The sequence below is a fragment of the Nonomuraea harbinensis genome (genome assembly GCF_019396385.1).
In the GTDB taxonomy this organism is placed as follows: domain Bacteria; phylum Actinomycetota; class Actinomycetes; order Streptosporangiales; family Streptosporangiaceae; genus Nonomuraea; species Nonomuraea ferruginea.
The window spans coordinates 1-111226 of sequence record NZ_JAHKRN010000011.1 but is presented as its reverse complement, the minus strand read 5'-3'; the positions used below and the strand labels follow the sequence as shown (position 1 = coordinate 111226).

Below are 111226 nucleotides of genomic sequence, written 5' to 3'. Positions count from 1 at the left end.
ATGATCTGCACCGCGGCCAGGAACGGCGCTTCCTGCACCGCGTACAGGACCGCCAGGCAGAGCATCACGGTGCCGAGCATCAGCGCCGAGTAGACGGCCTTCCGGTTGAAGACCACGCCGAGAGCCGCGCCGACGGACACGACGGCGAGCACCCAGAAAGTGATGGTCTCACCCATTGGTCCGTCCCAGCCGGTAGTAGTCCTCTTCCGTCTCGCCCAGGCGCATCGGGTGCGGCGGCTGCTCCATGCCCTGCGTGAGCGGGGCCAGGAGCATCTCCTTGGTGAAGATCAGCGCCTCACGGCTGCCGTCGGCGAGCTCGTACTCGTTCGTCATCGTGAGCGCCCGGGTCGGGCACGCCTCGATGCACAGCCCGCAGAGGATGCACCGCAGGTAGTTGATCTGGTACGTGCGCCCGTAACGCTCGCCCGGAGAGTAGCGCTCGTCCTCGGTGTTGTCCGCGCCTTCGACGTAGATCGCGTCGGCCGGACACGCCCAGGCGCACAGCTCGCACCCCACGCACTTCTCCAGGCCGTCGGGCCAGCGGTTGAGCTGGTGGCGACCGTGGAAGCGAGGAGCCGTCGGCTTCTTGACCTCCGGGTAGTTGGTCGTGACGGGCTTCTTGAACATCGTGTGGAAGGTGACCCCGAAGCCCTTGACGGGGTTCAGCCAATCAGTTAGTCCCACTGGGAATCTCCTTGTGCTGCGCCCCGTGGTAGTGCGGCAGATCAAGCGGCGGCACAGGGAAGCCACCGGCTGCCGGCTCCTTGGACAGTTCCTCGAACTCGGCCTCGACCTCCGCCTTCTTGGCTTCCTTGCGCCGTTGGTTGACGGTGTCGAACCGCATCCAGATCGCCAGCGCGCCGATCACGATGATCACGCCCATCCCCGCGGAGAGGTAGATGTCGCCGTCGAAGGTGCCGTTGCGGACGAAGATCACGTTGCGCACGGCCGCGACGAGCAGGATCCACGCCAGGTTGACCGGGATCAGCACCTTCCAGCCGAGCGACATCAGCTGGTCGTAGCGGATGCGCGGCAGCGAGGCCCGCACCCACACGATGAAGCAGAACACCAGGATGAACTTGATGATGAACCACAGCACCGGCAACCAGCCGACGTTGGCGCCCTCCCACAGCGAGATGGGGAACGGCGCCCGCCAGCCGCCGAGGAACAGCGTCACGGCGATGCCGGAGGCGGTGAAGGTGTGGACGTACTCGCCCATCATGATCAGCGCGAACTTCAGCGACGAGGAGTACTCCGTCTGGAAGCCGCCGACCAGCTCACCCTCACTCTCGGGCAGGTCGAACGGGATGCGGGCCGCCTCGCCGAACATGGTGACCACGTAGATCAGGAACGACGGGATGAGCAGCACCGCGAACCAGGTCTGCTGCTGCGCCGCGACGATCTCCGAGGTGGACAGCGTGCCGGCGAACAGGAAGATGGCCACGAACGACAGGCCCATCGCGATCTCGTACGAGACCACCTGGGCCGCCGAGCGCAGGCCGCCGAGCAGCGCGTACGGCGAGCGCGAGGACCATCCGGCGAGCACCACGCCGTAGACCGACACGGCGCCCATGGCGAGCACGAACAGCACCGCCACCGGCAGGTCGAGCAGCTGCAGCGGCGTCTGCACGCCGAACAGGTTGACCATCGGCCCGAACGGCATGACGGAGAAGGCCAGGAAGGCCGGCACCACCATGATGATCGGGGCCATCAGGTAGAGCGCCTTGTCCACCGTCCGCGGGGTCAGGTCCTCCTTGAGCCCCATCTTCAGGCCGTCGGCGACGGACTGCAGGATGCCGAACTTGCCCGCGCGGTTCGGGCCGTAGCGGTGCTGCATCCTGGAGATCAGCTTCCGCTCGAACCAGACGCCGAGCAGGATGCCGACCATGATGAAGGCGAAGAGCATCACGGCCTTGATGATGGTGATCCAGAGCGGGTCCTTGCCGAAGTCGGCAAGGGTCGGATCGGCCGCGAGAACGTAGGTCATGAGGCGCTCCCGATCGTGACGATGTCGCCGGCCACCGCGCCCAGATCGCGGGTGACCGAGCAGCCGCCCGAGTTCGACGGCACCCAGACCACGCGGTCCGGCAGGTCGGCGATGCGGACGGGCAGCGTGACGGCGGTGGGGCCGGCCCCGCCGACGACGACCTTGTCACCGTCGGCGACGCCGATCTCCGCCGCCGTGCTCGCCGAGACCAGCGCCTCGGCCGCGCGGGCGGTGCCCGCGAGGTACGGCTCGCCGTCCTGCAGACGGCCGTCGTCGAGCAGCAGGTGCCAGGTCGCCAGCAGGGCCTGGCCCGCGGCGGGCGCGGGCAGGGCGCGGGTGGCGACGGACGGGGCGGCGACGCGGTCGCCGCGCCAGGCGCCGATCGACGTCAGCTCGCGGCGGGCGGCCTGCGCGTCGGGCAGCCCCAGGTGGACGTCCATCCGGTCGGCGAGGTTGCCGATCACGGCCAGGTCGCTCTGCATGCCGGGCACCTTGATCGGCGCCTCGAACGAGCGGCCCCTGCCTTCCCAGTTGACGAACGTGCCGGCCTTCTCCTGGACGGCGGCGACGGGCAGCACCACGTCGGCCCGGTCGGTGACCGCGCTCGCGCGGATCTCCAGGCTGACGATGAACGGCATCCGCTCCAGCGCCTCCAGCGCCAGCGCCGGGTCCGGCAGGTCGTACGGGTCGACCCCGGCCACGACCAGGGCGTCGAGCTCGCCGTCACGGGCGGCGGCGAGGATGCCCGAGGTGTCGAGGCCCGGCGTCTCCGGCAGCGAGGCGACGCCCCACGCCCTGGCGACCTCGGCCCTGGCGGTGGCGTTCTCGACCGGCCGGCCGATCGGCAGCAGGTTGGGCAGCGCGCCCGCCTCGACGGCGCCGCGCTCACCGGCCCGGCGCGGGATCCAGGCGACCCTGGCCCCCGAGGCGGCCAGCCGCACCAGGGCGGACAGCGCGCCGGGGACCGTGGCCAGCCGCTCGCCGGCCAGCACGATCGTGCCCTCGGCCAGCGTGCCGGCGAGCTCGCCGAGCGCGTCGGCCTCGCCGCCGGGAGCGGTGCGGACGAGCGTGCCGCCCATCTTGGCCAGGCTCTTGGTGGCGAACGGGGCGATCGAGGTGACCGGGAGCCCCCGCTTGCGCCACGCCTTGCGCAGCCGCAGGAAGACGCTCGGCGACTCCTCCTCGGGCTCGAACCCGGCGAGCACCACGGCGGGCGCGTTCTCCAGGTCGGTGAAGGAGATCTCGATACCGGTGCCGGCGACCGCGTGCGCGAGGAAGCGGGCCTCCTCGGCGGAGTGCGGCCGGGCACGGAAGTCGATGTCGTTACTGCCGAGCGCGATGCGGGCGAACTTGGCGTAGGCGTAGGCGTCCTCGACCGTGAGCCGGCCGCCGAGCAGCACGCCCGCCTTACCGCGGGCGGCGGCCAGGCCCTGCGCGGCCACGCTCAGCGCCTCCGGCCACGAGGTGGGCACGAGCACGCCCTCCTCGTCGCGGACCAGCGGCGTCCTGAGCCGGTCGGGCTGGGTGGCGTAGGTGAACGCCCAGCGGCCCTTGTCGCAGTTCCACTCCTCGTTGACCTGCGGGTCGTTGCCCGCCAGGCGGCGGGTGACCTTGCCGCGCCGGTGGTCGGTGCGCTGCGCGCAGCCGGAGGCGCAGTGTTCGCACGCGCTCGGCGTGGACACCAGGTCGAACGGGCGGGCCCGGAACCGGTAGGCGGCGCCGGTCAGCGCGCCCACCGGGCAGATCTGCACCGTGTTGCCGGAGAAGTAGGACTGGAACGGCTCGCCGTCGGCCACGCCGACCTGCTCCTTGGCGCCCCGCTCGAAGAAGTCGATGAACGGGTCGCCGGCGATCTGGTCGGAGAACCGGATGCAGCGCGCGCACTGGATGCAGCGCTCGCGGTCGAGCAGCACCTGCGTCGAGAGCGGCAGCGGCTTGGCGAAGGTCCGCTTCTTCTCCTGGAAGCGGGACTCGCCCTGGCCGTTGGACATGGCCTGGTTCTGCAGCGGGCACTCGCCGCCCTTGTCGCACATCGGGCAGTCGAGCGGGTGGTTGATGAGCAGGAACTCCATCGCCCCGCGCTGCGCCTTCTCGGCGACGGGCGAGGTGAGCTGGGTCTGCACCACCATGCCCTGGGCGACCTCGATCGCGCAGGACGGCTGCGGCTTCGGGAAGCCGCGGCCGTTGCCGGCGTCGGGGATGTCGACCAGGCATTGACGGCAGTTGGCCGCCGGGTCGAGCAGCGGGTGGTCGCAGAACCTGGGGATCTGGATGCCCAGCAGCTCGGCCGCCCGGATGATCAGCGTGCCCTTGGGGACGCTGATCTGGAACCCGTCGATCGTGCAGGTCACCAGGTTGGTCTCTACAGCGGTCGTGGTCACCGGTCACCCCACAGAGTGGACTTCTTCGGGTCGAACGGGCAGCCGCCGACCTCGAAGTGCTTGAGGTACTCCTCGCGGAAGTACTTCACAGACGAGTGGATCGGGCTGGTCGCGCCGTCGCCGAGCGCGCAGAACGAGCGGCCGAGGATGTTGTCCGCGATGTCGGTGATCGTGGACAGGTCCTCCTCGGTGCCCTGGCCGGCCTCCAGGCGCTTGAGCACCTGCTTGAGCCAGTAGGTGCCCTCGCGGCACGGCGTGCACTTGCCGCACGACTCGTGGGCGTAGAACTCCGTCCAGCGCAGCACGGTGCGGACCACGCAGGTGGTCTCGTCGAAGATCTGCAGCGCGCGGGTGCCGAGCATGGAGCCCTTCGCGCCGACGGCCTCGAAGTCCAGCGGGACGTCGAGGTGCTCGTCGGTGAAGATCGGCGTGGACGAGCCGCCGGGGGTCCAGAACTTGATCCGGTGTCCCTCGCGGATGCCGCCCGCCATGTCGAGCAGTTCGGCCAGCGTGATGCCGAGCGGCGCCTCGTACTGGCCGGGCCGCGTGACGTGGCCGCTCAGCGAGAAGATGCCGAAGCCCTTGGACTTCTCGGTGCCCATGGAGGCGAACCAGTCGGCGCCGTTGGCGATGATGCTGGGAACACTCGCCACAGACTCCACGTTGTTCACAACAGTCGGCGAGGCGTACAGCCCCGCCACCGCCGGGAACGGAGGCTTGAGACGCGGTTGACCCCTGAAGCCCTCCAGCGAGTCGAGCAGCGCGGTCTCCTCGCCGCAGATGTAGGCGCCCGCGCCGCTGTGCACGACGAGCTCCAGGTCGTAGCCGGAGCCGAAGACGTCGGTGCCGAGATAACCCTTCTCGTACGCCTCGCGCACGGCCGCGTGCAGCCGCCTGATCACGTGCAGCACCTCGCCCCGCACGTAGATGAAGGCGTGGTTGGCCCGGATCGCGTACGAGGTGATGATGACGCCCTCGATCAGCGAGTGCGGGTTGGCCATCATCAGCGGGATGTCCTTGCAGGTGCCCGGCTCCGACTCGTCGGCGTTGACGACGAGATAGTGGGGCTTGCCGTCGCCCTGCGGGATGAAGCCCCACTTCATGCCGGTGGGGAAGCCCGCGCCGCCGCGGCCGCGCAGACCCGAGTCCTTGACGGCCTGGATGACGGCGTCGGGGTCCATGCCCAGCGCCTTCTTGGCGGCCTCGTACGGGCCGTAGCCGTCGATGGTGAAGGAGTCGGGCCTGTCCCAGCTCGCGGTCAGGACCGGAGTAAGGGTAGTACTCATGCCTCTGGGGCCTTCCATCCGTTGGCCTTGGCGACCTTCAGGCCTTCCAGCGAGGCGCCGGCGGCCGAGGGGCCTTCGCCCGCCTGGTCGTCGGGCAGCCCGGCCAGCACGCGCGAGGCCTCCTTGAACGAGCACAGCCGCTTCGGCCCGCGGGTCGGGCGGATGTCCTTGCCGTCGCGCAGGTCGTCGACGAGCTGCTTGGCCGACTCGGGGGTCTGGTTGTCGAAGAACTCCCAGTTGACCATCATGACCGGGGCGAAGTCGCAGGCCGCGTTGCACTCCAGGCGCTCCAGCGAGACCTTGCCGTCAGGGGTGGTCTCGTCGTGGCCGATGCCGGTGTGCTCGGTCAGCTGCTCCCAGATCTCGTCGCCGCCCATGACCGCGCAGAGCGCGTTGATGCACACGCCGACGTGGTAGTCGCCGGCCGGCTTGCGCTTGTACATCGTGTAGAACGTCGACACGCCGACGACCTCGGCCTTGCTGACGCCGAGGATCTCCGCGCAGAACTCGTGGCCGTCGTCGGAGACGTAGCCGTCTTCCGACTGCACGAGGTGGAGCAGCGGCAGCAGCGCCGAACGAGCCTTCGGGTAGCGGCCGATGATCTCCTTGGCGTCCTTCTCCAGACGCTCCCGGACTTCCGGTGCGTAGCTCACCGGTCCACACCTCCCATGACGGGGTCGATTGATGCCACCGCGGCGATCACGTCTGCGACCTGCCCGCCCTCCGACATGGCGGGGATGGCCTGCAGGTTGTTGAAGGACGGCTCGCGGAAGTGGACGCGGTAGGGGCGGGTGCCGCCGTCGCTGACGACGAGCGCGCCGAGCTCGCCCTTGGGCGACTCGATCGGCGCGTACGCCTGCCCGGCGGGCACCCGGAAGCCCTCGGTCACCAGCTTGAAGTGGTGGATGAGGGCCTCCATCGAGCTGCCCATGATGTGCGCGATGTGGTCGGGCGAGTTGCCGAGCCCGTCGGGGCCGAGCGCGAGCTGCGCCGGCCAGCCGATCTTCTTGTCCTCGATCATCACCGGGTCGCCCTTGAGCGGACCGGCGATGCGGTCCAGGGCCTGCTCGATGATCTTGAGGGACTCTTCCATCTCCTGCATGCGGACGAGGTAGCGGGAGTACACGTCGCAGCCCTTCTGGACCGCGACGTCGAACTCGTAGTTCTCGTAGCCGCAGTAGGGCTGCGTCTTACGCAGGTCCCACGGCAGGCCCGAGGCCCGCAGGATCGGCCCGGTGATGCCGAGCGCCATGCAGCCGGTCAGGTCGAGGTAGGCCACGTCCTGGGTGCGGCGCAGGTAGACGGGGTTCTCGTCGAGGAGCTTGCGGATGTCCTTGATCCGTTTGGGCATCTCCTTGAGGAGCTCGCCGACCTTGTCGACCGCGCCCGCGGGCAGGTCGACGCTCACGCCGCCGGGCCGCACGTAGGCGTGGTTCATGCGCAGACCGGTGATGTACTCGAACAGGTCCATGACCATCTCGCGGTCACGGTAGCCGAACAGGAACGGCGTGGTGGCGCCCAGCTCCATGCCGAACGTGCCCATCGCGACCAGGTGAGAGGAGATGCGGTTGAGCTCCATCATCATCACGCGGATCGCCTGGGCCCGGTCGGGCACCCGGTCCTCGATGCCCAGCAGCTTCTCGACGCTCAGGCAGTAGGCCGTCTCGTTGAAGATCGGCGACAGGTAGTCCATGCGAGTGACGAACGTGGTCCCCTGGGTCCACGTGCGGTACTCCATGTTCTTCTCGATGCCGGTGTGGAGGTAGCCGATGACGCTGCGCGCCTCGGTGACCGTCTCGCCGTCGAGGGTGAGGACCAGCCGGAGCACGCCGTGGGTCGACGGGTGCTGCGGGCCCATGTTGACGACCAGGCGCTCGTCGTCGCCCTCGCGGACGCCGGTGACGACGTCGTCCCAGTCGCCCCCGGTGACCGAGTAGACCTTGCCTTCTGTCGCCTCGTCGTAGGCGGTGCTCATGAGTATGACCTCCTGTGATCCGGCGAGGGGATCGTGGCGCCGCGGTACTCGACCGGGATGCCGCCCAGCGGGTAGTCCTTGCGCTGCGGGTGGCCGTCCCAGTCGTCGGGCATCATGATCCGGGTCAGCGCGGGGTGACCGTCGTAGACGATCCCGAAGAAGTCGTACGCCTCGCGCTCGTGCCAGTCGTGGGTCGGATAGACGCCGACGGTCGACGGGATGTGCGGGTCGGCGTCGGGGCAGCTCGTCTCGACGCGCACCCGGCGGTTGTGGGTCATCGAGCACAGGTGGATGAGGGAGTGCAGCTCCTCGCCCTCGAGGTGCGGGTAGTGCACCCCGGAGACGCCGAGCGACAGCTCGAAGCGGAGCTCCGGGTCGTCGCGGAGCTTCTGGCACACCTCGACCAGCCGCTCCCGCTTGACGTGCAGGGTCAGCTCGCCGCGGTCGACGACCACGCGCTCGATGGCGTCGTCCATGCCGAGGGCGTCGACGATCTCGTCGAAGTAGCCCCCGTACGGGCGCGGGGTGGACAGCCGCGGCTGGCGGCGGACGACCAGCCCGCCGAAGCCGGAGGTGTCGCCGGAGTCGTGGACGCCGAACATGCCGCGCCGGACGACGGGCGCCTCGACCGGCTCCGGCGCCTGTGCCTCGTCGGGCACCTTCGCGTCGGGGACCTCGGGGAGGTTGTCGGGCGAAGTCACTTGGTCGCCCCCTGGTCGATCAGCGGCAGCGTACGGAGCGCCCGCAGTTCGAGGTCCTCGATCTGCTGGGCGCGGTGCGCGCCGAACTTCATGTTCTGGATCTTGTCGTGCAGCTTGACGATCGCGTCGATGAGCATCTCCGGCCGCGGCGGGCAGCCCGGCAGGTAGATGTCGACGGGCACGACGTGGTCGACGCCCTGGACGATCGCGTAGTTGTTGAACATGCCGCCGCTGGAGGCGCACACGCCCATCGCGATGACCCACTTGGGCTCGGCCATCTGGTCGTAGATCTGCCGCAGCACCGGCGCCATCTTCTGCGACACCCGGCCGGCGACGATCATCAGGTCGGCCTGCCGCGGAGTCGCCGAAGCGCGCTCCATGCCGAAGCGCGCGAGGTCGTAGTGGGAGGCGCCGGTGGCCATCAGCTCGATGGCGCAGCAGGCGAGGCCGAACGTGGCCGGCCACACCGAGTTCTTGCGTGCCCAGCCGGCGGCCTGCTCGACCGTGCTGAGGATGAACCCGCTGGGGAGTTTCTCTTCGAGTCCCATGTCAGTCCCACTCCAGACCCTTACGGCGCCATACGTACGCGTAGGCGACCAGGACGGTGACGATGAACAGCAGCATCTCCACGAGCGCGAACACGCCCAGACCCGAGGCGATCACCTGGTTGGCGTCGTTCCGGAGCGGCGCGAACGTGACCGCCCACGGGTAGAGGAAGATGATCTCGATGTCGAAGACGATGAAGAGCATCGCCGTGACCATGTATTTCAGCGGGAACCGTCCGCCACCGACTGGCTGGGGCGTCGGCTCGATACCGCATTCGTACGCGTCGAGCTTGGCGCGGTTCCAGCGCTTGGGACCGGTGAAGGGAGCGATGGCGACCGAGAAGATCGCGAAGCCCCCCGCGAGAACGGCGAGCACCAGGATGGGCACGTAAAGGTCCATCGCTACGCCTCCTCTTGCGCCGCCACGCGCAGGGGCGCGCGGCGAGATCTATGGGTTTGCCGGGTGATTGTGGGAATCATGCTCGTGGCGCGACCTTCGAGAGTGCGTTGATGATCTTGTCTGACGCATCGCCCCGCCGGTCGGTGAGATTACCAAGGAGTTTGAGCGCGAAGCGCATCAGCCTGGGGTGGGGCAGTCCGTGCCTGGTGCCGAAGCTCATCACGCCCGGCCTGCCGATCGCCTCGACGAAGACCCGGCCGAGGGTGAAGTAGCCGCCGTAGGCGTCCTTCAGCACGCGTGGATATTCGCGCAGCAGCCGCTCGCGCTGCGCGGGGGTGGTGCGGGGGGCGAGCGCGCGGGCGATGACCTCGGCGGCGATCTCGCCGGTCTCCATCGCGTAGGCGATGCCCTCGCCGTTGAACGGGTTGATCGACCCGCCGGAGTCGCCGACCAGGACGAGACCGCGGGTGTAGTGGGGCTGCCGGTTGAAGGCCATCGGGAGGGCGGCGCCGCGGATCGGGGCCGTCATGTTCTCCTCGGTGAAGCCCCACTCGGCGGGCATGGCCTTGCACCACCGCTTGAGCAGGTCGCGGTAGTCGATGTTGCCGAAGTGGGAGCTGGTGTTGAGCAGCCCGAGCCCCACGTTGGCGGTGCCGTCGCCGACGCCGAACACCCAGCCGTAGCCGGGCAGCAGCGTCTCCTCGTCCCACAGCTCCAGCCAGGTCTCGAGGTAGTCGTCGTCGTGGCGGGGACTCGTGAAGTAGGTGCGCACCGCCACGCCCATCGGGCGGTCCTCGCGCTTGTGCAGGCCCATGCCGAGGGCCAGGCGGGTGCTGTTGCCGTCGGCGGCCACCACCACGCGGGCGCGGTAGGTCGCGCCGTCCTTGGTGGTCACGCCGGTGACGTGGCCGCTGCGGTCGTCGAGCACCGGGCCGGTGACGGTGACGCCCTGCATCAGGCGCGCGCCGGCCGCCTCCGCGTGGGCGGCGAGTATCTGGTCGAAGTCCTGGCGGGTGCGGACGAGGCCGAAGTCGGGGAAGCGCTCCAGCTGGGGCCAGTCGAGCTCGAACCGCAGGCCGCCACCGACCACGCGCAGGCCCTTGTTCCTGACCCAGCCGGGGCCGTCGACGTCGACGCCCATGTTGAGCAGCTGCTTGACGGCGCGCGGGGTCAGGCCGTCGCCGCAGACCTTCTCCCTGGGGAACCGGGTCTTCTCCAGCACGAGCACGTCGAGGCCGGCCCGCGCGAGGTAGAAGGCGGTCGCGGAACCGGCGGGACCGGCGCCGACGACGATGACGTCGGCGTCAGCCTTGCGGGCTGCTGGCACGGTCACGGGCCTGGTCCTGTTCCTACAACGGGGTGTTATCCGGGCGTGGTCCTTTGTGAACCTCTTCACAAACTTTCCGGCCCGTCAGTCTAACCCTTTTCCAGGACAAAGTGGCAGCCGGGGGGCCTTCATGACCCAGTAGATCATGTCCGTCGTCACGCTTCCGGGACGGACGGCTTGAAGCCCCGGTGAATGGCCACGATGCCGCAGGTCAGGTTGCGCCAGGCGACGCGCCCCCAGCCGGCTTCCTGAATCGTACGCGCCAGCCTCCGCTGGTCGGGCCAGTCCCTGATCGACTCCGCAAGATACTCGTAGGAGTCGTCGTTGGAGCCGAACACCTGGGCCACCTTGGGCAGCATCCTCATCAGATACTCGCGGTAGACCAGGTCCAACACCGGCACGGTGACGTGGGAGAACTCCATGACCACCAGCCGCCCGCCCGGCCTGGTCACCCTGAGCATCTCGCGCAGCGCCTGGCCGGTGTCGTGCACGTTGCGCAGCGCGACCGAGATCGTCACCGCGTCGAACGAGTCGTCGGCGAACGGCAGCCGCATCGCGTCGCCGGCGACGAACGGGATCCCCTCGCCGGTCAGCGCGTTGCCGCCGCGGCGCCGTACGCCCACCCGGAGCATGCCGAGCGAGAAGTCGGAGGCGATCGCCCGCGCGCCCAGCCCGGTGAAGGACTCGGTGGACATGCCCGTGCCGGCTCCGAGGTCGAGCACGACCTCGCCGGGACCGGCGTCGACGGCCTGGGCCACCGCCTTGCGCCACAGCCTGACCTGCCCGAGGGAGATCACGTCGTTGACCAGGTCGTAGCGCCGGGCGGTGCGGTCGAACATCGCCGCGACCTCCCCCGGCTTCTTGTCCAGTTGAGCGCGCGTCATGGAGTCAAGCCTATGGCCAACCCGACAATTGACGGAAAGTAGCCACGAGATTACTTACCGTCTGCTAAGAATTGCTGAATGCTTGCCCGAGTCGCCCTGGCGGCGATCATCGCAGCGGCCCCCACCGCGCATTCCGGCGTGGTCTCGGCCGACCCTGTCGACAGCACCCCTCACGTGCTCGACGGCATCGTCCACTCCATCACCGTCGTCGGCGGCGCCGTCGTCGTCGGCGGCTCCTTCAGCGAGGTGGCCGACGCGTCCAGGACCGTGAGGTACGCACGCGACAACCTGTTCGCCTACGACCTGCGGACCGGCCGCGTGCTGACCGGCTTCTCCCCCGACGTGGGAGGAACGGTCCACAGCCTGGCTCCCGGCCCCGACGGCACGGTCTACGTGGGCGGCGACTTCTCGGTCGTCGGCGCCACCCCGGCCCGCGCCCTGGCCCGGCTCGACCTGGCCACCGGCCGGCCGGTGAAGTCCTTCAAGCCGCGCGTTTCCGGCGGCGCCGTCACCACGCTCGCGCTGCGCGGCTCCCACCTCTACGCGGGCGGCGACTTCACCCGCCCGCGTGCCGCCCTGGCCCGGCTGGACGCCGCCACCGGCGCGGTCGACGCGGACTTCGGCGTCGTCCCCGGCGAGCCGCTCACCAGGAAGGTCAGGGTGCACGCCCTGGCTCTGACCAAGGACCGGTTGGTGGTCGACGGCAACTTCACCACCCTCGACGGGCACTCGCGCCCGCAGCTCGGCGTCGTGGACGTGAGCCGCCCCGTGGCCAGGGTCGCCCCGTGGCGCACCGGCGTCTACGCCGGCAAGTGCATGGAGGCGTTCCCCTGGTACGTGCGCGGCCTGGACGTCTCACCGGACGGCCGCTACTTCGTGGTCGTGACCACCGGCGGCCCGCGCCGCGGCATGTGCGACACCGCCGCCCGGTTCGAGACGTACGCGAGCAGCAAGGACCTCGAACCCACCTGGACCAACAGCACCGGCGGCGACTCGCTCTACTCGGTGTCGGTCACCGGCGCGGCCGTGTACGTGGGCGGCCACCAGCGCTGGCTGAACAATCCGCAGGGCCGCGACTCCGCAGGTCCGGGGGCGGTGCCGCGCGAGGGCATCGGGGCCATTCATCCGCGCACCGGAAAGGCGCTGAGTTGGAATCCGGGCCGGGAGCGCGGGATCGGCGTGAAGGCGTTTTACGCGCATCCCACAGGACTACTTGTCGGTAGCGACACGACGAGACTCGGTGGGGAGTACCATGCCCGGATTGGCATGTTCCCTCTGCCCTAGTCGTCCTGCGGCTTGGGGCGGTCCAGCTTGTTGCTGAGGCGGGCGCTCACCGCGTCACGCTGCTTGGACAGCAGGACGAAGCTGGCGAATCCGCTGACCAGGAACGCGCCCCCGATCAGGAGCAGGGGGTGCTGCAGCCCAGTCAGCCACAACACGCCGAAGGCAATGACGAACAGGCCGATCCGCGAGGCGGTGTAAACGAGAACGGGATGCACGGTGTCGAGATTACTCGGCCCCTCGCACCGCTCGCTCTTCGCATCGGGCGCGAGCGCTGCTACTGTTCCCAGTTAGGGTGTTTCGTAAAGAAACACCCACGAGAGCCCCAAAGAGGCTCTATCATATAACAATCGGGCAGTCAGCTGATAACAACCCGTGATCTTTGTAGAAAACCACGGATAAATCAGGCTTCGCTCGACACACTAGTTACCTGTCCGCCCGCTGGCAGGAAGCGGGATGCGAGGGGGAGAGATTGGTGGAGAGTAGCAGCGAGCGTCTGCTGACCCCTGGAGAGGTTGCCGCCCTCTTCCGGGTAGACCCAAAGACGGTTACGCGCTGGGCTGCGGCAGGCCGCATCAGCAGTATCCGCACCCCCGGAGGGCACCGGCGTTTCCGCGAGTCGGAAGTGCACGCCCTTCTCCGAGGCGAGGACGTTCTTACGGCCGACAGGCCGGCAGGTGAGTCCCCGCGCGTCTGACGTGCCGTCTGGTCGGTGATCCTGCGAGCCAGGATCACCGAGACGGGACCTCGGTCCGCGTGCTCACTGGTCCAACCCGCGGCGAGCACGGTGAAAGGCGCCAACCGCCGATCGTGGCTGGCGCCTGCCAGGCCGCCGAGCCGCCCCCGCCCCGGCGAGACTTCCTGCCCACTCTCCCCACTCCGGCGGACTCAGGTCTCGTCCTGGTCCGCCTTGAACGCCAGGAACTCCCGCTCCAGCGCGTCGTTCTCCTCCACCCAGCGACGCCGGCGCTCGGCGGCCTCCTCCTCGGTCACCGACTCGGGCAGCCATTGGCCGTAGTCGGGGTCGTCCGGCCCGATCTCCACGAAGCCGTTGCCGATCAGACGCCCGTCCTCGCTGGCCAGGCTCCGCGGCACCCTCAGGGTGCCGTCAGCGAGCCGGATGACGTACATGGCCTACCACCTAGATTCCGTAACGCCTGTTGAAGAACAGCATGACGTCGAGCGCCAGCCGCGTGTTGCCGCCGAGCATGTCCACCAGGGCCGGACGCTGGCGCGCGGCGATCGCGGCGAAGGCGTCGGCGAAGAACTCCTTGCGGCCCAGCCCGCCGCCCTGACGGTGGAACGCGGACACCAGCAGCGGCTCCACCCGCTCGAACAGCGCCGCGAAGTCCGGCGAGTCGGAGACCCACTCGCCGAACGCCGAGTCGATGTCGTCGATGGCGTGCCCCACCTCGTGCATCATCACGTCGGGCGTCGGCGACGGCCGGTCACCCACCACGATCTTGCGCTCGCCGTACGCGCCCGCGCAGATGTCCCAGGTGGCGCGGCCCGACGGCAGCGGCGCGCCGCGCAGGTAGCCCATGTCGTCCAGGTCGGGAACGCCGCCGGGGCCGACGTAGATGCCTTCGAGGCCGGCGGCCAGCTTCTCCTTGAGCCGGTCGGGCAGCCTCGCCAGACTCTCCACGGCCCGGACCACCTCGGGGGGCGGCGGGCCCAGCCTGGCGTCCCACTGGCGGTGCAGGATCCGCTCCAGCTTGCCGCAGTGGCGCAGCCCGTCGCCCATCGGCGGCGCGTCGGGGCGGTTGGGCTGCGCCCGGGGTAAGGCGTCCAGGAGCTCGAAGTCGTGCCAGGTGTAGCGCGGCTCCTCGACGACCGCGGCGGACAGCCGCTCGCGTCCCTCCCAACGGCGCGGCCGGTCCTTGTCACGGTCCTTCTCCGGACGGCGCGAGCGCTCGGGACGCTGGTCCTTCCCCGCGTGCCGGGACCGTTCCGGCTCCGCGGTGTCGCCCATGCCCGGCGGCCTGGCGTCGACCTCACGGGTACGGTTGCCGCGGCGGGCGGACCAGAACGAGCGCTCCGCCTCGGGTGGCGCCTCGGTGCGCCGGGAGAAGAGGTAGGACCCGCGCCGCCACCATCGGCCCCGCCGATGGCGTCCCTTGTCACTGGAAATGGCCATCGCACCTCTCGCCAGCCCGGGGGAACCGGGTTCCACGGTACGACGCAGATCTTCCTTAGTCATCCTGAATGGGACATCAGGTGGCACGATCGGTCTCAAGATGGCTTACAGTTCGGGCATGGCAGGTGTTCTAATCGGCCTGGCTCTTCTGGCCTTCTGGCTGTTCTCGTTGTTCGATGTCATCACGACCCCCGAGGAAGAGGTCCAGCAGTCCCCCAAAGCCGTGTGGTTGATCATCGTCGCCGCGGTCCCCATAGTCGGCGGCGTTTTCTGGATGATGCGCGGCCGTCCCAAGGCCGTCGTCGCGGCACGTCCGGTCGCCGGTGAGGCCGGGGTCATGCCCAAGGGCCCCGACGACGACCCCGACTTCCTGAAGGAGCTCGAGCGCCGCCTCCGCGGCGAGTCCGAGGCCTGACGGGCTCCCCCACACCCCCCGCCGACCCCCTCCGACCACAGAAGTGACACCCGGCGCCGCCACCGGGTGTCTTTCCGCTGCCCGCGGTACGCGTCAGCCGACGTCGGCGTAGCTGTGGAGCCCGGAGATGAAGATGTTCACGCCGAACAGGTTGAACAGCAGGCAGGCGAAGGCGACGAGCTGGACGATGGTCGCCTTGTTCCCGCGCCAGCCCGCCGTGACGCGGGCGTGGAGGTAGGCCGCGTAGCCGATCCAGGTGATGAACGACCAGACCTCCTTGGGGTCCCAGCCCCAGTAGCGGCCCCACGCCTTGTCAGCCCAGAGCGCGCCCGCGATGACGGCGAACGTCCACAGCGGGAACGCCACCACGATGGCCTTGTGCGCGACCTTCTCCAGGTCGTCCTTGGACGGCAGCCGCGACAGCCCGTCACCGCGGATCAGGTAGAGGACGCCCGACGCCCCGGCCAGCACGAACATGCCGCTGGCGAGGATCGCGGCCGAGACGTGGATGGCGATCCAGTAGGAGTTGAGCGCCGGCACCACCGGCCCCGCCACCGTGTAGAACTTGAGCACGGCCAGCCCGAGCCCGAGCGCGGCCGAGACCATGACGAAGGCGCCGAGGAAGCGGATGTTCTGCCGCAGGTGGGCGACCAGGAACGCGGTCACGGCGGCGAAGCAGATGGCCACCACGAACTCGTACATGTTGCCCCACGGCCACCGGTCGACGGCCAGGCCGCGCGTGGCGATGGCGGTCAGGTTGGCGGCCCAGCCGAGCCAGGCGATCACCAGCGCGACCGTGCCGGCCTTGCGCGCCCAGGCCGGCGGCTCGGGCCCCTCGGCCACGGCTCCGCCTGACGCCTCCGCGACCTCTCCCGGGTGCGGCGTGTCGCCCTCGGCGCCCACGCCCACCGGAACGCGGGCGCCGCCCCGTACCTGACGGGTCTCGGCGCGCGCCCGGCCGAACGCGAGCTCGACGGCGAACCCGATCATGGCTGCCAGGTAGAGCAGGACGGCGGCGACCACGAACAGGTCGCTCAGCTCTGCCAGTGTCTCAGCGGACATCCTTGTCTCCTGCTAGTTCCTTGACGATCTCGTCGAACTCCTCGGCGAACCCCGCCGCGGAGCCCTCGGTGCGGGTGAGCCCACCCACGTCGGCCCTGCCGTCCTTGACCCGCACCCACACCCGGCGGCGGCGGATCACGAGCGAGAACACGATGGCGATGGTGGCCGTGCCGGCCGCCAGCAGGGCCGGGAGCCGGCCGGGGTCGTAGGCGATCTGGAGCGTGATCCACTCCTTGACGCCGGTGAACTCCAGCTTGCCCGCCCCGCCGGGCAGCTCCAGCGACTTGCCCACGGCCAGCGGGTCGCCCGCCGCCTCGCCCATCACCAGCGGGTTGAGCTTCTTCATGATCTCGGGCGGGGCGAGCTCGTACACGGACTGCGGCACACCCGAGCGCAGCCCCAGGTCGCCGCTGAACGCGCCGAGAACCTGCACCTCCGGGACGACCGCGCCGGGGAAGGACGAGGCGTGACCGCCGTCCGTGAGCGGCGTGCTGGTCGGCAGGAAGCGCAGCAGGAACCCGAGCTGCGACGGCTGGGCGTCGGGCACCTTGACCACGCATCCGGAGGTGAGCGTCGGCTTGTCCTCGATGAGGCACGGCACCGGCCCCTCGAAGGCGACCTGCCCCTCGCCGTCGGTGACCCGGAACTCGGGGGCGTAGCCGTGGCCGATGAGGTAGGTCTGGGTGCCGTTGACGTCGAGCGGCTCGTTGACCTTCAGCTCGTAGTCGCGGGCGGGCGCGCCCGGCGAGTCGTTGACCTTGAGATGGGCGGAGTAGTCGAGCTCCTGGCCCGAGTTGTCGCCGCCCACCTGGTAGGTCGCCTGGAAGTCGCTCAGCTCGAACGCGAACGGCTCCAGCGACTCGGCGTTGACCCGCGGCCCCGGCATGTAGCGGTCGTAGGCGGCGACGGTGTTGGCGAACCCGTCGCCCTCGACCACGAGCACGTTGCCGCGGTAGCCGAACACGGAGCCGATGCCGACGGCCGCCAGCAGGCCGAGCAGCGCGACGTGGAAGAGCAGGTTGCCGGTCTCGCGCAGGTAGCCCTTCTCGGCGGCCACCCAGCCGTCTCCGGTGACCACCCGGAAGCGCAGTTTGCGCAGCCGCCGGGCGGCCTCCTCGACGGTCAGGTCGCTCTCGAAGGCGGCGTGGTGGGGCAGCCTGGACAGGTTGCGCGGCGCGGCGGGCGGCTTGCGGCGCAGCTCGCGCAGGTAGGTGCCGGTGCGCGGGACGATGCAGCCGATCAGCGAGGTGAACAGCAGCAGGTAGATGGCGGCGAACCAGACGGAGCTGAAGACGTCGAAGAGCTGGAACCGGTCGTACCAGACGGCCAGGTCCGGGCTCTCCTCGTAGAGGCGCGCCACCTGGTCGGGCTCGACGCCGCGCTGCGGGATCAGCGAGCCGGGGATGCTGGCCAGCGCGAACAGGAACAGCAGGAGCAGCGCCGTCTTCATCGAGGTGAGCGTGCGCCAGGACCAGCGGAGCCAGCCCGCCGGGCCGAGCCCCGCCCGCTTCGGCTCCTGCTTCCGCTCCAGGTCGGAGACAGTCATCAGATCACCGGCCTGAATCCGCCGATGAGCCCTTGCATGGTCGCGATCATCTCTCCCCACAGGCCGGTGACCAGGGCCACCCCGACGGCCACCATCATGCCGCCGCCGATCCTGGTGATCAGCCGGGAGTGGCGGCGGATGGCGCGGAAGGTGCGCAGCGCCTTGCTGTAGGCCAGGGCGGCGACGACGAACGGCAGCCCGAGCCCCAGCGCGTAGGCGACGGCCAGCAGCGCGCCGCGCGAGGCGCTGCCCTCGTTCAGCCCGAGCGTGAGCACCACGGCCAGAGTGGGCCCGATGCACGGCGTCCAGCCGAGCCCGAACACCACGCCGAGCAGCGGCGCCCCGGCGAGCCCGGCGGCGGGCAGCCGGTGGATGCGCACGTCGCGCATCAACTGCGGGAAGACGCCCATGAAGGCCAGCCCGAGCAGGATCGTCAGCACACCGAGCACCCGCGTGATCAGGTCGGCGTTGACCAGCATGGCCTGGCCGAGCTGCCCGAACAGGGCGCCGCTGAGCACGAACACGGCCCCGAACCCGGCCACGAACAGCGTGGTGCCGAGCACCAGCCGCCCCCGCTTGGGATCGTCGCTCATGCCCGTCACGTACGAGAGATAGCCCGGGACCAGCGGCAGCACGCACGGCGACAGGAACGACACCAGCCCCGCCAGCAACGCGATCGGCACGGCCAGCAGCAGGGAGCCGGACGCGACGACATCACTCATCGCGCACCTTGAGCACCGCGTTCTTCAGGTCGGTGTAGCGGACCGCGCCGAGCGCCCTGGCCGCGATCCGGCCCTGCTTGTCGATGATGAGCGTGGACGGGATGGCGGCGGGCGGCACCGTGCCCTGGAAGGCCAGGGCGACCTTGCCCGGCTGGTCGTAGATGCTCGGGTAACCCGTGCCCTCGGTGCGTTCGAAGGCCAGCGCGTCGGCCTTGCGGTCCTTGAAGTCGACGCCGATGAACTCCACGCCGCCGGCCTTGGTCTCGGCCGCGACCTCCTTGAGCACCGGGGCCTCGGCCCGGCAGGGCGCGCACCAGGACGCCCAGAAGTTGATCACGACGACCTTGCCCTTGTGCGCGGCCAGCGAGGCCGTGCCGCCGTCGAGGGTCGGGCCCTCGACCGCCGGCGCGGGCTTGCGGTCGGCGGCCTCGAACACCTGCATCTTCCCGTCGCCCGCGACGAACCGCGTGTCGCCCGCCTGCGGTTGCCCGCTCTGACTGCCGGCGCATCCCGTCACCAGAACGGCAAGGAGGACCAGGGAGATTGACTTGGCGCGCACGGGAGGAAGATCTCCTTGTACTACAAGCGGTAGAGCTTGCAACTCTACCGGCGCGGTCAGGCGCCCGGCACGCTGGGGCCCCTGTCGATCGACCCGGCAGGCTCGCTGTAGCCGACGCTGACGAGCCGGTCGCCCTCGAACGTGAACGAGGTCAGGCTGGCCAGGGCGCACTGCCTGCGTCTCGGGTCGTGCCAGAGCCTGCGCCGGCCCTCCGCCGCCATCCGGACGGCCCAGATGGGCAGCTGGTGGCTGACCATGACGACCTCGTGGCCGCGCCCCGCCTCCCTGGCGTCGTCGATGGCCGTGCGCATGCGCGCGACGATCACCGGATAGGGCTCGCCCCAGGAAGGACGCATCGGGTTCCAGAAGTAGCGGTAGTTGCGCGGGCTGCGCAGGATCTGCAGCCCTTGCCCGACGGCCCGGCCTTCGAGCAGGTTGCCGGCCTCCAGCAGCCGCTCCTCGATGATCACCTCAAGCCCGTGGGCGGCCGCGACGGGGGCCGCGGTCTCGCGGGCGCGCTCCAGCGGCGAGCTGTAGACGGCCACGATGTCGCGCCCGGACACCGCCTTGGCGACGGTCTTGGCCATCAGCTCGCCCGTCTCGGACAGGTGGTAGCCCGGCAGCCTGCCGTAGAGAATGCCGCCGGGATTGTGCACCTCACCGTGGCGCAGCAGGTGGACGACGGTGGTTTCAGCCATGGTGGCCTCAGCTTATCCGCTCGGCGGTCCCTGATCGCCAGGGCTGATCGCCGCCGGAGTAAAGTCGGGGCCTCCCGGAAGGAGCCGCCGATTGGATCCTCTGGCTCTGGTTCTCGTCCTGGTCGCGGCCGTCGCGCACGCGTCGTGGAACCTCCTGAGCAAGAAGGCCGCGCACGTCGACGGCCTGGTGTTCGTCTGGCTCGTGGCGGCGGCGGGCGCGGTGGTGTGGAGCCCGCTGTTCGCCGGGTTCCTGCTGGTGGCGCGACCCCGGGTGGGGTGGGCGGACCTGGCGGTGATCGGGGTCAGCACCGCGATCCACATGACGTACTTCCTGCTGCTGCAGCGGGGGTACGGCAGCGGCGACCTGTCGATCGTCTACCCGGTGGCGCGCGGCACGGGGCCGATGCTGGCGAGCCTGGTGGCGGTGCTGTTCCTGGGCGAGCGGCCGACGCCGGTGGGGATCGCCGGGATCCTCCTGGTGGGCGCCGGGGTGTTCCTGATGAGCGGGCGCGCCGGCGGGGCGGACCTGAAAGGGCTGGCGTTCGGGCTGGCCACCGGGGTGTTCATCGCCGCCTACACGGTGTGGGACTCGCGGGTGGTGAGCACCTTCGCGGTGGCCCCGATCCTGCTCAACTACCTGGGCGAGGTGGGGCGCATGATCGTGCTGGCCCCGTTCGTGCTGCGCGGGCGGCGGCGGGCGCTGATGGCGGCGGCCTGGCGGGCGCACCGGGGCACGATCGTGACGGCGGCGGTGCTCATCTTCGTGTCCTACCTGCTGGTGCTGGTGGCGTTCACCAGGGCGCCGGTGAGCCTGGTCGCGCCGGCGCGCGAGATCAGCGTGCTGATCGCGGTCGTGCTGGGCGGGCGGCTGCTCGCCGAGGACGGGCTGCGCCACCGCCTGCTGGCCGCGGGCGTGATCGTCGGCGGCGTGGTGGCCATCGCGCTCAGCTGATCCAGCCGTCCTGCGCGGTTTCGCCCGCCCGTACGAGAGCGTCGACCGTCGCCCTGATGGCGGGGCGGCGGGCGGCGTCGCTGCGCCAGAGCGCGTAGATCCGGCGGGTCTGGCGCGGCAGCAGGGGGACCAGCCGGACGCCCGCCGGCACCGGGTCGCGGCCCAGGCGCGGCACGATCGCGCAGCCGAGCCCGGCCGCGACCAGCGCGAGCTGGGTGGGGTACTCGTCGGCCATGGAGGCGATCTCCGGCTCCAGCTCGGCGCTGCGCAGCGTGAACACCAGCCAGTCGTGGCAGATGGTGCCGGGCGAGGAGCTGATCCACCGCTCGCCGCAGAGCGCGGACAGCTGGATCTCCCGTTCGCCGGCCAGCGGGTGGTTCGCGGGGAGCGCCACGTCGGCGATGTCCTCGAGCAGCGTCTTCCTGGAAAGACCGTCGGGGATGGGCATCGGCCGGTTGAGCCAGTCCTGCACGACCACCAGGTCGAGCTCTCCCCTGGCGACCTCGCGGACCACCCGTTCAGGCTCGCGCTCGTACAGCTGCACCGACAGGTCGGGGTGGCGCTGCCGGAGCTCGGCGAGGGTGAGCGGCATCAGGCCGCGGGCGGCGGTCGGGAACGCGCCCACGTTGAGCCGGCCGACGACCTGGCCGCGCAGCGCCTCGAAGTCGGCTTCGGCGGTCTCGACCAGGGCGAGGATGCGCTCGGCGTGCTCGGCGAGCAGCCCGGCGGCGTCCGTCAGCCGCACCCCGCGCCCGTTGCGCTCGACCAGCCGCGCGCCGGTCTCCCGCTCCAGCTTGGCTATCTGCTGCGACACGGCCGAGGGGGTGACCATCAGCGCGTCGGCGGCGGCTCCGACGGAGCCGTAGACGTGCACGGCGTGGAGGGCCTTGAGCCGGTTGAGGTCCAACATGTAAGCGAGTCTAAAGCGTTAAGCGTAGAAAGTCTCGCTTGTCCTTCACTCTGTAGCGTTGGAAAATAGTTGCATGCGAATCCTTAAGCCGAAGCAGAAGTCGTTCCAGTCCACCTCGTACCTGAAGACCCTCGCCGAGCAGGCCCGCGAGCAGCGCGCGGCCCGGGTCCGCAAGGCCGCCTAGATCGCCGCATGAACCCCGGGGCCGAGCCGCGATCCACAGGATCGCCGTGAACACGCTGAGACCCCCTCATCTGGCGCTCGCCATCGGGCTGGCCGCCGTCTGGGGGGTCAACTTCGTCGTCATGCAGGTGGGGCTGGAGCACTTCCCGCCCCTGCTGTACGCGGGCCTGCGGTTCGCGATGGCGGCCTTCCCCGCCCTGCTCCTGGTCGGCCGCCCGGCCGTGCCCTGGCGCTGGATCGCCGCGGTCGCCGCCACGACCGGCGCCGGCCAGTTCGCCCTGCTGCTCGTGGGCATGCGGGCCGGCATGCCGGCCGGGCTGACCTCGCTGGTCCTGCAGATGCAGGTGCTGTTCACGATCCTGTTCGCGGTGACGCTCCTCGGCGAGCGTCTCACCGCGCGCCGGGTGACGGGCCTGGCCGTCGCGTTCGGCGGCCTGGCCCTGGTGGCGCTCGACTTCGGCGCCTCCGGCCCGATCGGCGCCTTCGCCCTGTGCGTCGCCGCCGCCGCGGCCTGGGGCCTCGGCAACATCGCCCAGCGCAAGGCCGCCCCGCCCGACTCGCTGCGCTTCATGGTCTGGGTCAGCGCCCTGTCGTCGCCGCCGCTCCTGCTCCTGTCACTCTGGCTGGAGGGCGTCCCCACCCTGACGGCCCCGCTGGAGGGCTGGCTGTCCCTCCTGTACGTGGCCTTCGTCTCGACACTCGTCGGCTTCGGCGTCTGGGGCTTCCTCCTGCGCCGCTACGACGCCTCCACCGTCGCCCCCTACACGCTCCTCGTGCCGGTCTTCGGCATGACCTCGGCCGCCCTCTTCACCGGCGAGCCCCTCACCTGGCTCCGCGTCGCCGCCGCCGCCCTGATCGTCACCGGCGTCCTGTACGCGGGCACCCGCCGGCGAACCCCCGCGCCGTCCTCCCGCGAACCGGGGAAAACCGCGCTCGCGAAATAGCGACTCACCGCACGGCAGATCAGGGAAAACTTGCCCCGCGAATCAGGGGTTGAGTCTCCGGCAGATCTGGGAGACTGTGGTTCGCGGATCGCGAATGCGCACGTGGGAGGTCAGATGGATCTCGTGCCCCGGCTCGCCGCGAGCCGACTCAGGGAGCTGCTCAGCGAGCTGCGGATCGTCGTGGTCAACGGCCCCCGCCAGTGCGGCAAGACGACCCTCCTGCAATCGTGCAGGCGCTTCGGCGACGCCACCTTCGCCGCACTCGACGACCCGTCACAGCTCGCGATCGCCCGCGACGATCCGCGGACCTTCGCCCGTCAGCAGCCGCAGCCCGTCATCATCGACGAGATCCAGCGAGCCGGCGACGCCTTGGTCCTGGCCATCAAGCAGGTCGTGGACGAGGACTGGCGCCCCGGCCAGTTCGTCCTCTCCGGGTCCACGCGATTCCTCAGCGTGCCGACCCTGTCGGAGTCTCTCGCGGGACGGGTGGCCTTCGTCGACCTGTGGCCCTTCGCCGTGGCCGAACGCACCGGCGGCACAGGCGGCTTCTGCGACCAGGTGTTCGCCGATCCAGCGTCGGTGACCGAGCCGCGGTCAGCCTGGACGCGGGAGGACTACCTCCGGCTGATCTGCCAGGGCAGCTATCCCGAGGTCCTTCGCCTCAGTTCCCCTCTCGCCCTGCGCACCTGGTTCCGCGGCTACCTCGACACCGTGATCTCCCACGACATCCGCGAGTTCGCGCACGTCACCAAGGCGAGCTCGATCCCCGACCTGATCGCTCTCGTAGCCGCCCGCGCGAGCGGGCAGCTCGTCCTGGCCCAGCTCGCCAACAGCCTCGGGCTCGACGCGGCGACCGTCCGCTCCTATCTCGCCTACCTGGAGACGGTCTTTCTCGTGGCCTCCGCGCCCGCCTGGTCGAACAACTTCTCCTCCCGGGTGACGCACGCGCCGAAGACCTACGTCACCGACAGCGGCCTGGCCGCCTACCTGCTCGACGTGGACGCCGAAGCCCTGCGCGCACCCGGCCACCCGGCTCTCGGCGGGCTGCTCGAGACCTTCGTCTTCGCCGAACTGCTCAAGCTGACGACGTTCACCCAGCGGCACGTCACCCTGCGCCACTACCGAGACCGGGACAAACGCGAGGTCGATTTCATTCTGGAACGCCGGGACGGCACCGTCATCGGCATCGAGGTCAAGGCCTCGGCCACGCCCAAGCCGGACGACGCCCGGCACCTGCGCTGGCTGAGGGACAACCTGGGCGACCGCTTCCGCGCCGGGTACGTGCTCCACCTCGGCGACACGAACCTGCCGTCGGGCGACCGGATCTTCTTCACCCCGCTGTCGGCCCTCTGGGACCACGCCGCCCCGGCCGGTCTCACCCCACGTCTACCTGACTAGACCGCCTCACACCCGAGGGGCCGGGCTCCGGCGCGGCGCCCGTCAGAGGACCGCGGCGGCGGCCTTGGCGGCGGCGGGAAGGGCGTCGGCGACCCGGGCCAGCGCGTCGTCGCCGTGGGAGGCCGACAGGAACCACGCCTCGTACGCCGACGGCGGCAGATAGACCCCCTGGTCGAGCATGCTGTGGAAGAACGCCCGGTAGGCAGCCGTGTTCTGCGTCTGGGCGTCGGCGAAGTCCGTGACCTGCCGGTCGGTGAAGAAGATGGAGAACAGGTTGCCCGCCGTCTGCAGCCGGTGCGGCACGCCGGCGGCCGTCAGCGCCGAGGTGGCGGCCTCGGCGACGGCGCGGGCGGCGGCGCCGACCTCGGCGTAGGCGGCGTCGTCGAGCGCGCGCAGTGTGGCCAGCCCGGCGGCGCAGGCCAGCGGGTTGCCCGACAGGGTGCCCGCCTGGTAGACGGGACCCTCGGGAGCCAGATGCGCCGTGACGTCGGCGCGCCCGCCGAACGCCGCCGCCGGGAGCCCTCCGCCCATGACCTTGCCGAACGTCATCAGGTCGGCCTCGACCGGGTCCAGCCCGTACCATCCGGAGCGCGAGACGCGGAAGCCCGTCAGGACCTCGTCCACGATGAGCAGCGCCCCGTGGCGGGTGCACAGCTCGCGCAGGCGGCTGTTGAAGCCGTCGAGCGGCGGCACGATGCCCATGTTGGCCGGGCACGCCTCGGTGATGACGCAGGCGATCTCCGCCGCCTCGAAGGCCTGCTCGACCAGGTCGATCGCGTTGTAGGGCAGCACGATCGTGTCGGCCGCCGAGGCGCCGGTCACGCCAGGCGTGTCGGGCAGCCCGAACGTGGCCACCCCCGACCCGGCCGACGCCAGCAGCGCGTCGACGTGACCGTGGTAGCAGCCGGCGAACTTGACGACCTTGGACCGGCCGGTGAACCCGCGGGCCAGCCGCACCGCGCTCATCGTCGCCTCGGTGCCGGAGCTGACCAGCCGCACCTTCTCCACGGGCGCCACCCGGGCCACGATCTCCTCGGCCAGCTCGACCTCTCCCGGGGTCGCGGTCCCGTACGAGAAGCCGCGCGAGGCCGCCTCGGCCACCGCCTCCACGACCGCGGGGTGCCGGTGACCCAGGATCATCGGACCCCACGAGCACACCAGGTCGACGTAGCGGTTGCCGTCGGCGTCGGTGATGTAGGGCCCCTGGCCGGAGACCATGAAGCGCGGCGTGCCGCCGACCGCGCCGAACGCGCGGACCGGAGAGTTCACCCCGCCCGGCACGACGGCGCTGGCGCGGGCGAACAGATCGTCGGAGTTCTTTGTACGGCTCACGCGAAACAGGTTAGTCGGCGAGCCACTCCAGCACGCGGAGCGGGTCGGGGAGCGGGCGGCCGTCGGGGGTGCGCAGCCAGGAGACGGGCTGTCCGGTGGTGAGGGTGGACGGCGGGGCGAGGACGTAGCTGTCGCGGCAGTGCCAGCGCAGGCCAGGCGTGTCCTCGATGGTGGCCGGGTCACAGTCGAGCTGACAGGACCACCACTCGTCCTCGTCGTCGGGGTTGCCGCGGGTGGCCACATAGAACAGGACCCGGTCGCCGTTGGCGGCGACCGGGCCTGAGGGAGCTCCGGCGGCGTCGATCCTGGCGAGGGCCGACAGGCCGGTGGAGAGCGGCACGTCGAACACGTCGAACACGCGTCCGGTGGGCAGGATGACGTTGGCCTCGGGGTCGTTGCGCCACCAGCGGGTGAGCTGCGCCGTGTCGGTCGTGGCCTGCATGTTCCAGGCGGGCGACAGCGGGTGGGCGCCCGGGTCGGGACAGCCGACGCGGTCACACGAGCAGGCGCGGGGGCCGTTGCGCAGCGGATGAGCGCCCGGCACGGCCGGCCATCCCAGAGCGGCGTAGCCGAGGACGGCGTCGAGCCGCGAATGCCGCGGTTTCCTTCTGGTACGGCGAGCCAGAGGTACCCCCACCATGGTGTCTCCCGTCGAAGTCACCGTGCCTGAGGCAGTCCCGTCTCCTGGCCTGGCGCACACGCGGGACACACCAGCACGTCTTATGGCACTCTAACGCACACGTCTCAGGACATGACCCGAACCCCATGGTTAGAGGCGGCGTGCCACCTCGGTCGCCCAGTAAGTGAGGATCAGGTCGGCCCCGGCGCGCTTGATCGACACCAGCGACTCCATGATCATGCGGTCGCGGTCGACCCAGCCGTTGGCGGCGGCGGCCTCGATCATCGCGTACTCGCCGCTCACCTGGTAGGCGGCGACGGGCACGTCCACCTCGTCACGGAAGCGGCGGATGACGTCGAGGTAGGCGAGCGCGGGCTTGACCATGACGGCGTCGGCCCCTTCGGCCAGGTCGAGCCTGGCCTCGCGGAGCGCCTCCTCCAGCGGGCCCGCCGGGTCCTGCTGGTGACTGGCCCGGTCGCCGAACTGGGGCGCGCACTCGGCGGCGTCCCTGAACGGCCCGTAGAAGGCCGAGGCGTACTTGGCCGTGTAGGCGAGGATCGGGACGCCGGTGAACCCGTCGGCGTCGAGCGCCGCCCTGATGGCCCCGACCTGGCCGTCCATCATGCCGCTCGGCGCCACCATCTGGGAGCCGGCCCTGACCTGCGCGACCGCGATGGACGCGTAGCGCTCCAGGGTGGCGTCGTTGTCGACCTCGCCGCTCTCGGTGAGGATGCCGCAGTGGCCGTTGTCGGTGAACTCGTCGAGGCAGGTGTCGGCCATCACCACGATGGCGTCGCCGACCTCGGCGCTCACGTCGCGCAGCGCCACCTGAAGGATGCCGCCGGGGTCGTCGGCGGCCGAGCCGCGGGCGTCCTTGACGGCGGGCACGCCGAACAGGATCAGCCCGCCGACGCCGGCCTCGGCCGCGTCGAGCGCGGCCTTCCGCAGCGAGTCGCGGCTGTGCTGGTAGACGCCGGGCATGGAGCCGACCGGGTGGGGCTCCGCGATGCCCTCCTTGACGAACAGGGGCAGGATCAGGTCGGCGGGGTGCAGGCGGGTGCCGGCCACCATCCTGCGCAGCGCCGGGGTGCGGCGCAGCCTGCGCGGGCGGGCGACGGGGAACTCGGCGCTCACTTGGCCCTCCTTCTGGCGCCCCTGCGGTTCTGGGACGGCTTGCGCGGGGTGTCGCCGGCGGAGAGCGCCGCCGACCGCTGCTTGGCGCCGAACTCCGCCAGCGCTGTCGCCAGGGCCGAGGCGGAGGGCTTGCTCGCCATGACGTCCACGCGCAGCCCGAACTCCTCGGCCGTCTTGGCCGTCTGCGGCCCGATCACGGCGATGATCGTGACGTTGTGCGGCTTGCCGGCGATGCCGACGAGGTTGCGTACGGTCGAGGACGAGGTGAACAGCACGGCGTCGAAGCCGCCGCCCTTGATCGCCTCGCGGATCGGGGCGGGCGGCGGCGCGGCCCGCACGGTGCGGTAGGCGGTGACGTCGTCACACTCCCAGCCGAGCTCGGTGAGCCCGGCGACGAGCGTGTCGGTCGAGATGTCGGCCCTGGGCAGCAGCACCCGGTTGATCGGGTCGAGCATCGAGTCGTACGGCGGCCACTCGTCCACGAGCCCTTCCGACGACTGCTCGCCGGAGGGCAGCAGGTCGGGCCGGACGCCGAACTCGATCAGCGCCCGCGCGGTGGCGTCGCCGACCGCGGCGACCTTGAGCCCGGCGAAGGCACGCGCGTCGAGCCCGTACTCCTCGAACTTCTCCCGCACCGCCTTGACGGCGTTGGCGCTGGTGAAGACCACCCACTCGTAGCGGCCGGTGACCAGGCCCTTGATGGCGCGGTCCATCTGCTGCGGGGTGCGCGGCGGCTCGACCGAGATGGTCGGCACCTCCTCCGGCACCGCGCCGTACGAGACGAGCTGCTCGGACAGGGCCTGGGACTGCTCCCTCGTGCGCGGGACCAGCACCCGCCAGCCGAACAGCGGCTTGGTCTCGAACCACGACAGCGTGTTGCGCATGCGGACGGCCTCGCCCACCGTGATCAGGGCGGGCTCGGCCAGCGCGGCGTGCTTGAGGTCGGCCTGCAGCCTGCCGAGGGTGGACACCACGGTGTGCTGCTCGGTGGTGGTGCCTGAAGCGGTGACGGCCACCGGAGTGGTGTCGGGCTTGCCCCCGCCGATCAGCGCCTTGCCGATGGCCACGGCCTCGGGCAGGCCGTTGTAGATGACGAGCGTGCCGGGGCAGGCGGCGTGGGAGGCCCAGTCCTGCTCCCGGGCGGCGTCGACGACGCGGAACTCCGGCGTCGACATCGCGGAGGGGATGCCCGCGTAGGCGAGCACGGCGGTCGCGGACGGCACGCCGGGCACGATCTCGAAGTCCACCTCAGCCGCGGCGCAGGCCGCGACCTCCTCGGAGACCGAGGAGAACAGCATCGGGTCGCCCTCGCACAGGCGCACGACGAGCCGGCCGGCGGCGGCGTGGCCGAGGTAGTCGCCCTCGGTCACCTCCACCTCGGGCCGGCTGTGACGGAGCAGGGACCGGTGGGCCTCCACACCCGGAACGACGACGTCTGCCTTGCCGAGCAGCTCGGCGCCACGCAGCGTGAGGAGGTTGGGATCACCGGGCCCGGCGCCAACGAACGCGACGAAACCGGAGGTAGGACTATCGGAGCTCAATGGGAATGCTCCCCCATCAATCTGTCGGCCCCTTCGCGAAGCATCTCGGCCGCGAGCCGGCGACCCAGATCTTCCGCCTCCGAAGGAGAGCCGGCGGTGGACTTGCGCACCGCCTGACGGCCGTCGACAGCGACGACCGCGGCGGTCAGGTTGAGAGTCTGCCCGTCATCGAGCCCGAAAGCACCCACAGGGGCAGAGCAGCCCGCTTCGAGCGCGGCCAGGATGGCCCGCTCGGCGGCCACCGCGGAGCGGGTCCGCGGGTCGTCGAGCTGACCGAGGAACTCGACCATGTCGGCCCGGTCGGCGAGGCACTCCACGGCCAGCGAGCCCTGGCCCGGGGCGGGCAGCACCCGGTCGACCTCGAAGATCTCGGCGATCTCGGCGGTCCGCCCGATCCTGGTGAGGCCGGCCGAGGCGAGCACGACCGCGTCCAGCTCGCCGGCGGCGATCTTGCCGATGCGGGTCTCGGCGTTGCCGCGGATCGGCACGTACTCCAGGTCGGGACGGAGCGCGCGGAGCATGGCGACGCGGCGCGGCGAGCCCGTGCCGACGCGGGCGCCCGGCGGCAGGTCGGCGAACTTGGCCGGGCCGACGAGCGCGTCGCGGTGGTCGTGGCGGGTGGGGAGCGCGGCCAGCTCGATACGCGGGTCGGGCTTGGTCGGCAGGTCCTTCAGGGAGTGGACGGCGAAGTCGATCTCGCCTTCGAGCAGCTTGTCGCGCAGCGCGCTGACGAACACGCCGGTGCCGCCGAGCTGGGCCAGGTGGGCCTTGCTCACGTCGCCGAACGTCGTGACGCCGACGAGCTCGATGGCGCGTCCGGTGTGTTCTGTGTAGGCGTCGGCGACCATCCGCGACTGCGTCGTGGCCATCAGGCTGCGACGGGTGCCCAGCTTCAAGGGCTGCGGGGTCACAGCTCTACCTCCCTTACGGCTTCGGGCATCTTCGGATCCAGGTCGAACAGCTCGCGCAGCGCTTCCGCATAATGATCGCCTCCAGGAGAGGTGGCGAGCCGCTTGACACGCACAGTGGGCTCGTGCAGGAGCTTGTCGACGACCCTCTGCACGGTCAGGGTCACCTCGTCCCTGGTCTTCTCGTCCAGGCCGGGCACCCTCATCATCAGCCTGCCCAGCTCGGACTCGACCACCCCCGCGGCCTTGCTGCGCAGCGCCACCACCGTCGGGGTGACGCGGGAGGCACGGGCGGCGTCGAGGTAGGCGGTCAGCTCCTCGGCGAGGAGCCAGCGCGCGGAACGCACCGCGTCGCCCTCACGGTAGCCGATGCCGGACTCGTGGATGGTCTCCAGGTCGACCAGGGTGACGCCGGGGACGGCGCGCACGGCCGGGTCGATGTCGTGGGGCAGCGCCAGGTCGAGCAGGAACGCGCCGCGCGTCACCATGTCGGCGGTGATCACGTGGCGGCCGGCGCCGGTGCAGGTGATGACGAGGTCGGCGTCGGCCAGCTCGCGGCCGACCGCGCCGAACTCCACCGCCCGGCCGCCGACGGACGCGGCCAGCCGGGCGCCGCGCTCGTACGTACGGTTGGCGATGACGATGTCGGTCACCCCTGCGCGCGCGAGCGTCACGGCGGCCAGGGAGCTCATCGAGCCCGCGCCGACCACCAGCGCGCGCCGTCCGGCCAGCTCGCCGGCCAGCGCCAGGCCGGCGCTCACCAGGGAGGCGCCGGCCTTGTCGATGCCGGTTTCGGTCTGGGCCCGCTTGCCGACCCGCAGCGCGTGCTGGGCCAGTTCGTTCAGGGTGGCGCCGACGGTGCCGTGCTTCTGGGCGAGCTTGAGCGCCTGGCGTACCTGGCCGAGGATCTGGCCCTCGCCGACCACCATCGAGTCGAGGCCGCACACGACGGAGAACAGGTGCTCGACGGCCTGCTCCTCGTAGTGCACGTAAAGGTGCGGGGTCAGCTCGTCGACGGGCACGCCGGAGTGGCGGCTGAGCAGCCCGGTGACGGCGGAGACGGCCGCGTGGAAGCGGTCGACGGCGGTGTAGACCTCGACCCTGTTGCAGGTCGAGACCACGAAGGTCTCCGCCACGCACAGGTCTTCCTGCACGTCGTGCAGCAGCTTGGTCAGCGCGTCGCCGGTCACGGACACGCGTTCCAGCATGGCCACCGGGGCGGTCCGGTGGCTCAGGCCGATCGCCAGAACGCTCATTGCGTGTCCACTGCCATGAGTGGCCCCCCAGCCTTGCGTTGCTCGTGGAACGCCAGAATCTGCAGCTCGATGGAAAGGTCGACCTTCCGGACGTCGACGGTGTCCGGGACGGTGAGGACCACCGGAGCGAAGTTGAGGATGCTGGTGACGCCAGCCGCAACCACACGATCGCACACTTCCTGTGCCGCCGCCGCCGGTGTAGCCAGAACCACGATCGAGACTCCACGCCGCTTGATCGCGGCTTCTAGCGCATCAATATGTTCAACATTCAACCCCGCAATGGTGTCGCCCACGACTTCGGGGTCGGCGTCGAACATCGCGGCGACGCGGAAACCCCTGGAGACGAAGCCGCCGTAGTTGGCCAGCGCGCGGCCGAGGTTGCCGATGCCGACGATGGCGACGGCCCAGTCTTGCGTCAGGCCCAGCTCACGGGAGATCTGGTAGACGAGGTACTCCACGTCGTAGCCGACGCCGCGGGTGCCGTAGGAGCCCAGGTGCGACAGGTCCTTGCGGAGCTTGGCCGAGTTGACCCCGGCCGCGGAGGCGAGGTCCTCCGAGCTGACCGTCGCGATCCCCCGCTCCGCCATCAAGTGCAGCGCCCGCAGGTACAACGGCAGCCTGGCGACCGTAGCCTCGGGGATGCCGCGATCGCGGGGGTGGGACGGACTCTTCACCTGCGGGAGCTCCAGGGGAACGGGCGGCGGTGAGCCGCGTGGCGGGATGGAACCGTCTTTCAGGTTAATCCCTTTGTGAACCGATGCACAAAGTCAGCGCTCCGGCAAGGGGCGCTACGGTGGGTGACATGCATCGCATCACCCTCATCGGCAAGCCTGGCTGTCACCTGTGCGAGGACGCCCGGGAGATCATCGCCCGGGTCGCCGGCGAGCTGGGCGTACCGTGGTCCGAGGTGAACATCGAGACCTCCGACGAGCTGCGCGAGCGCTACGGGGAGATGATCCCGGTGACCCTGGTCGACGGTGTCCAGCACGACTTCTGGCGTGTCTCCGAAGACCGGCTGCGCGCGGCGCTGGCCGACTAGAACATCACTGTCTAGAACATCACTGTCTAGAACATCACTGTCTAGAACATCACTGTCTAGAACATCACTGTCTAGAACATCACTGTCTAGAACATCACTGTCTAGAACATCACTGTCGGCAGCGGCACGACCTTGGCCGCGCTGATGTCCAGCTCGATGACGTTGGTGGCGAGCACCATCGCCTGACGCTCGCTGACGAACCGCTCGACGTGCGGCTGGCGCTGGTGGTCGCGGTAGGCCACCTCGTCGCGGTAGATCTCGTAGACGATGCGCTGCAGGGGCGCCGACTTGACCGCGTGACAGGCGTACACCAGCGTGTCGGGCTCGCCCCTGCGCACCGCCTCGACGGTCTGCTCGGCCAGCCGGTCGAACGCGGCGCCGGCGCCGTCCATGAGCGTGAAGACGGTGAGGATGCCGTAGATGTTCGGCGACAGCCTCCCGGAGGAGCCCTGCCCGGCCGGCTGGGCAGCGGGCTGAGCGGGGGGCTGGGCGGAGGGCTGGAGGGTGGGCTGCGGGCCGGTCACCGGCACGCGCGGCGCGAACACGTCGGCCCCCGGGTAGAAGGCGCCGGTGGCAGGCCCGTCGGCGGCCATCGGCGAGGACTGGGGCGGCCTCGCGTGGTCCGTGCGGCCGTTCATCACGTATCCGGTCGAGGGGCCCGCGTCAGCCGGCGGCATGCGGGCCGCGTAGCCGGTCTCGGGCGGGCCCATGCGCCCGGTCTCCCCCGTGGACGGGCCGCGGTCGCCCGGCGTCATCCGGGCCGCGTAGTCGGTCTCCCCCGTCGCTCGGTACTCGGCCACCAGGTCGCCCAGCCCGGACCGGCGCGGCCGCGGCGGGACCTGGGCGTGCCCCTGCGGGCTCGCGACGGGCTCGGGCTCCGTCCGCCGCCCCACCGGCCGCCGTTCCTCCAGCGGCTCGTCGTCGAAGTCGTCGTCGTCCTCGTACGGGGCCAGCGGGCGCAGCACCGTGTACCAGATCGCGGCGGCGGCGACGATCAGCAGCACGGTCGTGAACACGCCGGGCACCGAGAACCGCATCGCGCCCACCAGGGCCAGCCCGGACGGCACGACGACCAGCGATGCGTGCAGGTTGTCGGTGTCGTACTCGTCGCCGTCGCGCCACCGCAGCGCGGCGATCACCACGCCGGCCGCCATGATCAGGGCGGTCAGCACGTGCGCGCCGATCAGCAGGTAGTGGGGGAATATCGCCCAGTGGTCGCCCCCCGTCGGGAGGGTCTTGCCCATCTCGTCGGAGATGAGCGGGTCGACCATGAGGATCACCGAGGCCGTGACCGTGTAGGCGATGCCGAACAGCCACGCCACGAACCTCGGCGGCGTCTTCTCCGACAGGAGCTGAACCAGCCCGACCGCCATCCAGAGCGGCGCCACCAGCGACCCGGTCAGCTGATAGATCCTGAACGTGGCGGCCCCGAACCCGACCAGATGTCCGATCCCGATCACGCCGAGTGACAGGCACAGCGCCGCGGCCGCGACGGTCCAGGCGATCAACCAGCCCTCTGGCTCCTCACGCAGCCGCCTGACCAGGGCGCCGGTGGCGATGGCGGCCAAGAGCGAACCTGCGAAAGCGATGACGGCGACGAGGATCTCCATGGTGTCTCCCATGCTGCCGGACAAAGCCTCCGAGCCGGTAGCCGAAGAGGGAACGGGTTGGACCACACCGTATCTGCCGCTTACTGGAAGTCATGCCATGGGCAAGTGGATTGTGCAATTTCCGGTTGATTTCTAGAGTGTTCGAGCACGCCGCACCCTTACCCGTAGGGATTCCGGATGCCTGACTCATGGCCGTTCTCCGGGTTGCTCGCGCCGGCCGTCGCCGCGCCCGCCCGGACGACCGAGCCTGACGTGCGCGAAAACCGTGACACGACCGCCGCCGACGACGACCTGCGCACCCTGGTGCTGCATGCCAAGACCGGAGATTCGGACGCCTTTGGCACGCTCTACGACCGATATGTGGACCTCGTCTACCGCTACATCTATTTCCGGGTCGGCTCCCACCCGCTCGCCGAGGACCTGACCAGCGAGACCTTCCTGCGCGCGCTCCGCCGGATCACCGACTTCACCTGGCAGGGCCGCGACTTCGGCGCCTGGCTCGTGACGATCGCCAGGAACCTGGTGACCGACCATTACAAATCCGGCCGCTACCGGCTGGAGATCTCCACCGGCGAGGTGCTCGACGTCCCGCTCGACGGGGCCCACATCCCGGAGAACGCGGTGGTGAACGCCATCATCAACGACCGGGTGCTGCGCGCGGTCCGCGATCTCAATCCGGAACAGCAGGAGTGCGTGGTGCTGCGTTTCCTGCACGGCCTGTCCCTCGCGGAGACCGCGCTGATCATGGGGAAGAAGAGTGGAGCGATCAAAGCGCTGCAGTTCCGGGCCGTGCGCGCGCTGGCCAGAGCGCTCAAGCACGACCTTGCGTAACCCGCTGCCACGCACCGTCGTTAGGCAGGTGTCACGGCAACGCCGCCAGGCGTCGAGGGAGCGGTCATGAACAGGGCGCGCAGATCGCGCGAACGGGTGCTCGGCCATCTCACCGAGCTGAGCGGGCTCCCGCTCGGCGGTGGTCCCGACCCGGCCTTCCGCGAGCGCCTGCGCGCCGATCTCGCCTCCGCCGACCGTGCCTCCTCCCGTGCCTCCTCCCGCGCCGCCTCCCGTGCGGTCTTGCGTGCCGCCACGCCCGCCTCCGGCCCGCCGCCGCGGCGCGGCAGGCACGCGCACCGGCGGCCCCGGCGCAGGCGCCCCTGGCTCGGGCAGCTCGCCTCCGCCGGGGTGGCCGTCACCATGATGGTGTCGATGATCTCCACCTACCGGGCGGTGCCCGGCGACACGCTCTACCCGCTCAAGCGCGCCGCCGAGAGCACGCTCGTCCGTCTCAGCACCGACGACGTGGTACGGGCCGAGCGCGAACTGGTGTCGGCCAACACCCGCGCCAGGGAGGTCGCCCAGCTGCTCGGCGAGGCCGGCGAGGGCCCGCTGGTGGGCCGGACGCTCAAGGAGATGGAGCAGTCGACCCGCGCGGGCGTCACCCGGCTGGAACGGGCCGAACCCCGCTCCCCCAAGATCAGCGAGTTCGCCGAAGAGCAGAAGAACATGGTCGAGCCGATGATCGAGCAACTCGACGGTGACGAGCACGACCAGGCCGTCGGGTACCTCGACTACATCGAAGGTCTCGTGCCCCCATCTGGGTAAGCTGAAGCGCATGTGGCGGGTAATACGACGACGGCACGGTGCCCAGGCCGAGATCGCCGGCGAGGCCGCGGCGGCGGCAGCGGTCGTCGTGCCGCCGGCCGAGCCCGATCTGGAGGCGGCGGCCTTCTTCGACGTCGACAACACCATGATGCGCGGCGCCTCCATCTACCACTTCGCCAGGGGCCTGGCCACCCGCGGCATGTTCGACACCGGCGACCTGTTCAAGTTCGCGATCGGCCAGGCGGCGTTCCGGCTGCGCGGCAGCGAGAACCCCGAGCACATCGCGGTCGCCCGCGAGACCGCGCTGGCGTTCGTCGCGGGCGCGAAGGTCGACGACGTGGTGCGGCTCGGCGAGGAGATCTACGACGAGGTCATGGCCGACCGCATCTGGGCCGGCACCCGCTCGCTCGCGCAGAGCCACCTCGACCGCGGCCAGCGCGTGTGGCTGGTGACCGCCACCCCCGTCGAGCTGGCCCGCGTGATCGCCCAGCGGCTGGGCCTGACCGGCGCGCTCGGCACCGTCGCCGAGACCAGCGAGGGCGTCTACACCGGCCGGCTGGTCGGCGACCTGCTCCACGGCCCGGCCAAGGCCGAGGCGGTGCGCGCGCTGGCCCGCCGCGAGGGCCTCGACCTGACGCGCTGCACCGCCTACAGCGACTCCTCCAACGACCTGCCGATGCTGTCGCTGGTCGGCAACCCGGTGGCCATCAACCCCGACAGCGAGCTGCGCGAGCACGCCAAGAAGCACGACTGGCCGATCAAGGACTTCCGCACCGGCCGGAAGGCGACGCTGACCGCGCTGCCCATCGCGGCCGGGCTGGGCGCGGTGGCCGGCGGGGTCGCCGCCGGCATCGCGCTGCGCAGGCTCTACCGCGACCGCTAACGCAACGAGGCGAACAACTTCTCCGCCTCGGGCTGCTTCCAGGCGATCCTGTTCCGGTCCTCCGGGTGGGGGATCCACGGCACCGTGACCAGCTTGACGGTGCTGTCGTGCAGGCTCATGGCGATCCCGATCATCCGTTCGACGTCGAGCTCGGTGTCGGTCGTGACCGAGTCGGCCACCACGGACGCCAGCGTCTTGAGCTTCGCGGGCTCGTCCAGGACCTGCCCGGCCTTCTTCGCCATGGCCCGGATGACGGTCTGCTGGCGCTTGATCCGGGCGATGTCGGAGCCGTCGCCGACGGAGCGCAGCCGCATGTAGCCGACGGCCCGCTCACCGTCCAGCAGGCTCTTGCCCGCCGGGAGCGTCAGCTTGGCCTTCGGATCGTCGACGGCCCGCTTCAGCGTCACCTCGATACCGCCGAGCGCGTCGACGAGCCGCCCGAACCCGGCGAAGTCCACCTCCGCCATGTGGTCGATCCGCACGTCCGTCAGGCTCTCCACGGCCTTCACGGTGCAGGTCAGCCCTCCTCTGTTGTACGCGGAGTTGATCAGGTCGGTGCGGGCGGGCGCCGATCCGCAGGCGGGGAGCTGGACGAGCGAGTCGCGCGGGATGCTGACCGCCGTGGTCCGCTTCCTGTCGGCGGGCAGGTGCAGCAGGATGATCGAGTCGGTACGCCCCTTGTCGTCGGCCATGCGCGGGGCCGACCCCTTGTCGGTGCCCACCAGCAGCACGTTCAGCGCCTCCGTCACCTTGGCGGGTCGCGCTCCCACCGGATGCTGCGCCGTCCGCCGCAAGTCCCCGAGCAGCAGCGCCGGCACCGCCACGGCCGCGACCGTGGCCACGGTGGCGACGGCGACCAGCCCGGCGGCCATCCAGCCGAACCACCGGCGGCGCGGCCGCCCCTCCACCGCGCCCAGCAGTCGCTCCCGCTGGCGCACCAGCGTCGCCGGGGGTTCGTGCTCCAGCCGCCTGCCGAAGTCCCTGAGCAGCTTGAGGTCGTCCATCGTCACTCCTCTCCCAGCATCGGGTTGGTGTCGCCGAGCGCCGCGCGGACCTTCCGCCTGCCCCTGTTGAGGCGGGAGCGCACGGTGCCGATCGGGACGCCGAGCGCCCGCGCGGCCTCCTCGTACGTGAGATCGCCCCAGGCGATGAGCAGCAGCACGTCGCGGTCCTTGGCGGGCAGCGCGGCCAGCGCGCTGGCGAGCCCGGGACCGGCGGCCTGCGCGGTCACCCCGGCGGCCACCCGGTCGGCCGGCGACTCCACGTCCGGTTCGACGGGGGCGCGCCGCAGGGCCCGGTAGCGGGCGGCCTCGGTGCGGTGGTGCCGGGAGACGAGCTTGGTGAGGATGCCGAACAGCCACGGTCTGGCGTCCGCGTGGGCGAGGTCGTAGCTGCCTCGGCGGGAGAAGGCCACCAGGAACGTCTCGCCGACGAGGTCCTCGGCGGGACCGCCGGGGCCCAGGCGGCGTGAGACGTACCTGTAGAGCATGCCGGAGTAGCGGTCGAACAGCTCGGCGAAGGCCTCGGGTTCGGTCAGCGAGGCGCTGATGAGCTCGGCGTCCGCATCCCGGGTGGCGGGTTGAGTGATCATCTCCGCCCTTCTGTGGGGGATCGGTCGGAGATGTCTTGCCACAACCCGCCGTCCGGGTTCACGCCGGGCGGCCGTCGCTAGAGGAAGGGCGGGAAGGCGTGGCCGCGGCGCAGCCTGAGCTGGTCGAGCATCTGCTGGATGACCTCGCGGACGCGGTCGGTGAGGTTGAACACCAGCATCGGGTCGTCGGCCGCGCCGGGGTCGTACTCGTCCGTACGGATCGGCTCGCCGAACTCGATCAGCCACTTCGACGGCAGCGGCACCAGCCCGAGCGGGCCCAGCAGCGGGAAGAACGGAGTGATCGGCACGTAGGGCAGCCCGAGCAGCCGCGACAGGAACGGCACCTCGCCGATCTTCGGGTAGATCTCCTCCGAGCCCACGATCGCCGTCGGCACGATCGGCACCCCGGCCCTGATGGCGGAGGCGACGAAGCCGCCGCGGCCGAACCGCTGCAGCTTGTAGCGCTCGGAGAACGGCTTGCCGACGCCCTTGAAGCCCTCGGGGAACACCCCGACCAGCTCGCCCTTGCGCAGCAGCCGGTCGGCGTCCTCGCGGCAGGCGAGCGTGTGGCCGGTCTTGCGCGACAGGTGGCTGAGCAGCGGCAGCTGGTAGACCAGGTCGGCGCCGAGCAGCCGCAGCGCCCTGCCCGCCTCGTCGTGCAGGGCGACCTGCATCATCAGCGCGTCGACCGGGAGGGTGCCGGCGTGGTTGGCCACGACCAGCGCGCCGCCCTCCACGGGGACGTTCGCCACCTCCAGCGCCTCGACCCTGAACCAGTGGTGGTAGATCGGCCGCAGCAGCTCCAGCAGCACCTTGTCGGTCAGCTCGGCGTCGTAGCCGAACTCGTCCACCTCGTAGTCGCCGGTCAGCCGCCGCCGCAGGAACTCCAGCAGCCCGGCGAGCGGGCCGTCGTCGCCGGGGTCGCGGGGATAGGACGGGGCGGCGCTGATCGGGACGACCGTGGCGTCCTCCGCCTCGTGGGGGACGCTCACCAGCGGGCACCTCCGACGGTTTGCAGCCCTCGCGAGCTCAGGAAGTCGTGGAACGCCGCCGCGGTGGTGAACTTGGGCCGCCAGCCCAGCTCCGACTCCAGCGCGCCGGTGTCGACCGCGCGGCCGTGGCGCATCAGGCGGAGCTGCTCGGGCGAGTACTCGACCAGCCCGGCGCCGCGCGCGACGTTGCCCAGCAGCTGGAACGCGGGCGACGGCATCGCCAGGGCCGGCCGCCCGGCCCGGCGCACGCACTGCGACAGCAGCAGCACGCCGGCCCCGGCCACGTTGAACGTGCCGGGGTGGTCTTCGGTCGCCGTCCGGCGCAGCACCTCGACCGCGTCATCCTCGTGGACGAACTGCAGCCGCGGGTCGAAGCCGAGCACCGTCGGCAGCACCGGCTGGGTGAAATATCGGGTCAGCGGCGAGTCGACGCCCGGCCCCATGAAGTTGACGAAACGCAGCAGCGAAACGCTGACGTCGGGACGCCGGCGCGCGAAACCCCGCACGTAGCCCTCGACCTCCACGGCGTCCTTGGCGTAGCCGTGGCTCGGGCTGTCGGGCGGCTCCAGGTCCTCGGTGAACACCGCGGGGTCACGGGGCGAGGAGCCGTAGACGGCCGTGGTGGAGCGGACCACCACGCGCCGCACGGTCGCCGACCGCTGGCAGGCGCCGAGCAGCTGCATGGTGCCGATGACGTTGTGCTCTTTCATGGCTGCCCGGCCGGTGCTCCTGGACGGAGCGCTCACCAGGCTCATGTGCACGACGGTGTCGACGTCGGCGGCCGCGAACACCCCGGCGATGTCGGGGCTGCGCAGATCAACCCGGACGAACTCGGTCCGGCCGAGGGGGATGCCGCCGTCTCGGGTGAGCGAGGGGGGCGGCACGGTGTCCACTCCGATGACACGGCTGATGTCAGGATCGGCGGCCAGAACGCTCGCCACCCGGGCGCCGATGTGGCGCGAGACCCCGGTGACGAGCACGGTGTGGGTCATCTGCGCCTCGCAGCTGCGTCGTCTACTTCTTGTTACGCCGCTGGATGCGCGTCTTCTTGAGCAGCTTGCGGTGCTTCTTCTTGGCCATCCGCTTGCGGCGCTTCTTGATCACAGAGCCCACGGGACCCCCAGGTCTTGGTAGCACGTCGAAAACAGCGTGCGAGCGCACGCAGGCTCACAGACTACCGGCGATCCATGGTAGATCGCCCCTCGGGGGTGAAAGCCCGGCCGCGCGCCGCGGCCGGGTCTCTCCCGCGACTGCATTCACGGCGTGCCGCGGCACACCGCTACTCGTGACTCATCCGGCCTCGATGTAGGCCTCGCGAAGATAGTCGTGCACCGCCTGCTCCGGCACCCGGAACGAGCGGCCGACACGGATGGCCGGCAACTCTCCCGAGTGCACCAGTCGGTAGACAGTCATCTTCGACACTCGCATGACTGTGGCCACTTCAGCCACGGTCAGGAACTTCACCTCACTGAGAGGTCTTTCGCCTGCACCCATCGGACGCCTCTTCCGCACGTGTTTCCGGGTTATCCCCACTGGTGCCATTGCTCACGCACGTGTACTGCTGTCAGCGTAAGTCGGGACTCCGAGTGCGCAAACCCCCTAGTTTCTCAGCCGATGGATCCGCCTGTCAGGCGAATCCGCGAAAATGCTGGCCAGCCGCCCTCTTCAGCCGCCCGCACACCCGTTGGACCTGTCCAAACGGTCACCTATAAGAGTCGCCCACGCCTCATCAAAAGTTGGCAAAGTGACAGTGAGTCCCTGGGAATGCAGGGGCGAAACGACGGTATGAGGATGACCGATTTCAACTCATAGGGCAGCTGTGACTCGTGTGACGAGGCGCTCCGTGAGCGGTGCGTAGTAGCGGGGTAGCACGTTGTCGTCCAAAGGCACCACCACCTCGATCTTGCCCTCGGCCTCTCCCACGAAGAGGCCGGGGTCGTTGCTGTCGGCGAATGCCACAGTGGGCACTCCCGCCTCTCCCGCTGCCCCTGCCCACCCGTGGTCGGCGATAACCAGATCGGGCCGCTCGTCTCCCAGCTCGGCCAGCATGTGCTCCATCGGGGCCGCGTCGTGCGTGTGCACGAACGCGCCCTTGTCGTCGAGCATGGCGACGTCGCCGAGATAGCGGAGCCGGCGCGGGCGGCCGAACCCGGACCCCGCGTACGTCCAGCCCTCGGCCGGGCACAGCAGCGTCGCCCCGCGCTCCAGCGCCAGCCGCGCCAGCGGCAGGTGGATGGCCAGCAGCCCGGTGGGATGGCCGGTGGCGAACAGCAGCCGCGGGCCGGGCCGCGACAGCGCGGCGGCGATCCGGTCGGCCATGGCGTCGAGCGCGTCGACGGTGAGGTCGGGGTCGATCGTGTCCTGGCCCCAGCGGTGGCCCGGGTCGGCGACCACGCCCGCGGCCTTGGCCATGAGCGCGAGCACGTCGCGGAAGCGCCACGGCTGCTCGAACGTCAGCCCCAGCATGTAGTAGGGGTCGCGGTTGGCGAGCGAGCTGTAGTGGTCCAGGTTGTTCTCGCGGGAGGTCGCGACCTCCCCGGCGATGCGGGTCTGGACGAGATGCTCGCGGAGTCGATCGCGGCTCAGCACTGGTCTTCCTTAGGGCATCGGATCGAGGCCGTGCAGCGGGAACACCGCGTTTCTGGTCGCCATGATCGCACGGTCGATGGGGTCCGCTGGATCATAACCACCGGAGAGATCCTGGAATTCCGGGGTCCGTCCGTCGGTCATGGTCAGCGGCGGCAGCTCGCCCGTGCGCTCGCGTACGAGACGCCGCCAGGCCTCGCTGGTCGGCGTGGCGGGGTCGATCGGGTGGCCGGCGACCTCGGCGATCAGATGGGTCCACACCCGGGGCACCACCTGCACCAGCTCGTAACCCCCGCCGCCGGTCGCGATCCAGCGGCCGCCCGCCGTCTCGTGGGCCAGCCGGTGGAGGTAGGCGTAGGCGGTGCGCTGGCCGTCGACGCTCAGCATCAGATGGGCGAGCGGGTCGAGCGCGTGGCTGTCGCAGCCGTGCTGGGTGACCAGGACGTCAGGCCGGAACTCGCGCAGCAGCGGCGGCACCACCGAGTCGAAGGCGCGCAGCCAGCCGGTGTCGCCGCAGCCCGCCGGGAGCGCCACGTTGACGGCGGTGCCGTCGGCGCCGGTCTCGCCGGGGAACCCGGTGCCGGGGAAGAGCGTGCGCGGGCTCTCGTGCAGGCTGATCGTCAGCACCCGCGGGTCGTCGTAGAACAGCGCCTGCACGCCGTCGCCGTGGTGGACGTCGACGTCCACGTAGGCGACGCGGCCCGCGCCCTGCCGCAGCAGCCAGGCGATGGCCAGGGCGGGGTCGTTGTAGACGCAGAACCCGCTGGCCGTGGCGGCCATCGCGTGGTGCAGCCCGCCTGCCACGTTGACCGCGTGCCCGGCCGTACCCTCCCAGACCGCGCGGGCGGCGGCGAGCGAGGCGCCGGCGATCAGCGCGGACGCCTCGTGGACGCCCGCGAAGGCGGGGTTGTCGGACGTGCCGAGCCCCGCCGACAGGTCGGGCCGGCCGGTGGCCGAGACGCGCTTGACGGCCTCGATGTAGCCGGGGTCGTGCACCATCGCCAGCTCGTCGTCGGTGGCGGGCGCGCACGGCGCGACCTCGACCTTGTCGAGCACGCCGAGCTCCCTGGCCAGCGCCATCGTCAGCTCGACCCGGACGGGCGCCAGCGGATGGTCGGGGCCGAAGTCGTAGGAGATGAGGGCGTCGTCCCAGATGACCCGCGCCGGCTGGCTCATGCATGCTCCCGTTTCCCTCGCCTTGAGGTGACGTTACCGCAGCGTCAACGGCAGGCGTCCAGACACCTCCCCCGGCAATGGCGGAGAAAATTCCGTAACATCGGATCATGGGCGTTCGGCAGCGGGCCCGGGACGCGTGGTTGTTCTTACGACGCCCACGGGTCTTCGACGTCACGCTCGTGGTCGTGCTCGCCGCGCCGGGGGTCGTCGCCGCCCTCGCCATCTGGCTGACCCGGGGCGAGGGCCTGATCTTCGCCACGCTCTACCTGATCACCGTCCCGGTCCTGCTGATGCGGCGCGAGCGGCCGGTCCTGACCGCCGCCCTGCTGCTCGGGCTGGACATCACCGCCACCTTCCTCGGGGTCGCCTCCGGCAGCCCGATCCTGCTGATCGGCCTCTACAGCCTGGGCCGTTACCTGGACGGGCGCAGGGCCGCGATCGCCGGCGGCACCGGCGCCCTCCTGTACGCGGCCGCGCTGATCCTCGTGGCCAGGCCGTCCCCGGCGGGCGACCCTCTGGGGATCCTGCTGGCGGGCCTGTTCACTGTCGGGATTCCGGTAGGGCTGGGCCAGTTCGTCCGGATCCGCGCGGAGCTGCGCGAGCGGGCGCAGCGGGAGGCGGCCGACGCGGCGGTGCGGGCCGAGCGGCGGCGCATCGCCCGTGAGCTGCACGACGTGGTGGCCCACCACCTGAGCGTGATCAACGCGCTGGTGGGCGGCGCCAGGGCCACGCTCCCGCCGGAGCAGGAGGTCGCCCGTGACGCCCTCCAGGGCGCCGAGCAGACGGCCCGGCAGGCGCTGGCCGAGATGCGCCAGCTCCTCGACGTGCTGCGGGCCGACGGCGGCGGCGGCGCCGACGCGGCGACCGGGGTGGGCACCGACCGGCTGCCCGCGCTGGTCGAGGAGGCGGGCACCGCGGGGCTGCCCGCCCGCCTGACCGTGCGGGGCGAGCCGGTGGCGCTGCCCACCGCGGTCGACCACGCGGTCTACCGGATCGTGCAGGAGGCGCTCACCAACACGCGCAAGCACTCGGTGGGCGCCCGCGCGACCGTGCGCCTGTCGTACGAGAGCGCGGCGATCGAGGTCGAGGTGCTCGACGACGGCGCGTCCAAGCAGCCGGCCGCCCCGGCCGGGTTCGGGCTCGGCGGCATGGCCGAGCGCGTGGCGCTGTGCGGCGGGCGGTTGTCGACCGGCCCCCGTGAGGAAGGCGGTTTCCGCGTGCACGCGCGCATCCCCCTGGAGAAGACGTGATCTCTGTGTTGCTGGTGGACGACCACGCGCTGGTCCGCAAGGGCTTCCGGCTGATGCTGGACGCGCAGCCGGACCTGACCGTGGTGGGCGAGGCGGGCGACGGCGCGGAGGCCGTGCGGCTCAGCGCTGAGCTGCAACCCGACGTGGTGGTGATGGACCTGCACATGCCCGGCCTGGACGGGGTGCGCGCCACGGAGCTGATCATCGGCGGGCAGCCGGGCGTGCGGGTGCTCGCGCTGAGCACCTTCGACCTGGACGAGAACGTGGTCGCGGCGCTGCGCGCGGGCGCCTGCGGATTCCTGCCCAAGGACGTCTCGCCGGAGGAGCTGGTCGAGGGCGTGCGGGTGGTGCACAGCGGGGAGGCGGCGCTCGCGCCCCGGCTGCTCACCCGGCTGATCGGCACGTTCGTGCGGGCCCCCGAGCCCCGGCGCTCCGCGTCGCGCGGGGCCGGCAGGCTGGACGCGCTCACCGACCGCGAGCGGGAGATCCTGACGCTGATCGCGCGTGGCCTGTCCAACGCGGAGATCGCCGCCGGGCTGGGCGTCTCCCCGTCCACGATCAAGAACCACGTGACGAGCCTGTTCGCCAAGATCGAGGTGCGCGACCGCGCCCAGGCGGTGATCGTGGCGTACGAGGCCGCGCTCGTCAGCCCGGGAGAGTAGGACCACGGTCCTATGGGGCCGGGCCGGAACCGTACCCCGGGCCGACGATAACGATCTTCAGGGCGATCATGCTGGGTCCATGACCGCGATTCGGGCAACCAACCTGAGCAAGCGCTACGGCAAGACCATGGCGGTGACCGACCTGTCGTTCGACGTGGATCCCGGCCGGGTGACCGGGTTCCTGGGGCCCAACGGCGCGGGCAAGTCGACGACGATGCGCATGGTCCTCGGCCTCGACCACCCGTCGGGCGGGTCCGTGCTGGTCGACGGCAAGCCCTACCAGGAGCTGCGCCACCCGCTGCGCAAGGTGGGCGCGCTGCTCGACGCCAAGGCCGTCCACGGCGGGCGCAGCGCCCGCAACCACCTGCTGGCCATCGCGCAGAGCAACGGCATCCCGGCCGCCCGGGTCGAGGAGGTGCTGGAGCTCGTCGGGCTGGGCAACGTCGCCGGACGCCGCGTCGGCGGCTTCTCGCTGGGCATGTCGCAGCGTCTCGGCATCGCCGCGGCCCTGCTGGGCGACCCGGAGATCCTGCTCTTCGACGAGCCGGTCAACGGGCTCGACCCCGACGGCATCCTGTGGATCCGCACGTTGATGCGCGGGCTCGCCGCCGAGGGCCGCACGGTCTTCGTCTCCAGCCATCTGATGAGCGAGATGTCGCAGACCGCCGACCACCTGATCGTCATCGGCAAGGGCCGGCTGATCGCCGACACGAGCGTGCCGGAGTTCATCGGGCGCAGCTCGCAGGGCTACGTGCTGGTGCGCTCGCCCCGGCTGGCCGAGGTGGCCGAGCTGGTCAAGGTGGGCGAGCTCCACACCGACCACCTGCGGGTGACCGGGGTGTCGCCGCTGGAGATCGGCACGATGACCGCCAGGGCGGGGCTGCCGCTGGAGGAGCTGACGTTCGTCAAGCCCTCGCTCGAAGCCGCCTACATGGAGCTCACCAAAGACAGCTTGGAGTACACGTCATGACCGATGTCCTCCGGTCCGAGTGGACCAAGATCCGATCGGTGCGGTCCACGCTGTGGACCCTCGCCACCACCGTCGTGCTGATGCTGGGCGTCTCCGCCCTTCTCAGCGCCTCGGTCAGGAGCACGGCCGACGGGCCGGTCCCGGGCGAGCAGGCGGTGATCGTCAGTTTGCAGGGGGCGTCGCTCGCCGCGCTGGCCATGGCCGCCCTGGGTGTGCTGGTGATCTCCAGCGAATACCGCACCGGGGCCATCCGCACCTCGCTGATGGCCGTGCCCCGGCGGATGAGCCTGCTGACCGGCAAGATCGTGGTGTTCACGGCGGTCTCGCTGGTCGTCTGCCTGCTCGCGTCGGCCGGCGCGATCGGCGTCGGCTTGGCGATCTTCCAGCCGGCCTCCGTCGAAGCGGGCGAGGTGGTGCGGTCGGCGCTCGGGTCCTCCCTCTACCTGACCGCGTGCGGGCTGTTCGGGCTGGGGCTGGGCACGCTGATCCGGCACACGCCGGGCGCGATCGTGTCGGCCATCGCGCTGATACTGGTGCTGCCCCCGCTGACCACCCAGCTCCCCGGCGAGTGGGGCAGGACCGTGTCCGAACACTTCACCACGAACGCCGGCGCGCTGATCGTGTCCGGCCAGAGCACCGGCTCCCTGGGCCCGTGGAGCGGGTTCGCGGTCTACCTCGTCTGGGTCGCCGCGGCCATGCTGGCGGGCGCCGTGCTGATGCGGCGGCGCGACGCCTGACCTCGGGTCAGCCCGACGCGAGCTCGCGGCCCCGGTCGCGGGCCGCTTCGATGGCCGCCAGGAAGGCCGCGCGCACGCTGTGGCGCTCCAGCTCGGCGATGGCCGCGATCGTGGTGCCGCCCGGGGAGGTGACCGCCTCGCGCAGGATCACCGGGTGCTCGCCCGAGTCGCGGAGCATGACGGCCGCGCCCACGATCGACTGGGTGACCATGTCGAGCGCCGCCGCCCGGGGCATGCCCAGCAGGATCCCGGCGTCGACCATGGCCTCCACCAGGTAGAAGAAGTAGGCCGGCCCGCTGCCCGACAGCGCCGTGGCGGCGTCCTGCTGCGACTCGGGGATGCGCAGCACCTTGCCGACCGGCCGCAGCAGGTCTTCGGTGCGCCGCAGGTGGTCCTCCCCCGCGTACGCGCCCGCGGAGATCACGCTCATCGCCTCGTCGAACTTGATGGGCGTGTTGGACATGACCCTGACCACCGGCGTCTCGTGCCCCAGCCGCTGCTCCACGAAGGCCGTGGTGATGCCGGCCGCGGCGCTGATCACCAGGCGGTCGGCGGGCAGGTGGGGGGCGATCTCGTCGAGCAGCGAGCCCATGTCCTGCGGCTTGACCGCCAGGATGAGCGTGCCGGCCGATTTGGCGGCCTCGGCGTTGGAGACGGCGCGCACCCCGTAGGTCTCGGCCAGCGCCCGCGCCCGCTCCGGCCGGCGCACCGTGGCCAGCACGTCGCCCGGCTTGAACCCGGCCCGCAGCATCCCGGACAGCAGGGCCTCGCCCATCTTGCCGGTGCCGAGAATCGCGATCATCAGATGCCCCTCACGCATTAGACGCCGGTCGCAGCCTACCGGCGTCTCCGGTCAGCCCCGCGACAGCAGCGACCGGGCGAAGAACGCCAGGTTGGCGGGGCGTTCGGCGAGCCTGCGCATGAGGTAGGCATACCAGTCGGCGCCGTACGGAACGTAGACCCGCATCCGGGCGCCCTGCGCGGCCAGCCTCTCCTGCTCGTCCGGGCGCACCCCGTACAGCATCTGGTATTCGAACCCGTGGTGGTCGCGCCCCTCCAGCACGGCCAGGGTGGCGGCGATGCCGATCAGCCGCGGATCGTGGGTGGCGACCATCGGATAGCCGGTGCCGCCCATCAGCACCCTGAGGCAGCGCGCGTACGAGCGGTCGATGTCGGCCGCCGAGGTGTAGGCGCCCGGCGCGGTGTAGGCCCCCTTGCACAGCCGCACCCTGGCCCCGTCCAGCTTGACGCAGCGCTCGGCCGAGTCGCGCAGGTAGGCCTGCACCACCACGCCCACGCCGGGGTGCTCCTTGCGCAGGGTGGTGTGGATGGAGTGGAGGCCGGGGATGGTGTCGTGCTCCTCGGCGTCGAGGGTCAGCGTGATGCCCCGCAGCGCGGCGGACTCGCAGATGGTGGCGGCGTTGTCGAGTGCGAGCTGCTCCGATAGCCGCAGCCCGAGCGCGGTGAGCTTGACCGACACGTCGGCGCCTTCGGGCAGCACCCGCAGCAGCTCCAGATAGGCCCGGACGGCGCCCTCCGCCTGCGCCCTGTCGTGGACGTCCTCGCCCAGGTGGTCGACGGTGACGAGCAGGCCCCTGCGGGTCAGCTCGGCGACCGTGCGGGCGATGTCGTCGGCGACGTAGCGCCTGACCACGTCGCGGGTCAGCGGCGAGGTGGAGATGACGCGCTCGGCGCGCGCGCTCCGGGAGACGGCGAGTAGAGCCTGACGCAGCACGGCTCAACACTACTCACCGCGCCTGCGCGTGCCGCCCACTCCGGTGTCGCCGTACGGCCTGATTTCCCAAGGGACCTTCACAACGGGGTCAACCGGCTGAACCGGAGGCCTGTCACATCCGTCGTAGGGGTTATGCGCACAGCGACAGCGACTCTCATCGCCGGATGTCTGGTCCTCGCCGCCGGGTGCGGCGCCGAGCGGCCCGCCGAGCAGGCCGCGTCCCCCGGGCCTGACACGCCGGTGTCCAGCACACCCGTGGCCGACGTGGTCACGACCACCCCGCCGGCCACGCCCAAGCCGGTCAAGCCGACGGGCGACGCGCTCAACCCGCGCAAGGTGCGCTTCACCGAGGCGACGCCGGTGTCGAAGGGGCGCCAGGTGCGGCTCACGTGGTGGTCCGGGGTGGAGCCGTGCACGGTGCTCCACCGGGTGAAGGTCAAGGAGACGAAGAAGCGGGTGACGGTCACCCTGTACGAGGGCACGTCGCCGAAGGCGAAGAACGTCTCCTGCATCATGATCGCCATCGAGAAGAGCACGACCGTCAAGCTCAAGTCCCCGCTGGGCAAGCGGAAGATCGTGAGCGGCGTATGACGGGGTAAGCGGGAACCCCTAGGGGAGATCTCAGGGGAACAGAACGCCCTTGTCAGGGGTTGAGTCGAGTACGCTCAAGGCGTTTGACAAAGCACGCCTCCATTCGTAGGTTGAGCGTAACCGACTCAACTTTGACTACAAGGACGTACTCATGGCACGTGCGGTAGGTATCGACCTGGGGACGACCAACTCCGTCGTCTCGATTCTCGAGGGCGGTGAGCCCACCGTCATCGCCAACGCGCAGGGCTCGCGGACCACGCCGTCCGTGGTCGCGTTCGCGAAGAACGGCGAGGTCCTGGTCGGCGAGGTCGCCAAGCGACAGGCCGTCACCAACGTGGACCGGACGATCCGGTCCGTCAAGCGGGAGATGGGCACCAACTGGTCCCAGGAGATCGACGGCAAGAAGTTCTCCCCGCAGCAGATCAGCGCCTTCGTCCTGCAGAAGCTCAAGCAGGACGCCGAGGCCTACCTGGGCGAGAAGATCACCGACGCGGTGGTCACCGTCCCGGCCTACTTCAACGACGCCCAGCGCCAGGCCACGAAGGAGGCCGGCACGGTCGCGGGCCTCAACGTGCTGCGCATCATCAACGAGCCGACCGCGGCCGCGCTCGCGTACGGCCTCGACAAGGAGGAAGACCAGACGATCCTGGTCTTCGACCTGGGCGGCGGCACCTTCGACGTGTCCCTGCTCGACGTCGGCCAGGAAGACGGCCACGGGTTCGTCGAGGTCAAGGCCACCAGCGGCGACAACCACCTCGGTGGTGACGACTGGGACCAGCGCGTCGTCGACGAGCTCGTCAAGCGCTTCCAGAACGCTCACGGCGTCGACCTGTCCAAGGACAAGATGGCCCTCCAGCGCCTGCGCGAGGCCGCGGAGAAGGCCAAGATCGAGCTGTCGGCCCAGTCCGAGACCTCGATCAACCTGCCCTACATCACCGCCTCCTCCGAGGGCCCGCTGCACCTCGACGAGAAGCTGACCCGCGCCGAGTTCCAGCGGCTCACCGCCGACCTGCTCGAGCGCTGCAAGGGCCCGTTCCACCAGGTCATCAAGGACGCCGGCATCAAGGTCTCCGACATCGCCCACGTGGTGCTGGTCGGCGGCTCGACCCGGATGCCCGCCGTCACCGACCTGGTCAAGGAGCTGACCGGCGGCAAGGAGCCCAACAAGGGCGTCAACCCGGACGAGGTCGTCGCCATCGGCGCCGCCCTGCAGGCCGGTGTGCTCAAGGGCGAGGTCAAGGACGTCCTGCTGCTCGACGTGACCCCGCTGTCGCTGGGCATCGAGACCAAGGGCGGCATCTTCACCAAGATCATCGAGCGCAACACGACGATCCCGACCAAGCGCTCCGAGGTCTTCACCACGGCCGAGGACAACCAGCCGTCGGTGCAGATCCAGGTGTTCCAGGGCGAGCGCGAGATCGCGGCCTACAACAAGAAGCTGGCCACGTTCGAGCTCACCGGCATCGCGCCGGCGCCCCGCGGCATCCCGCAGATCGAGGTCACCTTCGACATCGACGCCAACGGCATCGTCAACGTCTCCGCCAAGGACCTGGGCACGGGCAAGGAGCAGACGATGACGATCACCGGCGGCTCCGCGCTGCCGAAGGACGACATCGACCGCATGATGCGCGAGGCCGAGTCGTACGCGGAGGAGGACCGCAAGCGCCGCGAGGAGGCCGAGGTCCGCAACAACGCCGACGGGCTCGCCTACCAGACCGAGAAGTTCCTGCGCGAGAACGACGACAAGGTCCCCGGCGACATCAAGACCGAGGTCAACGACGCGCTCGCCGAGCTGAAGAAGGCTCTGGAGGGCACCGACACCGACACGATCCGCAACTCGGCGGAGAAGCTCGCCACGGTCAGCCAGAAGATGGGTTCGGCGATCTACGCGCAGAGCCAGGGCCAGACCGCGGGCGGCCCCGAGGGCGCTCCCCAGGACGCGTCCGCCACCCAGGAGCAGAAGGCCGACGACGACGTCGTCGAGGCCGAGATCGTGGATGACGAGCCGAAGAAGGACAAGTGAGGCCGTTGCGTGAGAACGGGCACGAAGAGCCGGTGATCCGCGACAACCGCAAGATCGACCCGGAGACGGGGGAGGTAAGGGTGCGAGCCGAGAACGATTCGGCCAAGCAGGACCAGCAGCAGGCGCCGGCGGAGTCCGCTCCGGCCGACGCCGAGCTCCAGGCCCAGCTGGACGAGCGGACGGCCGACCTGCAACGTGTTCAGGCCGAGTACCAGAACTACCGCCGTCGCGTGGAGCGCGACCGGGTGGCCGTGCGAGAGCAGGCCACCGCCAACGTCCTCTCGGAGCTGCTGCCCGTGCTCGACGACATCGGCAGGGCCCGCGACCACGGTGAGCTCACCGGCGGCTTCGCGGCGGTGGCCGAGTCGCTGGAGGCGGTGCTCACCAAGCTGGGGCTCAGCCCGTTCGGTCAGAAGGGCGACCCGTTCGACCCGGTGATCCACGAGGCGCTGATGCACAGCTACTCGCCCGAGGTGACCGAGCCGACCGCGGTCGAGGTGCTGCAGCTCGGCTACCAGATGGGCGACCGGGTGCTGCGCCCGGCGCGCGTGGCCGTGGCCGAGCCGGGCGACTCACCCGCGTCCGATGACGACGACAACTGACGAGGACGAAGGGCCGTAGATGAGCACCAAGGACTACCTGGAGAAGGACTACTACGCCGTCCTTGGTGTGCCCAAGTCAGCCACCGCCGACGAGATCAAGAAGGCGTACCGGAAGCTGGCCAGGCAGTACCACCCCGACACCAACCAGGGCGACACGGCCAAGGAGAAGAAGTTCAAGGAAGTCTCCGAGGCCTACGACGTCCTGTCCGACAGCAAGCGCCGCAAGGAGTACGACGAGGCGCGCACGCTGTTCGGCTCCGGGGTGGGCGGCCAGCGTCCGGGTGGTGGCGGCGGCGGTTTCCCGTTCGACTTCGGCGACCTGTTCGGCGGCACCGGTCAGCAGACCTCCGGCCAGGGGGCGGGCGACCGCTTCAGCGACCTGTTCGGCGGGCTGTTCAACCGGGGCGGCACGACCCGCCCCGGCACCGCCACCAGGCCGCGCCGCGGGCAGGACATCGAGTCGGAGGTGACGCTGTCGTTCACGGAGGCCGCCGAGGGCACCACGGTGTCGCTCAGGCTGACCAGCTCGGCGGCCTGCACCGCGTGCAGCGGGACGGGCGCCAAGGCCGGCACCACCCCGCGGGTCTGCCCGACCTGCGAGGGCACCGGCGCGGCCAGCCGCAACCTGGGCAACTTCGCCTTCTCCGAGCCGTGCCGCGACTGCAAGGGCCGCGGGCTGCTCGTGGACGACCCCTGCCCCGTCTGCGAGGGCAACGGCCGGGCCAAGAGCACCCGCACGATCCAGGCGCGCATCCCCGCGGGGGTGGCCGACGGGCAGCGGGTCAGGCTCAAGGCCAAGGGCGCACCGGGCGAGAACGGCGGCCCGTCCGGCGATCTCTACATCGTGACGCACGTCAAGCCGCACACCGTCTTCGGCAGGTCGGGTGACAACCTGACCGTCACGGTCCCCGTGACGTTCTCGGAGGCGGCGCTAGGCGCCGAGATCAAGGTGCCGACGCTCAAGGGACTGCCGGTGACACTGCGCATCCCCTCGGGCACGCCGAACGGGCGCACGTTCCGCATCCGCGGCCGGGGTGTCACGCGCAAGGACGGCACCAAGGGCGACCTGCTCGCCAGCGTCGAGGTCATGGTGCCGAAGACGCTCGACGACAAGTCTCGTGAGCTGCTCACGGAGTTCAACACCGCCACAGCGGCCGAGGACCCGCGGGCCGATCTCATCTTGAGAGCCAGAAGCGAGTGAGCCCATGGACGCCAACTACTTCGACCTGTCGGACGACACTCCTGTTTACGTGATCTCGGTGGCCGCGCAGCTGTCGGGTCTGCATCCGCAGACCCTTCGGCAGTACGACCGGCTCGGTCTGGTCTGTCCGGGCCGTACGGCGGGGCGCGGCCGCCTCTACTCCACAAGAGACATCATCCAGCTGCGCGAGGTCCAGCGCCTCTCCCAGGAGGAGGGCATCAACCTCGCCGGCATCAAGCGGATCCTGGAGCTGGAGAACGAGTCGTTGCGGCTGCGTGAGGAGGTTCACCGCCTCCGCGCCGAGCTACAGATGATCAAGGCGCTGATCCGTTACGAGCTGCCACCGGGGGCGTAGATGGAATACAAGCTCACTCAGAAGAGTCAGGAGGCGATCTCGGGCGCCATGCGGCGGGCCGCCGCCGAGGGCAACCCCGAGATCTCTCCGCTTCACCTGCTGACCACGCTGCTCTCGCAGACGGGCGGCACCGCCGTCCCGCTGCTGGAGGCGGTCAGCGCCGACTGGCGGACGCTGCGGGCCAAGGCCGAGGAGCAGCTCGCGGCGCTGCCCAAGGCTCAGGGCGCGACCGTGGGGGCGCCGACGAGCTCCCGCCACCTGCTCACGGTGATGAACACCGCCGCCCAGCACGCCAAGCGGCTGGAAGACCAGTACGTGTCGACCGAGCACCTGCTGGTGGGCCTCGCCGCCGACGGCGGCCAGGCCGCCGACCTGCTGAAGTCCGCGGGCGCCACCCCGCAGGCGCTGCTCGACGCGTTCGAGAAGGTACGCGGCCACGCCCGGGTCACCAGTGAGACGCCCGAGGACACCTACCAGGCGCTCGAGAAGTACGGCATCGACCTGACCGGGCAGGCCCGCTCGGGCAAGCTCGACCCGGTCATCGGCCGCGACTCGGAGATCCGCCGGGTGGTGCAGGTGCTCAGCCGGCGCACCAAGAACAACCCGGTGCTGATCGGCGAGCCCGGCGTCGGCAAGACGGCCGTGGTCGAGGGCCTGGCCCAGCGGATCGTGGCCGGCGACGTGCCGGAGTCGCTGCGCAACAAGCGGCTGATCGGGCTCGACCTGGGCGCGATGGTGGCGGGCGCGAAGTACCGCGGCGAGTTCGAGGAGCGGCTCAAGGCCGTGCTCGCCGAGATCAAGGAGAGCGACGGCCAGGTCGTCACGTTCATCGACGAGCTCCACACCGTCGTCGGCGCGGGAGCCGCCGAGGGCGCGATGGACGCGGGCAACATGCTCAAGCCGATGCTGGCCCGCGGCGAGCTGCGGATGATCGGCGCGACCACGCTCGACGAGTACCGCGAGCGCATCGAGAAGGACCCTGCGCTGGAGCGCCGCTTCCAGCAGGTGTACGTGGGCGAGCCGACGGTCGAGGACACCATCGCGATCCTGCGCGGGCTGAAGGGCCGCTACGAGGCCCATCACCAGGTGCAGATCGCCGACAGCGCGCTCGTCGCCGCCGCCGCGCTCTCCGACCGCTACATCACCAGCCGCTTCCTGCCCGACAAGGCCATCGACCTGGTCGACGAGGCCGCCTCCCGGCTGCGCATGGAGATCGACTCCCGTCCGGTGGAGATCGACCAGCTCCAGCGGACCGTCGACCGGATGAAGATGGAGGAGCTGGCGCTCTCCAAGGAGACCGACGAGGCGTCCGTACAACGCCTGGAGCGGCTCCACCAGGAGCTGGCCGACCGCCAGGAGGAGCTGAACGCCCTGGTCGGCCGGTGGGAGCACGAGAAGGCGGGCCTCAACAAGGTCGGCGAGCTGAAGAAGCAGCTCGACGAGGCGCGCGGCACCGCCGAGCGGGCGCAACGCGACGGCGACTTCGAGACCGCGTCCCGGGTCATGTACGCCGACGTGCCACGCCTGGAGCAGGCGCTGAAGGCCGCCTCGGAGGCCGCCCCCGACGAGAACGCCATGGTCAAGGAGGAGGTCGGCCCCGACGACATCGCCGAGGTGATCTCGTCCTGGACCGGCATCCCGGCGGGCCGCCTGCTGGAGGCCGAGACGGCCAAGCTGCTGCGCATGGAGGAGGAGCTGGGCAAGCGGCTCATCGGCCAGCACGAGGCCGTGCGCGCGGCGTCCGACGCGGTGCGGCGCAGCCGGGCCGGCATCGCCGACCCCGACAGGCCGACGGGCTCGTTCCTGTTCCTCGGCCCGACCGGTGTCGGCAAGACCGAGCTGGCCAAGGCGCTGGCGGAGTTCCTGTTCGACGACGAGCGGGCGATGACCCGCATCGACATGAGCGAATACTCCGAGAAGCACAGCGTCGCCCGGCTCGTCGGCGCGCCTCCCGGCTACGTCGGCTACGAGGAGGGCGGCCAGCTGACAGAGGCCGTCCGGCGCCGCCCGTACACCGTGGTGCTGCTGGACGAGGTGGAGAAGGCCCATCCGGAGGTCTTCGACATCCTGCTCCAGGTGCTCGACGACGGGCGGCTGACCGACGGTCAGGGCCGCACGGTCGACTTCCGCAACACGATCCTGATCCTGACGTCCAACCTCGGCTCCCACTTCCTCGTCGACCCGACGATGGAGAACGGCGCGAAGCGCGAGGCCGTGATGGGCGCGGTGCGCAGCGCGTTCAAGCCGGAGTTCCTCAACCGGCTGGACGACGTGATCCTGTTCGACGCGCTCGGCTCCGAGGAGCTGACGCGGATCGTCGACCTGCAGGTCGACCGGCTGGCCCAGCGGCTGGCCGACCGCAGGCTGACCCTGGAGGTCACGCCGGCGGCCCGCGAGTGGCTGGCCCTGACGGGCTACGACCCGATGTACGGGGCGCGCCCGCTGCGCCGCCTGGTCCAGTCGGCGATCGGCGACAAGCTGGCCAAGGCGGTGCTGTCCGGCGAGATCGTCGACGGCGACAAGGTCCTGGTCGACCTCGGCGACGACGAGCTGTCCGTCCAGCGGGCCTGACACACCCGCGCGAACGCCCGGAGGCCATCCTCCGGGCGTTCGACGTTCCCGCCCGGGTCATCCGCGCGCCCGGTTCGTAAGGTTCGGTCCAGCCTTCCGGCAAGCCGCCTCCAGTCCCTCGCGCGTCTGGCTAGCTTCGCGTTCGTCGGATCACCGAGAACGATCAGGGGGACGGGACGTGCCGACTCGAAGCATCCGGGGAATTCTTGCCATCGCCACTCTGACCGCGGGGGTCACCTGGCTGGGGGCGAGCTCCGCGGCCGCCGACGACTGCCGGGAAACCCGGACCAGCATGGGCTCGCCCGCCGCGGCGCTCTGCGACGAGCTCACCAAGGTGCGGCTGAGCGACAGCACCGGCCCGCTGCTCGGGTCGGAGAGCACCCACCTGGCCCTGGGCGCCGTCAGGCTGGCCGAGCACCTGGGCCTGACCGGGTTGGCCACCTCGCATTCGGCGATCGGGCTGTCGGACCTGGGCGGCGTCATGGCCACCTCGGCCATGCCGTCGGTGCTGCCCGCCGCGCCGACGGTGGCGGGCGTGACGAGCCAGGCCAAGCTACCCGCGCTGCCCGCGCTGCCGGTGAACACCAGGACCGGACGCTACCCCTCGAAGACGGCGCCGCGCTCGTCGCCGGGCGTCCCGCTCGACCTGACGCGCCCGGTCGGCAAGACCAAGGACCGGCTCGTGCGCCGCACGCTGCCTCAGGGGCCGGGGCCGCTGAACGAGACCAAGCTCCCGGCCGACTCCCTCGACGGCGTGACGGGCCTGCTGCGGAGCCTCGACCTGCGCTGAGGGATCAGGAGACGAGGGCGTCGATCTCGTCCTCGGGCAGGCCCAGGTCGAGTCGGATGCGGTAGCGGGTGCGCAGCATCGACACCCGCTCCGGATCGTCGGAGTCGCAGGTCAGCAGGGCCTGGGTGACCCATTCGTGGCCCGCCTCCAGGTCACCGTAGGCGACCAGCGTCTCGACGATGCTGTGGGCGGTCGCCGCCGAGACACCGCCCTCGGCGCGGATCGCCTCGATGACCTCCCTCGCCTCGTCGTGCCGGTCGAGCTCGAAGAGGGTGTCGGCGATGCCTGCGCGCGGGTCGATGCCCGTCTCGCCGCCGTCTTCCAGCGCGCGCTGGAAACACTCCAGCGCGCGAGCGGGCTGGCCTGCCGCGCGCCACTCCTCCGCCGCCTGGACCAGGATGGACGCCCTGGACACGTCGCCGCTGGAGTAGTCGAGCGCTACGTCGTACAGCCGGCTGGCCAGGGAGCCGTGGTCGTCGGCCAGCAGCGCCTGCTCAAGCAGGCGATCAAGGTGCTCACGGGTCACATGCGCCACAACGCGAGACTACCGACCGCGGTGCGGTTTCGCCCGCTCAATACGCATCGCCGATGCCCCGATGAGACCACCACGAAACGTCATCGAGTCCTTACGCCATGCATATATGCGCAGCTCGTTGGGCATATACCGGTCACTTCGCGCCCGCGAGCGGAAGGGGCTGGGATGGGCAGGTCCAAGCAGATGACGTTCGCGCTGGCGCTCGCCGTGGTGTTGTCGGCGGTGGGGCCCGGGGTCGCGGGCTACCTTTCGGCCCGGCTCGAAGGGGTCGAGGCGGCCGAGCGGAGACTGCGGGTCCTGGAGGCCCAGCTGGAGGCGAGCCGGCAACGGTTGGTCCGGCCGATGTCGCATTCCGAGGCGTGCGCGCGGCCCGGCGAGCCCCACTGGCTGCCGGAGCTCCTGGAGGCCGGGGGCTGACGCGCTAGTCGGGCTGCGGCGTGTACGACCTGAGCTGGCGGGACAGGAAGCCCCGCACGAGTTGCCTGGCCGCGTCGATGATCTCCTCCGAGCCGTTCTGGTCGTAGCGGAAGGCCAGCTTGAGCACCGCGTCGCAGGCTTCGACGGCCACCAGCGCGGCGATGTCGAGCTCGTGACTGTCGGCCAGGCCGAACTCGTTGAGCAGCAGCCCGCGCAGCCGGCCCGCGATCACGGTGTTGTTGTCGGAGTCGGAGTCGAGCAGGTTGAGGTCGACCACGTCACCGAACTGGAGACTCTTGAACCCGGGCACCGAGCGATGCATGTCGACGTACTCGTCGATGATCGCGTCGATGGCCTCCCACCAGCCGCGGTAGTCCTCCTCCATGAAGCGCCGCCCGACCCGGGTGACGAACAGCTCCACGTTGCGCCGGGTCAGCTCCTGCGTGATGGCGCGCTTGTCGGGAAAGAACTGGTAGACCGAACCGATCGCGACCCCCGCCCGGTCGGCGATGCGGGTCGTGGAGAGCGATTCGTAGCCGATCTCGTCGAGGAGCTCGGCGCAGGCGTCGAGCATCCGCTCGACCCGTCGGGCGCTGCGGCGCTGCGTGGGCTGTCGCCGGAGAGGCTTCGGCGACGCACAGTCATCTTCCAGTCGCGGCATGGACACGACCTCATCTTCCCCCTCCAGGCCCGATCGTTACCCGCGATTGACCGGATTTCCTGGGAATCCGCTGAGCCCGGCCGCCCGGATGTGGAGATCCCGGACATCTTCCACGCCGTCAGGGCCGGGCGTCCAGCTCGGTGCAGGAACGCAGCGCCTTCCAGTCGGCCACGGCCTGCTTCCTCGCGGCGCCGGTCATCGGGACCGGCACGCCGTTCTGGATGGTGGCGGGGGTCCACTGGTCCTTGAGGATCTTGCGGCCGTTGATGGTGAGGGTCAGCACGCCGGTGCGGCCCGTGGTGGCCGGGTTGGAGTTGTAGAAGACGAAGTTGCCGAGGCCGTAGCTGACGTACGCCTTGCCGAGGTACCCGGCCCCCAGCAGGATGTGCGCGTGCCCGCCGACCACCACGTCGGCGCCGGCCTTGACGAGCTTGGGGGCCAGGGAGAGCTGCGCCGGGTTCGGGCACTTCTGCATCTCGGTGCCCCAGTGCAGGTGGACGATGACGGTGTCGGAGTTCTTGCGCGCCTGCCGTACCGCCTTGATCAGGCGCGGCTCGTCCTTGGCCGACGCCAGCCCGCCCTTGCCGGGGGCCGCGGTCCAGGCGTTGATGAACTCGGAGTCCAGCACCTGGGTCGCGCCGATGATCGCCACCCGGTTGCCGTTCACCGTCTTCCTGAACGGCTTGAACGCCTGGTCGTCGTCCTTGCCGATGCCCACGATCGGGAACCTGGACTTCTTGATCGCGGCGAGCGAGTCGGCCAGGCCGGTCTCCATGTAGTCCATGCCGTGGTTGTTGGCCATGGATGCCACGTCCACGCCGGCGGCCTTGAGCGCGGTCAACGCGCTGGCCGGGGCCCGGAACGTGTACTGCTTGCCGGGCGCCGGGGTGCCGCCCGTGGTGATCGCGGTCTCCAGGTTGATCATGGCGAGGTCGGCCTTGCGCAGCACCGAGGAGATGGGGCCGAGCGCGGTGCGCGGGTTGTCCAGCCGGGACCGCAGGAAGCCCTCGAAGTGCACGTCCCCGCCGAAGGCGATGGTGTACGGCTCGCGCTCCGGGGTGGCGGGGGCCGTCGGCTCGGCCGAGGAGGTGGCCGCGGCCTGCCGCTGCCGCTCGGGCGCCTCCGGTCCGGCGGCCGTGCAGGCGGCGAGTGAGGCCATGACGGCCAGCACCGAGAGTGCGCGGGGGAAGTTCATCGGGGGCGCCATCCAGCTCAATCGGGACATCTGGGATTGAGCATGCCATGTGCTGCCGATTGCCGCGTAGTGCCCCCACCTTGACCTACGGGCAGTTATGGAGTTGTCGAGTCAAGTCATCGGGGCAGCCGAGCGCTGCCGGAGAAGTCCTGTGGTGCCCACCTCGCGGGCGAGATCATCGGCCCTTGCTCCAGGCCGGAGGTCACGGGTGAAAGACACCGTGAAAGACACAAGGGCCTCGGCCCGCCTGCGCCAACGTGGCGCGTCCCTCAACGGGGCGCGCCACGCCTGCTCTCCGGCGACCCGGCCCGGGGAGAGTGGGCGATCGCCACGGCGAGTTGATCAACGAGACCGCTGTGGGTCATGATGTGCGGGAATCTTGCGCTCGCCTGGCGAGCGGAGAACGAGGAGGCCGTCGGCCGGCTCCTCACCGAACGGCCCTGTCCGGTTGTGCCATCAACCTGCCAGGGCCGTTTTTCACGCGCTGGCCTGCAGAGCCTCCAGGTCGAACTCTCCATCCCTGACCCCGGCCGTGAAGGCGGCCCACTCGGACGGGGTGAAGACCAGGACGGGTCCGTCCTGAACCTTGCTGTCCCTCAGCGCGACATTCCCGTCGGCGAGGGGGGCGACCTCAACGCAGCTGCTAGCGCCGTTGCAGAAAGTGCTCTTCTGCCATGCCGCCGTCTTGTGATGGATAGACATTTTCTCCCCAAATGGGCAAAGGGGCACCATTGCCCCTTTTGTTCTGATCGATCGCTGACCTCAGCCTCGCCACATCATCGCCTTGCGCTGGATGAGCACGCGTGTGTCGTCCTCGTCCAGTGCCTGTGACCTGATGTTTTCGAAGGCTGCCTCGTAGCCCGCTACCCGCTCGAGGTCGTCGACGAAGTCAGCAGTATAAAGCTGCTCCAGATACACCACATCGTCGAATTCCGCGAACTTGAGGTGGATGAACGCACCCGTGCTTACGGGGTGCAACGCGTCCATGGGCAATACCTGAACGCTGACGTGGGACAGAAGAGACAACTCCAGGAGATGCTCCATCTGTGCCCGCATCACCGAGGGCTCGCCGAAGCGGCGCATCAAGGCGGGCTCGTCCAGCACGAAGCGCATCTCACATGGATCGGGGCGGTGCAGCACGCGCTGCTGCCTGTCGAGGCGGGCCTCGACCCTGCTCCTGACTCCGCTGTGGGTGATGCGCGAGATGCCACGGACGGCCAGGACGACCTCTCTGGCGTAATCCTCGGTTTGGAAGAGGCCGGGCACAATCTGGGGTTCCCAGTTGCGCTGGATGATGGCCTCCGCCTCCAGCCCGAGGAATCTTGTGTACTCCTCAGGCAGGGCGTCTTCGTAATCTTCCCACCAGCCCCGCTGATCCGCATCCCGCAACAGGCCGAAGAGTTCGTCAAGTTTGGCTTCGTCGAGACGGTAGAGCTTCCCCATCGCCTTGACGTCGTCTGCGCTGGGCATGGTCTTGGCGGCCTCGATCCGCGAGACCTTGCTGGGGGACCAGCCGAGCTCCTTGGCGGCCCTGGCGCCGGTGAGCTTGCGTCGCTCGCGGAGAAGCCTGAGCTCCTGGCCGAGCCTGAGCTTGCGGACAGTCGGACTGCCCTGCGTCGGTGGCACCGTCGACTCTCCTTGCCGGGATGAAGGTGTAGCCGGAGTGAACCGTTTCGAGCCCGCAGTCTTGGGCCGTTCCGCCAATCTTACACTGCAACTTGCACGAGTACTCCCATTTGCTCTTGCCAAGAGCCTTCCACGGAGAGACGGTGTCAAGCAAGCAGAGCTTCTGCCCGGGGGAAAACGGGGAAGGGGGCAAGGTGACGACCTCTTGTGCTGGCCCGACTACGTTCAAGGCCACTCTGTGCAAGTTGCACAGCAACAAGATGGCACCTTGCGGAAGAAACGGGAATATTTCTTGCGGGAGGCCTTGCAGCAAGGCAATCTCCGGGAGACGATCGAGACACGAGGGATCTCTCCAGAGGTGAGGAGGCCGGCATGACCGCACGGCCCCGCCCGCAGAGGATCCCCACCACGACTTACGCGCGGCTGGTCAGGCCGCAAAACCGGCAACGGCGCCGTCCCGGAAATGGACACCATCACAGGGAGGCCGTCAGCCGGAAGGATCCCGCACTGAGTTAAAGAGTCATCGCCGCGATTGTCGCTCGCTTCAGAGCACACGAAGCAGGAACAACAAAGCCGGACCGAGGCCGCGCACTCATCCGCCGCAAATGGGCTGCCACCCAGCGGCGCGACGGTCGTCGGCCTGCAGTCCGGCGTAAGAAGCCACCTCTGTGATGCCGCGAAAGGGGTCTTCTCATGTACTCACAAGGTACCAAGGGACTCAGCCGACGCAAGTCCCGGGTGCTCACCCGCCTCCAGGAACTGCTCGCCTGGGCGGACCGCGAAATCTGCATGGAACCCGACGAGTTCGCCTACCGCCGGGGCTGGACGGTCACCAGGACCGGCTTCGGCTCCCGGCGCTACCGCGACCCACGCTTCGACCTGCTCAAGATCCCACCACGGGTCCCGGAGGAGGTGTCCTGACATGGCGAGGAACCCGCGCAACCAGATCTACCCGGGCTACGAGGACCTGCCCGCCCCGCGCGGCTCGGGACCCCTCACCAGGCTCTGGCGGTTCCGTACCGAATTACTGCTCCTCGCCGGGCTCGCGCTGCTCGTGCCGGCCGTCCTGGGCGCCACCCAGGAGGGCAGATGGCTCCCGTTCGTCCTGCTGAGCAGCGCCGTCTCGGTGCCGGCCGCGACGCGGTTCGGCCGCAACTGGGCCGTCGCGCACTTCTGGTGCGTGGTGTCCCGCCACCGGCTGCAGCGGGTCTGCCTGGAGACCACCCTGCACACCCGCGCCGGCCGCATCCCGCTGGTGCTGTGGATCACCCCCACGGCCACGGGCGAGAAGGCCCTGATCCTGACCAGGGCCGGCATCAGCGCCGAGGAGTTCGAGGCCTACGCCGAGGAGATCGCGGCGGCCTGCTGGGCCAGGACCGCCGCGGTCTACAAGCACCGCACCCGCGCGAACCTGGTGATCGTCGAGGTCGTCAGGCGGGACGTGCTCCCCGGGGCCGTCTCCCCCGGTCTCGACCGGCTCTACGGCCGGCGGACCTGGATCCCGCTCCGGCCCGACCTCGACGAGCCGCCTGATCTGCACCGGCCGCTGGTTCTGCAGCGGGCGGGCTGAAGACCTAGGGACCCGCGCCTCCCTAGGAAAAGCCCCGGAGACCGCGGGGGCTCCGGGGCTTCCCCATGTCCCGCGTACGAGTCAAGATGAGTTCAGCTTACGAACTCAGGAGTCGTGATGACGTCGACCGTCCACCGGACCTGTCCCTTGTGCGAAGCCGTCTGCGGCCTGACGCTGACCCTCGACGACGGCGGCCACGTGACCAGCGTGCGCGGTGACAAGGCGGACCCGTTCAGCAAGGGCTTCATCTGCCCGAAGGGCGCCAGCCTCGGCAGGCTGGACGAGGACCCCGACCGGCTGCGCGCGCCGCTGATCCGGGAGGGCGACCGGTGGCGCGAGGTGAGCTGGGACGAGGCGTTCGCGGCCGTCGAGCGGGGGCTCGCCGAGGTGACCGCCGCGCACGGCCGCCAGTCGGCCGCCGTCTACCTGGGCAACCCGAGCGCGCACACGATGGCCGGCGCGCTCTACGGCGCCCCGCTGATCAAGTCGCTCGGCACCCGCAACGTCTTCTCCGCCAGCACCGCCGACCAGATGCCCAAGCACGTGGCCAGCGGGCTGATGTTCGGCCATCCGCTCGCCATCCCGGTGCCCGATCTGGACCGCACCGGCTACCTGCTGATGCTGGGCGCCAACCCGCTGGAGTCCAACGGCTCGCTGTGCACGGCTCCCGACTTCCCCGGCAGGCTCAAGGCGCTGCGCCGGCGCGGCGGGCGGCTCGTCGTGGTCGACCCACGCCGCACCCGGACGGCCGCGTCCGCCGACGAGCACGTGTTCGTGCGCCCGGGCACCGACGCCTACCTGCTGTTCGGGATCGTCCACACGCTGCTCGCGGAGGACCTCGTCACGCTCACCCACCGGGTCAACGGGCTCGACGAGGTGCGCGAGGCGGCCAAGCACTTCCCGCCCGACCTGGTGGCCCGCCGCACCGGCGTGCCGGCCGAGGTGATCGTACGGCTCGCGCGGGAGCTGGCGGCGGCCGACAGGGCGGCGGTGTACGCCAGGATCGGCACCTGCACGGCCGAGTTCGGCACGATCGCGCAGTGGCTCGTGGACGTGCTGAACACGCTGACGGGCAACCTGGACCGGCCGGGCGGGGTGATGTTCCCCAAGGCCGCCACCGAGTTCGGCGGGCGGCGCGGCCCGTACCGGGTGGGGCGGTGGCGGAGCCGGGTGCGCGGCCTGCCGGAGGCGAACGGCGAGCTGCCGGTGGCCACGCTCGCCGACGAGATCGAGACGCCGGGCGAGGGGCAGGTCAGGTTCCTGGTCACGGTGGCGGGCAACCCGGTGCTGTCGGCGCCGAACGGCGACCGCCTGGACCGGGCGCTGGCCGGGCTCGACTTCATGGTGAGCGTGGACCCGTACCTCAACGAGACCACCAGGCACGCGCACGTCATCCTGCCGCCGCCGCGGATCCTGCAGTCGGGGCACTACGACTTCGCGCTGCTGGGCTTCGCGGTGCGCAACTACGCCCGCTACTCGCCGCCGCTGCTGCCGCTGGGGGACCGGCCGTCGGAGGCGCTGATCCTGTCCAGGCTCGCCATGATCGCCTCCGGGCTCGACGGCGACCTGGACGAGTTCGTGATCGGCCAGCAGCTGGCCAAGGCCGTGGAGACGCCCGGTTCCGGCGTCGAGGGCAGGGACCCGGCCGAGCTGCGCGCCCTGCTGGAAGGCGAGACCGGCGCCGAGCGGCGGCTGGACCTCATGCTGCGGCTCGGACCCTACGGCGAGTGGGCCGGCGGGGGCGACCTGTCGCTGCGCAAGCTGCTCGACAACCCGCACGGCATCGACCTGGGCCCGCTGGAGCCGCGGCTGGCCGAGGTGCTCAGGACCGCCTCGGGCGTGGTCGAGCTGGCGCCGCCGCTGCTGCTGGAGGACGTGGACCGGCTGCGCGCGGGGCTGGACGCCGAGCCTCCCGAGCTGGTGCTGATCGGGCGGCGGCACCTGCGCTCCAACAACAGCTGGATGCACAACGTGGGCCCGCTCGTGGGCGGCAGCAACGCCTGCACGCTCCAGATCAACCCGGTCGACGTGGCCAGGCTCGGGCTCGGCGGCGAGGCCGTGGTCCGCTCGGCCACCGGCGAGCTGACGGTGCCGCTGGAGCCGACCGACACGATCATGCCGGGAGTGGTCAGCCTGCCGCACGGGTGGGGGCATCAGGGCAGCTCGCAGACGGTCGCGGCGAAGCACCCGGGGGTCAGCGCGAACACGCTGACCGACGAGTCCGCTGTGGACGTTCCGTCTGGTAACGCAGTGTTCAACGGAGTTCCGGTAAGAATTTCACCTACCAGTATGATCAGCGCACATTAAGGTGTCGCGCGTGACTATCGTGCCAGAAGAGGACCGCCTGACCACCCAGATCGCCTTCGCCGTAGAGATCGACAAGCTGAAGCGGATCGTCCGCCGCAACCTGCTGATGGACGGTTCCAGGCGGGAGAACGACGCGGAGCACTCCTGGTACGTGGCCACGCTGGCGATGGTGCTGGGCGAGCACGCGCCGCCGGGCACCGACATCCAGCGCGTCATGGCCATGCTGCTGGTGCACGACCTGGTCGAGATCGACGCGGGCGACACGTTCATCTACGACCCGGTGGCGGTGGCCGCGCAGGCGGAGGCCGAGCGCGCCGCCGCCGACCGGATCTTCGCGCTGCTGCCCGACGGGCAGGGCACGCCGCTGCGGGAGCTGTGGGAGGAGTTCGAGGACCGCAAGACGCCCGAGGCGAGGTTCGCCAAGGCGCTCGACCGGTTCGCGCCGATCCTGGCCAACCACCACACCGAGGGCGGCACCTGGCAGCTGTTCAAGGTGACCGCGGCCCAGGTGAGGGAGAAGGTCCGGCTGATCGAGGAGGGCTCGCCGTCACTGGGGGCGTACGCGCGCGCGATCGTCGAGGAGTCGGTCGCGAGGGGTCACCTTCCCGAGTGACGTCCGCACCCCTGGGGTAGGGGACTTGTCGTGAAAGAGACAGTACGGGCGAGACGTCGGCACTTGCGGCGTTTCGTGGGACCGGTCGATCTCACTGACCGGCTTGAGAAGTCCACGTCCATGGACCGGCCGATCCGCGCGCTGGCCAAGACCATGCGTCAGCGGCTCCGCCCAGGCCTGGTCCGCGACCTGCTGCACGGGGTGCCCACGGGCAAGCCGGCGCACCCGCCCCTGGCCCAGGCGGCCCTGGGCTGCTGGATCTCGGCCACCCTGCTCGACGCGGCCAAGGCCGATCAGCGCGCCGTCCGGCTGCTGCTGGCCGCCGGCATCGCCACCTCGCTGCCCACCGCCGCCGCGGGACTGACCGACTGGTCGTCTCTCCACCAGGAGCAGCAGCGGGTGGGGTTCGTCCACCTGGCGGCGAACGTGCTCGCCCTCGGGCTGTTCTCGGGCTCGCTGCTGGCCCGGGTACGCGGTCGCGAGCGGGCCGGCCGCGCGCTGTCGTACGCCGGGCTCGCCGCGGGCGGGTTCGGCGGTTATCTGGGCGGCCACCTGGCCTACCGCATGGCGGCGGGGGCCAACCACGCGCCCCAGGTCTCCCACCTGGTGCCGCTGGGCTGGCACGACCTGTGCCTGCTGAAGGACCTGCCGGACGGCCGCCCGGTGTCGCGGCGGCTCGGCTACATCTCCCTCTTCGTGCTGCGGCGCGCTGAGAACGTCACGGTGATGGTCGACACCTGCCCGCACCTGGCAGGCCCTCTCCACCAGGGCAGGCTCGTCGAGGAGGACGGCGAGGCGTGCGTGGTGTGCCCGTGGCACGGCAGCACCTTCCGGCTGGACGACGGCTCGGTCCGGCACGGTCCGGCCACCGCGCCCGCGCCCACGTTCGAGACCCGGCTGCGCAAGGACGGCACGATCCAGGTGCGGCCGAGCTTGACCTGAAGTCGAGTTGAGGTTTTACGGTCGCCGCATGAGCAAGATTCTGGTGACCGGCGCGACCGGCAACGTCGGCGGACATGTGGTGAGAGAACTCGAACGGGCGGGCCTGCCGGTGCGCGCCCTGGTGCGCGACCCGGCGCGGGCGCGGCTGCCTGAGCGGGTGGAGACGGTCGCGGGCGACCTGACCAGGCCCGAGACGCTGGGACCCGCCCTGGCGGACGTGGAGACGGCGTTCCTGGTGTGGCCGGGCTTCGCTGCCCAGACGGCCGAACCCGTGGTCGAGGCGCTCGCCGGGCGGGCCAGGCGGGTGGTCTACCTGTCGGCGAACGTGCCCCAGGGCGACGGGGAGCCGACGATCTTCCATCAGGAGCTGGAGCGGCTCATCCGCGCCTCCGGGATGAGCTGGACGTTCCTGCGGCCGAGCGGCTTCGCCGTCAACACCCTGGGCTGGGCCGACCAGGTAAGGACGGGCGTCGTGCGCTGGCCGTACGGGCAGGCGGGGCGCACCCTCATCCACGAGAAGGACATCGCGGCGGTGGCGGTGCACGTGCTGACCTCAGCCGGGCACGGCGGCGCGGCCTACCCGATCAGCGGGCCCGAGGTGCTCACCCAGGCCGAGCAGGTGCGGATCATCGGCGAGGTGATCGGCCGCGAGGTGCGCTGGGAGGAACTGCCGCCGGAGCAGGCGCGCGAGCAGCTGCTGGCGGCCTGGGGTGACGCGAACTTCGTGGACGCCGCGCTGGCGGGCTGGCGGAGCCTGGTGGACTCCCCCGAGGAGGTCACGGACGTCGTGGAGAAGCTGCTGGGCAGGCCGGCGCTGCCGTTCCGGTCCTGGGTGCGCGACCACGAGGCCGACTTCCGCTAGTCCTTCTCGTCGGCGGGGTGCTCGACCAGGGCGAGGATGCGGCTGGACATGAAGCGGGCGGTCCGGATGACGGTGCCGCTCCTGGTCACCTCGGTCACCTCGACGAGCCCCCGCCGGGTGGCCACCTCGACGCGGCGGCCCGCGCGGGTGGCGACGACCTCGTACGTGCGCGGGGTGCCGCCCGCGTCGATGACGATCTCCACCCGATCACCCTTCATGTACTGATTTATGCCCAGAATGTCGGGAAATTATCCGTACACCAGTTTGATTATCGCCACGATCCCCACCGCCACGATGACCACGCGCAGCAGTGGCGCGGGGATGCGGCGCCCGACCTTCGCCCCCAGGAAGCCGCCGATCATCGCGCCCAGGGCCACGGCCAGCACCGCCCACCAGTCGACGTCCGCGATCAGGACGAACAGCACGGCGGCGGTGGAGTTGACCACCAGCGAGAGCACGTTCTTGGCCGCGTTCACCCGCTGCAGGTGCTCGTCCAGGAAGCTGCCGAGCAGCCCGATGAGCAGCACGCCCTGGGCGGCGCCGAAGTAGCCCCCGTAGACGCCCGCCCCGAACACCCCGAGCCAGAGGGCGGGGCCGCCGTGCGGGTGCGCGTGCTCGCGCCGGGCGGCCAGCCAGAGGTTGAGCCTCGGCTGGATGATGACCAGCACGCAGGCCAGCCCGATCAGCACGGGGACGACCACCTGGAAGACGTCCGGATCGAGGTAGAGCAGCAGGATCCCGCCGGCCAGCGAGCCGAGCGCGGACCCCATGGCGAGCCTGACCAGCCGGTCGCGCTGCCCGCGCAGCTCCGCGCGGTAGCCGTAGGCGCCGGTGACGGAGCCGGGGACGAGGCCGACGTTGTTGGACACGTTCGCCACGACCGGATCGACGCCGACGGCGACGAGGGTGGGGAAGGTGATCAGGCTCCCCGAGCCGACCACCGCGTTGATCGCCCCGGCCGCCATCCCGGCGACCCACACGGCGAGCGCTTCCCAGACCGTCACCCCGACCCCTTCCCAGCATCAGCGTCGAGTGCCGAGCCTAGGGGGCCTGGCGGGGCGGCTACGCGTCCGGGGTGGCGGGGGGATTGCGCGCGGGGGGATTCGGCGGGGTGAACAGGCCGCCGAGGCTCTCCAGCGCCTTCCCCATCTCCGAGGGGACTATCCAGATCTTGTTGGCGTCGCCCTTGGCGATCTCGGGCAGGGTCTGCAGGTACTGGTAGGCCAGCAGGTGCTGGTCCGGGTTGCCCTCGTGGATGGCCTTGAACACCATGCCGATCGCGTCGGCCTGGCCCTTGGCGCGCATCGCCTGGGCCTCGGCCTCGGCCTGGGCGCGCAGCACCGCCGCCTCAGCGTCGCCCCTGGCCCGTAAGACCGCCGCCTGCTGCTCCCCCTCGGCCGCCAGGATGGCCGCCTGCCGCTGGCCCTCGGCGGTGAGCACGGCGGCCCGCTTGTCGCGGTCGGCGCGCATCTGCTTCTCCATCGAGTCCTGGATCGAGGCCGGCGGGTCGATGGACTTGAGCTCCACCCGGTTGACCCGGATGCCCCACTTGCCGGTCGCCTCGTCCAGCGACCCGCGCAGCTCGGTGTTGATCTCCTCGCGGGAGGTCAGCGTGCGCTCCAGGTCCATGCCGCCGACGACGTTGCGCAGCGTGGTGACGGTGAGCTGCTCGACGCCGATGAGGAAGTTCGCGATCTCGTACGTGGCCGCCTTCGGGTTGGTCACCTGGAAGTAGATGACGGTGTCGATGGAGACGACCAGGTTGTCGGAGGTGATCACCGGTTGCGGCGGGAACGACACCACCTGCTCGCGCAGGTCGATCATGTCCTTGATGCGGTCGATGAACGGCACCACCATGTTGAGCCCCGGGGCGAGCGTGCGGTGGTAGCGGCCCAGCCGCTCCACGATCGCCGCCGTCGCCTGCGGGATGATCCTGATGGTCCGCGCCACCCCGAAACCCACCGCCGCGACCAGGACGAAGGCGACGATGAGCTGCTCCACGGACATGGCAACGCTCCGAAATCGACGGGCCTGACCCGCTGCATGATATTTCGTCCGGCGTGCCTGCGGGCGATCTAGAAGGGACGGACGTACCAGCGGCCCTCGGCGCTGCGGTCGAGCGACAGCGGCACCCCGAACGTCTGCGACAGGTTGTCGGCCGTCATGACGTGATCGAGCGGCCCCTGGGCCACGACCGAGCCGTGGCGCAGCATCAGGGCGTGGGTGAACCCGGCCGGGATCTCCTCCACGTGGTGGGTCACCAGGACCAGCGCCGGCGACCGGAAGTCGCCCGCCAGCACCGACAGCCGCCGCACCAGGTCCTCGCGGGCGCCCACGTCGAGCCCGGCGGCGGGCTCGTCGAGCAGCAGCATCTCCGGGTCGGGCATGAGCGCGCGGGCGATCTGCACCCGCTTGCGCTCCCCCTCCGACAGCGAGGCGAACCGCCGCCTGATCAGATGGGCCGCGCCCATCATGTCGATCAGCTCCACGGCGCGGGTGACGTCGTTGGAGTCGTACTCCTCCGTCCAGCGCCCCAGCAGCGCGTACGAGGCGGTCAGCACCAGGTCGATGACCTTCTCGTCGGGCGGGATGCGCTCGGCCAGCGCGGAGCTGCACAGCCCGATGCGCGGCCGCAGGTCGAACACGTCGGCCACCCCGACGCGCTCGCCGAGCACCTCCAGCGACCCTTCGCTGGGGAACAGCAACGTGGCCGCGAGCTGCAGCAACGTGGTCTTGCCCGCGCCGTTGGGGCCGAGCACGACCCACCGCTCGTCCTCCTCGACCGTCCAGTCGATGCCGCGCAGCAGGGTCGCCCCGTCGCGCTTGTAGGCGACGTCCTGGAACCGCAGCACCTGACCACCCATCCCCGATCCCTCCTTGAGGAGTAACCCTGGGGACAAACCTATTGCAGGGCGAGCGCTTATCGTGGATCGGTGCGCCCTGAATCGCCTATCTGTCCCGTGCTCGTCGCCTGGGGTAACGCCTGGCTCTCCGGCCACATCGGCCTGGACGAGGCGGCCGACCACGTCGAAGAGGTCGGCGGCCCCGCTGTCGTGGGCGAGGTTCCGCTGCGTAAATACCTGGCCAACCTTCGCTCCGGTGGCCTGAGCGGGTTCCGGCTCGCCCTGCCGGCGCCCGGTGACCCGCTCGGGCTCTCCGGCCCGCCCGGGTTCAACTCGGCGGCGGTCGACGCCGGGCAGGCCGCCATCGCCGTGCTCGACGACACCCGGCTCGGGCTGGTGCCCTCGCTCGATCTGCGCGGTTCCTCGTACGTGGGAGTCAAGCTGGACGTGCACGAGGCCGGGCCGGTACGGCAGGACCTGCCGTCCGTCGCCGAGGCCGAGCGCGAGCTGTCGGAGGCGATGCGGGACGCGACCCAGGCGCTGGCCGCGGCGGGCGGCCCCGCGCGGGAGCGGCCGTCGCACGTGCCGGACGGCGGGGAGCTGGCCCCCGGCTATCCGGCGCGCGCCCACCGGGTGTCGGCGCTGGCCACCCGGCTCGGGGCGGTGCTGCGCCTGGCCGAGGAGCGCGGGCTCACCTCCGGCGAGATCGCCTCCCGCGGCGCCGCGGTGCGCGAGCTGGACCGCGCCGTGCGTCGCGCGATCGTCGCGGCCCACCACGCCATCTTCGAGCCCGTCAGGAACCTCTGACCCGGCACGCCGCCTTCGAGCCCGTCAGGGACGCCCTGAGGGATCAGGACAGGCCGTGGCGCACGGCGTAGAGGGCGGCCTGGGTGCGGTCCTGCACGCCGAGCTTCATCAGCACGTTGGAGACGTGGGTCTTGACCGTCTTCTCGGCGACCGCGAGGCTGCGGGCGATCTCGCGGTTGGACCGGCCGGCCGCGATCAGTTTCAGCACCTCGCGCTCGCGGTCGGTCAGCGGCACGGGCGGGCCCCCCGCCGGCCGCGCGCCCTCGCCGCCCGCCAGCATCGCCTCGGCCGCCTCCGGCGCGAGCAGCACCTGCCCGCTGTGCACGGCCCGCACGGCACGCACCAGCGCCGTCGGGTCGACGTCCTTGTAGAGGAAGCCGGACGCGCCCGCCCGCATCGCGGGGCCCACGTCGGCCCTGTCGCTCACCGAGGTCAGCACCAGCACCCGGGTCGCGGCGCCGGTCAGCTCGCCCAGCGTGGCCAGCCCGTCCAGCACCGGCATCTTGAGGTCGAGCAGCAGCACGTCGGGCGCGAGCTCGCGGACCAGCTCGACGGCGCGCGCGCCGTCGCCCGCCTCACCCACGACCGTGATGTCGTCCTGCAGGTCGAGGAACGTGCGCAGCCCCTGACGCACCACCGGATGGTCGTCGGCGACCAGCACCCGGATCACCCGCACACCTCCATACGCACGGTCGTCCCCTTCCCGGGGGCCGAGCTGACGGTCATCCGGCCGCCCACCGACTCGGCCCGGTCCTTCATCGAGATCAGGCCCAGCCCGCGCGAGGCGCCCTGCTCGAAGCCCGTGCCGTCGTCCTCGACGGTCAGGGCCAGCCCGCCGCCCTCGTACGACAGCCGCACGGTCACCCGCGCGGCCTCGGCGTGGCGCAGCGCGTTGTGCAGCGCCTCCTGGGCCACCCTGAGCACGGCCACCTCCGCGGCGGAGTCCAGCGGCGGCAGCTCGTCCGCCTCGTACGTGACGCGCGCGGGATGCAGGCGGTCGAGCATCCGCACGTGCTTGCGCAGCGTCTCGGCCAGCCCGTGGCGGTCCAGCTCGGCGGGCCGAAGCTCGACGATCACCGCCCGCAGCTCGCCCAGCGCCTCCCCCGCCAGCCGCTGCACCCGCTCCAGCTCGGCCGCGGCCCTGTCGGGCTCCGACTTCAGCATGGCCCCCGCCGCCTGGGCGCTCAGCCGGAGCGAGAACAGCTTCTGGGTGACGGCGTCGTGCAGCTCGCGGGCCACCCGGTTGCGTTCCTCCAGCATCGCCAGCTCCCGGCTCCGTTCGTAGAGCCGGGCGTTGGCCAGCGCCATGGCGGCGTGCGCCGCGAACACCTGGAGCAGGTCCTGGTCGGCCTCGGTGAAGCCGCCCGCGCGCTTGTTGGCCAGGAAGATGATGCCGAGCACCTCGCCGCCGTCGGTGATGGGGACGCCGAGGAAGTCCTTCATCACCGGATGCGCCTGCGGCCAGTATTCGAACCTGGGGTCGGCGCGCAGGTCGGCCAGGCGCACCGGGGCGCCCTCGCGGAGCATCGCGCCCAGCATGCCGTGCTGGCGCGGGAGGGGCCCGATCGCCTCCCACTGCTTGTCGGTGATGCCCTCGGCGACGAACTCCGCGAACGAGCCGTCGTCGTCGGGCACCCCCAGCGCGGCGTAGCGGGCGTCCAGCAGCCGCCGCGCCGAGCGTACGATGACCTGCAGCACCTCGCGCACCGACAGATGGCGGGTGACCGCCAGCACCGCGGAGCTCACCGCCTGCAGGATCTCGTCGCGTTCGGCCGTCACGCCATCACTCTACTGACGGGCGAACCGGGGACCGGGCGCCGGTGACCTCCGCGGGACTCTCGACCGGCGCCGGGAAGGTCCTAGGACGAAGTGCCCAGGCGGCCACGGGACCACGGCCCGATGTGTGGACGGCGGCGCGTTCCTAACGTCACGAACATGACGAACACCGCACTCATCACCGGCGCCTCCCGCGGACTCGGCCTCGCGCTCGCGCGGTCACTGGCGGAGGCGGGCTGGCGTCTCGTGCTCACCGCGCGCGGCGTGAACGAGCTGGAACGGGCCGCGGCCGAGCTGGGCGCCACCGCCATCCCGGGCGACGTCACCGAGCCCGCGCACGTCCGCCGCCTGGCGGACGCCGTCCCCGAGCTGGACCTCCTGGTCAACAACGCCAGCGGCCTCGGGGCCACGCCGCTGCCGCCGCTGGCGGGCTACCCGCTGGAGGCCTTCCGCGTCCTGCTGGAGACCAACGTCACCGCGCCGCTCGCCCTCATCCAGGCCACGCTGCCCGCGCTGCGCGCCCGGCGGGGCGCCGTCGTCAACGTCACCTCCGACGCCGCCACCGGCGCGTACGAGGGATGGGGCGGGTACGGGGCCACCAAGGCGGCGCTGGAGCAGCTCTCGAACGTGCTCGCCGCCGAGGAGCCCGAGCTGGCGGTCTGGTGGACCGACCCGGGCGAGATGAACACCAGGATGCTGGCCGACGCCGTCGGCGCGGACGAGGCCGCGTCCGCCACCGACCCGGCCAAGGTCGCCGCCGCCCTGCACGACCTCGTACACACCCGCCCCGCCAGCGGCCGGGTGAGCCTCCAGTGACCCGCCCGACGACGCCCCCCGAGACGACCGCCGCATCCCCCGCAACGACCGCGGTGACGGCCGAGGTGACGGCCGAGGTGGCGAACGCCGCGTTCGACTTCGTTCTGCCGCCCGCGCTGTCGGCGCAGGAGCCGCCGGAGGCGCGTGGGGTGGGCAGGGACGGGGTCCGTCTGCTGGTCTCGGCGGGTGACGGCGAGCCGGCGCACCACCGCTTCACCGACCTGCCCGGCCTGCTCGACCCGGGCGACCTGATCGTGGTCAACAACTCGGCGACGCTGCCCGCCGCCGTGCGGCTGGACCGGCTCGCGGTGCACTTCTCCACCGCGCGCCCGGACGGCACCTGGCTCGTCGAGCTGCGCCGCCGTACCGCCACCGCGACCGAGCAGTACCGCGGCGGCGCGCCCGGCGAGTGGCTGCCGCTGCCCGGAGGCGCCACGCTGCGGCTCGTCGCTCGCGAGACGCCCCGGCTCTGGCGGGCCGTGCTCGACCGCGACGTGGAGACGTACCTGCGCGGGTACGGGGCCCCGATCCGGTACGCGTACGTCACCAGGGACTGGCCGATCGAGGCGTACCAGACGGTGTTCGCGACCGTGCCGGGCAGCGCGGAGATGCCCAGCGCCGCGCGGCCGTTCACGCCGGAGCTGGTCACGGCGCTGGTGGCGCGCGGCGTCGGCATCGCGCCGATCACCCTGCACACGGGGGTGGCCTCGCCGGAGAAGGACGAGCCACCGTACGCCGAGCGCTACGTGGTGCCGGAGGCCACGGCCCGCCTGGTCGACCTGGCCCTGGGGAGCGGAAGGCGGGTGGTCGCCGCCGGCACCACGGTGGTGCGGGCGCTGGAGACCGCCGCCGCCGGCGGCCTGGTGACCGCCTCCGAGGGCTGGACCAGCCACGTCGTGACGCCCGCGACGGGGGTGCGGGCGGTCACGGGGCTCATCACCGGCCTGCACGAACCGCGCTCCAGCCACCTGATGATGCTGACCGCGATCGCCGGCGAGCGCCCGCTCCGCGCGGCGTACGAGGCGGCGCTGCGGGAACGTTACCTGTGGCACGAGTTCGGCGACGCCCACCTGATCTTGCGGACGTAAAGCAGGACCTGCGGCGCGGGCATCGGGGCGGGCGCAGTACCGTGGCTGAATGTGGACCAGCGCACCCTCTTGATCACCTTCACCGGCCCCGACCGGCCAGGCGTGACCTCGCGCCTGTTCTCCGTCCTGTCGGGCTTCCCCGTGACCGTGGCCGACATCGAGCAGGTCGTCATCCGCGGCCGGCTCACGCTCGGCGTCCTGGTCGCCTACGCCGGAGGGCCGTCCACCGGCACCGGCAGCACCCTCGGCGCCATGTGGACCGCCGTCGAGCGGATCGCCGAGGACCTGGGCATGGAGGTGGAGCTGTCCACCGGCTCCCTGGCCAAGGAGCACCGCCGCCGCGGCCGCCTGTCGGTCAGCGTGCTCGGCGCCACGCTCCAGCCCGCGGCCATCGCCGGCATCGCCCGCCGGATCGCCGCCGCCGGCGCCAACATCGACCGCATCGAGCGGCTGGCCCAGTGGCCGGTGACCTGCATCGAGCTGTCCGTCTCCGGCGCCAACCCCGACGAGCTGCGCGTCCAGCTCGCCGCCGAGGCCGCCGCCCAGCAGGTCGACGTGGCCGTGCAGCGCACCGGGCTGTCCAGGCGGGCCAAGCGGCTCATCGTCATGGACGTCGACTCCACCCTCATCCAGGGTGAGGTCATCGAGCTGCTGGCCAAGCACGCCGGCTGCCTCGACGAGGTCGCCAAGGTCACCGAGGCGGCCATGCGCGGCGAGCTCGACTTCGCCGAGTCGCTGCGCCGCCGGGTCGCCCAGCTCGAAGGGCTGCCCGCCGAGGTGTTCGAGCGGGTGCGCGGTGAGGTCGTGCTCACCCCCGGCGCCCGCACCCTGGTCCGCACGCTCAAGCGGCTCGACTACCGCTTCGCCATCGTCAGCGGCGGCTTCACCCAGATCACCGACACGCTCGTGGAGGAGCTCGGCATCGACTACTCGGCGGCGAACGTGCTGGAGGTCATCGACGGCAAGCTGACCGGCCGGCTCGTCGGCGAGATCGTCGACCGGCCCGGCAAGGCCCGCGCGCTGGAGCGGTTCGCCAGCGAGGCGGGGGTGCCGATCAGCCAGACCGTGGCCATCGGCGACGGGGCCAACGACCTCGACATGATCGCCGCGGCCGGGCTGGGCATCGCGTTCAACGCCAAGCCCGTGGTGCGCCAGGCGGCCGACACCGCGGTCAACACGCCCTACCTCGACTCGATCCTCTACCTGCTCGGCATCTCCCGCGACGAGGTCGAGGCCGCCGACGCCGAGGACGCGCTGCTCGTCAGTCGTGCTGCGGACCCCAGCTCGTGACCAGCTCTCCCTCACCGGCCGACAGCTCGGGCCACGGCACCGCTGTCTTGATCACCGCGAACGTGCCCGGCCGGAACAGGTAGTCGTCCTCCGCGAGCATCAGCGCCAGCTCGTGCACGGCCGGGTTGTGCCCGCACAGCGCCACCGTGCCGTGATCGGGGTCGAGCAGGCGCAGCCGCTCCAGCAGCTCCTCCGGGTAGGCCTGGTAGATCGCCGGCTCGTACCGCACCTCGACGCCGGGGAAGGCCAGCTCCGCCGTGCGGCGGGTGCGCCGGGCCGGCGAGCAGAGCACCACCTCCGGCTCCAGCCCGAGCATCCGCAGCTCCTCACCGGCCCGCTTGGCGTCGCGCTCGCCCCGGTCGGTCAGCGCCCGGTCCTTGTCGGGCACCCCAGGCGCCTGGGCCGCCTTGGCGTGGCGGAGCAGGATCAGCGTTCGCACCTCGGTCATCCTCTCGACGCCCAGACGGCCAGCATCGCGATCACCGCCATGATGGCAAGCATCGCGAGCAGGATGACGGCCAGGGTCTTCCCGCCGGACGGCGGCTTGTTGTCCATCTGCCCAGTTTCCCACCGAACAAGGCCACTCCGCGTATCACCCTCCGGCGTGGCCGGACGACGACGCCCGCCCCTCGGTGTCGAGGAGCGGGCGTCGTGGTGGAACGGTGTCAGGACGCGACGGGTTCCTTGTCGCGGTCGTTGTCGTTGGCCGGCTCGGCCGTCACCGAGCGGCGCTTGGAGACGATGATGGCGCCGACGACCACGGCCACGGCGACCACCGCGATGCCGACGCGGAGCCCGACGTTGTCGGCCCACAGCACCACGGCCGGGGCCACCAGCAGCGCGACGAGGTTCATCACCTTGATCAGCGGGTTGATGGCCGGGCCCGCGGTGTCCTTGAACGGGTCGCCGACCGTGTCGCCGATGACCGTGGCGGCGTGCGCCTCGGAGCCCTTGCCGCCGTGGTGTCCGTCCTCGACCAGCTTCTTGGCGTTGTCCCAGGCGCCGCCCGAGTTGGACAGGAAGACGGCCATCAGGGTGCCGGCGGCGATCGCGCCCGCCAGGAACGCGCCGAGCGGCGCGTACCCGAGCGCGAAGCCGACGGCTATCGGCGTCATGACCGCGAGCAGGCCGGGCGTGGCCAGCTCGCGGAGCGAGTCGCGGGTGCAGATGTCGACCACGCGCCCGTAGTCGGGCAGCTCGGTGCCCTGCATGATGCCCGGCTTGCTGCGGAACTGCTCGCGTACCTCGAAGACCACCCGCATCGCCGCCCGGCCGACCGCCATGATGGCCAGCCCGGAGAACAGGAACACCACGGCCGCGCCGATGATCAGGCCGACCAGCACGTTGGGCGCGTCGATGCCGAGGCTGAACACGCTGCCCGCCGGCAGCTCGCCTTCGACGGCGGTGCGGAACGCGCCGAACAGCGCCGTGGCGGCCAGCACGGCCGTCGCGATCGCGATGCCCTTGGTGATGGCCTTGGTGGTGTTGCCGACCGCGTCCAGGCTGGTGAGGACGCGGGCGCCCTCGCCCTCGACGTCGCCGGACATCTCGGCGATGCCCTGGGCGTTGTCGGAAACGGGGCCGAAGGTGTCCATCGAGACGATGACGCCGACCGTGGTCAGCAGGCCGGTGCCGGCCAGGGCGACGGCGAACAGCGCCACCGTCACGTTGCCGAAGCCGAGCAGGAACGCGCCGTACACCGCCGCGCCGATGATCAGCGCCGAGTAGACCGCCGACTCCAGGCCGACGCTGATGCCGGCCAGGATGACGGTCGCCGGGCCGGTACGGGAGCTCTCGCCGATCTCGCGGACCGGGCGCCGGTTCGTCTCGGTGAAGTAGCCGGTGAGCAGCTGGATGGCGCTGGCCAGGACCAGGCCGATGAGCACCGCGCCGATGGCGATGACCCGCGGGTCGGCGTCGGACTGCACCTGCGCGCCGGCCAGGCCGTCGAAGGTGGCGGGAAGGTACCAGAAGGCGGCGGCCGCGACCAGGACCGCGGAGATGCCGGCCGAGATGAAGAAGCTGCGGTTGATGGCCGCCATGCCGTTGCGGTCCTTGGCGCGCAGGCGGGTGACGAAGATGCCGATGATGGCGGTCAGCACGCCGATCATCGGGACGATGAGCGGGAAGATCAGACCCTGCTCGCCGAAGGCCACCCGGCCCAGGATGAGGCTCGCGACCAGCATGACCGCGTACGACTCGAACAGGTCGGCCGCCATGCCGGCGCAGTCGCCGACGTTGTCGCCCACGTTGTCGGCGATGGTGGCGGCGTTGCGCGGGTCGTCCTCGGGAATGCCCTGCTCGACCTTGCCGACCAGGTCGGCGCCGACGTCCGCGGCCTTGGTGAAGATGCCGCCGCCGACCCGCATGAACATGGCGAGCAGCGCCGCGCCGAAGCCGAAGCCCTCCAGCACGCCGGGCGCGTCGCCCTGGTAGAGGAAGACGACCACGGCCGCGCCCAGCAGGCCGAGGCCCACGGTGAACATGCCGGCGACGCCGCCCGTACGGAAGGCGATGCGCATGGCGCGCTGCTCGCCCGAGTCGCGGGCCGCGGCGGCCACGCGCACGTTGCCGCGCACCGCCAGCCACATGCCCATGAAGCCGGTCAGCGCGGAGAACACCGCGCCGACCACGAAGAAGATCGAGCGTCCGATCCGTACGTCGGTTTCGCCCGGTAGGAGGAGCAGCAGGAAGGGTATGATCACGACGAAGATCGCCAGGGTGCGGAACTGCCGCGTCAGATACGCCGCGGCCCCTTCCTGGACGGCACGGGCGATGTTCTGCATGCGCTCCGTGCCCTGGTCGGCGGCGAGCACCTCACGCACCAGACCGCCGGCGACGGCTAGCGCGATCAGCGCGACCGCGGCGACCACGATCACGATGGTGAGATTGTTTCCGCTAAGGGTCAGATTGGACGCTGGCTCCAGTGCCAGCATGTGCCTAGACATCGTTCTCCTCGGCAAGACCGGTCGTCCTGCCCGGTGGCGCTGCAATGTAGGCGGGCGGTGCGGCACCATCCGGGTTGTGGGTGCCGCTTCCGGTTGAATCCGCTGTTAGTGCCGGATCACCTTGGCCGGTGCCGGGAGTCTACGCAGGGGATACGCAGATATGAAGGCTCTGGAGCCGGGCATTTGCGCGCCTGGTCAGTAAGCCGCTGACAGCGGGGTGTATTGCGACTTGACTGGTGAAATATCCGTTGGTTTACGGTCATGACTACGGCCTGAAAAGGTACGACCGAAACACGTCTCTCCTGAGACCGAGCATCCGGGCCAGGTCAGCGGGTAGCGGGACCGTGGGGGGTGGCGATGATGAGCGGACCAAGAGGATCGGTTGCCCTGGTGACGGGGGCGAGCCGCGGCATCGGCAGGGCGCTGGCCGTGCGACTCCACCAGGCGGGGATGCGGGTCGCGGTCACGGCCCGGTCGGCGGAGGCCCTGGACGCGCTCGCGGCCGAGCTGGGCGGCGAGGGTGACGTGCTGGCCCTGCCCGGCGACGTCACCGACCCGCGGGCCGTGACCACCGTCGTCGGGACCGCCGAGCGCGTCCTCGGCCCGATCGACCTGCTGGTCAACAACGCGGGCGCGGCCGAGCCGCACGAGGCGCCGGTCTGGGAGTCGGACCCCGAGGAGTGGTGGGGCACCGTCACGACGAACGTGCTCGGCCCGATGCTGTACGTCCACGCGGTGGTGCCCGGCATGCTGGCCCGCGGCAGCGGCCGGATCGTCAACGTCAACAGCCTGCTCGGGGTGTGGACGCTGCCCACGCAGACGGCCTACAGCGTGTCCAAGGCCGCGCTGGCCAAGCTCACCGCGGCGCTGTCGGCGGGACTCGCGGGCACGGGGGTGCTGGCGTTCGACTACAGCCCCGGCCGGGTCCGCACGGATCTGACCAGCGACCTCGGCGACCTCCCCGGGGCCAGGGACGACTCGTGGACGTCGATGGAACAGGCGGTGGACGGCGTGCTCGCCATCGCGCGGGGACGTCTCGACGCACTCGCGGGCCGGTTCATCCACGCGCGCGACGACCTCGAGATCCTCGTCCTGCGGGCCGCCGAGATCACCGAACGCGGCGGGAGGGTCATCACGCTCGCCGAGGCGTTCGACGGGGATCCCCTGTCGCAACGGTGACCGGTCAGCCCGGCGTCGTAACGCGAAGGACGTCTCCTTGACCACAGCGGTCAGGAGACGTCCTTCGCCAAGCTCAAGCCCGACGGCCGGAAAGGCACGTCAGCGGAGATGGCCGTTGGTGGCGGCCGGCCAGCTCATGCGGATCCGCATGCCCTTGGGACTCGGGAACACCTCCACGTCGTCCGCCAGCCCCGCGATCACCGCGATACCGAAGCCGGACATGAACGAGTCGGAAAGCATTCCCAGGTCGAGGGGCTGCTCCTGCTTGATCTCATCACTGGGCGCCTGGTCGCTGACCGTGACCTCGAAGCGCCCCGAGTCGTCCTTGAGCTCGATGCGGATGGGCTCACCCGGACAGTGGGCGCGATGCGCCTCGACCGCCCGGGAACACGCCTCACCCACGGCGAGCCGGACCTCGTCCAGCAAGGACTCCTCCACGCCGGTGCGCCTGGCGATCGCAGTGGCCACCAGCCGCGCGGTGCGCACGTGCGCGGGAAGAGCGCTGAACGTCAGCTCGACGGTGGCCATCTACTTGTCTTTGCCGTGAGCTTCCTTGGCCTCGTCGACCGAAGCGTAGATCCCGAAGACCTTGGTCAGACCGGTGATCCGGAAGATCTTGAGGATGCGCTCCTGGGTGCAGACCAGTTCGAGCGAGCCGTCGTGGGCGCGGACCCGCTTGAGCCCGCCCACCAGGACGCCAAGCCCCGTCGAGTCGAGGAAGTCGACCTTCTCCATGTTGACCAGGAGGTGGAAGTTTCCCTTGTTCACCAGGTCGATGAGGAGCTCACGCAATCTCGGCGCCGTGTAAACATCGATCTCACCTTCGACCTCCACGATGGTGAGTCGGTCTTCGGTGCGGTGATCCAACTTCAGATCCACAGATCCTCCAGCGCCTCGCCTGCGAAAGTACTCTTGCGGGCCTGGCAGTCTGGAGCGATGCTCCCGACTGTCGGACCCTGACGCGCGGCATTCAACCACGCGTCTGGCTTGTGTCTATACGAAATCACGATTCCCGGCGACTTTGCCCACGGATGCAGACTGGAAACAGTGACTTCCTCCGCTTCCTCCCCACACCGACCAGGTCCACTCCTCCAGCACCTGCTCGGCATACCCGCACGTCACGAGCGTGTCACCCATGTGGAGCATGTTCCAGCACGTCAGGCGGGTCAAGTGGGATGGCCCAAATGGGCGCCCGAACTCCTGGTTACGCGCTTGGCGAACCGGGGCGTGGCGGGGCTGTGGCAACACCAGTACGAGGCCGCTGACCTGGCCTATTGTGGCCGAAACGTGATCATTTCTACGGGGACGGCTTCCGGCAAGTCGCTGGCCTACCTCACCCCGGCGGTCACCGCCTGTCTCGACGGCGGCACCGTGTTGTACCTCACACCCACCAAGGCCCTCGCCGCCGACCAGCTTCGCGGCATCCATGACCTGCGCATCACCCAGGTGCGGGCCGCCTGCTTCGACGGCGACACCCCGTTCGAGGAGCGCACCTGGGTGCGCAAGCACGCCAACTACGTGCTCACCAACCCCGACATGCTGCACCGGAGCATCCTGCCCAGGCACGCCCAGTGGTCGCTGTTCTTCCGCCGGCTGCGGCTGGTGGTCGTGGACGAGTGTCACGGCTACCGGGGCGTGTTCGGGTCGCACGTGGCGCAGATCCTGCGCCGCCTGCGCCGCGTCTGCGCCAGGTACGGGTCCTCGCCGGCCTTCCTGCTGGCCTCGGCCACGGCGAGCGAGCCCGGCGAGTTCGCCAAGCGGCTGACCGGGCTCGACGTGGACGAGGTGACGGCGGACGCCTCCCCCAAGGGCTCGACCACCATCGCGCTGTGGGAGCCGCCGCTGACGGAGCTCAGGGGCGAGAAGGGGGCCCCGGTGCGCCGGACGGCCACGGCGGAGGCCGCCGACCTGCTGGCGGACCTGGTGCTGGCCGACGTCCGCACGCTCGCGTTCGTCCGCAGCCGTCGCGGCGCCGAGACCGTGGCGCTCCAGGCCCGCGCCAAACTCTCCGACGTCGCCTTCTCCCTCTCCGCCCACGGCCCCCACCCCTCCCCCCTCGGACCCACCCACCCAACACCCCCTCCATCGACACCCCCATCGTCGGAACCCTCTCCAGCCGGGCCCTCTCCGGCGACCCCCTCATCGACAGAGCCGTCTCCAGTGGAGCCCTGTACGGCAGAGCGCTCTACAGCCAAACCCTCACCCGCCGGACCCTCACCATCAGCCCCCTCATCGACAGAGCCGTCCCCAGCGGAACCCCGTCCGGCAGAACCCTCCACGGCGAAACCCACACCAGCCGGACCCTCACCATCGACCCCCTCATCGACAGAGCCGTCCCCAGCGGAACTCTGTTCAGTGGAACCCTCTACAGCGGAGCACTCTCCGACGAGGGCGGACCCTCCCCTTCTGAGGGCCAGCCCGATGCCGTCCTTTCGTGAGGGCACCGGCAACCGGACCGGCCGGGAGGAGCCCCGGGATTCCGCGGCCGGGTCCGCGGCAGGGGGTGCCCGTGGGCCGTTGGCGTGGGCGTTGCCCGAGGACGAAGGGTTGGCGGAGCTGCCCGAGAAGGTTGCCGCCTACCGGGCGGGTTACCTGGCGGAGGACCGCAGGGTGCTGGAGAAGGCTCTGCGCTCCGGCGCGCTGATGGGCCTGGCCACCACCAACGCCCTGGAGCTCGGCGTCGACGTGTCCGGCCTGGACGCCGTGCTGATCGCCGGCTGGCCGGGCACCCGCGCCTCGCTCTGGCAGCAGGCCGGCCGCGCGGGGCGCGAGGGCCAGGACGCGCTGGCCGTGCTCATCGCCCGTGACGACCCGCTCGACACCTACATCGTGCACCACCCGGAGGCCCTGTTCGGCCGGCCCGTCGAGGCGATCGTCCTCGACCCGGACAACCCGTATGTGCTGGGCCCGCACCTGTGCGCCGCCGCGGCGGAGATCCCGCTGACCGAGCAGGACCTGACGGTCTTCGGCGACGCCGCGCGCGGCGTGCTCGACGACCTCGTCACTGAGGGCCTGCTGCGCCGCCGGCCGGCCGGCTGGTACTGGACCAGGCGGGAGCGCGCCACCGACCTGGCCGACATCCGCGGCGGCGGCGGCGCGCCGATCCACGTCGTCGAGTCCTCGACCGGCCGCCTGCTCGGGAGCGTGGACGAGCCCTCGTCGCACACGACCGTGCACACTGGAGCGGTCTACCTCCACCAGGGCGAGACGTTCCTCGTGGAGGAACTGGACTTGGAGGCCGGGGTGGCGCTGGTCACGAGTGCCGCTCCGGACTACTCCACGTTCGCCCGGGACATCACCGACATCTCTATCCTTTCCACCCTGCGCTCCCATCCTCTCGGGCCCGGCACCCTCCACTTCGGCGAGGTCGAGGTGACCAGGCAGGTCGTCTCGTACCTGAAGCGCCGGGCGCAGTCGGGCGAGAGCCTCGGCGACGAGCCGCTGGACCTGCCGCCGCGCACCCTCCGCACCCGCGCCGTCTGGTGGACGCTCCCGGCCGCCGAGGTCGCCACCCTGGCCGAGGAGGGCTTCGACCTGGGCGGCTCGGCCCACGCCGCCGAGCACGCCGCCATCGGCCTGCTCCCCCTCTTCGCTACCTGCGACCGCTGGGACATCGGCGGCGTGTCGACGGAGCTGCACGCGGACACCGGCCTGCTCACGGTGTTCGTCTACGACGGCCACGAGGGCGGCGCCGGCATCGCGGAACGCGGGTACGCGCGCGCCAGGGAATGGCTGACGGCCACGCGCCAGGCCATCGACTCCTGCGAGTGCGAGCGCGGCTGCCCTTCCTGCATCCAGTCGCCCAAGTGCGGCAACGGCAACGAGCCCCTGGACAAGCAGGGCGCACTCCGCCTCCTCGCGACCCTGCTGCGCCCCTGACCTCCTTCCGCCCCGCCGAGGGCAATCTCGGGACCGAGGGCAGTCTCCGGGCCGAGGGCAGTCTCCGGGCCGAGGATGCGAGCCGGGCGATTCCGGGCAGGGCTCCAGTGGTTCGGTATGACCGGCCGGAGCACCAGCTGACTCGCCAAGGGGGCAAGAGCCATGACCGATCAGTCGTTCGGCGTCCACTCGGAGGTGGGCACGCTGCGCAAGGTCATCGTGCACCGCCCGGAGCTGAGCCTCAGGCGGCTCACCCCGGCCAACCGTGACCGGCTGCTCTTCGACGACATCATCTGGGTGGAGCACGCGCAGCGAGAGCACGACGCGTTCGTCGCCGTGCTGCGCGAGCACGGCGTCGAGGTCTTCTACCACCAGGAACTGCTCGCGGAGGCGCTGGACGGAAGTTTCGAGGCCAAGCGGCACGCGGTGGAGCAGGCCGTCACCCACCTGACCGTCGGCCCGGCGCTCGTGGACGGCGTCCGGGAGACGCTGTCCGGCTGGAGTGGCGAGAAGCTGGCCACCCACCTCATCGGCGGGCTGACCAAACAGGAGTACGGGATCCCCGGCCTGGAGGCGAACTCCCTGGTCGCGGCCTCGGCCCGGATGGACGACTTCATGCTGCCGCCGCTGCCGAACTCCCTCTACCAGCGCGATCCGGTCGCCTGGCTCTACGGCGGGGTGTCGCTCAACCCGATGTACCATCACGCCCGCCGGCTGGAGACGTTGAACCAGAGCACGATCTACCACTTCCACCCCATGTTCGCCGGAGAGGAGTTCGCGTTCTGGTATCCGGAGCGCGGCGAGGAATCGCGGTTCGACGAGGAGGACTTCGGCGCCGCCGCCATGGAGGGCGGCGACATGATGCCCATCGGCAACCGCACGGTGGTGATCGGCCTGAGCGAGCGGACCAACCCGCGCACCGTGGAGCACCTCGCCCTGTCGCTGTTCGGCGGAGGCTCGGTCGACCGGGTGATCGCCGTCGAGATCCCCAAGCGGCGTACGTACATGCATCTGGACACCGTTTTCACCCTCCTGGACGTGAACAAGGCGGCCGTCTACCCGCCGTTCCTGGAGACGGCCACCACGTACGCGCTCCGCCCCGGCGACAAGCCGGGCACCCTCGACGTCCACATGGCCGCCGGCTTCGCGCACGCGGTGGCGGAGGCCCTGGAGATCGGCGAACTGGAGCTGATCCCCACCGGCGGCGACGACTATCAGCAGGCGCGCGAGCAATGGGACTCGGGCAACAACTTCTTCGCCCTCTCCCCCGGCGTGGTGATCGGCTACCACAAGAACCAGTTCACCAACCGGCAGCTGCGGAACAGGGGCGTGGAAGTGATCGAGATCGAGGGCTTCGAACTCGGCAAGGGCCGGGGCGGCGCCCGCTGCATGACCTGCCCCATCCAGCGGGCTCCCATCTAGCACCGCGCGCGGTAATCATCCTCATTGATCCCATATGTCGCGATTATTCTTGCGGGCCTCAAGCCGTCCCACTTGCGGCGAGATCCCGGAGAGGGGCGCAGTCGGGCGCTCACTACGGAACCGCTCTGCAGCCAGGTACTCACTACGGGGCCTCTCTTTTTCGGGAGATGCAGTCCACGCTCGTCTCATTCATCCCATTCGTCTCATTTCAGCGAGTAAGGGAACTTTGGGAACCCCCTCGGGCTGAGCGCCGTGATGCGTGCCTTCGGCCCGCTCAGCCCGCCGTAGCTTCAGAGGGGACGGACTGGCTGGGCCGGCGCGGGAGCGGCCGGTCAGGGTGCGGACGCCGAGGCCGGAGATCGAGATCGTCAGCGATGTCCTGACGTCCGCCACCGCGCCGCTGATCTCGCAGTTCGTCAGTTCGACCCCGTTCGCCTTCGCCAGGGTCGTCGCTCTCGCGCAGGCGCTTTCCGGGTCTACGAGGGCCAGTTCGGCGGCGGCCAGCGCGCTGAGGTCAGCGGCGTCGTACACGCGGTGGCGTGCGACGCGCGCCTCGCCGGCCAGGGCGAAGGCCATGGCCACGGCCATCAGCAAACCCATGAGCGCGACGCCCCAGAGCGTGGCCGAGCCTCGGTCGTTACGTGGCATCACAGATCTCCTCAGCGCGCGGCCGTGTGCCGGCACCGTTCTGGCTGCCGCACGAGCGGTCCGCACGTGACGTAAGGATTCGGTTCTCGCTGCCGCATGAGCGGTCTGCACGTGAGGCCAGGGGTTCTGGCTGCCGCACGGGCGGTCCTGAGGTCAGGATTCGGTGGGCGCGGTGGCGGACGCGGTCACGTGGATCGCGGGCAGGGCGGGGCCCCAGGGCGGGCGGACGGCGAGCGAGATGTGCACGGTCGTGTGTTCTGGGGTGCGGTTCACAGTTACCTCTGCTTCGGGGCGGGTGGCTGAGCGGGCGAGGTCTCGTACCTGATCGAGACGCTCGCCCCTGGCCGCGGCGCGAGCGGCGGAGCGGGCGGCGTCGACGCATTCGAGGTGGGCTCCGACGGCCTGGATGGCCCACAGCGCCGCCGCGAGGACGACCACGAGTGCGGGGAGCATCGCGGCCGTTTCGGCGGTCACGGAGCCTTTTGACGACCTCCGGCGCGCGTGGCCTGTCATCCCTTGGTGTTGAGCGCCCGGTCTATCAGCGAGGAGAGCATCTCCTGCACTTCGGGACTGCTGACCACCTTGAAGAGCAGAGCGGCGAAGGCGCAGGCGGCGATGGTGCCGACCGCGTACTCGGCGGTGGACATGCCCCTGTCGCGGGCGGCTCCCGCCAGGCGGGCCTGCCTGACGGACCACCAACGGCGGTGGCGGGTGCGGAGCGACAGGTTCTTGTGGTCCTGCATCGTGCCTCCAGGAAGATCGGGCCGGGGCGACGCCCCGGGGTGCGGGTCCAAGATTCGCTTGGACCGGCATGGGCCCAAGGGGCCGAGCGCCGTTCTGTGGATAAGCGAGTACGTGGCGCCGAGGCTGTGGAGGGAGCACCCGTGAACGGAGGCGGGATCGGGTGGACGCGACGTTGAGCGCACGCGACGTTGAGCGGACGCGACGTTGAGCGGACGCGACGTTGAGCGCACGCGCGGCCCGGTGGACCTGGTGGCATGGTCTCGTCAGCGGACGCGTGCTCGCTGGAACGAAGCGCTCTCGTCAGCGGACGCGAGCCCGGCTGACCCAGCGGTGCTGTCTAGACAGCGGACGCGAGCTTGCTGAAGCCGGTGGAGCACTCTCGTCAGCCGACGCGAGCCCGGTGGAACCGGCGGAGCGCTCTCGATCAGCCGACGCGGACTCGCTGGAACCGGCGGAGCGCTCTCGTCAAGGGAGGACGATCGTGGTGGCCAAGCCCGCTACCACGGGGACGATTCCCAAGAGGACGAACGCCGGGAGGAAGCAGAGGCCCAGGGGTGCCACCGCTTTGACGCCCACACTGCGGGCCGCGGCCACAGAGGCGGCCCTTGACGTTTCGCGGGCGTCGTCCGCCAGGCGGGTCAGGATGTCGGCCACGGGGGCGCCGCTCTGGGACGCTCGGATCATCGCTCGGGCGAGTTGGGCTGTGGCCGGGTCGCGGGACAGGTGGGTCCAGGTCGGCTCGGGGTCGGCGCCGAGTTTGAGCTGGGCGGCCACCCAGGTGAGTCTCAGCCCGAGGGGGCCGCCTATCGCCGTGGCGGCGGTCTCGGTGGCGGCGCTGGTGGGCTGGCCCGCGAGCAGGCAGGCGGACATGAGGTCGGCGGCGAACGGCAGGTCCGCGGTGATCCGGTTGCGGTCGCGTTCGAGCTCTGGCGGATCTCTGCGGTGAAGGGCTGCCGCGGTGACGGGGGTGGCGAGGAGGGCCGTGACGATGCCGGGGACGCCGCCTACCAGCAGGGCGACAACAACACCCAGGCAGAGCGACGGGACGAGGGTGCGGCTTGAGAGCCGGCGCCCGGTCTGCGCCCTGTCAGTGAGCCAGACGGGCGAAGGTGGGTCGGCGGGACGGGATCCGTTCTGCCGGGGTGAGGGCTCGGGGAGCAGGCGGGCGAGGCGTTGCGCGGGAGTGGTGGGCGAAGTCCAGAGGTAAGCCGCCAGGGCAGTGCAGAGGATGGAGGCGAGCGCGAGCATCGGGTGGTCCTAGCTGTGACGGAGGTCGGAACTTTCCGCAGCGGATGGGTTTATCGGGCGCGGTGGATCTTCGATGTGGCGGGGTGATCTCCACATGGCGGCCGGTCTTGGTGTAGCGGTCGGCTCCCACGTGGCGGCCGACGTGACGTGGCGGTCGGTTTTTGCATGGCCGGGGGTCTCCACGGGGCAGGTCGTCATGCGGCGGCGGGTCTTCTGTGGGTGGGTCGTCATGGGGTGAGGCCGCGAGCATCCAGGTCGGTTGGCCGGTTCCGCTTGCTCAGCAGGACGCCTGGCCTTGTCAGGGCGGGTCAGGGGTTCACCGCTTTGGTCGCCATGCGGTGGGTCCACCAGAGGCCGCAGGCGTCCAGGGAGATGCCGGCGGCGAGGCAGAGGAGGCCTGGGAGGCCGCCCAGCAGGAAGGTGAGGGGACGCATGCCCAGGGCGGCGGCCATCAGGAGGCCCAGCGCGGGGAGGACGGCCAGCATCCTGGCTGTCGTGCGAGGGCCGGCCAGTTGGGCGGCGACGTCCTGCCGGTGGGCCTGGGATGCGCGCAGGGTCGCCGCCACGCGGTCCACGAGGGCGCTCAGGCCGGCGCCGACCGTCACGCTGACGTCCCAGCAGGCGGCGAGGCGGCGCAGGCCCTCGCCGCCCTCCTCCGGGGCGGCCCGGAGCAGGGCGGCGGAGACGTCACCGCCGTCTCTGGCCGCGGCCGACACGGGGCGGAGCCCGCCGGGGTCCGGCAGGTCGACGGCGTCGAGTGCTCTGGACAGGGCCTCGCCGGGGGTCCGGCCCGCTGACAGCTCGGCGGTCATCGCGTGGCACAGCTCGATCGACGCGCGGCGCCAGGCGTCGGCTCGGCGTGACCTGCTCGGGCGGGCGAACAGGGCCTTCAGGCTGGGCGGGCGCGGCTCGTCGTCGTGGTGGGTGAGCCTGGCCAGACGGAGGGTCGCGGCGTCGGGGCTGGTCCAGAGCCATACGGCGAGCGCGATGAGGAAGGCGGCGGCCACGACGGTCATGACGCGGACTCCTCGGGAGAGGGAGCCTGGCCGGTGGGGAGAGGGCGAGGGCTCTCGGACGGCGGGGCTTCTCGTGAGGGCGGAAGGGGCGGGGAGTCGCCGGTCAAGGTTGTGTAGGCGGGGCCTGGGTGTGCGTGGCCTTCGGGGGTGAAGGTCACGGCGGGGATGGCTCGTACGAGGTCGTCGTCGGTTCTGGTCAGGAGGCGGATCTCGGAGATGCGGCGTCTGCCGTCGGTGCGGCTGCGGGTGAGGTGGATGACGACGTCCAGGGCGGCCGCCAGTTGGCTGTGGACGGCTTGTCTGCTGAGGCCCGCGGCGCAGCCCAGGGCCTCCAGGCGGGGCGGGACGTCGGCGGCCGTGTTGGCGTGGAGGGTGCCGCAGCCGCCCTCGTGGCCCGTGTTGAGCGCCGCGAGGAGGTCGACCACTTCCGCGCCTCTGACCTCGCCGACCACCAGGCGGTCGGGGCGCATGCGCAGGGCCTGGCGGACGAGGTCGCGCAGGCCCACGCCGCCCGCGCCCTCGACGTTGGCGGGTCTGGACTCCAGGCGGACCACGTGCGGGTGGAGCGGGCGGAGCTCGGCGGAGTCCTCGACCAGGAGGAGGCGTTCGCCGGGGTCGGCCAGGGACAGGAGGGCGGAGAGGAGGGTCGTCTTCCCCGTGCCGGTGCCGCCCGAGATCAGGAAGGCTCTCCTGGTGGTGACCAAGGTGGTGAGGATCGGGACGGCGGCGGGGGTGATGGTCCCCGCCGCCACCAGGTCGGGCAGGGTGAAGGTGCGGCGGGGCGGCAGGCGCAGCGAGACGCAGGTGCCTCCCGAGGCGATCGGGGGGAGGATCGCGTGGAGGCGGACGCCTCCGGCGAGGCGGGCGTCCACGTACGGGGAGGCGTCGTCGAGGCGGCGGCCCGCCGCGGCGGCCAGGCGCTGGGCGAGCCTGCGGACCGCGGCGTCGTCGGTGAAGGTGACGGGGGTGAGGCGCAGGCCCCTGCCGTCGTCGACCCATACCTCGCGGGGGCCGTTGACCAGGACGTCCGTCACTTCGGGCGCGGCCAGGAGCGGCTCCAGCGGGCCCGCGCCGATGAGGTCGGCGCAGAGGGCCCGGGCGACGGCGAGGATCTCGGCGTCGCCGTAGACCGCCCTCTCGGCGCGGAGTGCCACGGCCACCTGGGCGGCCGTGGGTTCGGCTCCCGCTCTGGCGAGGCGTACGCGGACGGCTTCCACGAGCTCGGGGGTTACCTGCACGGTGGTCTCGATTCGGGTGGGATCGCGGGCGGTGGCCGAAGGGGTCACGCCGGGAGGAGATCGTGGAGGAGCGTCGTGCAGAGGGCGCCGAGGGTGGTGCGGGGGCCCAGTCTGGGGAGTTCGCCGCGGTTGAGCGTGGCCGTCAGGCGGGGGTGGTCGGGCAGGTGGGCGGCGGCGGGGATGGACAGGGAGGCCGCCGCCGCGTCGGCGTCGAGGACGCCGGGGCGGATGACGGCGCGGATGTCGGAGGTGTGCTCGGCCGCCTGCCGCAGGACCTGGGCGGCGGACAGGACCCCGCGGACGTCGGCCGTGACCACCAGGAGGGTGGTGGTGGCCCTGCCCAGGGCTTCGGCGGCGGCCGCGTCGAGGTGGCGGGGAAGGTCGACGATCACCAGGTCGAAGCCCCGGCGGCCGGCTTCGAGGACCGAGCGCATGGCCTCCCTGGGGATGGGGCGGACCTCGCCCCGGTGGAACGACAGGACCGCGAGGTCGCCGAAGCAGGGAAGGGCTCCTTGGAGGGCCGTGGAGCTGATGCGGCCCTGCCTGGCCACCAGGTCGGCCCAGCGGGCCCCCTGCGTCTCCTCCTGGCCCAGAAGGGCGTCCAGGCCGCCGCCCAGCGGGTCGGCGTCGACCAGCAGGGTGCGGAGGCGGTCGCCGGAGGCTCTGAGCGCCAGGCACGCCGACAGCACGCTGGCTCCCGCGCCGCCCCGGCCGCCGATGACGCAGAGGACCGCGCCGGACCGCGGGTGGGGCTCCATGGCGTCGGCGAACTCCTCGACCAGGCGCCGCTCCTCGTCGGGGAGGGGCACGACGGCCTGGGCGCCGACCGAGACGCAGCGGCGCCAGGTGTCGGGGTCGTCGGGGGCGCGGGTGACGAGGAGCACGCGGTCTCTGGCGGGAGGGGCGCAGGCGGCGACGGCGTCGGCGAGGTCGGCGCCGACGACCACCAGCGGGGCGAGGCTCCAGAACGGGCGGGCGTGGGCCGGCGCGTGGGCCACGTCGATCTGGGCGCCGGCCGCGGCGGCGACGCGGACCAGGTCGTCGAGCAGGTCGCGGTCCTCGGTGATGACCAGTGGGCGATTCATCGGACTCCCTCGGGGTCGGGGAGGTCCGACCATGCCCGGGACGAGGCCGGGCGCGGGGAGGCGAACGCGGTTCTGGGGATGACGCCGCAGGCCGTGCACAGGCTGTGGACGACGGCTACGGGCGAAGTCCGGAAATGGGGCGACCCCCGCCGGGGGGGAGAGCGGGGGTCGCCTGTTCGGTCCGGCTCCGGGGGGGTAGAGCCGGTCCCGTTTCAGAAGAAAGCTTTCATCACTTCACCGGAGCATGGCAAGGGACTTGGAAACCCAGCCCATGCGCAGTCACTCCAGTTTCTGGTGATACCACCGTATGCTGCCCGATCCACTCGAGTTTCGTCGAGGCGCAATCTGGTATTTCCGCCAAGTTTTTTCGTAATCGCATAACGATCACATAAAGCCGATCACGGACAGTGATCATCACGACTTGATAACCACGCCCCGTACCGCGACGCCGATCCGCCACACCGGACACGCGGCCAACCTCCGGTAAAGGTCTTGCTCCCGGGGGTTCCCATCAGGGCTGATCCGTCATAGAAAGGTGTCACGGACCAGTGGTCCGGGTGCATCAACCGGGTACCCACGCGCGACCAGCCGCGGGAGGCGCGTCGTGACGGGCTTGACCCGCTCCGACGAATTGAGGTGCACGCTTGGTAACCCGGCGTGATGCACCGGCGGACGGCGTCTCTTGACAGAGGCGCCGTCAGCTACGTTTCTCAGCCTCTTTGCATGGCTTCGCAGATGGCGACCGCTTCCCGCACCCCCAGGCTTACCGCAGAGGCACATTGCTGTATCCACTGGGCCACGCCCTCGGGTGTGCCGCTCAGATAGGCCCGCAAGCCCTCGGCGTACGGCAGCTCCAGATGCCCCACCTCGACGGCCACCAGCGACTTGGGGTCGAGCCCGTACTCCACCAGCGTGAGCCGCTCGGCGGCGCGCGCCACGACGCCGTCGGCCGTGCCGAAGGGCCGCAGCACCGCCAGCTCGGCGTGCACGACGGCGGCCAGCACCAGCGCCGGGGCGGCCTTGGTGGCGCCGTCCATCAGCAAGATCAGGCGCTCCATCCGGGCCGCGGTCTCCTCGGCGGACGGCGCCGCGCCCAGGCCGAGCGGGTCGGGAGCGTCGTCGGCGGTCCGGGGGCGGCCCAGCGCCTCCTGGCCGGTCAGTCCGGCCGCGGCGACGGTGTGCAGGCGGGCCAGCACCTGCCTGGGGGCCTTGCGCCAGGTCGGCCCGAGGCGGCCCAGCTCCGCGGAGGCGCGCAGCGCTCCCTGCACGACCGGGTCGTGCGCCTCGTCCCTGCGCAGCGCGTCGAGCGGGACGTCCGCGCCCTCGATCGCGGCGGACGCGCGGGCGCCGCGCAGCGACGACTCGGTGGACACGGCCGGGCTCGCCCGGCGCAGGACGCGGTGGCGGTAGAGCCGGTCGACGGCCTCCCGTGCGGCGTCGACCGCTTCGGACACACCGGGAAGCCGCGCGAGGGCGGCCAATGGGTCACTCACGGATATCGACCATACCCGCGGGTAGAGGATCACCCTCGCGGGGCCCATAAAGCCGCCTCCAATTGGCGCGCTCCAAGCAGGACATTTCAGGATGACAACGTTTCAATAGCTTTTGTCATTCAAATCGGCAAGCTGTCGACTTCCTGCGCCGAACGGTACAGACCTGTCTAGACCTCTTGTGTGGGTGTGCTGTGACCTGGTGAAGTGGGACATGACCTACCCGATCTGGCCCTAGAAGGAGCGCGAAGGTGGCCCCGGAGACCCCTGGCAAAGAGAACCAGGCCCTGTCCAACTTGCTACAGGAGAACCGCCGGTTCGCGCCACCGGCCGAGCTGGCGGCGGCCGCGAACGTCACCGCCGCCGCTTACGCCGAGGCGGACGCGGATCGCCTCGGCTTCTGGGAGCGTGTCGCCGAACGGCTGACCTGGGCCAAACGCTGGGACACCACGCTCGAGTGGAACGCGCCCTTCGCGAAGTGGTTCGTCGGCGGCGAACTGAACGTCGCCTACAACTGCGTCGACCGTCACGTCGAGGCCGGCCACGGCGACAAGGTCGCCTACTACTGGGAGGGTGAGCCCGAGGGCGACTCCCGGGTGATCACCTACGCCGAGCTGCAGGACGAGGTCTGCAAGGCCGCCAACGCCCTGCGCGAGCTGGGTGTGGGCAAGGGCGACCGGGTGGCCGTCTACCTGCCGATGATCCCCGAGCTGCCGATCACCATGCTGGCCTGCGCGCGCATCGGCGCCGTCCACTCGGTGGTCTTCGGCGGCTTCTCCTCGGCGGCGCTGAAGAGCCGCATCCACGACGCCGACGCCAAGCTGGTCGTCACCGCCGACGGCGGCTACCGCCGCGGCGCCCCGTCGGCGCTCAAGCCGACCGTGGACGAGGCCGTCGCCGAGAGCCCCCAGGTGGAGAAGGTCCTGGTGGTCCGGCGCACCGGGCAGGACGTCGCGTTCGGCGACAAGGACCTGTGGTGGCACGACGTCGTCGACCGCCAGAGCACCGAGCACACCGCCGAGCCGCACGGCGCCGAGGACCCCCTCTACATCCTCTACACCAGCGGCACCACCGGCAGGCCGAAGGGCATCCTGCACACCACCGGCGGCTACCTGGCCCAGACGGCCTGGACGCACGACGCGGTCTTCGACCTGAAGCCCGAGACCGACATCTACTGGTGCACCGCCGACATCGGCTGGGTGACCGGCCACTCCTACATCGTGTACGGCCCGCTGGCCAACGGCGCGACGAGCGTGATCTACGAGGGCACGCCCGACACCCCCCACCGCGGGCGGTTCTGGGAGATCGTGCAGAAGTACAAGATCTCGATTCTCTACACCGCGCCCACGGCCATCCGCACGTTCATGAAGTGGGGCGACGACATCCCCGCCAAGTTCGACATGTCGAGCCTGCGCGTCCTGGGCTCGGTGGGCGAGCCGATCAACCCCGAGGCGTACGTCTGGTACCGCGCGAACATCGGCGGCGACCGCTGCCCGGTGGTCGACACCTGGTGGCAGACCGAGACGGGCGCCATCATGATCAGCCCGCTGCCCGGCGTGACCCACGCCAAGCCGGGCGCGGCCATGCGCCCGCTGCCCGGCATCGTCGCCGACGTGGTCGACGACCAGGGCAACAGCGTGCCCGACGGCGGCGGCGGGTTCCTCGTCATCCGCGAGCCGTGGCCGGCCATGCTGCGCACGATCTGGGGCGACGACCAGCGCTACATCGACACGTACTGGTCGAGGTTCGACGGGATGTACTTCCCCGGCGACGGCGCCAAGAAGGACGAGGACGGCGACCTGTGGCTGCTGGGCCGGGTCGACGACGTCATGCTCGTCTCCGGCCACAACATCTCCACCACCGAGGTGGAGAGCGCGCTGGTCAGCCACCCGAAGGTGGCCGAGGCGGCGGTCGTGGGCGCCACCGACCCGGTGACCGGCCAGGCCATCGTGTCGTTCGTCATCCTGCGCGGCACGGTCGAGGAGAGCGACGACATCGCGGCCGAGCTGCGCGCGCACGTGGCCAAGACGCTGGGCCCGATCGCCAAGCCCCGCCAGATCCTGGTGGTGCCGGAGCTGCCCAAGACCCGGTCCGGCAAGATCATGCGGCGGCTGCTGCGCGACGTGGCGGAGAACCGGAGCATCGGTGACGTCACGACGCTGGCCGACAGCACGGTGATGAACCTGATCTCGGAGAAGCTCCCGTCGGCCAAGGCCGAAGACTAGAAGCCCTCGTACGCGACCCCCTGCCCTGGATCATCCGGGCGGGGGGTCGCTCGTGTGCCGGACCGGCTCGGCGCTATGTTCTCGGATCGGGTAGATCTGGGAGTGATTGCGGGGCGCGTGGTGGGCAGGTTCCTGGGATGTTCGGCCGGGGCGGCGAGGCAGTCAGGCGGGCTCCACGGGTGGGACGCGGCGGTGGGGCCGGGTCCCATACGGTATGCGGGCGTCGCATCCCGCTGACGATGATTGACACGGCCGTCAGGCCTCGATAGGAGACGTTCATGCCGCAGACTCCCGAGGAAGAATCGCTGGGCTCGCTCGTCGCCCAGGCGAGCGATCACATCTCGACTCTGGTCCGTTCGGAGATCGAGCTGGCCAAGGCCGAGTTCAGGTTCGACGCCAAGCGGGTCGGCACGGCCGGGGGCCTGTTCGCCGCCGCCGCCTTCATGGCCCACCTGTGCCTGATCCTCGCCTCCTTCGCGATCGCCTTCGTGCTCGCTCAGTGGATGCCGACGTGGGTGGCCTTCCTCGCCGTGACCGTCTTCTACCTGCTTGTCGCGGCTTTGCTGGTCTACGTCGGAGTCCGCAAGCTGAAAGGGCTGGCCGGGATGAAGCGGACCGCCCGGTCGCTGAAGGGACTCAAGGAGATCGCCCATCCGGATGAGGTCCCGGTGGCGGACGATCGACCGGTCCCGGTCAAGAGGCCGGTGACACCCGGTGGCGTCTGACGAGGCCGTCGTCCAGATCGAAGGCCCTTGGACGCACCGCACGGTGCACGCGGGGGGCACGCGGTTCCACGTCGTGGAGGCCGGCGACGGCCCGCTGGTGCTGCTGCTGCACGGCTTCCCGCAGTTCTGGTGGACGTGGCGGCACCAGCTCAGGTCGCTGCCCGAGGCGGGCTTCCGCGCGGTCGCGGTCGACCTGCGCGGCTACGGCGGCAGCGACAAGCCGCCGCGCGGCTACGACCTGCCGACGCTGGCCGCCGACGCGACCGGGCTGATCAAGGCGCTCGGCGAGACCGGCGCGATCGTGGTCGGCCACGACTGGGGCGGGCTGCTGGCCTGGACGATGGCGGTGCTCGACCCCAAATGCGTGCACCGGCTGGTGACCGTGTCCGCCCCGCATCCCCTGCGGCTGCGCAACGCGCTGCTGACCGACCCGTTCGGCCAGCTCAAGGCCAGCCGGCGGGCGTTCGGCTTCCAGCTTCCGCTGCTGCCCGAGCGCAGGCTGACCAGGCGCGGCGGTGCGCTGGTGGGCAGGCTGCTCGACGACTGGTCCGGGCCCGGGTGGCCGGACCAGGAGACCTCCCGTACGTATCGCGAGGCGTTCACGATCCCGGCCGTGTCCCACTGCGCGCTGGAGTATCACCGGTGGTTCGGCCGCTCGCAGCTCCGCCCCGACGGGCGGCGGTACGCCAGGGCCATGCGGACCGAGGTCGAGGCGCCGACGCTGCAGCTGCACGGGGCGCTCGACACCTGCACGCTGCCGCGCACCGCGCAGGGGTCTGGCCGCTACGTGGCCGCCCCGTACCGGTGGCGGCTGTTCGAGGGGGCGGGCCACTTCCCGCACGAGGAGATTCCCGACGTGTTCGACACCGAGCTGCTCGGCTGGCTCGACGACCCGGAGCCCGACCGATGAGAGACCGAGATCCGGAGGGCCGCCCGCGCAACGCCCGCCCGCGTGACGCGTTCGGCCGGCCGCTGCCGTACGGCTCGGAGGGCATGCCGAGGGTGCCCGACGACTACGCGCCCACCACCGGGCAGGCGCTCGCCGACGGCCGCCGGTTCCTGGAGGAGGGCCTGCCGTTCAGCGCGCACGAGGTGTTCGAGGGGCGCTGGAAGTGCGCCCCCGAGGAGGAGCGCGAGCTGTGGCAGGGCCTCGCGCAGATCTGCGTGGGCCTGACCCACCTGCAGCGCGGCAACGCGCGCGGCGCGCTGACGCTGTTCGCCCGCGGCGCGGCCCGGGTGCAGTCGTACGGCGACCCGTACGACGCGGTGGGCAGGGCGGCGTCCGGCCTGCACGACGACAGCGACGCCGCCGAGGCGGTCGCGCTGATCCTGGCCGAGCTGCCGGAGCCGGACGACCTGACCTAGTCGCACTGCTGGGTGTCGGCCGGGCTGGTGTCGTTCTTGCCCTGCTCGGCGTCCGGGCGGACCTCGTCGGCGGTCAGCGCGTAGCCGGTCTCCTCCTGGCTGACCGCGGCCGCGAAGATCACCCCGTACACCCGGCCGTCGACCGAGAGCAGCGGGCCGCCGGAGTTGCCGGGCAGCACCAGGCCGCGGATCGCGTACACCGAGCGGGTGACGTTGGTGTCGCGGTAGATGTCGGGGCTCTCGGCGTTGTTGATGCGGCTGCGGATGCGGGCCGGCTCGGCGGAGAAGCCCTGACCCTTCGGGAAGCCGGCGATGATCGCGTTGTCGCCCTTCTCGGCCTCGCCGTTGAAGGCCAGCGCCGGGAGGTCGAGCCCCGGGACGCGGAGGACGGCGATGTCGCGGCGCGGGTTGTAGCGGACCACCGTGGCGGCGTGGCGCCGGCCGCTGTGGTCGACGATCTGCAGGTCGCGGGTCACCCCGGCGACCACGTGGGCGTTGGTCATGATGCGGTCGCGGGCGTAGACGAAGCCGGTGCCCTCGATGTGCTTGTTGCAGCTCTCGGCGTTGCCCTGCACCTTGACGATGGCGCGGGTGGCCCGCTCCAGCTTGGCGCCCTTGAGGATGCTGCGGGGGGCCGGTTCGACGTCCACGAGCTGGCCCGCGCCGATCGCGTCGAACACCGGCGGGAACTCGGAGCGGTCGATGAACTTCTTGAACGGCTGCTGCCAGTTGCGCGCGGCCTGCGGGATCGCCTGGTCGACGGTGGTGAGCAGCAACGACCCTTTGACCTGGTCGACCAGCGGGGTGAACGAGGTCGAGACGATCAGCGACCCGATCAGCCACGCGATCACCAGCACCGACAGCGCGCTGGCGAACGTGCCCCCGACCGCGTCGGCCACCTTGGCGGGCTCCCACGTGACGTGCGAGCGCACCACGGCCCCGATCGTCGAGGAGGCGAACTGGCCGATCGTCGCGGCCAGGAAGACGATCACGATGGCGAGCAGCGCCTGCGGCGTGTCGCCGTCGACGACGGTGCGGGAGATCGGCGGCGCGATGAACACCCCCAGGACGGCCCCGCCCACGAACCCGACGAAGCTCATCACCCCGATGATGAAGCCCTGCCGGTATCCCGAGATCCCGAAAGCGATCACGAGGCCGATCAATATGAGGTCAAGCAGATCACCGCGCACGCTTCAAAGCTAACCAGGGTCTGGGTCAAGTGTGCATGTCTTCTGCCAGGACCGCCCGCGGCCCGTGGCTAACGTGATCCGCATGCCGCCGTTCGAGGGAACAGTTCGTGGTCTCATCGAGGCAGCTCTGCGCGACACCGACCCGGACGGGCCGGTGCGCTGGCAGGTGATCAGCCGGCTGCGGGAGCGCGGCGATCTGGAGTGCTTCATCGAGGCCCGGCGGCTGTGCGCCGCGGACGGGACCGCCGAGCGGCTGCTGGGCGTCGACATCCTGGGCCTGCTGGGGGCGTACGTGGACCGCGCGCTGCCGATCCTGCGCTATCTGGCGGCCAGCGAGGACGACGCGGTGGTGCTGTACTCGGTGCTGATCGCCTTCGGTCATCTCGGGGACCCGCGCTCGCTGCCGTCGGTGATCGACCTGGCCGCCCATCGCGACCCGCGGGTGAGGTACGGGGCGGCCTACGCGCTGCAGCACGTGCTGGGCGACCCACCCGACCGTACGGGGCTGGCCGCGTTGCGTTCGCTGACCCTGGACGCCGACGCCGACGTGGCCGGCTGGGCCTCGCTCGGCGTGGCGCTAGCCACGGGCCGCGAGCTGTAGCACCTCGGGCGGGATCTCCTCCACCCGGTCGCGGTCCCACGGCAGCTCCAGCGCGCCCTCGCGCAGCAGCCCGTCGAGCACCGCCGCGGTGAACCCCCACACGAGCATCCCGCGCACCCGGAAGGCCGGACCGGCGAGCCCGGCCCGGTGGCGCAGCATGAGGCGGTTGGCCGGGTCGGTCAGCTCGGTCACCGGCACCCGCTCGACGGAGTCGACCTCGTCGGGCGAGGCGGCGTGCACCGCGCACGGGTCGTGCCACCAGCCGAGCACGGGGGTGACCCGGTTGTCGCTGTGGGAGAGGTAGAGCTCGGGCATGGTGGCGAGGACGGTGACGCCGCGCGGGTCGAGGCCGGTCTCCTCCTCGGCCTCGCGCAGCGCCGCGCCGATCGGCCCGTCGTCCTCGGGGTCGACGCCGCCGCCGGGGAACGCCGGCTGGCCGGGGTGGCGCCGTCCGCGCGTGCTGCGCTGGATCAGCAGCACGTCGGGGCCGTAGGGGCCGTCGCCGAACAGCGCCAGCACCGCCGCCCTGCGTCCGCCCCGCACAGGCGGGCGCAGCCCCGGGGGGACACGGGTCTGTACGGCGTTCGCGGCGAGCTGGTCAAGCCAGTGGGGCACCTCGGTCACGACTTCTCCAACACCGCGGGGATCACCGAACTTCCCCGCTCAGGAGAAGGGACCGGAACGCACCAGTTTGCGCGCCTCCTCGACGGCGGTCGGGCCGGTGCCGTACGAGGGACAGAGCGCCGCCAGCGGGCAGACGCCGCACGCGGGCCTGCGGGCGTGGCAGATGCGGCGGCCGTGCCAGATGATCCGATGGGAGAAGACGGTCCACTCGCGCTTGGGGATGAGCTCGCCGACCACCTGCTCGATCTTGACCGGGTCGGCCTCCTCGGTCCAGCCGAAGCGGCGCACCAGCCGCTGGAAGTGGGTGTCGACGGTCAGCCCCGGCACCCCGAAGGCGTTGCCGAGCACCACGTTGGCGGTCTTGCGGCCGACGCCGGGCAACGAGACGAGATCGTCCATCTTGCGCGGCACCTCGCCGCCGAAGCGGTCGCGCAGCCCCTTGGCCAGCCCGATCAGCGAGCGGGTCTTCGCCCGGAAGAACCCGGTCGGCTTGATGATCGTTTCGAGGTCCTCGGGGTCGGCGGCGGCCATGTCGTCGGGCGTCGGGTACTTGGCGAACAGCGCGGGCGTGGTCAGGTTGACCCGCACGTCGGTGGTCTGCGCCGACAGCACGGTGGCGACCAGCAGCTCGAACGAGTTGGTGAAGTCGAGCTCGCAGTGAGCGTCGGGGTAGGTGTCCGCGAGGATCCGGTTCATCTTCCTGGCCCGCCGCACCAGCCCCAGCCGGGTCTCCGGCTTGCGTCCGCGGGCGCCCGCCACGTTCGTCGCCATGCCGCAAGGGTATGGCCACCCGCCGCTTCCCGGGACATGACGCTTTCTTTCCGCGTACGAGGGAGCCGGCCATGAGAAGGAAGATCATAAATCCCCTCTTCGGGGGATTGGGCCGTTTTTATCGGTGTATGTAACGGACTGGAGGGCTCTGAGCGGGGGATGAGTAAGCATGTTGACGGTTTTGTTCGTACACTTCGGCAGGAGGATCGCACGGCTCGTCGTGGGGGGAACCATTTCGAGCCCGGCACGCGGTTCATCCAGCCGCTGAGCGGCACCCCCGGGCGAGCCTGGCTCGCCAGGTGTGCCGCCCGGAGTGGTGTGCGTCACAATGGCAGCAGAGGAGGCAGAGTGAACACCGAAGACGTGCTGGGCAAGGCCCCCCTGTTCGCCGCGCTCGACCGGGAGAGCGCCGCGGCGCTCAGGACGAGCATCACGGAGGTCCAGCTGTCCAAAGGGCAGACGATCTTCCACGAGAACGAGACGGGCGACCGGCTCTACGTCGTGCTCGAAGGCAAGGTCAAGCTCTCCCGCACCTCCCCCGACGGCCGGGAGAACGTCCTCAGCGTGCTCGGCCCGAGCGAGATGTTCGGCGAGCTGTCGCTGTTCGACCCGCGTCCGCGCACGGCCACCGCGACCGCGCTGACCGAGGTGCGCCTGGCCGGGCTGGGCCACGACGACCTGCGCCCCTGGCTGACGGGCCGCCCGGAGGTGGCGCTCCACCTGCTGCGGGCGCTCGCCCAGCGGCTGCGCCGCACCAACGACGTGCTGGCCGACCTGGTGTTCACCGACGTGCCCGGCCGGGTGGCCAAGCAGCTGCTCGACCTGGCCGAGCGGTTCGGCACCAAAACCGACGACGGCATGCGCGTCCACCACGACCTCACCCAGGAGGAGCTGGCCCAGCTCGTCGGCGCCTCCCGCGAGACGGTCAACAAGGCCCTGGCCGACTTCGCGCACCGCGGCTGGCTGCGCATCGAGGCCAAGGCCGTGGTGATCCTCGACCACGACCGGCTCTACAACCGGTCCAGATAGTCGAGCTGGGCCCGCACCGACATCTCGGCCGCGGGCCAGAGCGACCTGTCGACGTCCGCGTACACGATCCGTACGATCTCCCGCGGCGTGCGCGCGCCCTGGCGCCGCGCCTCCCTGATCTGGTCGAGGCGCACCCGCCGGTGCGCGACGTAGCTGTCGAGCGCGCCGATCGGGTCGGGCAGCACGGGGCCGTGGCCGGGCAGCAGGGCCTGCGCCTCCAGGCTCTCCGCCGCCGCCCTGAGCCGGTCCAGGCTGCGCAGATAGTCGGCCAGGCCGCCGTCCCCCGCGATGATCGTGGTGCCCCGGCCGAGCACGGTGTCGCCGGTCAGCATGGCCCGGTCCTCCGGCAGCCAGAAGCAGAGCGAGTCCGCCGAGTGGCCGGGCGTGCCGTACACGTGGATCTCCAGCCCGTCCACGACGACCACGTCGCCGTCGGCGAGCCCTTCGTCGCCCAGCCGGTGGCGCGGGTCCAGGGCGCGCACCGGCGCTCCGACGAGCCCGGCGAACCGCCTGGCCCCGCCGCTGTGGTCGAAGTGCCCGTGGGTGAGCAGGATCTGGGTCACCCGGCGATCCCCCAGGTGGTCACGGACCCGGAGCAGGTGCGCCTCATCGTCCGGCCCCGGATCGACCACGATGACCTCCCGGCCGCCGATCACCCACGTGTTGGTGCCGTCGAGCGTCATGATCGACGGGTTGGGCGCGAGGAGGTTCTCCGCGTGCGCGGTGCGCGACCCGTCGGGCGTGTCGAGCGGGATGTGCAGGCCGCTCATGCCGACTCGAGCCGGAACTCGCCGTCGACCTCCACGACCCTGGGCAGCACGGTGACGATCTCCCGCCGCTCGCCCAGCACCGACTCCACGCCGTCGTGGCGGGCCAGGTCGCCGAGGGTGCGGTACGTGGGGGGCATCAGGAAGATCTCGCCCCGGTCAGCCATGGCGAGGGCCTCGGCCGGCCGGCGCCACTCGACCTGGTCGGCCTCGCCGCCCACGTCGCGGGTCCGCTGGCCCTCGGGCAGCACGGCGACGAAGAAGCGGGTGTCGAAACGCCGTGTCTCGGCCTCGGGCGTGATCCAGTGGGCCCACGGCTTGAGCAGGTCGGAGCGGAGCACCAGGCCGCGCTTGGCGAGGAAGTCGGCGAAGCCTAGGCTCCTGTCGATGAGGGCCAGCCGGTCGGCCTCCCAGTCGTCGCCCCGGGTGTCGGCGACCACGGATTCGGGGCCGGGCCCGGCGAGCAGCACCCCCGACTCCTCGAACGTCTCGCGTACGGCCGCGCACACCAGGCCCCTGGCCACCGCCTCGTCGGCGCGGAAGGCCCGCGCCCACTCGGCGGGCGACGGCCCCGCCCAGGCCACGGCCTGGTCGGTGTCGCGCGGGTCGACCGACCCGCCGGGGAAGACGTACGCGCCGGCGGCGAAGGCCATGGTCGCCTTGCGCCGCAGCAGGTAGACCTCGATGCCGCCCGCCCGGCCCGCGCGGAAGAGCGCCACGGTGGCGGCGTCCCGCGCGCGGACCGGGGCGACACGCCCGGACAGCACGTCTCTGATGTGTTCGGCGTGTTCCCGAGAGAACCGAAGACCAGCCACGATGACCTCCAACTAGAACATCACTCGGTCATAGTGACATATCCGGCGTTCAGGACACCTCGGCGATGAGCTCCACCTCGACCGGGACGTTCAGCGGCAGCGCCGCCACCCCGACCGCGCTACGCGCGTGCTTGCCGGCCTCGCCGAACACCTCGCCCAGCAGCTCGCTGGCCCCGTTGGCGACCTGCGGCTGCCCGGTGAAGTCGGGGGCGCTGGCCACGAACACCACGGCCTTGACGATCCGCTTGACCTCGGCCAGGTCACCGACCTCCGCCTTCAGCGCGGCCAGCGCGTTGAGCGCGCAGATCCTGGCCGCCTCCTGGCCGTCCTCGACGGTGACGTCGGCGCCGAGCTTGCCGGTGAACCGCACCTCGCCCTTCACCACCGGGACCTGGCCCGAGGTGTAGACCAGGTTGCCGGTCCGCACGGTCGGCACGTACGCGGCCAGCGGCGCGACCACCTCGGGCAGCTCCAGCCCGAGGTCGGCGATCTTCTGCTCCGGAGTCACTGCTTCTCCCGCTTGAAGTAGGCGACCAGCTGCTCGGGCGTGGCGCCCTGAAGGATCTGGACCAGCTCCCAGCCGTCGGAGCCGAAGTTGTCGAGGATCATCTTGGTGTTGTGGATCAGCACCGGAGCCGTGAGGTACTCCCATTTCTTCATGGCCATCAGCGTAGTGTGAGCAATCTCCGGGGCACTCGTGGGCTTGCGTCAAATGACCGTTCGGTAGCCTCGAATCGTGGACTCTCGGGACACGGATTGGGACGGTGTGCGACTGCACGTCGTCACCGGCAAGGGCGGCACCGGAAAGACGACGGTGGCCGCCGCTCTCGCGCTCGCCCTCGCCTCGGGCGGGCGCAAGGTGCTGCTCGTCGAGGTGGAGGGCAGGCAGGGCATCGCCCAGATCTTCGACCTGCCGCCGCTGCCGTACGAGGAGCGCCGCATCGCGGTGGCCCCCGACGGCGGCGACGTCTACGCGCTGGCCGTCGACCCCGAGGAGGCCATGCTCGAATACCTGGAGATGTTCTACGGCATGCGCAGGGCGGGCCGGGCGCTGACCAAGATGGGCGTGCTCGACTTCGCCACCACGATCGCCCCCGGCTTCCGCGACGTCCTGGTCACCGGCAAGACCAGCGAGGCGGTGCGCCGGCGTGGCAAGGACGGCAAGCGGGTCTACGACGCGGTGGTCCTCGACGCGCCGCCGACGGGCCGCATCACGCGCTTCCTGAACGTCACGGAGGAGGTCGCGGACCTGGCGAGGGTCGGCCCCATCAAGAACCATTCCGATCTCGTACGAGGCGTCGTGAAAAGCCCGGAAACAGCGGTGCATTTCGTGACTTTGTTGGAAGAAATGCCCGTCCAGGAAACGCTCGACGGCCTCGCCGATCTTCAGGCGGCCGGCCTGCCCCCCGGCGGCGTCTTCATCAACATGGTGCGCGAGCCGCTCCTCCCCCAGCCGGTCCTCGACAAGGCGGTCAAGGGCCGCGTCGACACCGCCGAGCTCGTCGCCGGTCTGGAGGCCGCCGGCCTGGCCACCGGCGGCGACGCCAAGGCCCTGGCCGAGGCGCTCGCCGAGGAGCTCGCCGAGCACGCCCGCCGCACCGAGATCGAACGCGACGAGCGCGACACCCTCACCGCCGCCGAACGGCCGAGCTACGAGCTGCCGCTGCTGGCCGACGGGGTCGACCTCGCGGGCCTGTACGAGCTGGCCGAGAGCATCCGCACCCAGGGAGCAGCGTGAGAAAGCCCGCCACCCTCGACATCGACGCCATCCTCGACGACAGCGGCACCCGCATCATCGTCTGCTGCGGCTCCGGCGGCGTCGGCAAGACCACCACCGCCGCGGCGCTCGGCCTGCGCGCCGCCGAGCGCGGCAGGTGCGCCGTGGTGCTCACCGTCGACCCCGCCAGGCGCCTGGCCCAGGCGATGGGGCTGAGCGAGCTCGACAACACCCCGCGCCGCATCGTCGAGTGCGAGAGCGGCGGCCAGCTCTTCGCGATGATGCTCGACATGAAGCGCACGTTCGACGAGATCATCGAGGCGCACGCCGACCCGGAGCGGGCCCGCCAGATCCTGTCGAACCCCTTCTACCAGTCGCTGTCGTCGAGCTTCGCCGGCACCCAGGAGTACATGGCCATGGAGAAGCTCGGCCAGCTCCGCCGCTCCGACGAGTGGGACCTGATCATCGTCGACACCCCGCCGTCGCGCTCCGCGCTCGACTTCCTCGACGCGCCCGAGCGGCTCGGGAGGTTTCTCGACGGGCGGTTCATCCGGCTGCTGACCGCCCCGGCCAAGGCCGGCGGGCGCAGCGCCTTCCGCATCTTCAACGCCGGGTTCGGGTTCGTCGCCGGCGCGCTGACCAAACTGCTCGGCGCCCAGGTGATCAAGGACCTGCAGACTTTCGTGTCAGCGCTCGACGCCGTCTTCGGCGGCTTCAGGCAGCGCGCCGAACTCACGTACAAGCTGCTGCAGGCGCCCGGCACGGCCTTCCTCGTGGTCGCCGCGCCGGAGCGCGACGCCATGCGCGAGGCTTCCTACTTCGTCGAGCGACTGGCCGAGGAGCGCATGCCCCTCGCCGGCCTGGTCGTCAACCGGGTGCACGAGTCACCGGCCGCGACGCTCTCAGGAGTGAGGAGCGCCGCGGCCGCCGAGGACCTGCAATCACGGGGCGAACACGAGTTGACCGCCGCTGTGCTGCGGCTGCACACCGGGAGGATGCAACTCGCCGCTCGCGAGCACCGGGAGCAGGACCGCTTCGTGACCGCGCACCCGACGGTGCCGGTCGCCCAGGTCGCCGCGATGTCCGAGGACGTGCACGACCTGGCCGGCCTGCGCCGCATCGGCGAGCTCATGGCGAAGGCATAAGAGTGCGGCCGGCGTCTTCGCCGGCCGCGCCTCGCCTGGACCGATCAGCCGGCGATCAGCTCGTTGGTCCGCTCGTACTCTTCCTTCGCGGACTCGAGCAGCTCACGCCACGAGTCCACGTCGGGTCGCCGCCGTAGCAGCGCACGCCGTTCGCGTTCGGTCATACCGCCCCACACCCCGAACTCGATGCGGTTGTCCAGCGCATCGGCGAGGCATTCGGTACGGACCGGGCATCCTCGGCAGATCAGCTTCGCCCTGTTCTGCGCAGCCCCTTGGACGAACAGCGCGTCCGGGTCCGCACCTCGACAGGCGGCACGGGAGGTCCAATCCGTGATCCACATTTTCGACCCCACTCCCCTTAGGTGGTCAGTCGTCATTTGGGGCCGACGGGCGCGGGCGCCGAGCCTCCGTATTCAGTTGCCGCAGGGAGAACGTACGCAACGAGACCTTCGGACCGACAGACCCCAGAGGACCAAATTCTCGCTGGACTCTTGACCGGGAATGACTAGTCACCCCTACCAGTCAAGGCGAAATGGTGTGGTGTTACCGTTAGCCTCACGCTTTCGACGTAGGCTTGGGACCGTGCAAGCTCAGGGCAAAGATCGTTTCGCGCCGATCCTGAACGTCATCAAACTGACGACGGCCGGCGTGGCCGCGGGCGTGCTCGCAGCCGCCGTCGCGCTGCCCGCCGTGGGCGGCGCGGGCGTCTCCGCCAAGTCGGCCGTGGGAGCGCTCGACCTCAAGCCCGAGGAGCTCGAAGAGCCACCGCTCTCCGAACGCACCAAGCTGGTCGACGCGAACGGCAAGCAGATCGCGCAGTTCTACTTCGAGAACCGCCAGTCGGTCAGCCTCGACAAGGTCGCCCCGATCATGCAGAAAGCCCTGATCGCGATCGAGGACTTCCGCTTCTACAAGCACGGGCCCATCGACATCGAGGGCACCGCCCGCGCTCTGATCAAAAACCTTACCACCGGCGGCGTCACGCAGGGCGGTTCTTCCATCACTCAGCAGTACGTCAAGCAAGTGCTGGTCAACGCCGCCGAGACCGACGAGGAGAGGGCCGCCGCCACCGCCACGACCGTCTCACGCAAGCTCAACGAGCTGCGCTACGCCATGGCGATCGAGCAGAAGTACACCAAGAACGAGATCCTCGAGCGCTACCTCAACATCGCCTACTTCGGCGCGGGCGCCCACGGCATCCAGGCCGCCGCCCGGCGCTTCTTCGACAAGCCCGCCTCCGAGCTCAGCCTCGCCGAGTCCGCCACCCTCGCCGGCGCGGTGCAGAACCCCGCCCGCACCGACCCCAACGTCGGCCCCAAGTCCAGGGCCCTGCTGCTGGAGCGGCGCAACGTCGTGCTCGACCGCATGGCCGAGGTCGGCGCGATCACCCGCCCGGAGGCCGACGAGGCCAAGAAGAAGAAGCTGGGCTGGAAGGACGTCGAGATGCCCGGCGGCTGCGAGGAGAGCTCATACCCGTACTTCTGCCTCTACGTGCAGAACGAGATCCTCCTCAACAAGGACTTCGGCAAGACCGCCGAGGAGCGGCTCAAGCTCCTCCAGCGCGGCGGCCTGACGATCAAGACCACGATCGACCCGAAGATGCAGAAGGCCGCCGAGAAGGCCATCAAGAAGTACGTGAGCCCCAAGGACAAGCCGGTGGCCGCCCAGGCGATGGTCGTGCCGGGCACCGGCGAGATCAAGGCCATGGCCGCCTCCCGCAAGTTCGGCAACTCCAAGAAGAAGAACGAGATGTCCTACAACCTGGTCGCCGACGCCGCGCACGGCGGCGGCCGGGGCTTCCAGCAGGGCTCCACCGCCAAGGTCTACACGCTGACCGCGGCGCTGGCGGAGGGCATGAAGTTCGCCGACGGCTTCCCCGCCCCCAACGGCTACCGCGCCACCGGCTACAGCTCGTTCAAGGACTGCAAGGGCAACGGCGTCGGCGACCCCTCCCACACCGTCAACAACTCCAGCGAGGGCGGCGGCGGCTTCAAGACGCTGGAGAGCGGCACCTGGGGCTCGGTCAACACGTTCTTCATGAAGCTGCAGCAGTCCGTCGGCCTCTGCGACACCGTCAAGACGGCCAAGAAGATGGGGCTCAAGCGGGCCGACGGCGGGAAGCTGGGCGAGTTCGAGACCTTCACCCTCGGCATCAACGAGGTCGACCCGGTGACGGTCGCCAACACCTACGCGACCCTCGGCGCCCGCGGCAAATACTGCGCCCCGCTGGCCATCACCGAGGTCAAGGACCGCGACGGCAAGGTCACCCGGTTCAAGCCCAAGTGCGAGCAGGTCCTGGACGAGGAGGTCGCCGACGCGGTCAGCGCCATCCTGTCCGGCGTGTTCACCAAGGGCACGATGAGCGGGGTCGGCGGCATCGGCCGCGACGCCGCAGGCAAGACCGGCACCACCGACAACTACACCGCCGCCTGGTTCGCCGGCTACACGCCCAACCTCTCGTCGGCCGTCAGCATCGGCGACCCGCGCGGCGCCTTCAGCCACAACCTGATCGGCGTGACCATCGGCGGCCGCTACTACCCGTACGTGTACGGCGCCTCGATCTCCGGCCCCATCTGGAAGGAATCGATGATCTCCGCGCTCAAGGGCGTGGAGCCGGCCAAGTTCCACTCGGCCGACCGGTCCCGCTTCGGCGGCTGCAGCGACAAGTGCGCGCCCAAGCCGAAGAAGAAGGAGCGCGACGACCGCGGCGACCGTGACTTCGACGACCTGCGCGACCTGTTCGACCGCGACAACGACCGCGGCGACCGGGGACGCGGCGGCGACAACAACCGCGGCTGGGGCGACTGGAACGAGACCGGCCTGGTGCCGGCCGACTGACTGACGGACGGGCCCTCGCCACCGGAGGCCCGTCCAGCCACGACGTCAGCCCGCCAGCCTGGCGCGCACGGCGGCGGCCACCCGGCCACCCTCCGCCCGCCCGGCGACCTTCGGGTTGACCGCCTTCATGACCTGACCCATCGCCTGCGGGCCCGAGGCGCCCGTCTCGGACACGGCCTCGTCGACCAGCCTGCCCAGCTCCTCGTCGGACAACTGGGCGGGCAGATACTCCTCCAGCACCGCTTCCTCGTCGCGCTCCGCCTGGGCCTGCTCGGCGCGGCCCGCGTTGCCGAACGCCTCCGCCGCCTCCCGGCGCTTCTTGGCCTCCCGGGTCAGCACCTTGATGATCTCCGCGTCGGTGAGCTCTCTCGCCGCCTTGCCGGAGACCTCCTCGACGTTCACCGCCGCCAGGGCCATCCGGATGGTCCGCAGCCGGAGCTCGTCCCGATTCTTCATCGAGGCCGTCAGGTCGGCCTTCAGCTTGTCTTTCAGTCCGCTCATGCGGTCCATCTTGCCGCGTGCGCGGACGGCCCGTGCCGGATGTCGGGCATCATGAAGAGGTGAGGAAAGCAGTCGCAGTGCCGCTGTCAGTGCTCGGGCTCGGCGTGGCCGGCGTGGCCTACGCGTCGATCGTGGAGCGCAACTCGTTCCGGTTGCGCCGGTTCGACGTGCCGGTCCTGGCGCGGGGCCAGCGCCCCGTACGGATCCTGCACCTGTCCGACCTGCACCTGACGCCCCGGCGCACCATGCTGATCAACTGGGTGCGCTCCCTCGGCGCGCTGGAGCCCGACCTGGTGGTCAACACCGGCGACTCGATCGCCCACCCCGACGCCGTCCCGTCGCTCCTGCACGCCCTGGAGCCCCTGCTGCGCCGCCCCGGCCTGTTCGTGTACGGCTCCAACGACCTGTACGCTCCGCAGCCCAAGAACCCCCTGCGCTACCTCTGGCGCACCTCGCGCAACGAACGCCGCCAGCACACCCCGTCGCTCCCCTGGGAGGAGCTGGGCGCCGGCATGGCCGCCGAGGGCTGGCTCGACATGAACAACACCACCGCCCGCGTCAAGGTCGGCGACCTCGACGTGGCAGTGGCCGGCATCCACGACTCCCACATCTCCCGCGACCGCTACGACCTCGTGGCCGGCCCCGCCCCCGCCGACGCCGACCTCCGCCTCGGCGTCATGCACTCACCCGAGCCGCGCAACATGACCCGCTTCGCCGACGACGGCTACCAGCTCCTCCTCGCCGGCCACACCCACGGCGGCCAGCTCTGCATCCCGTTCTACGGCGCCCTGGTCACCAACTGCGGCATCGACAGGAAGCGCGTCAAGGGCCTCAGCCGCCACGACTCCTCCTGGCTCCACGTGTCCGCCGGCCTCGGCACCAGCCCGTACGCCCCGGCCCGCTTCGCCTGTTTCCCGGAGGCGTCCCTGCTCACCCTCGTACCCCGGCGCTGAGGCGGGGCCGAGTGGTCACAAGCACCCGCGAAGTCGGCTAGACTTTCCACGCACATGCAAGACGGTGTGCACCGGGGTGTAGCGCAGCTTGGCAGCGCGCTTCGTTCGGGACGAAGAGGTCGTGGGTTCAAATCCCGCCACCCCGACAGAGTTGCCGCAGGTAGAAGGCCGCTTCCGAAGATCGGAAGCGGCCTCTCTTGTCTCCTGAGTGACTAACTGCGTGACTACCGCAGCGGTCTGTCACAGCTCAGGAAGCCCACGGCACAGAGTCGATGGAGAAAGCCCCATGCTTGAGTCGTGACAGGTGCCCACCCTGGTAATCGAGCAAGCGGAGAATCACGAGTTCCAGGTACCACATCGACAGGCGCCACGCCTCGGTCAACTCCGGCGACGACGGCCACTCAAGCTTGGCGGCCTTCTTCGCAGGATGCACAAGATCGTTGCGTACGGCGAAGATCAACTCTGGGCCCTTCGCCGTTCCACCGTGGTAAGCCCCGTTACGCTTCGCGAGTGCATCGAAGCCGGCAGGCAGTGCGACCGGAATGTCCATGCTGTACAGCAGCAGTCTGAGATTCGCGGCTACGTTGAGCTTGTTGACCGACTCCGCCGTAAGCCAGCCGCGCTGCTGAAGGACAGTCCACGCGAGAAGTTCCAGCCCGGAACATGCGACAGGAATCTTGACGTCAAGGACAACGCCACGGGCGTTGGCAGCCATCCAGTATCTGATCGCACGACTGACAATCTTCTGAGTGGCCACATCCTGCACCAGGCCGGTGAAGCCATGCGCCAGTATCGGCAGCACCGACTCCACCATCTCAGGTTCACACCAGCGCCAGCTTGCCTGACCGCTTCTAGGCACGCCCCAGTGAACCCAGACGATCTCGTCTGATTCACTCAGCCCCACGGTTGGATCAACGCCCGGTTCGGTGCCAGCGATCAAACCCAGAAGGTCGAAAAGCTGATCTCCTAGGACGTCGATCATTTCGCCTGTAGGCGAAGGGTGATCAGGCGTGGCCTCGACGATAGTGGCCGGTCCGGAGATAGGGGACGGTTCGATACGAGCCATACGCAGATGCCAGCCAGGAAGAGCGAACTCTAGCTGTCCCTGGACACCCTCGTCGGTATGGCAGTCTGGCAAAGGGAAGTGGGTGAGTTCACTGGCGACGTGAAAGACCAGCCTATGAACTGCAGTCGGGTCACCTGCGATCAGATGATTGATAGAGATGGAGTGCCACTCTTTTCCAAGCAGACCATTCGGTGCAACGTCCTTGACGGTGGGCACGGCGAGGCTGGCTCCGGGTGGCACTTTCACGCACGCGAACTCAGGCAGTGTGAGCATACGGAGCCTAGTCTTGCGATCCACGTAGACGCTGGCGTCGAACCGTGCTCTAGTACTCCAGTGACACTTCGCGATCTTGAGACGTTGGGGTCACATGGCAACGGCCACCGCGTGATCATTCGAGTTTGTGAGGACTACAAAAGATCGTGCGGTGGCCGCGAGCCACAGCGTAAACCCTGATGGCTGGATGGTCATCTTCAACGAGCTGATGGCCCGGATCGCCTCTCGGTTCGGCCGGGTCGAACCACGTCGCGCCGCTGGGGCTTATGTGCGCGGGCTGCTGGGTGACATCGACCGCAAGAACTGCTGGAACCTGGCCGAACATGCCGC

118 protein-coding genes, 1 tRNA gene and 1 pseudogene (1 of these 120 cut by a window edge) are annotated in these 111226 nt (G+C 70.7%); 48 read left to right on the top strand and 72 right to left on the bottom strand.

The features are described from left to right. From KME79_RS14535 to KME79_RS14480, 12 genes are all read right to left on the bottom strand, one after another. Positions 1-176: the 5' portion of an NADH-quinone oxidoreductase subunit J gene (locus KME79_RS14535; RefSeq protein WP_148036379.1), read on the bottom strand. It extends 583 nt beyond the left edge of the window; the window shows 176 of its 759 coding nt (coding positions 1-176); the start codon lies at positions 174-176; the stop codon falls past the left edge of the window. Next, the gene (gene nuoI / locus KME79_RS14530; RefSeq protein ID WP_148036378.1) at positions 169-684 is read right to left on the bottom strand and encodes an NADH-quinone oxidoreductase subunit NuoI; all 516 of its coding nucleotides are present in this window, start codon (positions 682-684) and stop codon (positions 169-171) included. The genes KME79_RS14535 and nuoI overlap by 8 nt, the downstream gene beginning before the upstream one ends. Next, complete coding sequence (nuoH, locus tag KME79_RS14525) at positions 671-1987, bottom strand: NADH-quinone oxidoreductase subunit NuoH (RefSeq protein WP_148036377.1); 1317 nt, start codon at positions 1985-1987, stop codon at positions 671-673. Before nuoH ends, nuoI begins: the two co-directional genes overlap by 14 nt. Beyond that, positions 1984-4368: an NADH-quinone oxidoreductase subunit G gene (locus tag KME79_RS14520; protein WP_219544853.1), complete on the bottom strand. Its 2385-nt coding sequence runs from the start codon at positions 4366-4368 to the stop codon at positions 1984-1986. Before KME79_RS14520 ends, nuoH begins: the two co-directional genes overlap by 4 nt. Beyond that, the gene (gene nuoF / locus KME79_RS14515; protein ID WP_219544852.1) at positions 4365-5654 is read right to left on the bottom strand and encodes an NADH-quinone oxidoreductase subunit NuoF; all 1290 of its coding nucleotides are present in this window, start codon (positions 5652-5654) and stop codon (positions 4365-4367) included. Before nuoF ends, KME79_RS14520 begins: the two co-directional genes overlap by 4 nt. After that, positions 5651-6307 carry an NADH-quinone oxidoreductase subunit NuoE gene (nuoE, locus tag KME79_RS14510; protein WP_148036374.1) on the bottom strand — a complete coding sequence of 219 codons (657 nt, stop codon included), beginning with the start codon at positions 6305-6307 and terminating at the stop codon, positions 5651-5653. Before nuoE ends, nuoF begins: the two co-directional genes overlap by 4 nt. Beyond that, positions 6304-7629, bottom strand: a complete 1326-nt coding sequence (locus KME79_RS14505; protein WP_219544851.1) for an NADH-quinone oxidoreductase subunit D — start codon at positions 7627-7629, stop codon at positions 6304-6306. Before KME79_RS14505 ends, nuoE begins: the two co-directional genes overlap by 4 nt. Further along, on the bottom strand, positions 7626-8330 hold the full coding sequence (locus KME79_RS14500; protein ID WP_148036372.1) for an NADH-quinone oxidoreductase subunit C: 705 nt from the start codon (positions 8328-8330) through the stop codon (positions 7626-7628). The genes KME79_RS14505 and KME79_RS14500 overlap by 4 nt, the downstream gene beginning before the upstream one ends. Beyond that, on the bottom strand, positions 8327-8878 hold the full coding sequence (locus tag KME79_RS14495) for a NuoB/complex I 20 kDa subunit family protein (protein ID WP_148036371.1): 552 nt from the start codon (positions 8876-8878) through the stop codon (positions 8327-8329). The genes KME79_RS14500 and KME79_RS14495 overlap by 4 nt, the downstream gene beginning before the upstream one ends. Before the next feature lies 1 nt (position 8879). Further along, positions 8880-9275, bottom strand: coding sequence for an NADH-quinone oxidoreductase subunit A (locus KME79_RS14490; RefSeq protein ID WP_219544850.1), 396 nt, complete (start codon positions 9273-9275; stop codon positions 8880-8882). A gap of 76 nt (positions 9276-9351) precedes the next feature. Next, positions 9352-10608: a geranylgeranyl reductase family protein gene (locus KME79_RS14485; RefSeq protein WP_219544849.1), complete on the bottom strand. Its 1257-nt coding sequence runs from the start codon at positions 10606-10608 to the stop codon at positions 9352-9354. Positions 10609-10757: 149 nt separating this feature from the next. Further along, entirely contained in the window at positions 10758-11486 is a 729-nt protein-coding gene (locus tag KME79_RS14480) for a demethylmenaquinone methyltransferase (protein ID WP_219544848.1), read from the bottom strand. A 78-nt stretch (positions 11487-11564) separates the two neighbouring features. On the opposite strand from KME79_RS14480, the gene KME79_RS14475 reads away from it, so the two are divergent. Next, positions 11565-12770 carry a hypothetical protein gene (locus tag KME79_RS14475; RefSeq protein ID WP_246639829.1) on the top strand — a complete coding sequence of 402 codons (1206 nt, stop codon included), beginning with the start codon at positions 11565-11567 and terminating at the stop codon, positions 12768-12770. Here the strand turns inward: KME79_RS14475 and KME79_RS46285 are convergent. Continuing rightward, a complete protein-coding gene (locus tag KME79_RS46285) occupies positions 12767-12985 on the bottom strand; it encodes a DUF4229 domain-containing protein (RefSeq protein WP_148036367.1) in 219 nt (72 codons plus the stop codon). The genes KME79_RS14475 and KME79_RS46285 overlap by 4 nt on opposite strands. Before the next feature lie 257 nt (positions 12986-13242). Here KME79_RS46285 and KME79_RS14465 point away from each other — a divergent pair, with 257 nt between their 5' ends. Beyond that, the gene (locus KME79_RS14465; protein ID WP_026214226.1) at positions 13243-13464 is read left to right on the top strand and encodes a BldC family transcriptional regulator; all 222 of its coding nucleotides are present in this window, start codon (positions 13243-13245) and stop codon (positions 13462-13464) included. Positions 13465-13655: 191 nt separating this feature from the next. On the opposite strand, the gene KME79_RS14460 is transcribed toward KME79_RS14465, so the two are convergent. Further along, positions 13656-13898 (bottom strand): hypothetical protein, encoded by a 243-nt coding sequence (locus KME79_RS14460; protein ID WP_148036366.1) that lies wholly within the window; start codon positions 13896-13898, stop codon positions 13656-13658. 10 nt (positions 13899-13908) lie between these two features. Continuing rightward, positions 13909-14904: a hypothetical protein gene (locus KME79_RS14455; protein WP_148036365.1), complete on the bottom strand. Its 996-nt coding sequence runs from the start codon at positions 14902-14904 to the stop codon at positions 13909-13911. Between the two features lie 118 nt (positions 14905-15022). On the opposite strand from KME79_RS14455, the gene KME79_RS14450 reads away from it, so the two are divergent. Continuing rightward, positions 15023-15319 carry a PLD nuclease N-terminal domain-containing protein gene (locus KME79_RS14450; RefSeq protein WP_148036364.1) on the top strand — a complete coding sequence of 99 codons (297 nt, stop codon included), beginning with the start codon at positions 15023-15025 and terminating at the stop codon, positions 15317-15319. A gap of 93 nt (positions 15320-15412) precedes the next feature. Here the strand turns inward: KME79_RS14450 and ccsA are convergent, their stop codons facing one another. Genes ccsA through KME79_RS14425 form a run of 5 tightly spaced genes read right to left on the bottom strand, consistent with a single transcriptional unit; the run spans position 15413 to position 19906 of the window. Beyond that, a complete protein-coding gene (gene ccsA, locus KME79_RS14445) occupies positions 15413-16381 on the bottom strand; it encodes a cytochrome c biogenesis protein CcsA (RefSeq protein ID WP_148036363.1) in 969 nt (322 codons plus the stop codon). Then, positions 16371-17927, bottom strand: coding sequence for a cytochrome c biogenesis protein ResB (gene resB, locus KME79_RS14440; protein ID WP_219544847.1), 1557 nt, complete (start codon positions 17925-17927; stop codon positions 16371-16373). Before resB ends, ccsA begins: the two co-directional genes overlap by 11 nt. Next, positions 17927-18649, bottom strand: coding sequence for a cytochrome c biogenesis CcdA family protein (locus KME79_RS14435; protein WP_219544846.1), 723 nt, complete (start codon positions 18647-18649; stop codon positions 17927-17929). Before KME79_RS14435 ends, resB begins: the two co-directional genes overlap by 1 nt. Further along, positions 18642-19208, bottom strand: a complete 567-nt coding sequence (locus KME79_RS14430) for a TlpA family protein disulfide reductase (RefSeq protein WP_219544845.1) — start codon at positions 19206-19208, stop codon at positions 18642-18644. The genes KME79_RS14435 and KME79_RS14430 overlap by 8 nt, the downstream gene beginning before the upstream one ends. Before the next feature lie 56 nt (positions 19209-19264). Then, positions 19265-19906 (bottom strand): histidine phosphatase family protein, encoded by a 642-nt coding sequence (locus KME79_RS14425; protein ID WP_219544844.1) that lies wholly within the window; start codon positions 19904-19906, stop codon positions 19265-19267. Between the two features lie 91 nt (positions 19907-19997). Between KME79_RS14425 and KME79_RS14420 the strand changes: the two genes are divergently transcribed. After that, positions 19998-20858, top strand: a complete 861-nt coding sequence (locus KME79_RS14420; protein ID WP_219544843.1) for an EamA family transporter — start codon at positions 19998-20000, stop codon at positions 20856-20858. Here the strand turns inward: KME79_RS14420 and KME79_RS14415 are convergent. Next, a complete protein-coding gene (locus KME79_RS14415; RefSeq protein ID WP_148036357.1) occupies positions 20851-21768 on the bottom strand; it encodes a LysR family transcriptional regulator in 918 nt (305 codons plus the stop codon). The two genes, KME79_RS14420 and KME79_RS14415, sit on opposite strands and share 8 nt — an antisense overlap. Positions 21769-21998: 230 nt before the next feature. On the opposite strand from KME79_RS14415, the gene KME79_RS14410 reads away from it, so the two are divergent. Both KME79_RS14410 and KME79_RS14405 read left to right on the top strand, forming a co-directional pair. Further along, positions 21999-22895: an EamA family transporter gene (locus tag KME79_RS14410; protein WP_308248910.1), complete on the top strand. Its 897-nt coding sequence runs from the start codon at positions 21999-22001 to the stop codon at positions 22893-22895. A gap of 114 nt (positions 22896-23009) precedes the next feature. Next, on the top strand, positions 23010-24293 hold the full coding sequence (locus KME79_RS14405; protein ID WP_219544842.1) for an ATP-binding protein: 1284 nt from the start codon (positions 23010-23012) through the stop codon (positions 24291-24293). A gap of 42 nt (positions 24294-24335) precedes the next feature. On the opposite strand, the gene hemL is transcribed toward KME79_RS14405, so the two are convergent. The 7 genes from hemL to KME79_RS14370 all read right to left on the bottom strand — a co-directional run bounded on the left by hemL (position 24336) and on the right by KME79_RS14370 (position 31757). Further along, positions 24336-25625: a glutamate-1-semialdehyde 2,1-aminomutase gene (gene hemL / locus KME79_RS14400; protein WP_219544841.1), complete on the bottom strand. Its 1290-nt coding sequence runs from the start codon at positions 25623-25625 to the stop codon at positions 24336-24338. Between the two features lie 10 nt (positions 25626-25635). Continuing rightward, positions 25636-26265, bottom strand: coding sequence for a bifunctional DNA primase/polymerase (locus KME79_RS14395; protein ID WP_148036355.1), 630 nt, complete (start codon positions 26263-26265; stop codon positions 25636-25638). A gap of 129 nt (positions 26266-26394) precedes the next feature. Continuing rightward, the gene (hemB, locus tag KME79_RS14390; protein WP_219544840.1) at positions 26395-27378 is read right to left on the bottom strand and encodes a porphobilinogen synthase; all 984 of its coding nucleotides are present in this window, start codon (positions 27376-27378) and stop codon (positions 26395-26397) included. Further along, positions 27375-28919, bottom strand: a complete 1545-nt coding sequence (locus tag KME79_RS14385) for a bifunctional uroporphyrinogen-III C-methyltransferase/uroporphyrinogen-III synthase (RefSeq protein WP_219544839.1) — start codon at positions 28917-28919, stop codon at positions 27375-27377. Before KME79_RS14385 ends, hemB begins: the two co-directional genes overlap by 4 nt. Continuing rightward, complete coding sequence (hemC, locus tag KME79_RS14380) at positions 28916-29830, bottom strand: hydroxymethylbilane synthase (protein WP_148036352.1); 915 nt, start codon at positions 29828-29830, stop codon at positions 28916-28918. The genes KME79_RS14385 and hemC overlap by 4 nt, the downstream gene beginning before the upstream one ends. Continuing rightward, entirely contained in the window at positions 29827-31083 is a 1257-nt protein-coding gene (locus KME79_RS14375) for a glutamyl-tRNA reductase (RefSeq protein ID WP_219544838.1), read from the bottom strand. The genes hemC and KME79_RS14375 overlap by 4 nt, the downstream gene beginning before the upstream one ends. Beyond that, positions 31080-31757 (bottom strand): redox-sensing transcriptional repressor Rex, encoded by a 678-nt coding sequence (locus KME79_RS14370; RefSeq protein ID WP_148036350.1) that lies wholly within the window; start codon positions 31755-31757, stop codon positions 31080-31082. The genes KME79_RS14375 and KME79_RS14370 overlap by 4 nt, the downstream gene beginning before the upstream one ends. A gap of 128 nt (positions 31758-31885) precedes the next feature. Between KME79_RS14370 and KME79_RS14365 the strand changes: the two genes are divergently transcribed. Then, positions 31886-32122, top strand: a complete 237-nt coding sequence (locus KME79_RS14365) for a glutaredoxin family protein (protein WP_219544837.1) — start codon at positions 31886-31888, stop codon at positions 32120-32122. Beyond that, positions 32061-32267: a pentapeptide repeat-containing protein gene (locus tag KME79_RS47420; protein ID WP_372452429.1), complete on the top strand. Its 207-nt coding sequence runs from the start codon at positions 32061-32063 to the stop codon at positions 32265-32267. Before KME79_RS14365 ends, KME79_RS47420 begins: the two co-directional genes overlap by 62 nt. On the opposite strand, the gene KME79_RS14355 is transcribed toward KME79_RS47420, so the two are convergent. Further along, the gene (locus tag KME79_RS14355; protein ID WP_219544835.1) at positions 32224-33732 is read right to left on the bottom strand and encodes a putative quinol monooxygenase; all 1509 of its coding nucleotides are present in this window, start codon (positions 33730-33732) and stop codon (positions 32224-32226) included. The genes KME79_RS47420 and KME79_RS14355 overlap by 44 nt on opposite strands. Before the next feature lie 177 nt (positions 33733-33909). Between KME79_RS14355 and KME79_RS14350 the strand changes: the two genes are divergently transcribed. The 3 genes from KME79_RS14350 (at position 33910) to KME79_RS14340 (ending at position 36214) form a co-directional block, all read left to right on the top strand. Continuing rightward, on the top strand, positions 33910-34563 hold the full coding sequence (locus KME79_RS14350; RefSeq protein ID WP_148036347.1) for a sigma-70 family RNA polymerase sigma factor: 654 nt from the start codon (positions 33910-33912) through the stop codon (positions 34561-34563). Positions 34564-34629: 66 nt separating this feature from the next. After that, the gene (locus KME79_RS14345; RefSeq protein WP_219544834.1) at positions 34630-35331 is read left to right on the top strand and encodes a DUF5667 domain-containing protein; all 702 of its coding nucleotides are present in this window, start codon (positions 34630-34632) and stop codon (positions 35329-35331) included. Positions 35332-35341: 10 nt separating this feature from the next. Then, positions 35342-36214 carry an HAD family hydrolase gene (locus KME79_RS14340; protein ID WP_148036345.1) on the top strand — a complete coding sequence of 291 codons (873 nt, stop codon included), beginning with the start codon at positions 35342-35344 and terminating at the stop codon, positions 36212-36214. Here KME79_RS14340 and KME79_RS14335 read toward each other — a convergent pair. The 8 genes from KME79_RS14335 to KME79_RS14300 form a co-directional block, all read right to left on the bottom strand. Then, positions 36211-37218 (bottom strand): LCP family protein, encoded by a 1008-nt coding sequence (locus KME79_RS14335; protein ID WP_148036344.1) that lies wholly within the window; start codon positions 37216-37218, stop codon positions 36211-36213. The genes KME79_RS14340 and KME79_RS14335 overlap by 4 nt on opposite strands. A 2-nt stretch (positions 37219-37220) precedes the next feature. Then, the gene (locus KME79_RS14330; RefSeq protein ID WP_148036343.1) at positions 37221-37805 is read right to left on the bottom strand and encodes an RNA polymerase sigma factor; all 585 of its coding nucleotides are present in this window, start codon (positions 37803-37805) and stop codon (positions 37221-37223) included. A 77-nt stretch (positions 37806-37882) separates the two neighbouring features. Beyond that, positions 37883-38797 (bottom strand): lysophospholipid acyltransferase family protein, encoded by a 915-nt coding sequence (locus KME79_RS14325; RefSeq protein ID WP_219544833.1) that lies wholly within the window; start codon positions 38795-38797, stop codon positions 37883-37885. Next, a complete protein-coding gene (locus KME79_RS14320; RefSeq protein ID WP_219544832.1) occupies positions 38794-39789 on the bottom strand; it encodes an NAD-dependent epimerase/dehydratase family protein in 996 nt (331 codons plus the stop codon). Before KME79_RS14320 ends, KME79_RS14325 begins: the two co-directional genes overlap by 4 nt. 22 nt (positions 39790-39811) lie before the next feature. Continuing rightward, positions 39812-39910 (bottom strand): 30S ribosomal protein bS22, encoded by a 99-nt coding sequence (locus tag KME79_RS14315; protein WP_018654693.1) that lies wholly within the window; start codon positions 39908-39910, stop codon positions 39812-39814. A gap of 177 nt (positions 39911-40087) precedes the next feature. Next, entirely contained in the window at positions 40088-40291 is a 204-nt protein-coding gene (locus tag KME79_RS14310) for a helix-turn-helix domain-containing protein (RefSeq protein WP_026214222.1), read from the bottom strand. A 312-nt stretch (positions 40292-40603) separates the two neighbouring features. Continuing rightward, a complete protein-coding gene (locus tag KME79_RS14305; protein ID WP_148036340.1) occupies positions 40604-41386 on the bottom strand; it encodes a phosphatase in 783 nt (260 codons plus the stop codon). 9 nt (positions 41387-41395) lie between these two features. After that, positions 41396-42559 (bottom strand): acetoin utilization protein AcuC, encoded by a 1164-nt coding sequence (locus tag KME79_RS14300; RefSeq protein WP_148036339.1) that lies wholly within the window; start codon positions 42557-42559, stop codon positions 41396-41398. 107 nt (positions 42560-42666) lie between these two features. Here KME79_RS14300 and KME79_RS14295 point away from each other — a divergent pair, with 107 nt between their 5' ends. The 4 genes from KME79_RS14295 (at position 42667) to KME79_RS14280 (ending at position 46178) form a co-directional block, all read left to right on the top strand. Continuing rightward, entirely contained in the window at positions 42667-43809 is a 1143-nt protein-coding gene (locus KME79_RS14295) for a sensor histidine kinase (protein WP_219544831.1), read from the top strand. After that, positions 43806-44471, top strand: coding sequence for a response regulator (locus KME79_RS14290; protein WP_219544830.1), 666 nt, complete (start codon positions 43806-43808; stop codon positions 44469-44471). The genes KME79_RS14295 and KME79_RS14290 overlap by 4 nt, the downstream gene beginning before the upstream one ends. A 79-nt stretch (positions 44472-44550) precedes the next feature. Further along, positions 44551-45441 (top strand): ABC transporter ATP-binding protein, encoded by an 891-nt coding sequence (locus KME79_RS14285; RefSeq protein WP_219544829.1) that lies wholly within the window; start codon positions 44551-44553, stop codon positions 45439-45441. Then, positions 45438-46178 (top strand): ABC transporter permease, encoded by a 741-nt coding sequence (locus KME79_RS14280; RefSeq protein ID WP_219544828.1) that lies wholly within the window; start codon positions 45438-45440, stop codon positions 46176-46178. The genes KME79_RS14285 and KME79_RS14280 overlap by 4 nt, the downstream gene beginning before the upstream one ends. 7 nt (positions 46179-46185) lie before the next feature. Here KME79_RS14280 and proC read toward each other — a convergent pair whose 3' ends face one another. After that, positions 46186-46980, bottom strand: coding sequence for a pyrroline-5-carboxylate reductase (gene proC, locus KME79_RS14275; protein WP_148036334.1), 795 nt, complete (start codon positions 46978-46980; stop codon positions 46186-46188). A 51-nt stretch (positions 46981-47031) separates the two neighbouring features. After that, complete coding sequence (locus KME79_RS14270; RefSeq protein ID WP_148036333.1) at positions 47032-47913, bottom strand: proline dehydrogenase family protein; 882 nt, start codon at positions 47911-47913, stop codon at positions 47032-47034. 132 nt (positions 47914-48045) lie between these two features. Here KME79_RS14270 and KME79_RS14265 point away from each other — a divergent pair, with 132 nt between their 5' ends. The 7 genes from KME79_RS14265 to KME79_RS14235 all read left to right on the top strand — a co-directional run bounded on the left by KME79_RS14265 (position 48046) and on the right by KME79_RS14235 (position 56046). Then, entirely contained in the window at positions 48046-48504 is a 459-nt protein-coding gene (locus KME79_RS14265; RefSeq protein ID WP_148036332.1) for a hypothetical protein, read from the top strand. A gap of 151 nt (positions 48505-48655) precedes the next feature. Further along, entirely contained in the window at positions 48656-50527 is a 1872-nt protein-coding gene (gene dnaK / locus KME79_RS14260; protein WP_148036331.1) for a molecular chaperone DnaK, read from the top strand. Beyond that, the gene (gene grpE / locus KME79_RS14255; RefSeq protein ID WP_219544827.1) at positions 50524-51129 is read left to right on the top strand and encodes a nucleotide exchange factor GrpE; all 606 of its coding nucleotides are present in this window, start codon (positions 50524-50526) and stop codon (positions 51127-51129) included. The genes dnaK and grpE overlap by 4 nt, the downstream gene beginning before the upstream one ends. Before the next feature lie 19 nt (positions 51130-51148). After that, on the top strand, positions 51149-52330 hold the full coding sequence (gene dnaJ / locus KME79_RS14250; RefSeq protein ID WP_148036330.1) for a molecular chaperone DnaJ: 1182 nt from the start codon (positions 51149-51151) through the stop codon (positions 52328-52330). A 4-nt stretch (positions 52331-52334) separates the two neighbouring features. Beyond that, a complete protein-coding gene (locus KME79_RS14245) occupies positions 52335-52685 on the top strand; it encodes a heat shock protein transcriptional repressor HspR (RefSeq protein ID WP_148036329.1) in 351 nt (116 codons plus the stop codon). Beyond that, positions 52686-55256 (top strand): ATP-dependent chaperone ClpB, encoded by a 2571-nt coding sequence (gene clpB / locus KME79_RS14240; RefSeq protein ID WP_219544826.1) that lies wholly within the window; start codon positions 52686-52688, stop codon positions 55254-55256. Positions 55257-55434: 178 nt separating this feature from the next. After that, complete coding sequence (locus tag KME79_RS14235) at positions 55435-56046, top strand: hypothetical protein (protein WP_219544825.1); 612 nt, start codon at positions 55435-55437, stop codon at positions 56044-56046. A gap of 4 nt (positions 56047-56050) precedes the next feature. On the opposite strand, the gene KME79_RS14230 is transcribed toward KME79_RS14235, so the two are convergent. Continuing rightward, the gene (locus tag KME79_RS14230; RefSeq protein WP_261809033.1) at positions 56051-56581 is read right to left on the bottom strand and encodes a tetratricopeptide repeat protein; all 531 of its coding nucleotides are present in this window, start codon (positions 56579-56581) and stop codon (positions 56051-56053) included. A 165-nt stretch (positions 56582-56746) separates the two neighbouring features. On the opposite strand from KME79_RS14230, the gene KME79_RS14225 reads away from it, so the two are divergent. Next, entirely contained in the window at positions 56747-56998 is a 252-nt protein-coding gene (locus KME79_RS14225; protein WP_219544824.1) for a hypothetical protein, read from the top strand. A gap of 4 nt (positions 56999-57002) precedes the next feature. On the opposite strand, the gene KME79_RS14220 is transcribed toward KME79_RS14225, so the two are convergent. From KME79_RS14220 to KME79_RS14205, 4 genes are all read right to left on the bottom strand, one after another. Beyond that, positions 57003-57572, bottom strand: a complete 570-nt coding sequence (locus tag KME79_RS14220) for a TetR/AcrR family transcriptional regulator (protein ID WP_219544823.1) — start codon at positions 57570-57572, stop codon at positions 57003-57005. A 205-nt stretch (positions 57573-57777) separates the two neighbouring features. Further along, positions 57778-58854, bottom strand: a complete 1077-nt coding sequence (locus KME79_RS14215) for a CapA family protein (RefSeq protein ID WP_219544822.1) — start codon at positions 58852-58854, stop codon at positions 57778-57780. A 477-nt stretch (positions 58855-59331) separates the two neighbouring features. Next, positions 59332-59556, bottom strand: coding sequence for a DUF397 domain-containing protein (locus KME79_RS14210; protein WP_148036322.1), 225 nt, complete (start codon positions 59554-59556; stop codon positions 59332-59334). A gap of 60 nt (positions 59557-59616) precedes the next feature. Next, a complete protein-coding gene (locus tag KME79_RS14205) occupies positions 59617-60480 on the bottom strand; it encodes a helix-turn-helix domain-containing protein (protein WP_148036321.1) in 864 nt (287 codons plus the stop codon). Between the two features lie 693 nt (positions 60481-61173). Here KME79_RS14205 and KME79_RS14200 point away from each other — a divergent pair. From KME79_RS14200 to KME79_RS14175, 6 genes are all read left to right on the top strand, one after another. Continuing rightward, positions 61174-61401, top strand: coding sequence for a hypothetical protein (locus KME79_RS14200; RefSeq protein WP_148036320.1), 228 nt, complete (start codon positions 61174-61176; stop codon positions 61399-61401). 1 nt (position 61402) lies between these two features. Beyond that, positions 61403-62050 (top strand): hypothetical protein, encoded by a 648-nt coding sequence (locus tag KME79_RS14195; protein ID WP_219544821.1) that lies wholly within the window; start codon positions 61403-61405, stop codon positions 62048-62050. A 117-nt stretch (positions 62051-62167) separates the two neighbouring features. Further along, positions 62168-64357 (top strand): molybdopterin-dependent oxidoreductase, encoded by a 2190-nt coding sequence (locus KME79_RS14190; RefSeq protein WP_219544820.1) that lies wholly within the window; start codon positions 62168-62170, stop codon positions 64355-64357. Position 64358: 1 nt separating this feature from the next. After that, positions 64359-64970, top strand: a complete 612-nt coding sequence (locus KME79_RS14185; protein ID WP_148036317.1) for an HD domain-containing protein — start codon at positions 64359-64361, stop codon at positions 64968-64970. 120 nt (positions 64971-65090) lie between these two features. After that, positions 65091-65912, top strand: coding sequence for a Rieske (2Fe-2S) protein (locus tag KME79_RS14180; protein WP_187281588.1), 822 nt, complete (start codon positions 65091-65093; stop codon positions 65910-65912). 28 nt (positions 65913-65940) lie between these two features. After that, positions 65941-66774, top strand: coding sequence for an SDR family oxidoreductase (locus KME79_RS14175; protein ID WP_219544819.1), 834 nt, complete (start codon positions 65941-65943; stop codon positions 66772-66774). Here KME79_RS14175 and KME79_RS14170 read toward each other — a convergent pair. The 4 genes from KME79_RS14170 to KME79_RS14155 all read right to left on the bottom strand — a co-directional run bounded on the left by KME79_RS14170 (position 66771) and on the right by KME79_RS14155 (position 69638). Further along, entirely contained in the window at positions 66771-66992 is a 222-nt protein-coding gene (locus tag KME79_RS14170) for a DUF8836 family protein (protein ID WP_148036314.1), read from the bottom strand. The genes KME79_RS14175 and KME79_RS14170 overlap by 4 nt on opposite strands. Positions 66993-67022: 30 nt before the next feature. Then, positions 67023-67778 carry a sulfite exporter TauE/SafE family protein gene (locus tag KME79_RS14165; protein WP_148036313.1) on the bottom strand — a complete coding sequence of 252 codons (756 nt, stop codon included), beginning with the start codon at positions 67776-67778 and terminating at the stop codon, positions 67023-67025. Between the two features lie 58 nt (positions 67779-67836). Beyond that, positions 67837-68781 carry an SPFH domain-containing protein gene (locus KME79_RS14160; RefSeq protein WP_148036312.1) on the bottom strand — a complete coding sequence of 315 codons (945 nt, stop codon included), beginning with the start codon at positions 68779-68781 and terminating at the stop codon, positions 67837-67839. Positions 68782-68849: 68 nt separating this feature from the next. Further along, positions 68850-69638 carry an ABC transporter ATP-binding protein gene (locus KME79_RS14155; RefSeq protein WP_148036311.1) on the bottom strand — a complete coding sequence of 263 codons (789 nt, stop codon included), beginning with the start codon at positions 69636-69638 and terminating at the stop codon, positions 68850-68852. Positions 69639-69707: 69 nt separating this feature from the next. Here KME79_RS14155 and KME79_RS14150 point away from each other — a divergent pair, with 69 nt between their 5' ends. After that, the gene (locus KME79_RS14150; protein WP_261809032.1) at positions 69708-70424 is read left to right on the top strand and encodes an Rv1486c family protein; all 717 of its coding nucleotides are present in this window, start codon (positions 69708-69710) and stop codon (positions 70422-70424) included. 43 nt (positions 70425-70467) lie between these two features. On the opposite strand, the gene KME79_RS14145 is transcribed toward KME79_RS14150, so the two are convergent. Together KME79_RS14145 and KME79_RS14140 are read right to left on the bottom strand one after the other, a co-directional pair. Then, complete coding sequence (locus KME79_RS14145; protein ID WP_148036310.1) at positions 70468-71094, bottom strand: response regulator; 627 nt, start codon at positions 71092-71094, stop codon at positions 70468-70470. Then, positions 71091-72203 (bottom strand): GAF domain-containing sensor histidine kinase, encoded by a 1113-nt coding sequence (locus tag KME79_RS14140; RefSeq protein ID WP_219544818.1) that lies wholly within the window; start codon positions 72201-72203, stop codon positions 71091-71093. The genes KME79_RS14145 and KME79_RS14140 overlap by 4 nt, the downstream gene beginning before the upstream one ends. 156 nt (positions 72204-72359) lie before the next feature. Here KME79_RS14140 and KME79_RS14135 point away from each other — a divergent pair, with 156 nt between their 5' ends. Genes KME79_RS14135 through serB form a run of 3 tightly spaced genes read left to right on the top strand, consistent with a single transcriptional unit; the run spans position 72360 to position 75394 of the window. Beyond that, positions 72360-73016, top strand: coding sequence for an SDR family oxidoreductase (locus tag KME79_RS14135; RefSeq protein WP_219544817.1), 657 nt, complete (start codon positions 72360-72362; stop codon positions 73014-73016). Further along, positions 73013-74104, top strand: coding sequence for an S-adenosylmethionine:tRNA ribosyltransferase-isomerase (locus KME79_RS14130; RefSeq protein WP_308248909.1), 1092 nt, complete (start codon positions 73013-73015; stop codon positions 74102-74104). Before KME79_RS14135 ends, KME79_RS14130 begins: the two co-directional genes overlap by 4 nt. A gap of 51 nt (positions 74105-74155) precedes the next feature. Continuing rightward, entirely contained in the window at positions 74156-75394 is a 1239-nt protein-coding gene (gene serB, locus KME79_RS14125; RefSeq protein ID WP_219544816.1) for a phosphoserine phosphatase SerB, read from the top strand. Here serB and KME79_RS14120 read toward each other — a convergent pair. Next, entirely contained in the window at positions 75366-75833 is a 468-nt protein-coding gene (locus KME79_RS14120; RefSeq protein ID WP_308248908.1) for a SixA phosphatase family protein, read from the bottom strand. The two genes, serB and KME79_RS14120, sit on opposite strands and share 29 nt — an antisense overlap. 226 nt (positions 75834-76059) lie before the next feature. Continuing rightward, a complete protein-coding gene (locus tag KME79_RS14115) occupies positions 76060-78342 on the bottom strand; it encodes a sodium-translocating pyrophosphatase (protein WP_148036306.1) in 2283 nt (760 codons plus the stop codon). Between the two features lie 390 nt (positions 78343-78732). On the opposite strand from KME79_RS14115, the gene KME79_RS14110 reads away from it, so the two are divergent. Beyond that, positions 78733-79521, top strand: coding sequence for an SDR family NAD(P)-dependent oxidoreductase (locus KME79_RS14110; RefSeq protein WP_219544815.1), 789 nt, complete (start codon positions 78733-78735; stop codon positions 79519-79521). A gap of 99 nt (positions 79522-79620) precedes the next feature. Here KME79_RS14110 and KME79_RS14105 read toward each other — a convergent pair whose 3' ends face one another. Next, positions 79621-80049, bottom strand: coding sequence for an ATP-binding protein (locus KME79_RS14105; protein ID WP_148036304.1), 429 nt, complete (start codon positions 80047-80049; stop codon positions 79621-79623). Further along, positions 80050-80400 carry an STAS domain-containing protein gene (locus tag KME79_RS14100; protein WP_043629845.1) on the bottom strand — a complete coding sequence of 117 codons (351 nt, stop codon included), beginning with the start codon at positions 80398-80400 and terminating at the stop codon, positions 80050-80052. Positions 80401-80808: 408 nt separating this feature from the next. Between KME79_RS14100 and KME79_RS14095 the strand changes: the two genes are divergently transcribed. Further along, complete coding sequence (locus tag KME79_RS14095; RefSeq protein ID WP_308248907.1) at positions 80809-83400, top strand: Zn-binding domain-containing protein; 2592 nt, start codon at positions 80809-80811, stop codon at positions 83398-83400. 162 nt (positions 83401-83562) lie between these two features. Next, the gene (locus tag KME79_RS14090; protein WP_148036302.1) at positions 83563-84822 is read left to right on the top strand and encodes an arginine deiminase; all 1260 of its coding nucleotides are present in this window, start codon (positions 83563-83565) and stop codon (positions 84820-84822) included. Positions 84823-85011: 189 nt separating this feature from the next. Here the strand turns inward: KME79_RS14090 and KME79_RS14085 are convergent, their stop codons facing one another. The 8 genes from KME79_RS14085 to KME79_RS14050 all read right to left on the bottom strand — a co-directional run bounded on the left by KME79_RS14085 (position 85012) and on the right by KME79_RS14050 (position 92294). Continuing rightward, positions 85012-85470 (bottom strand): Rv3654c family TadE-like protein, encoded by a 459-nt coding sequence (locus KME79_RS14085; RefSeq protein ID WP_219544813.1) that lies wholly within the window; start codon positions 85468-85470, stop codon positions 85012-85014. Between the two features lie 153 nt (positions 85471-85623). Continuing rightward, positions 85624-85944 carry a TadE family type IV pilus minor pilin gene (locus KME79_RS14080; protein ID WP_308248906.1) on the bottom strand — a complete coding sequence of 107 codons (321 nt, stop codon included), beginning with the start codon at positions 85942-85944 and terminating at the stop codon, positions 85624-85626. Positions 85945-85979: 35 nt separating this feature from the next. Continuing rightward, a complete protein-coding gene (locus tag KME79_RS14075; RefSeq protein ID WP_148036299.1) occupies positions 85980-86213 on the bottom strand; it encodes a DUF4244 domain-containing protein in 234 nt (77 codons plus the stop codon). A 466-nt stretch (positions 86214-86679) separates the two neighbouring features. Beyond that, the gene (locus tag KME79_RS14070; RefSeq protein WP_219544811.1) at positions 86680-87462 is read right to left on the bottom strand and encodes a type II secretion system F family protein; all 783 of its coding nucleotides are present in this window, start codon (positions 87460-87462) and stop codon (positions 86680-86682) included. Positions 87463-87770: 308 nt separating this feature from the next. After that, positions 87771-88478, bottom strand: a complete 708-nt coding sequence (locus KME79_RS14065) for a type II secretion system F family protein (RefSeq protein ID WP_219544810.1) — start codon at positions 88476-88478, stop codon at positions 87771-87773. Continuing rightward, positions 88475-89728: a TadA family conjugal transfer-associated ATPase gene (locus KME79_RS14060; protein ID WP_219544927.1), complete on the bottom strand. Its 1254-nt coding sequence runs from the start codon at positions 89726-89728 to the stop codon at positions 88475-88477. Before KME79_RS14060 ends, KME79_RS14065 begins: the two co-directional genes overlap by 4 nt. Before the next feature lie 32 nt (positions 89729-89760). Next, positions 89761-90801 (bottom strand): septum site-determining protein Ssd, encoded by a 1041-nt coding sequence (ssd, locus tag KME79_RS14055; protein WP_219544809.1) that lies wholly within the window; start codon positions 90799-90801, stop codon positions 89761-89763. A 710-nt stretch (positions 90802-91511) separates the two neighbouring features. Then, on the bottom strand, positions 91512-92294 hold the full coding sequence (locus tag KME79_RS14050; RefSeq protein ID WP_308248905.1) for a Fic family protein: 783 nt from the start codon (positions 92292-92294) through the stop codon (positions 91512-91514). A 248-nt stretch (positions 92295-92542) separates the two neighbouring features. Between KME79_RS14050 and acs the strand changes: the two genes are divergently transcribed. The 4 genes from acs to KME79_RS14030 all read left to right on the top strand — a co-directional run bounded on the left by acs (position 92543) and on the right by KME79_RS14030 (position 96606). Continuing rightward, positions 92543-94516: an acetate--CoA ligase gene (gene acs, locus KME79_RS14045; RefSeq protein WP_219544807.1), complete on the top strand. Its 1974-nt coding sequence runs from the start codon at positions 92543-92545 to the stop codon at positions 94514-94516. A 278-nt stretch (positions 94517-94794) separates the two neighbouring features. Beyond that, a complete protein-coding gene (locus tag KME79_RS14040) occupies positions 94795-95241 on the top strand; it encodes a phage holin family protein (RefSeq protein WP_219544806.1) in 447 nt (148 codons plus the stop codon). Further along, a complete protein-coding gene (locus tag KME79_RS14035; RefSeq protein ID WP_219544805.1) occupies positions 95231-96151 on the top strand; it encodes an alpha/beta fold hydrolase in 921 nt (306 codons plus the stop codon). The genes KME79_RS14040 and KME79_RS14035 overlap by 11 nt, the downstream gene beginning before the upstream one ends. Continuing rightward, positions 96148-96606 (top strand): DUF309 domain-containing protein, encoded by a 459-nt coding sequence (locus KME79_RS14030; RefSeq protein ID WP_148036291.1) that lies wholly within the window; start codon positions 96148-96150, stop codon positions 96604-96606. The genes KME79_RS14035 and KME79_RS14030 overlap by 4 nt, the downstream gene beginning before the upstream one ends. Here the strand turns inward: KME79_RS14030 and KME79_RS14025 are convergent. Continuing rightward, positions 96603-97796: a MarP family serine protease gene (locus KME79_RS14025; RefSeq protein ID WP_148036290.1), complete on the bottom strand. Its 1194-nt coding sequence runs from the start codon at positions 97794-97796 to the stop codon at positions 96603-96605. The genes KME79_RS14030 and KME79_RS14025 overlap by 4 nt on opposite strands. 82 nt (positions 97797-97878) lie before the next feature. Here KME79_RS14025 and KME79_RS14020 point away from each other — a divergent pair, with 82 nt between their 5' ends. Continuing rightward, positions 97879-98397, top strand: coding sequence for a HEAT repeat domain-containing protein (locus KME79_RS14020; protein WP_219544804.1), 519 nt, complete (start codon positions 97879-97881; stop codon positions 98395-98397). Here the strand turns inward: KME79_RS14020 and KME79_RS14015 are convergent. Continuing rightward, complete coding sequence (locus KME79_RS14015; protein ID WP_148036288.1) at positions 98374-99021, bottom strand: NUDIX hydrolase; 648 nt, start codon at positions 99019-99021, stop codon at positions 98374-98376. The genes KME79_RS14020 and KME79_RS14015 overlap by 24 nt on opposite strands. A 39-nt stretch (positions 99022-99060) precedes the next feature. Further along, positions 99061-99792 carry an endonuclease III gene (gene nth, locus KME79_RS14010; RefSeq protein ID WP_148036287.1) on the bottom strand — a complete coding sequence of 244 codons (732 nt, stop codon included), beginning with the start codon at positions 99790-99792 and terminating at the stop codon, positions 99061-99063. A gap of 348 nt (positions 99793-100140) precedes the next feature. Between nth and KME79_RS14005 the strand changes: the two genes are divergently transcribed. Continuing rightward, positions 100141-100821 (top strand): Crp/Fnr family transcriptional regulator, encoded by a 681-nt coding sequence (locus KME79_RS14005; protein ID WP_148036286.1) that lies wholly within the window; start codon positions 100141-100143, stop codon positions 100819-100821. Here KME79_RS14005 and KME79_RS14000 read toward each other — a convergent pair. The 4 genes from KME79_RS14000 to sp36 form a co-directional block, all read right to left on the bottom strand. Further along, the gene (locus KME79_RS14000) at positions 100803-101591 is read right to left on the bottom strand and encodes an MBL fold metallo-hydrolase (protein WP_219544803.1); all 789 of its coding nucleotides are present in this window, start codon (positions 101589-101591) and stop codon (positions 100803-100805) included. The genes KME79_RS14005 and KME79_RS14000 overlap by 19 nt on opposite strands. Beyond that, the gene (locus KME79_RS13995) at positions 101588-102364 is read right to left on the bottom strand and encodes an NUDIX hydrolase (RefSeq protein WP_148037237.1); all 777 of its coding nucleotides are present in this window, start codon (positions 102362-102364) and stop codon (positions 101588-101590) included. Before KME79_RS13995 ends, KME79_RS14000 begins: the two co-directional genes overlap by 4 nt. Positions 102365-102452: 88 nt before the next feature. Beyond that, complete coding sequence (locus KME79_RS13990) at positions 102453-102911, bottom strand: RidA family protein (RefSeq protein WP_148036284.1); 459 nt, start codon at positions 102909-102911, stop codon at positions 102453-102455. Next, entirely contained in the window at positions 102908-103063 is a 156-nt protein-coding gene (gene sp36, locus KME79_RS13985) for a Sp36 family protein (protein WP_090945153.1), read from the bottom strand. The genes KME79_RS13990 and sp36 overlap by 4 nt, the downstream gene beginning before the upstream one ends. A 76-nt stretch (positions 103064-103139) precedes the next feature. Between sp36 and bagA the strand changes: the two genes are divergently transcribed. Together bagA and bagB are read left to right on the top strand one after the other, a co-directional pair. Further along, on the top strand, positions 103140-104141 hold the full coding sequence (gene bagA, locus KME79_RS13980) for an ATPase BagA (RefSeq protein WP_219544802.1): 1002 nt from the start codon (positions 103140-103142) through the stop codon (positions 104139-104141). Next, the gene (gene bagB, locus KME79_RS13975; RefSeq protein ID WP_219544801.1) at positions 104138-105265 is read left to right on the top strand and encodes an ATPase BagB; all 1128 of its coding nucleotides are present in this window, start codon (positions 104138-104140) and stop codon (positions 105263-105265) included. The genes bagA and bagB overlap by 4 nt, the downstream gene beginning before the upstream one ends. Positions 105266-105309: 44 nt before the next feature. Here bagB and KME79_RS13970 read toward each other — a convergent pair whose 3' ends face one another. Continuing rightward, positions 105310-105606, bottom strand: a complete 297-nt coding sequence (locus KME79_RS13970; RefSeq protein WP_148036282.1) for a WhiB family transcriptional regulator — start codon at positions 105604-105606, stop codon at positions 105310-105312. A gap of 241 nt (positions 105607-105847) precedes the next feature. Here KME79_RS13970 and KME79_RS13965 point away from each other — a divergent pair, with 241 nt between their 5' ends. Continuing rightward, positions 105848-108103, top strand: coding sequence for a transglycosylase domain-containing protein (locus tag KME79_RS13965; RefSeq protein ID WP_308248904.1), 2256 nt, complete (start codon positions 105848-105850; stop codon positions 108101-108103). 45 nt (positions 108104-108148) lie between these two features. Here KME79_RS13965 and KME79_RS13960 read toward each other — a convergent pair whose 3' ends face one another. Beyond that, positions 108149-108604: a GatB/YqeY domain-containing protein gene (locus tag KME79_RS13960; RefSeq protein WP_148036280.1), complete on the bottom strand. Its 456-nt coding sequence runs from the start codon at positions 108602-108604 to the stop codon at positions 108149-108151. A gap of 59 nt (positions 108605-108663) precedes the next feature. Here KME79_RS13960 and KME79_RS13955 point away from each other — a divergent pair, with 59 nt between their 5' ends. Together KME79_RS13955 and KME79_RS13950 are read left to right on the top strand one after the other, a co-directional pair. Continuing rightward, positions 108664-109557, top strand: a complete 894-nt coding sequence (locus tag KME79_RS13955) for a metallophosphoesterase (RefSeq protein WP_219544799.1) — start codon at positions 108664-108666, stop codon at positions 109555-109557. 72 nt (positions 109558-109629) lie between these two features. Next, a tRNA-Pro gene (locus tag KME79_RS13950) sits at positions 109630-109703 on the top strand. A 101-nt stretch (positions 109704-109804) separates the two neighbouring features. On the opposite strand, the gene KME79_RS13945 is transcribed toward KME79_RS13950, so the two are convergent. Then, positions 109805-110839, bottom strand: coding sequence for a hypothetical protein (locus tag KME79_RS13945; protein ID WP_219544798.1), 1035 nt, complete (start codon positions 110837-110839; stop codon positions 109805-109807). Between the two features lie 265 nt (positions 110840-111104). Here KME79_RS13945 and KME79_RS47665 point away from each other — a divergent pair. Then, a pseudogene (locus KME79_RS47665) lies at positions 111105-111226 on the top strand (IS701 family transposase); the annotation flags it as partial.

Excerpts from the sequence above, each read along its gene's own strand:
- nuoH (WP_148036377.1), bottom strand. The coding sequence starts at position 1,987 with ATGACCTACGTTCTCGCGGCCGATCCGACCCTTGCCGACTTCGGCAAG.
- nuoF (WP_219544852.1), bottom strand. The coding sequence starts at position 5,654 with ATGAGTACTACCCTTACTCCGGTCCTGACCGCGAGCTGGGACAGGCCC.
- KME79_RS14505 (WP_219544851.1), bottom strand. The coding sequence starts at position 7,629 with ATGAGCACCGCCTACGACGAGGCGACAGAAGGCAAGGTCTACTCGGTC.
- KME79_RS14495 (WP_148036371.1), bottom strand. The coding sequence starts at position 8,878 with ATGGGACTCGAAGAGAAACTCCCCAGCGGGTTCATCCTCAGCACGGTC.
- KME79_RS14490 (WP_219544850.1), bottom strand. The coding sequence starts at position 9,275 with ATGGACCTTTACGTGCCCATCCTGGTGCTCGCCGTTCTCGCGGGGGGC.
- KME79_RS14480 (WP_219544848.1), bottom strand. The coding sequence starts at position 11,486 with ATGACGCGCGCTCAACTGGACAAGAAGCCGGGGGAGGTCGCGGCGATG.
- KME79_RS14475 (WP_246639829.1), top strand. The coding sequence starts at position 11,565 with ATGCTTGCCCGAGTCGCCCTGGCGGCGATCATCGCAGCGGCCCCCACC.
- KME79_RS14460 (WP_148036366.1), bottom strand. The coding sequence starts at position 13,898 with ATGTACGTCATCCGGCTCGCTGACGGCACCCTGAGGGTGCCGCGGAGC.
- KME79_RS14455 (WP_148036365.1), bottom strand. The coding sequence starts at position 14,904 with ATGGCCATTTCCAGTGACAAGGGACGCCATCGGCGGGGCCGATGGTGG.
- KME79_RS14450 (WP_148036364.1), top strand. The coding sequence starts at position 15,023 with ATGGCAGGTGTTCTAATCGGCCTGGCTCTTCTGGCCTTCTGGCTGTTC.
- ccsA (WP_148036363.1), bottom strand. The coding sequence starts at position 16,381 with ATGTCCGCTGAGACACTGGCAGAGCTGAGCGACCTGTTCGTGGTCGCC.
- resB (WP_219544847.1), bottom strand. The coding sequence starts at position 17,927 with ATGACTGTCTCCGACCTGGAGCGGAAGCAGGAGCCGAAGCGGGCGGGG.
- KME79_RS14435 (WP_219544846.1), bottom strand. The coding sequence starts at position 18,649 with ATGAGTGATGTCGTCGCGTCCGGCTCCCTGCTGCTGGCCGTGCCGATC.
- KME79_RS14425 (WP_219544844.1), bottom strand. The coding sequence starts at position 19,906 with ATGGCTGAAACCACCGTCGTCCACCTGCTGCGCCACGGTGAGGTGCAC.
- KME79_RS14415 (WP_148036357.1), bottom strand. The coding sequence starts at position 21,768 with ATGTTGGACCTCAACCGGCTCAAGGCCCTCCACGCCGTGCACGTCTAC.
- KME79_RS14405 (WP_219544842.1), top strand. The coding sequence starts at position 23,010 with ATGGATCTCGTGCCCCGGCTCGCCGCGAGCCGACTCAGGGAGCTGCTC.
- KME79_RS14395 (WP_148036355.1), bottom strand. The coding sequence starts at position 26,265 with ATGGTGGGGGTACCTCTGGCTCGCCGTACCAGAAGGAAACCGCGGCAT.
- KME79_RS14375 (WP_219544838.1), bottom strand. The coding sequence starts at position 31,083 with ATGAGCGTTCTGGCGATCGGCCTGAGCCACCGGACCGCCCCGGTGGCC.
- KME79_RS14365 (WP_219544837.1), top strand. The coding sequence starts at position 31,886 with ATGCATCGCATCACCCTCATCGGCAAGCCTGGCTGTCACCTGTGCGAG.
- KME79_RS14355 (WP_219544835.1), bottom strand. The coding sequence starts at position 33,732 with ATGGAGATCCTCGTCGCCGTCATCGCTTTCGCAGGTTCGCTCTTGGCC.
- KME79_RS14350 (WP_148036347.1), top strand. The coding sequence starts at position 33,910 with ATGCCTGACTCATGGCCGTTCTCCGGGTTGCTCGCGCCGGCCGTCGCC.
- KME79_RS14345 (WP_219544834.1), top strand. The coding sequence starts at position 34,630 with ATGAACAGGGCGCGCAGATCGCGCGAACGGGTGCTCGGCCATCTCACC.
- KME79_RS14340 (WP_148036345.1), top strand. The coding sequence starts at position 35,342 with ATGTGGCGGGTAATACGACGACGGCACGGTGCCCAGGCCGAGATCGCC.
- KME79_RS14335 (WP_148036344.1), bottom strand. The coding sequence starts at position 37,218 with ATGGACGACCTCAAGCTGCTCAGGGACTTCGGCAGGCGGCTGGAGCAC.
- KME79_RS14330 (WP_148036343.1), bottom strand. The coding sequence starts at position 37,805 with ATGATCACTCAACCCGCCACCCGGGATGCGGACGCCGAGCTCATCAGC.
- KME79_RS14320 (WP_219544832.1), bottom strand. The coding sequence starts at position 39,789 with ATGACCCACACCGTGCTCGTCACCGGGGTCTCGCGCCACATCGGCGCC.
- KME79_RS14310 (WP_026214222.1), bottom strand. The coding sequence starts at position 40,291 with ATGGGTGCAGGCGAAAGACCTCTCAGTGAGGTGAAGTTCCTGACCGTG.
- KME79_RS14300 (WP_148036339.1), bottom strand. The coding sequence starts at position 42,559 with ATGAGCCAGCCGGCGCGGGTCATCTGGGACGACGCCCTCATCTCCTAC.
- KME79_RS14295 (WP_219544831.1), top strand. The coding sequence starts at position 42,667 with ATGGGCGTTCGGCAGCGGGCCCGGGACGCGTGGTTGTTCTTACGACGC.
- KME79_RS14285 (WP_219544829.1), top strand. The coding sequence starts at position 44,551 with ATGACCGCGATTCGGGCAACCAACCTGAGCAAGCGCTACGGCAAGACC.
- KME79_RS14280 (WP_219544828.1), top strand. The coding sequence starts at position 45,438 with ATGACCGATGTCCTCCGGTCCGAGTGGACCAAGATCCGATCGGTGCGG.
- proC (WP_148036334.1), bottom strand. The coding sequence starts at position 46,980 with ATGATCGCGATTCTCGGCACCGGCAAGATGGGCGAGGCCCTGCTGTCC.
- KME79_RS14265 (WP_148036332.1), top strand. The coding sequence starts at position 48,046 with ATGCGCACAGCGACAGCGACTCTCATCGCCGGATGTCTGGTCCTCGCC.
- dnaK (WP_148036331.1), top strand. The coding sequence starts at position 48,656 with ATGGCACGTGCGGTAGGTATCGACCTGGGGACGACCAACTCCGTCGTC.
- dnaJ (WP_148036330.1), top strand. The coding sequence starts at position 51,149 with ATGAGCACCAAGGACTACCTGGAGAAGGACTACTACGCCGTCCTTGGT.
- KME79_RS14245 (WP_148036329.1), top strand. The coding sequence starts at position 52,335 with ATGGACGCCAACTACTTCGACCTGTCGGACGACACTCCTGTTTACGTG.
- clpB (WP_219544826.1), top strand. The coding sequence starts at position 52,686 with ATGGAATACAAGCTCACTCAGAAGAGTCAGGAGGCGATCTCGGGCGCC.
- KME79_RS14225 (WP_219544824.1), top strand. The coding sequence starts at position 56,747 with ATGGGCAGGTCCAAGCAGATGACGTTCGCGCTGGCGCTCGCCGTGGTG.
- KME79_RS14220 (WP_219544823.1), bottom strand. The coding sequence starts at position 57,572 with ATGCTCGACGCCTGCGCCGAGCTCCTCGACGAGATCGGCTACGAATCG.
- KME79_RS14215 (WP_219544822.1), bottom strand. The coding sequence starts at position 58,854 with ATGAACTTCCCCCGCGCACTCTCGGTGCTGGCCGTCATGGCCTCACTC.
- KME79_RS14210 (WP_148036322.1), bottom strand. The coding sequence starts at position 59,556 with ATGTCTATCCATCACAAGACGGCGGCATGGCAGAAGAGCACTTTCTGC.
- KME79_RS14200 (WP_148036320.1), top strand. The coding sequence starts at position 61,174 with ATGTACTCACAAGGTACCAAGGGACTCAGCCGACGCAAGTCCCGGGTG.
- KME79_RS14195 (WP_219544821.1), top strand. The coding sequence starts at position 61,403 with ATGGCGAGGAACCCGCGCAACCAGATCTACCCGGGCTACGAGGACCTG.
- KME79_RS14190 (WP_219544820.1), top strand. The coding sequence starts at position 62,168 with ATGACGTCGACCGTCCACCGGACCTGTCCCTTGTGCGAAGCCGTCTGC.
- KME79_RS14180 (WP_187281588.1), top strand. The coding sequence starts at position 65,091 with ATGGACCGGCCGATCCGCGCGCTGGCCAAGACCATGCGTCAGCGGCTC.
- KME79_RS14175 (WP_219544819.1), top strand. The coding sequence starts at position 65,941 with ATGAGCAAGATTCTGGTGACCGGCGCGACCGGCAACGTCGGCGGACAT.
- KME79_RS14170 (WP_148036314.1), bottom strand. The coding sequence starts at position 66,992 with ATGAAGGGTGATCGGGTGGAGATCGTCATCGACGCGGGCGGCACCCCG.
- KME79_RS14160 (WP_148036312.1), bottom strand. The coding sequence starts at position 68,781 with ATGTCCGTGGAGCAGCTCATCGTCGCCTTCGTCCTGGTCGCGGCGGTG.
- KME79_RS14155 (WP_148036311.1), bottom strand. The coding sequence starts at position 69,638 with ATGGGTGGTCAGGTGCTGCGGTTCCAGGACGTCGCCTACAAGCGCGAC.
- KME79_RS14135 (WP_219544817.1), top strand. The coding sequence starts at position 72,360 with ATGACGAACACCGCACTCATCACCGGCGCCTCCCGCGGACTCGGCCTC.
- KME79_RS14115 (WP_148036306.1), bottom strand. The coding sequence starts at position 78,342 with ATGTCTAGGCACATGCTGGCACTGGAGCCAGCGTCCAATCTGACCCTT.
- KME79_RS14105 (WP_148036304.1), bottom strand. The coding sequence starts at position 80,049 with ATGGCCACCGTCGAGCTGACGTTCAGCGCTCTTCCCGCGCACGTGCGC.
- KME79_RS14090 (WP_148036302.1), top strand. The coding sequence starts at position 83,563 with ATGACCGATCAGTCGTTCGGCGTCCACTCGGAGGTGGGCACGCTGCGC.
- KME79_RS14085 (WP_219544813.1), bottom strand. The coding sequence starts at position 85,470 with ATGCCACGTAACGACCGAGGCTCGGCCACGCTCTGGGGCGTCGCGCTC.
- KME79_RS14075 (WP_148036299.1), bottom strand. The coding sequence starts at position 86,213 with ATGCAGGACCACAAGAACCTGTCGCTCCGCACCCGCCACCGCCGTTGG.
- KME79_RS14070 (WP_219544811.1), bottom strand. The coding sequence starts at position 87,462 with ATGCTCGCGCTCGCCTCCATCCTCTGCACTGCCCTGGCGGCTTACCTC.
- KME79_RS14065 (WP_219544810.1), bottom strand. The coding sequence starts at position 88,478 with ATGACCGTCGTGGCCGCCGCCTTCCTCATCGCGCTCGCCGTATGGCTC.
- ssd (WP_219544809.1), bottom strand. The coding sequence starts at position 90,801 with ATGAATCGCCCACTGGTCATCACCGAGGACCGCGACCTGCTCGACGAC.
- KME79_RS14040 (WP_219544806.1), top strand. The coding sequence starts at position 94,795 with ATGCCGCAGACTCCCGAGGAAGAATCGCTGGGCTCGCTCGTCGCCCAG.
- KME79_RS14030 (WP_148036291.1), top strand. The coding sequence starts at position 96,148 with ATGAGAGACCGAGATCCGGAGGGCCGCCCGCGCAACGCCCGCCCGCGT.
- KME79_RS14020 (WP_219544804.1), top strand. The coding sequence starts at position 97,879 with ATGCCGCCGTTCGAGGGAACAGTTCGTGGTCTCATCGAGGCAGCTCTG.
- nth (WP_148036287.1), bottom strand. The coding sequence starts at position 99,792 with ATGGCGACGAACGTGGCGGGCGCCCGCGGACGCAAGCCGGAGACCCGG.
- KME79_RS14000 (WP_219544803.1), bottom strand. The coding sequence starts at position 101,591 with ATGAGCGGCCTGCACATCCCGCTCGACACGCCCGACGGGTCGCGCACC.
- sp36 (WP_090945153.1), bottom strand. The coding sequence starts at position 103,063 with ATGAAGAAATGGGAGTACCTCACGGCTCCGGTGCTGATCCACAACACC.
- KME79_RS13970 (WP_148036282.1), bottom strand. The coding sequence starts at position 105,606 with ATGTGGATCACGGATTGGACCTCCCGTGCCGCCTGTCGAGGTGCGGAC.
- KME79_RS13960 (WP_148036280.1), bottom strand. The coding sequence starts at position 108,604 with ATGAGCGGACTGAAAGACAAGCTGAAGGCCGACCTGACGGCCTCGATG.